Origin of the sequence: Parasphingomonas frigoris, assembly GCF_036663815.1 — a bacterium.
GTDB lineage: Bacteria > Pseudomonadota > Alphaproteobacteria > Sphingomonadales > Sphingomonadaceae > Sphingomonas.
Genome location: NZ_JAXOJQ010000007.1, coordinates 56,212 through 151,800 on the forward strand (window position 1 = coordinate 56,212; position 95,589 = coordinate 151,800).

The following is a 95,589-nucleotide window of genomic DNA, read 5'->3' on the forward strand; positions in this document are numbered from 1 at the left end:
GGTTCCGGGGACCGATCTGCCCCGGCGTCTCTACGCAACCGACGCAATGCTGGCCGACTGCCAGCCGCGCACTGCTGACGAATTGATCTGCCTGCGGGAGACATCACTGCGGCCACGGCATCTCGTCGAACTGAACGTAGCGCATGCGGGTTTGCGTGAAATCCTCGATCCAAACCCGGAATTTGCGCGGCTCACTTTGGGCGCCGTCGAGCGCATCCATCTGACCAGTAGCCTCGGCATTCCCGCGTTCGCGAACATTGTGCTGCCGACCGAATATCAGCGTGGCCGCCGCTATCCGCTTGTCGTCGTCCAATATCAGTCGCGCGGGTTCTTGCGCGGCGGCACCGGCGACGAATTTCCGATCCAGCTCTTCGCCAATCATGGTTTTGCGGTGCTGAGCGTACAACGCCCGGCGCCTGCCGGAAGCATGGGGCCCGCGACCGACGCCATCGATCTCGATCGCCGCAATTTGATCGCGTTCTCCGACCGTCGCAACGTGCTCTCGGTGATTGAGCAGGGCGTGGATTCGTTGGTGGCACGCGGGATCGTCGATCCTCGCGCGGTCGGTATCACGGGTCTGAGCGACGGGTCTTCGACCGTCCAGTTTGCGGCGCTCAACAGCACCAGATTCGTGGCTGGGATCGCAAGCGGCTGCTGCTGGGAGCCGGAACAGGCCGCTTGGCTCGGACCGGCCTTCACCAAGCGTCTCATAGCAATCGGCTGGCCCGGCATCACCGCCGATGCGCCGTCCTTCTGGCAGCGGATGTCGCTGGTCCGAAATGCGCGCGACGTGCGATTCCCGTTGCTGTTCGAAGCTGCTGATGACGAGTTTCGCATAGCGGTGGAAAGCGCCACTGCGCTTCGCGAGGCCGGAAAGCCGGTGGACCTGTTCGTCTTCCCTGGTGAATATCACATCAAATGGCAGCCAGCGCACAAACTGGCGGCATATGAGCGCGGCCTCGACTGGTTCACGTTCTGGCTTCGTGGGCAATTGCCCGACGATCCGCGCCGTCGTTCCGAGGCGCAGCGTTGGGCAGCCATGCGGAAAGCGGGCCACTAGGCGTGCAGCATCGACAGCCAATGTTGTGCCCACGCCTCTGTGTCTAGCAGCTGAAGAAGGCGCGTGTAATCACGGCCTTGCAGCAAATTTTGCTCGTTCAGCGCCAGTTCGAGGGATTGGCGATCGATCACCCCCTCTCGGACCAGCCGACCGTCCAGTAAGATTTCGCGGATCGCGGGGAGCTGCGTTCGCAACAGTTTGAGAGCGAAGCCGTCAGGCCCGCCTTTCAGTCGGCGCTGAAGAATGGTGTCTGGCAGCCCGTCGGCGAAGGCCTGCCGCGCGCGGGCACGATCGACCCCGTTTTCACAGGCCGCCCAGCTCGGCGTGGCAAGCATGAGCTCGATGATCGGCTGCGACATCAGCGGGTGTACCGATGCGAAACCCCAGCGCCGATCGTGACATTCGAGATAGGCATGGGCACGCACAATCGTAGCGACGTGGGCGTTCTTGCCCGGCAAGCAATCATTGGGCGGACGTAGCCAGGGGTGATCGAGCGATCGATTGGCAAGGCTCTCCACGACAGTGGGATCCAGGAAGCGCTGATCGGTCGGCCACGCATATTTTGGGCCGGCCCGCCATGGTACCCGCATTGCCTCGCGGATCACCGCGATCGGATGGGCACCCGTAATGTCGCAGAGATCCCGGAGTGTCCGCAGTGCGCCAAATGTCGGGCCCTCCCTCAAGAGACGATCGACCAGCGGTCGCGCCGATCGCGTGAGGTTGAAGACATTGTCACCGCCGACACCCGACATGAAGGTCGAGGCGCCGAGCGCCGCGACCGAGTCGATCACGACAGAATCGTACGCCTGTAGCTGGGCCATTCCGCCCGGCACTGGCCGATGGGCAAGCCCCGGCTGCCTAAGATCCACGGTCGCAGAAGCATAATGGCCAGAGAAGAGCAGTATATCGAGCGCTTCGCACAGCAAGCTCGCGTATGACGCTTCGTCGCCCAATGCATCCCTGGTGGAGATGGTAAGACCGTTGACCTCGCCTCTCCGATCAAGACTGCAAGCGATGATCGACGAATCCAGTCCACCGGATACGCCGACGACGACCGAGCCATAGCGTGCCTGCCACGCTCGAATGCAGTGAAGCGTCGTCGCTCGCAAAGCCGATGCGCCTGGATCGGTACCGCCGACATGCTGCCATGGCGACCAGAGCAAGCGGCTGCATGTGGCGCGAGGTTTGAGCGTCAGCACCGCGCCGGGAACGATCTGCTCAAGGCTCGCCAGAGCAGTCCGCTCGCTGGGGAGCCCGTTGGTGTAATAGAACCACGCGACCTCCTGCCACGCGATCACCGGTGCGTAGAGACCAGCTTCGACGAGCAGCGGTGCGTCGGAGGCAACATACCAACCATCGTCGCGCGCAAGATGATAGGCAGGCAACGCGCCCGAAGGATCCCGGAACACCGCAAATTCGCGCCGGCCGTCGCGCAGCGCGACGTACCCGCCCCAGTAGTTTTGCAGGATGCCGTCGAGGTCGCTCGCGTGCTCTGCGCGCCGCCCATCAAACGTCGCCTCCATCTCGCCCCTGCGATCGAAAAGATCTCCAACCACGACGCCGCGGCCATCGGCAAACCGCGCCCAGCGATCGGGCACGGTAAGATACAACCGGTAGCCGAGGTCATCGTTGACGGCGTGAAGGCCGAGCCTTGCGAGAACGGCATCCAGCTCGGCCGGAAGGGGCCGCCCGTCTCGGGCGACAGCGATAAGGTAGCGCAGACCTACCACAGGATGTGAATCGGCGTGAACAGCCGAACACGCTCGATGCTGTCATTGTCGACCCGCGACCCTGATTGCACCCAGCAATGCGCCGCAAAAGGGTCGATCTTCACGCCGAAAACCATTGCGGGGCGATAGCCGTGACGAAGAGCGAGCCGTCGAAACGCAAGCGATCGAGGAAAGCATGCATCTGCCTCCCCGAGCAGCGACGCGATCCGGTCGAAATCGCCCCGCAGGCGGCCGAGATCCCAGTTCGCTGCTGATCGGTTGCTGGCGCGACGGCCTGCCTCTGTCTCCAGAAGCTTGCGCAAGGGCACGTGGCGCACACGATAGGCCGATACAGTCTGTGCAATGCCTGCGGTGATCGGCCAGGTCTGTCCACGCGTTGCCGCCAGTTCGTGAGTCGGTGCGGGTAGAAGCTCGATTGCGGCGGGTGTCGGCACACCTTTCTTGATAACCCCAAGCGCTTGCAGGCGTTCGATCGCGCTCACCGCGATCTCGTCTTCGCCCGACAGGAGAGCGCTGAAGGGCCCGCACAGAGCCTCCGGCAATGTCGAATAGCGTCCGCTATCGACATCGAGGAAGATCGGGCGCCCCTCACATAGGCAGTAAGAGAGTCCTGGGCGGATGCGATAGGGCATCGTGGTTCGACGATGGCGCGCACGGGCAGAGCCGCGCGCGCCGGCTCCGTCAGTCGTCGGTCATGCCGAACGGCTGCTGCAGCGAGGTGGCGCTGTCGAGCACGATACCCGCTGGACCCTTGGTCTCGACAGCGACGGCGCCGAGATCGATGAGTTCTTCGCTTTGTTCGTTGAACTGTGTCATGATGATCGTCTCCACTTTTAAACGCGACTCCAATAGTCGCGTCGAAAATGTACGACGCTCAGATCACTGCATCTATTTTATAATCCGATTATAATCGGACCAGCACTTTCAAAGATCTTTAAATTATATTTGGAAAGAGTGACCGGGCGCTGGGAAACGCGCGCGCGGAGCGCGCACTGACGCCTTTAGCTAAAGCCTGGACATATGCGTCAGAGGCCCGGTCACACGCTGCCGTTGCAGGCAGCGATCACGATCATATTGTTGTATTATATTAGGATAACAAGGGAATGGCGGCGACGCATCAATGCAGATCGTCGGCGTCAATTTGTAGAAAGCGGACGCCGTCGGGCGAAGGCTCGGTCGCTTGCCATGAACCGCTCGACCATCGGTGGTATCAGTCGTTCGACCGGCAGTGGGTGTTCGATCCCGGTCTCGCGGCAATGCGCTTCGGCATATCGCGCAAGATCGCGGTGTACCGCGCCCGACAACTCGATCGTCAGCTTGACCGGCTTCTCATCTTCGATCCGGCCCAGTCGCAGTTTTGTCATGGCGTGGCACTTTGCAATTCGAGGATCAGATCGCGTGTTACGATCACGCACAGCGGAAAGCCGGGGCGTATGGTCAATGTCGGCGGCACATTCATCTCGCGCTGCACCAACTGCCGGCCCGTTTGATTGATCGTGTCCTGGGTTCCATAGCGCAGCGCCCGTGTGAGCGCGTCATCGCTGTCGCTAGCAAGCTCGGACCCGACGCCGAGCAGCGTCGAAACCAAAGCGGCCTTCAACATATTGCCCCAGTGGTAGTTGGTCCGATCCTGCAACCCCGCCATGCCAGCAGCATCCGCGCCAGGCTGGCGGTCGAGCAGGATCGAGCGTCCGCCAGTCAGGATGAGGCGATCCCACGCGAGCAGCACGCGGTTCTGCCCGGCCGCGATCTCGCTGCTGTACGTGCCGGTCAGCCGCGCGCCCTGTGGGATGAGCAGGATCCTGCCGGTCGGACTGTCGTAGACATTCTGCGTCACCTGCGCCGTGATCTGTCCGGGAAGGTCGGAGCGGATGCCGGTGATGAGCGCTGCCGGAATGATGCTGCCCGCCTGGAGCACATAGGGCGATGTCGAACTCGTCGCGCGTTCGATGCTTCCCGTCATCCTGTTTGCGCCGACTTGAAGGAAGGCGAGGTTCGACGCTTGGCCCGTCGCGGGCGGTGCGACTGATGGCGTAACTGCAGCGCCAGCATCGGTCGTCGGCGACGCGCTGGGAATGGGCGCTGCAGACGTGCCGCCGCCTGGTATGCTGGCACTGGCGCCTGCGAGGAATAGGCTGCTGGTGCGGGCGGTGTCGCGCTCCTGGGCTGCTCGCTGGCGCGCCTGTTCCGCGCGTGCGCGCTGCGGGTCGGGCGGGGGTGCTGCGGACGCTTCCATCGGTGGGGCAGGGACGATCTGGCCGTTTGCCTGCGCGGTGAGGATCGGCCGTCCGAGGTCCCCGGGTAGCGGTGGCCCCAATTTGGGTACTTTCGAATAGTCGGCAGGGGCCGCCGTCACGGCATTGGCCTTGGGGGCTCGATCCGCGCTGTAGAGATTCGTCGGCGGTGCCACAGGTCCATGCGGCTGCAGGGCATAGATCAGCGATCCGCCGATCCCCACGCCTGCGGCAACGCCGAGCACCGCAAGGGCCTTGCGCGATAGACGGGTCACGCGTGGCGGCACGCCTCGCAAGCGGAACGCGTCGCTGGTGTCGGCAGGGGCCGGATCTTCCCGCGCCGGTTGCTCGGGAGACGCTGCCTCGGCTGGATCGGTCATGGCCGCCCCCGACGCCGCAGCTCGTCGCGGACGATCCGGATCGTCTGCGCGCGCTTCCTACCCCCGAGCCGGAGTTCGGCAGCCGTGAACAGCCGGTCAACCACCATGTAGCGGCCCTGCACACGGTAGTTCACCAGCTCAGCATTGCCGTCCGCACCGAGCACGAAGATCGGCGGCATATCCGAGGTCGCGATCCCGTCCGGGAACTCGACATAGGCTTGGCGACCATCGTCAAAAGCGCGCACCGGACGCCATACGGCTTTGTCACCCTCGATCTGGTAACGGAAATTGAGCTGTGCCGGGTCGATGCCCGCGGCGACTGGCGCGACGCGTTCGGCCTCGGCCTTGCTCGCTTTCAGCGCGATCAGCATGTCCTGCGGATAGCTCCACGAGATCGCGGCCATATAGGTCGCCGGCGTTGCCCTCAGCTCGAGATGATAGGTACGCCGGTCGGTGTTGATGACGAGGTTAGTCATGAGATCAGCGCGCGTCGGTTTTACGAGGATATGGACCTGCTTGTTTGCAGCCACACCGCTGGTGGTATCGCCGATGATCCAGCGGACGGTGTCGCCAGCCGCAACCGGTCCGCTGCCCACCAATTCCTCGCCGGTCTGCAGCGCGATGTCGGTGACGCGACCAGGCGCCGCATAGACCTGATACAGCGCGCCATCCGCATAGGGATATTGCTGGATCGCGTTCAGCCAGGACGCGCGATCGGGTTCGATCCTCGCGCTCGCGTTCGCCTTCCCGACGCGTACCTTCGCGCTCGGCGGTTTGGACGGCACCTCCGCCTCTTTCCGCACGATCAGTTTCGTGAAAGAGTCTGTCACAGCCGTAGTGTGCGCTTCGGTTGCGGAAGATGCCGCACGCGGGGAGGAGGGCGGGGTGGTCTGCGCTTCGCAGGCCGCGGCGGCACTCGACAGGATTGCGGCAATCAGGCTGCCAATCGCGGGCAGTGGCATCCCCGCATTTCTGAGGATTGTCATTGGCTGAGTTCCTTCGACCAATTGAGGGCATCGACAAAGACGCCCAAGGGGTTCTTGCGCAGGCCGTCGGGCGTGCGCGGCGTCTGGATTGCGATCGTTAGGATCGCCGACCAGCGCGCCGTGTCGGCAAGCGCGCCGTCCTGATAGCGGCGCTCGGTCCAGGCGACGCGGAAGCTGTTTGGAGACGCCCGGATCACGCTCGATACGTCGACCGCCACCTGAACCTTGCCGGCTTGGGCGAACGGGTCGTTGCCGCGCGCATAGTCGTTGAGGACGAGCGCACCCTTGTCGGTCGTGAAGTCGTACGCGCGCAACCAATCCTGCCGAAGCACGACCGGGTCCGCGGGGATGGTGCGCACATTTTCGATGAACCGCGCGAGGTGGAATGCGATCTGCGGGTCGCTTGGCTGATAGCCGGCTTGCGCCGGCGCGACTGCCTGCGCCTCGCCGAGCGTGTCGACTTGCACCACCCAGGGGACGATAATGCCGCGCGCCGACTGCCACACCAAGCCGCCGGCGAGGCCGCCGGACAAAGCCAGGCAGCCGAAGAAGGCCAGACGCCAGTTCTTGGCCTGGACGCGCGCCGATCCGATCCGATCGTCCCAGACCTGACTTGCCCGCTGGTAGGGAGTCACGGGTTCGGGCGTCTGTCCGTAGCGTGTGGAGGATCGTCGAAACATCGAGTCAGTCCTTTTGCGTAATGTCGGGGCCGGCTCCGCCGCCATGGCTATCACCGGATTTAAGCGTGTGGCTGAGCACGGTGGCGCCGTGTGTCGCCGTCTGCCGCCGCTTCATGGCTGCCGCCCATGCCGGTTGGCCGCCCGGGTTGGCCGATGCGGTCGGGCCGGCGGAGGTGCCGCGCCCTTCCACAAAGCTCTCCCGGATCGAGCTGGCAGCCTTTTTGAGGGGAGACATAGTGGCGGAGCCTGCGCTCCGCGCGGCATTGCCAAGCCCGCCTGCGACTGCCGCGCCGCCGCTTTTGCCGGCGCTGCCGGCCTGGTACGCAGCCGATGCGGCACCCGCCGCTCGCGCGCCGCCCGACGCCGCGGCACCGATGGCGCCGGCTGCAGCACCACCGGCGATGCCCGCTACCGCGGCCCCGCCCGCAATCGTCGCGCCGGCTGCGAGCGCGGTCCCGGTTGCGGCGCCCGCCCCGAGTTGCGGACCGCCGGTGACGATGCCGTTGGCGATGCCGGGGCCGAACACGCCGAGCCCGAGCAGGGTCAGCGCCGCCAGCGCAATGGCCATGGCCTGTTTCAGGTCAGGCTCGACCACCGTCGGCGCGTCTGTAAACTGCTTGAACAACGTCGTGCCGATGCCGGTGATCACCGCGAGCGTCATCAGCTTGATGCCCGACGAGATGATGTGTCCGAGCACGCGCTCGGCCATGAAGGCGGTTCGACCGAAGAACGCGAACGGCAGCAGGATGAAACCAGCGAGCGTCACCAGCTTGAACTCGATGATCGTGACGAACACCTGAATCGAGAGCACGAAGAAGGCGAGCACGACGATCACCCAAGCCAGCAGCAGGATCACGATCTCGGAGAAATTGGTGAACAACCCGACCGGGCCTAACAGACCCGCCGTCGCGTCGAGCAATGGCTTTGCTGCCTGGAGCCCGGTCGCCGCGACCGTGCCGGGTTTGAGGAATTCGCCAACCGCCATGCCGCTGCCCGACGCCTTCAGCCCGATCCCAGCGAAGCTTTGGAACAGGATATTGGCAAGGTTGGAGAAGTTGCCGATGATGTAGGCGAACACGCCGATGTAGAGCGTCTTCTTCACCAGCCGCTGGAGCACATCCTCATCGGTGCCCCAGGCCCAGAACAGAGCAGCGATCGTCACGTCGATCGCGATCAGCGTCGAGGACAGGAACCCGACCTCGCCACCGAGCAGGCCGAAGCCGCTCTCGATATAGCGGGTGAACACCGACAGAAAAGTGTCGATCACGCCGGTGTCGTTCATTGAACCGCCTCCTCACCAAAGAAGTGGCGCCGGCGGGCTTCCCAAGCGGACGCGCAATCGCTCTCCGATTGGGTGACCGTTCGGCAGCGCGGCGGCGTCGCATCAACCGACCCGGCGAGGCTCGGACGCGTCTCCGGCAGCGCAGCGGGCCGAGGCGGCGCGCGCATTGCCGAGGTGATCGCGACGGCGAGCATCAGCCCGCCTAGGCCCGCACCGACCGCGATCTTGCCGACCGGGCCCATCTCAATTGCCGCGAAACCGCGCGAAGCGCTCGCGCGCTTCGGCTTCGGTCGCCGCATTGCGGGCCGCCTCCAACGCCTGCGCCCGGCCTTGCGCGGCAACCGTCGCGGTCAGGTCCGCGAGCTGCTGAGCTTGCAGAGCAAGCAACTGATTGCCGGCCTGCGACGCCTGCAGCGCGCCGCTCGCCGACTGGCTTGCGGTCACCAGCGTGCTGATCGAATTGCGCGTACCATCGAGATTGCCGACGACACCCGCCTGGATCTTCAGAGCATCTTCGAGCGCGCCGACGCTATCTTGCCAGCGGTCGTTGGCGTTCGTCACCATTTGCGCTTGCGGCGCGGTCAGATTGGCGCCGTTGTAGCGCGTCGTGAAGGCCTGCTGGACGTCGGCCACGCTGTACGCGATGCGCTGTGCCTGGGCGAGAAGCTGCTGGGTACGTTGCACCTGTTGTTGCAGCGTGGAGAGCGTCGAGACCGGCAGGCTGGCGAGATTCTTCGCCTGATTGATCAGCGCAGTCGCCTGATTCTGGATCTGCTGGATCTGGTTGTTGATCTGCTGAAGGCTGCGTGCGGCGGTGAGCACGTTCTGCGCATAATTGCTCGGGTCGTAGACGATGCCGCCGAACTGGGCCTGCGCCGGAGAGCGGAGCGCCAGACCCGACACGGTCGCCAGAGCGAGCGCGGCGGCGGAAAGTTGGCGCCGAATGGGGAACATGCTCATGGAACAACCTCCTCTGGGGTGACGTCGTCGGGATCGCCGGGTGCCGGTGCCGGGGCGGGATCGGGAAGAAGCTGCGCTGCCCAGTCCAGGCCGCGGTGCCGTAGCCACGCACGTGCGAAGTCTTCGCTGCCGTGCTCCGCGAGCAACTCGGCGATGCGGCGCTGGTCGGTCTTCGACGACGCGGCCGCGAACGCCAGCGCCACATCGCCCAGACCCAAGTCGAACAGACGGTTTCCGCGCCGCGACTGGCAGTAATAATCGCGCTTCGGCGTCGCGCGCGCGAGAATGTCGATCTGCCGGGCGTTCAGTCCGAACCGCTCGTAGATGCGCGCGATCTGCGGCTCGGTAGCGCGCTCGTTAGGCAAAAAGATCCGCGTCGGGCAGCTTTCGATGATCGCCGGTGCGATCGCGCTTGTCTCGATATCGGCCAGACTCTGCGTCGCGAAGATCACGCTGGCGTTCTTCTTGCGCAGCGTCTTCAGCCATTCGCGCAGCTGGGCTGCAAACGCCGGACTGTCGAGCACTAGCCAGCCTTCGTCGATGATGATCATCGTCGGCCGCCCGTCGAGGCGACCTTCGATGCGGTGGAAGAGGTAGGATAGGACCGCCGCGGCGGAGGCGGCGCCCACCAGGCCCTCGGTCTCGAACGCCTGGACCGAGGCCTGCCCGAGAAACTCGGATTCCGCGTCCAGAAACCTTCCCCAGGGACCGCCCACGAGATACGGCGCCAGGGCCTGTTTGAGCTTCTGCGATTGCAGCAGAACCGCGAGGCCGGTGAGCGTGCGTTCTGCGACCGGAGCCGTCGCCAGCGAATTTAGCGCCGACCAGACGTGCTCCTTCACCTGCGGGTCGATACCCACGCCTTCACCGGCGAGGATCGCCGAAAGCCATTCCGCGGCCCAGGCGCATTCGCTGGCTTCATCGATACGCGCGAGCGGTTGCAGGGTGACGGCGGAGCCATGCTCGTCATCGTGCAATGCATGTCCGAGATCCTGCCAGTCCCCGCCCATTGCCAGAGTGGCGACACGAATGGACCCGCCGAAATCGAATGCGAAGATCTGGTTGTCCGGATAGCGCCGAAACTGCAACGCCATGACGCCGAGCAGTACCGACTTGCCCGCTCCCGTCGGCCCGACGATCAGGCTGTGCCCGACATCTCCGACATGAAGCGAAAGACGGAACGGGGTGGAGCCTTCGGTCCTTGCGTGCAGCAAGGGGGGGAGACCGAAATGCTCGTCCCGTTCCGCCCCCGCCCACACCGCAGATAGCGGCATCAGGTGGGCGAGATTGAGCGTGGAAATGGGGGGCTGGCGGACATTTGCATAGACTTGACCCGGAAGGCTGCCGAGCCATGCCTCGACCGCGTTCAGGCCTTCCACCATGCAGGTGAAGTCGCGGCCTTGGATGACCTTCTCGACCAACCGCAGTTTTTCGGACGCGGAGACCGGATCGCGGTCCCAGACCGTAACGGTCGCGGTCACATAGGCGATGCCCGCCTGGTTTGCGCCGAGCTCCTGCAGTGCCAGATCGGCATCGGTCGCCTTGTTCGCAGCATCGCTGTCGGTCAGCACCGACGCTTCGTTGGTCATCACCTCCTTGAGGATGGCGGCGACCGATTTGCGCTTGGCAAACCATTGCCGGCGAATCTTGCCGAGCACCTTGGTGGCATCGGTCTTGTCGAGCATGATCGCGCGCGTCGACCAGCGATAGGGAAAGGCCATGCGGTTGAGCTCGTCGAGTAACCCCGGGAACGTCTCGGTCGGAAAGCCCGTGATGGTCAGCGTGCGCAGATGCTGCGCACCAAGCTTTGGCTCGAGCCCCCCGGTCAGCGGTTCGTCGCTCAGCAGCGCATCGAGATAGACCGGCGTCTCGGGTACGCGGACGCGCTGCCGTTTCGTCGACACGGTGTTGTGCAGGAAGGTCAGCGTCTCGGCATCTTCGAGCCAGCCCACCTCGGGCATGAACCCCTCGACCAGATGCAGCACGCGATCTGCGCGGTCGATAAAACCGCTGAGCAGCGCCCTGGGATCGACGCCGCTTGAGGAGCGCCCCTCATATAGCCAACCTTCGGCGCGCGCGGCATCTTCAGGCGGCGGCATCCACAGCAGGGTCAGATAATAGCGGCTTTCGAAGTGCGCGCCTTCCTCGCGGAATTGCTCGCGGCGCTCGAGATCGACCAGTTCGGACGCCGCGTCAGGGAACGTTGATTGCGGATAGTCCAGCGTCGGCGAGCGCTGCGCGTCGACGAACACCGCCCAGCCGGTGCCGAGCCGCCGGAGCGCATTGTTGAGCCGGTGGGTCACGGCAACGAGCTCCGACGGCGTGGCGCTGTCGAGATCGGGCCCTCGAAAATGCGCTGTGCGCTGGAAGCTGCCGTCCTTGTTGAGCACCACGCCGGGTGCCGCCAGCGCGACCCAGGGCAGGAAGTCCGCGAGGCACGCCGCGTGCCCGCGATATTCGCGCAAGCTCATCATGGCCGCATCCACGTCGGGTAGCGCAAATGACGTCGGGCGACGTCGACAAACTGAGCGTCGCGGCGCGCCGCCCATACGCCGAGCGCATGGCCGATCGCCCAGATCGCCAGTCCTGCAAACCAGAGCCGCAGACCGAGCCCGACAGCCCCGGCGAGCGTCCCGTTGAGGATCGCCACCGAGCGGGGCGCGCCGCCAAGCAGGATCGGTTCGCTCAGCGCACGATGGACCGGTGCGTAAAAGCCCGGCACACTTTCGTCGTTGGTACGCATCAGATGAGCGCCCCGCCGCTGAACGAGAAGAACGATAGGAAGAATGAGCTGGCGGCAAAGGCGATCGACAGGCCGAACACGATCTGGATGAGCCGCCGAAATCCGCCCGAAGTTTCACCAAAGGCAAGGCTCAGCCCGGTCACGATGATGATGATCACCGCTACGATCTTGGCAACGGGCCCCTGGATCGATTCGAGGATCGAATTGAGCGGCGTCTCCCACGGCATGGAAGAGCCGGAGGCATATGCCGGGCCCGCCAGCAGCGGCAGGCTTGCCCACAGCCATAGGCCGGTATGACGCAGGCGCCGAAGAGGACGCTGGGGAACAGCGATCATTGCGAATCTCCATGGTTGGGGGATGGTAAAATGGTGAGGCGGTAGTCGCCGGTCGCGGGATCGAGACCATCGACGCGCGCGAGTTCGGACAGTCGTCGTCCCGCTCCATCGCGCGCGAGCACGGCAATCAGGTTTATGGTCTCACCGATGAGCGCTCGCGGAACCGTGACGACCGCTTCCTGAATGAGTTGCTCCATGCGCCGGAGCGCCCCGATCGCGCTGCCAGCGTGGATCGTGCCCACCCCGCCTGGATGACCAGTGCCCCACGCTTTGAGGAGATCGAGCGCTTCGCTGCCGCGCACTTCGCCGATGGGGATTCGATCCGGGCGCAGACGCAGGCTCGAGCGGACGAGATCGGAGAGCGTCGCAACGCCTTCCTTTGTGCGCATCGCGACCAGATTTGGGGACGCGCATTGCAGTTCGCGCGTGTCCTCGATCAGCACGATCCGGTCGGTGGTCTTCGCGATCTCTGCGAGTAAGGCGTTGGTCAGCGTCGTCTTGCCGGTGCCGGTGCCGCCGGCGACGAGGATGTTGGCGCGCGTCGCGACCCCGTTGCGCAGGACAGCTGCCTGCAGGCGCGACATGATCCCCGCCTGCGCATAGGCGTCCAGCGTGAAGATCGCGACGGCGGGTTTGCGGATCGCAAAGGCCGGCGCGGTGACCACCGGCGGTAGCAGACCTTCGAATCGTTCTCCGGTTTCGGGCAGTTCTGCAGATACCCGCGGCGACTGATCGTGGACCTCTGCGCCGACATGGTGCGCGACAAGACGGATGATGCGCTCGCCATCGGCTGGTGCCAGCCGCTCCCCGCTATTGGTGATCCCCTCGCCCAATCGATCGACCCAGAGCCAGCCGTCTGGGTTGAGCATCACCTCGATAACCGATGCGTCGGCCAGCCAAGTCGCGATCGAAGTGCCCATCGCGCTGCGAAGCATCCGGGCTCCCCGGATGATGGCCTCGGATCTGATCGGCTGCGCGCGCATCTACATTCCCAGATTGGCGCCGGTTTGAAGTAACCGACGCTTTCGGGGTAATTAAGAGACGCAGAAAAGGGTCAGATTCAACAAGGATTTGTCGTAGTAGTAGGCTGGCGAAGACATACAGGTGATGGCGTAAGCTGTTGTCGACGAGCCATCCGCCCTGGACGGCGGCTTCGGCCAGGAGCAGTCATCACGGATGATGCCATCGAAAGCCTGTGTATACGAACAATTTGGTGGAACGAGCCTGGGCAATTCTTTTCGGGAGCCGCATAGTCAAGGTCCGCCCTTCGCTGGTGTCACAACCGTTCGGTCTTCCCCCTCGGGGCGGTAGGTTAAATTCTAGCGGTAGGCGCTATTCGGCCAAATGTTGGATAATAGGGCAATCGGGGCGATTCTCACCGTGACAGGATCGAGCAAGTTCAGCGAGTGCTTGACGCATGGCTTCCAAGGCGCGGACCTTGCGGCCCATCTCGGCAGCGCGCGATTGCGCCAGGGCCTTTACATCGGCACTTGACCGCGCGCGATCTGACCAGAGTCCCAGCAAAGTGCGGATTTCCTCGATCGGGAACCCTAGATCGCGCGCGTTGGCGATAAAGCGCAGCCGATGAACGTCTGCGTCCGAATAGTCCCGGTAGCTCCCGCGCCGGGGCGGCGCTGGCACCAAACCGATTTTCTCATAATGGCGGATCATGCGTTGGGAGACGCTGCTGGCGTCGGACGCCGCGCCGATGTTCATAGCTTCACCGTGTTCAGCCGCAGCGCATTGAGGACCACGGTAACGGACGAAAGCGCCATCGCCGCGCCAGCCAGCATTGGCGACAGAAGAATGCCCGCCACGGGGTAGAGCAGCCCGGCCGCGACGGGCACGCCGATCCCATTGAACAGGAACGAGAAGAACAGGTTCTGACGTACATTCCGCATCGTCGCACGGGCAAGCTTGCGCGCACGCACGATGGCCGAAAGGTCGCCGCGCGTGAGAGTAATGCCGGCGCTTTCGATCGCCACGTCTGTTCCCGTGCCCATTGCAAGGCCCACGTCTGCAGCCGCCAGCGCTGGAGCATCATTGATGCCGTCGCCTGCCATCGCGACCTTGGCACCACTCGCCTTCAACTCGCCGATGATACGCTCCTTGTCTTCCGGTCGCAGACCCGCGCGGATGTCGTCGAGTCCGCCGACGGCGCGCGCGACCGCATCGGCGGTCGTTTGATTGTCACCAGTAAGCATGATGACGCGGAGCCCCTGTTGGCGAAGTGCGGCGATCGCCGCCCCGGCGTTTGCGCGCACCGGATCGGCGACCGCGAGCAGGCCGGCAAGAGCGCCGTCGATCGCCACCAGAATGACGCCTGCGCCGTCGCCGCGATGACGATTGGCGGCTTCAGCTAGTGGCTTGAGATCAACGCCGACCCGGCGCATTTGTGCGGCGTTCCCGATCACAACCGAGCGGCCGCCCACCGTGGCGCTGACTCCCAAACCGGTTTGCGACGCGAAATCGGCGACGGTCCCGAGCTGTAATTCTCGATCCTTGGCGGCGACGACGATCGCGTGTGCGAGCGGGTGTTCGGATTGCCCTTCGACGGCAGCGGCCAGCGCTAGCATATCGTTTTCTACTACCGCGCCAACCGTCTGGGCCGCGATGAGCTTCGGCTTGCCGGCCGTGAGGGTGCCCGTCTTGTCGATGACCAGTGTATCGACCTTCTCTAGCCCTTGTAGCGCTTCCGCGTTCTTCACCAGAACGCCAGCTGTCGCGCCACGTCCTGTGCTGACCATGATCGACATGGGCGTGGCGAGCCCGAGCGCGCAGGGGCAGGCAATGACCAGAACGGCAATGGCATTGAGCAGCGCATGGCCCATGCGCGGCTCTGGGCCGAACAGCGACCAAACCACGAATGTCGCGATCGAAATTAGCACGACCAGCGGCACGAACCAGCCCGACACCCGATCGGCGACCGCCTGGATTGGAGCCCGGCTGCGCTGCGCGTCCGCGACCATACGGACGATGCGCGCGAGCATCGTATTGGACCCGACCGCGCGCGCTTCCATGATAAGGCTTCCCGTGCCGTTGATCGTTCCCCCGGTGACGGCCGACTCAACCTCCTTGAGGACAGGCGCGGGCTCGCCGGTGAGCATGGATTCATCGACCGAGGAGTGTCCTTCGACGATCACGCCATCGACAGGGATCGCCTCGCCAGGGCGAACGCGCAGACGATCCCCGGTTGCCACGTCGGCAAGACTGACTTCCTCCTCCGAGCCGTCCGATCGCACCCGACGCGTTGTCTTGGGGGCAAGATCCATGAGGGCGCGGATAGCGCGTCCCGTCGCCGCTCTGGCGCGCAGTTCGAGAACCTGTCCGAGCAGCACTAAGGCCACCACGACACCGGCCGCCTCATAATAGACCGGGACCACGTCCCCGTGCATTCGGAAGGCCGAAGGGAAGATGCCGGGCGCGACCGTCGCGACAAGGCTATAAAGGAAGGCTGCACCGACCCCGATCGAGATCAGCGTGAACATATTGAGATGGCGCGTACGAAGCGAGGTCCATCCACGCTGGAAAAACGGCAAGCCCGCCCAAAGTACGATCGGCGCGGTGAGCGCGAGCTGTACCCAAGGCGATGCGGCAGGACTCACGACGTGGACGCCAAGCATTTCGGCCACCATCGAGATCGCCAGCAGCGGCACGGCTAGCACGCCCGCTACCCAAAGCCGGCGTGTAAAATCGACCAGTTCAGGGTTTGGTCCGTCGTCGAGCGATGGTTCTTCCGGTTCGAGCGCCATGCCGCAGATCGGGCACGTTCCCGGCCCTTCCTGACGGATTTGCGGGTGCATGGGGCATGTCCAGATCGCCCCCGGTGTCGCCATCGGCGAAGGCTTTCGCTTGTCGCCGAGATAGGTATCAGGGTTGCGAACGAACCTGGTCCGGCACTCGGCGCTGCAGAAATGATAAACGTGTCCCGCTTGCGTGGCACGGTGCCCCGTCATCGCCGGATCGACTGTCATCCCGCAAACCGGGTCCACGGCCGTTGCCGTGCCTTCGCCAACATTGCCGCCAGAGCAGCAGCCCCCAGACTTCGCGTTGTTCGGAGCTTGTTCGACGGTTGCAGGAGCCTCGCCGGCCGCTTTACCCGAGCAGCAGGTCGCATGCCTCAAGGCTGGCTCTACCGAGGCAGGCTCGGCTTCGCTCTTTCCGGAGCAGCCGCAGCGCTTGGATTGGGGGGTATGGGAACGAGAGGCGTTCATGGCGGGAGACTCCTTCGACCCGGGAGCATGTAGGATCTGACATCATGTCAGGGTCAAGACCCGATCGGTTAAAGGCGTCAATCATCGGAATCTACGCATCCTAGACGGGGCGCTCTCAAATCCCCGAGTTGGGGGGGGCGGGCGTGCCCAGCGAGACGACCAGCGCCAGAATGAACACGATGCGGGCAGTCTCCACTCGAAAACCTATTCGCAGTGCGCCAAGTGCGCCCGCATGATAGAAATCGGCAATCGAACGCTTAAATGCCAACGTGAGCCGAAAGCGGTTACGGTATCGGCAAGCATGGATGCAAATGATCGCCAGCGGCCCAGAGCCGACAGGCGATCAACCCGCCTAGCAATGGCAGGTCTTGGAAAAAGCGGCCGTTACCTCGTCAGCTTCGCAATAACTTGAGTTAGTCGAAAGCTGCCTGCCCCTCGTAAATGCCCAAATGGAAATCGTCTGGTTGTTCATCCAGAACCCTCCGGACTGTAATTGGTCAACTCTAACCAAATACGTCGCGTCGGCACGTAGGCGGCCGCAATTGGCGTTTCAGCTGATAAGTAACAGATGGCTGTCGGATCATCGGACTGATTCGCACAAAAAGGCCTTTCCAACGGGCTCGGAGACGGAAATCAGTCGGTCGAGGGAAGTAGCTTTCGGAGGTTCACAGCATCCGGGCGCATGCTGACAAAATGCTGACATGCAGATTGAGATTGGTGTTTGTCAGCGGTGCCCGAAGGCGAATAATCAATCTAGGCGTATGACTTGATCTAAAAAACTGGTCCCGCCGGTGAGGATTGAACTGAGGACCTTATATATCAGCCTTAGCAGGGACACGCCGCGGCTAAGACTGCTGGCGAAGCGACTCCAGGATATGCGCTTCCCATGCTTGTAGAGCCTCGCGCTTCTCGTCCTTCCAGTCATGTCGCTGATAAATTCCGGCGACTCCTGAGCGTGATGCACCGACATGGTTCAAAATTGCCTCTGTAACCTCGAATCGAACGCCGAGGCGTTGAAATCCAGTCGCCAGTGTTCGACGCAGGTCGTGAAGGCGCCAGTGGGGAACGGGATCGCCGCCATCTTTGGCGACCGCTCTGTCGAGTTGATCCTTGCCTTTGGAATGCGCGGTAAAGGTGTGTCCCGATGAAGTCGTGAACACGCGGCCTCGTGTTGGCCATTTCTCGCCTTTTGCAATCGCATCCAACTCTGCGACCGCGAGTCCATTCAGGGGTATGCGGTTGGGCTCCTTGTTCTTCGCGCGGTTTCCCGGAAGCGCCCACAAGCGCTCGCTCTGGCTGACTTCCTCCCACGAAAGACCCGTAACTTCCTCGCGTCGCTGGCCGGTGCAGATCAACAGCCGCACGATCGGGCCGAAGCAGCGATGACATTGGACTGAGGCTTTCCACACCCGCTGCAACTCCGAATCGCTGAGCCATCTGTCGCGCGCCCTGACTGCGGGCGGAGTTTCCATTCCCTCCATCGGACTACGATCGATGTCACCGCGGCTGACAGCCCATCGGAAGAGACGCCGGAGAACGGCAAAAACGTTGCGACGGTTTGCGGTCTGTTCGTCCGGCATGCGGTCGAAAACCGCGACCACGTCGATTCTAGTAATCGCAGGTAGTGCCTTGTTGGAGATGACTGGCTGCACATGGATGCGCAGGCATCGTTCGACGAGAGCTTTCCAGCCCTTGCCGCTGCAGGCTTTGGTGAAGCGATCCGCATAGGCGCCGAACGCGAGGTCCACGGCCTCGCGACGACGCTGTTTGTCGGCTTCGACCGGGTCGATCCCTTGCGCGACGAGGACTAGAAGCCGCTCAGCCTCTGCCCGCGCAGAGGCCGGGGTCCAAGGCGAACCGTGACCACCAATCGTGTACCGGCGCGTTGGGGCTTCTCGTCCGCCCATCCGATATTGCACAACGTAGGAAGCCGCGCCGGAGGAGACGATCTTCACGCCAAAACCCTTGAGATCCTCGTCCCAGAGGAACCCCGCTACAGCATTCGCCTGGAGCGCATCCAGGGTGCGTTTGATGACCTTTCCGGTAGCCATTTCGCTACTTCAGCTACCACAAAAGTAATCACCGGGTAAGCACCGTTTTGGAAATCGCCGAATACGGTGGAGTGGCATGGCGTAGTTAAGTAATTGAAATACTGAATTTATAGCGATTCGGCAGACACCTCAAATCCGTAGGTATCTAAAGTACCAGACCTCGCGTCCCTGGCGGCGCGCCTTGCGTTCGTACCGCGTCTCGGGCCAGTCGTCCGGGCGCGTCAGAAAATCGGCGGCGGTCTGCGCGGTCCATTCGAAATCGCGGCGCTCGTTCATCACCATCATCGACCAGCGGCAATAGGTCGGGTCGTCGGTGCCGAGCCGGAATTCCATGCCGGGCGCGAGCTTGGCCGCGATCAGATCGAGCGGGCCGTGGTTCATCATCCGGCGCTTGGCGTGGCGCGCCTTACGCCATGGATCGGGGTGGAGCAGATAGACCCGCGACAGCGCGCCGTCGGGCAGGCGCTCGAGCACGTCGAGCGCATCGCCCATATGCAGCCGGACATTGTCGAGCGCCTCGTCGCGGACATGGGCCAGCGCGCCGACCACGCCGTTGAGGAACGGCTCGCAGCCGATGAAACCGGTCGTACGCCGCGCCATCGCCTGGCCGGCGAGATGCTCGCCCGCGCCGAAGCCGATCTCGAGCTCGAGCGGGCGATCGTCGCCAAACAGCGTCGCCGCGTCGAGCGGGCCGGTCTCGGGGACGCTGATCTCGGGCAGCAGGCGTTCGACGAGGTCGGCTTGGCCGAGACGCAGCTTGTGCCCCTGGCGACGGCCGTAGAGGCGGCGGGTGGTCATCGGATCGTTCATCCGCGCAGCCTCTAGCGGGCTCGGCGCGTGGAGCAAAGCGCTCTCGCGGTCGTTACAGGGGTTCAACAAGCAGGCGGGACGATGGCGGAAACCAAGGAACCGGGTACCGAGACCGGCGACGTCGAGGACCTCAAGGCCGCCAACGCGCGCGAACTGCATCGCGCGGTGCGCGAGGAGGGGCAGGAGGAGCTCGATCGCCCGGCGAGTGCGCTGTTCTGGTCGGGGCTCGCGGGTGGCCTCGCGATCACCGCCTCGTTGATCGCCGAAGCCGCCATCGCCGCCCATACCGCGCCCTCGGCGGCGCGGCCGCTGCTGATCGCGCTCGGCTATCCGATCGGCTTCCTGATGGTCATCCTCGGTCGGATGCAATTGTTCACCGAGAGCACGGTCACCGCGATGCTGCCGCTGGTGACCAGCCCGTCGTGGCATGCGGTGCGCTGCACGCTGCGGCTGTGGGGCGTGGTGCTCGGCGCCAACCTGATCGGCACTGCCATCGCCGCGCTGGCCTTCGCGACGCTCGACCTGGGCGACCCGGCGATGCGCGCGGCGATGATCGAGGTGTCGATGAAGATCACCGAACACGACGCGCTGGGCACCTTCGTCAACGCCGTTCCCGCCGGCTTCCTGATCGCGATCGTCGCCTGGACGCTGCCCAACGCGCGCGAGCAGGCGTTTCTGGTAGTGTTCGGGATCGTCTATATCGTCGCGATCGGGGGGTTCAGCCACTCGGTGGTCGGCTCGATCGAGACGTTCCTGTTGCTGTTCACCGGCAAGATCGGCGTGGCGCAGGGCACCGCCTTCCTCGTGCCGGCGGTGCTCGGCAATCTGTTCGGGGGCGCCGGCCTGTTCGCGGTACTGGCGCATGCGCAAGTCCGCGCTGACAATTAGGAGTTTCGACGATGAGCAAGCTCAAGACCGCCGCGCACAAGGCGGCGAAGGCGGACCGCGCGATCACCCACCGCGCCGCCGCGCATCGCGACGCGCCGGCGGTGAAGCTGGCGGGGGCCGCCAGCGAAGTCGCCGACCAGCCGCCGCTGCTGCTGCTCGGGGTCGGGACGATCGTCGTCGGTGCGGTGCTGCGCCGCCCGGCGATGCTGCGCGGCGGCGTGCGGATTCTGGCGAGCGAGCTGATCGCGACGGGGATCAAGGACGTGCTGAAGCGGTCGATCGACCGCACGCGGCCGACCAAGGCGATCGAGACCGGAAAGCATCGCTTTGCCGCGGGCAGGAGTGCGGCGCATGGCGACACCTCGTTCCCGTCGGGCCATTCCGCCGGCGCGGTCGCGGTGGCGGGCGCGATCGCGCACGACGTGCCCGCGGCGATCGTTCCGGTCTATGCCGCAGCCGCCGGAGTCGCGGCGGTGCAGCTGCCACGCGGCAAGCATTATATCCTCGACGCCGTTGCCGGTGCGGCGATCGGCTGGATCTCGCAGAAGGCGACCAGCATGGTCATCCGCGCCGCCGAACCGGCGGTTCGGCGCTTCTCCAAACGGGCGCGCTGAGCCTGTCGTCCCCGCGCGTCAGGCGCCCCGCTGCGCATGCTTAAGGCCATCTTCAGTAACGAATCTAAACAGCGGTAAAGACCGAAGATTTATCAGGGCGCTCCAATCGGCGACAAACGGGGGCGTTGTGACCAAGCTGACTTTATGGGCGAGCCTTGCGCTCACCGCCGGAATCCCGTCGATCGCGGCGGCGCAATACAGCGTGCAGTGGGCCGCGCCTGCACCGGCGACGGGCGTATCAGCCTACTTCCCGATGGGAATGCCGCTGCAACTGACGACGCGCACCGAACTCAATACCAAGCAAAGCAACCCCGGTGACCGCTTCTATCTCGAGGTGGCCGAACCGCTCGTCTATCGCGGCCAGGTGGTCGTGCCGGTCGGGTCGATCGCGGTGGGCGAAGTCATGCGGGCCGAGCGCAACGGGCATTTCGGCAAGCGCGGCCAGATCGAAGTCCGGCTCAATTACGTGCAGACGCCCGAGGGCCCGATACGGCTTTCGGGGCGCTCGTCGCGGCATGGGATGGATCAGGGCCTGCTGTCGATCGGCGGCGCGCTGCTGGTGTCATGGCCGATGGTCTTCATTCACGGCACCAGCGGGCGGCTGCCGGCGGACACCGCGATCACCGCCTATCTCGCCGACGATCTGCACTTCAGTGTCCGGGCGACCGCGCCGCAGGTGGCGCAGGCTGTCAACGCTGGCGCGCCGCGCGCGCCGCGCGCCTTGCCGGCGCGGTTCGATCCCTCGGTCTTCTCGGCCAACCGGCCGTAATAGGCGCGCCGGGCGCAGGATGATCCCGCGCCCGGCGTCCGATCAGGCGGCGACGGCGGTCTTGAGCGCGTCGACCAGGTCGGTCTTTTCCCAGGTGAAGCCGTCGGCATCGGGCTCGCGTCCGAAGTGGCCGTAGGCCGCAGTGCGCTTGTAGATCGGTGCGTTGAGCTTGAGATGCTCGCGAATGCCCTTCGGCGTCAGGCGAACGAGCTTGGGCAGCACTGCCTCGAGCGTGGCTTCCGAAACCGTGCCGGTGCCGTGCGTGTCGACATAGACCGAGAGCGGCTCGGCAATGCCGATCGCATAGCTGAGCTGGATCGTGCAGCGGCGAGCGAGGCCGGCGGCGACGACGTTCTTCGCCAGATAGCGCGCGACATAAGCGGCCGAGCGATCGACCTTCGTCGGATCCTTGCCCGAGAAGGCGCCGCCGCCGTGCGGGGCCGCGCCGCCGTAGGTGTCGACGATGATCTTGCGCCCGGTGACACCGGCGTCGCCGTCAGGCCCGCCGATTTCGAACGCGCCCGTCGGGTTGATGTAGATCGCAGTCTTGTCGCTGATGAAGCCATCGGGAAGGACGTCGTGCATCACGCCGCTGACATAGGCGCGCAGCTCTTCGTACAGCGCCGGATTGGCGTTGTCGCCCTGCAGGCAATAGCCCGCCTTGTGCTGTGTCGAGACGACGAGCGCAGTCGCGCGGACCGGCACTTCGTTCTCATATTCGAGCGTGACCTGGCTCTTGGCATCGGGCTCGAGGAACGGCGCGGCGCCCGAGTGGCGATCGGCGGCGAGGCGCTCGAGGATCTTGTGGCTGTAATAGAGTGTCGCGGGCATCAGGCCCGGGGTCTCGTCGGTGGCGTAACCGAACATGATGCCCTGGTCGCCGGCGCCTTCGTCCTTGTTGGCGCCCTCGTCGACGCCCATCGCGATCTCCGCCGACTGGCCGTGGAGATTGTTGTGGAACGCGAAGGTCTCCCAGTGGAAGCCCGACTGTTCGTAGCCGATTTCCTTGACGGTGTTGCGGACGGCGTCTTCGATCTCGGCGAGCGCGCCATCGGCCCACTTGTTGTTCTCGTAAACGCCCTTGCAGCGGATTTCACCGGCGAGGACGACGAGGTTGGTCGTCGTCAGCGTCTCGCAGGCGATGCGCGCATAGGGATCCTTGCTCAAAAACAGATCGACGACGGTGTCGCTGATCTGATCGGCGACCTTGTCGGGATGACCTTCCGAGACCGACTCGGAGGTGAAGAGAAAATTGGAACGCATGTGTAAGATCCTCATGTTGAGGAGAGCTTCGGCCGTTGCCATGCCTGATATAAAGCTTTCCTTATATGACGCCCTATCGTGCTCGACGGCGCAATGCAAATGCCGAAAGGGCGAGCAAGATCCCGATCAACAAGGCCATCGCATTGCCCGCACGCGCGAACAGCGTCGGGGCCGTGGCGGGGGGAATGGGGAGTTCGATTGCGCCTGCGGTCTCCGCCGGGATCGAGGCGAGCACGCGACCGTGCGCGTCGATGATCGCCGAAATGCCGGTCGGCGTGGCGCGGATCACGGGGAGGCCCTCCTCGATCGCGCGCATCCGGGCCTGGGCGAGGTGCTCGGTCTGGCCCCAAGTGCCGTACCAGCTGTCGTTCGATGGCTGGAAGAGGAAGGCGGGGCGGTGGCCGGGTTGTACCACTTCGCCCGAGAAGATGATTTCGTAGCACAATTGGAACCCGACGCGGCCGAAGGGGGGCAGATCGAGCCCGTCGGCGCCGTGGCCGGGGGCGAAATCGAAATCACCGGGGACGAGGCGCGACAGGCCGATCGCCGAGAGCAGCGGGCGCGCGGGGAGATATTCGCCGAACGGAACGAGGTGCGCCTTGTCGTAGCGGCCAAGGATGCGCGCGCTCGCGTCGATCGCGAAGATCGAGTTGGTTGCGCTGACGACGCGGTCCGCGGCGTCGAAGTTGAGCGCGTTGCCGCCGGTCAGCACGACGTCGCGCGGGCCGAGCAGCGCGGCGATCCGCCTACGGACGGTCCCGGGGGTTTCGGCATAATATTGGAAGGGGTAGCCGCTCTCGGGGAGATAGCGCAGCGCGCCCTCGGGCCAGACGATCAGCCGTGGGGCGGGGCCTGGCGTGCCGCTGAGTTTGGCGAGCGCCTGGAGATTGGTCTCGGCATAATCGTCGCGCGGGCGCTGTTCGTCGGCGGCATTGGGCTGGACGACGCGGATGCGCGGCGCAGTGGCGGCGCTGGGTGCCGCGGTCGGGGCGGAAAATGACAAAATGGTGAGTACCGCGCTGAACATTACCAGCGCAACGCCGGTCCATCCAAACTTGGCAGTCCTCCAGCGCGAGATCAAAATTAGGAGCGCACCTGCGTAGAGCACTGCGAGGCCACTCATGGCATATGTGCCAACCCAAGATAGAAGGCTGCTAACATGCCTGAGCGGCAGCCAGATCTCGGACAGCGGGTTCCAGGGATAGCCCGTCAGCAGCGTCCCGCGCAGATATTCAGTCGCGATCCAGGCGGTGGCGAAGATCAGGACATAGCTCGCGTCGATCACCGGGCGGCGCAGCTTCCACGCGACGGTCGCCGCCGCCATCGGGAAGATCGCGAGATAGAGCGACAGCAATGCGGGTGCGACGAGCCCGAGCGCGTGCGGCATCGCATCCTGGAAGGTGAACGCCTTGGCAATCCAGTTATTGCCGATCGCGAAATGCCCGAAGCCGAACAGCCAGCCGCGCCACAGCGCCGCCTTGCGAGTCGGGGACTGGTGGACGAGCCACATCCATGCGGCGAGGCAGCCGAGCGTGACGGGCCAAAGCTCGAGCGGCGCGAAGCCGACCGCGGCGATTCCGCCGAGCAGGAACGAGAAGAGCGCGGGGCGTTGGGTCATCGCGTGCGGCTATCGCGGGATCGGGCGGGCAACGCAACGCCGGCCTTCATTCCTCCCTCGCGCAGCGGGGGAGGGGGACCGCCAGCCTTCTTCAGGCTGGTGGTGGAGGAGGCCGCCGCAAGCGATACGCGTGGTGTTCGCCCCCTCCCCCTGCGGCGGAGGATTTGGTAGGGCTTGCCTATGACCCGTCCTTTCCACCTCGCTTTCCCCGTCCACGACCTCGCCGCGGCGCGCGCCTTTTACGGGGAAACGCTCGGCTGCACCGAGGGGCGAAGCTCCGACTCCTGGATCGATTTCGATCTCTATGGCCACCAGATCGTCGCGCATCTCGACCCGGGCGCGAAGGCCGTCGCCGTTTCCAACCCGGTCGACGGCCACGACGTGCCGGTGCCGCATTTCGGCGTCGTGCTGACGATGCCCGACTGGCAGGCGCTCGCCGACCGGCTGACAGCGGCGGGGACGCGCTTCGGGATCGCGCCGCATCTGCGCTTCGTCGGGCAGCCCGGCGAGCAGGCGACGATGTTCTTTTATGACCCCTCGGGCAACGCGCTCGAGTTCAAGGCGTTTGCCGATGACGCGATGATTTTCGCGACATGAAGGATTTGTGATGAGCGACCCGATCACCCTCGAAATTCCGCACAAGCTCGGCCTGGCGGGCGCTCGTGCGCGCGTCGAGGGCGGGGTCGGCAAGATCGTCGAGATGGTGCCCGGCGCGACGTCGGTTGATCATCGCTGGGAGGGCGACACGATGCACTTCACCGTCGCTGCGCTCGGGCAGCGGGTGGCGAGCCGGCTGACGGTGGGGGATGCGAAGGTGCGCGCCGAGATCGACTTGCCGATCTTTCTGCGGCTGTTCGCCGACAAGATTAAGGCGAAGCTGGCGAAGGAAGCGCCGAAGATGCTGGAATAGGGATTTTCCTCCTCCTATCTCTCCCGCGAGCGGGAGAGGCTACGGAGACTTGGGTCGCGCTTCTTCAGCGCGGGCCTAGTCGCAGTCGGTGAGGGCCTTCTGCTTTTCGTGCGGGGTCGGCAGAAGAAGGCCCTCACCCAACCCTCTCCCGCGGAGAGCGGGAGAGGGCTAAAAGCGGAAATGCCTATTTCGCGGTCACGCGCCAGATCGTGTTGCCGACATCGTCCGCCACCAGCAGCGCGCCGGCCTGATCGGTGATCACCCCGACCGGCCGTCCCTGCGCGTCGCCCTTGGCGTTGAGGAAGCCCGTCAGCACGTCGACCGGCTTGCTCCCCTTGACCGGGAAGCCGTTGGCACCGAACGGCACGAACGCGACCTTGTAGCCCGACACCGGCACGCGGTTCCACGAGCCGTGTTCGCCGACGAACGCGCCGTTGGCGAACTGGCCGCCGAGCTTGGCGTCGGCCGCGAAGGTCAGGCCGAGTGCTGCGACGTGCGGGCCCATCGCATAATCGGGTCGCTTCGAATATTCCTGCAGCGCCGGGTTTTCAGGCTTCACGCGGGCGTCGGGATAACCGCCCCAATAATACCAGGGCCAGCCGAAATTGTCGCCGAGCCCGACGCGCGTGATGTAGTCGGGGACGATATCCGAGCCGAGCATGTCACGCTCGTTGACCGCGACCCACAAAGCGCCCGATTTGGGCTCGAACGCCATGCCCTGGGGATTGCGGAGCCCCGCGCCGAACACGCGGAAGGTCTTCGCCTTGGGATCGACCTGGAGGATGTTGGCGCGGAATTTCTCGGCGTCGAGGCCGTTGTCGGCGATGTTGCTCGACGATCCGACGCCGACATAGAGCAGCCCGTCGGGCCCGGCGAGCAAGGTGCGCGCCCAGTGATTGCCGCCGCCATTGAGCGGGATGACCTTTTCGGGCTTGGCGGTGATCTTGGTCTGGCCGGGCGTGAAGGGCACGCGGACCAGCGCATCGGTATCGGCGATGTAGAGCTGGCCGTCGAGCAGTGCCATGCCGGTCGGCGAATTGAGCCCCGAAATCAGCACGGTGCGCATTTCGGCCACGCCGTCGCCATTGGTGTCGCGGAGCAGCGTGATGCGGTTGGGCGAGGGGACCGCGGCGCCGCCCTTCTTGAGCAGGAAGCCCATCACGACGTCGGCAATGCCCTTGGTCGCGCGCGGCGGCGAGTTGGTCTCGGCGACGAGCACGTCGCCATTGGGCAGGCGGTAGAGCCAGCGCGGATGATCGAGCCCGGTGGCGAAGACGGCGACCTTGAGGCCCGGCGCGGCGACCGGCATTGCGCCGTTCTGCCAGCCGACGCGGTCGGCGACCTTGACGGTCGGGATGGTCTGCTCGCGCGGGGCGGAGATGGTTGGGCGGTCGCCCTCGACCGCGCTCGCCGGAAGCTGCGCGGGTTCGGGCTGGAGCACCCACCAGAGGACGCCGCCGGCAACGACGACGACGATCGCGAGGATGATGAGGATGTGTTTGCGCATGGATGCGAAATAGGGGGCGAAGCCGGGCAGGGGAAGCGCGTTCTCGCGGGGCGCTGTGACAAAGAAAGCCCCTCCCCTTCAGGGGAGGGGCTAAGTGTGTGCCGTCAGGCGACGGCCGGCTCGCCGCGGACATGGCCCGAGGCCAGGTCGAAGCGGTCGGCGTTCATCACCTTGACCCACGCCTTGACGAAGTCCTTAACGAATTTGTCGCCGGCGTCGCCCGAGGCATAGACCTCGGCCAGCGCGCGGAGCTGCGAGTTGGCGCCGAACACCAGGTCGGTGCGCGAGGCGGTCCACTTTTCCTCGCCGGTCTCGCGCAGCGTGCCGAGATATTCCTCGTCGCTGTCGTCGCTGATCTGCTTCCACGCCGTCTGCATGTCGAGCAGATGCACGAAGAAGTCGTTGGTCAGCTGGCCCTTGCGGTCGGTGAAGACGCCGTGCTTCTCGGCCTTGGGGTGGTTGGCGCCGATGACGCGCAGGCCACCGACGAGCACCGCCATCTCAGGCGAGCTGAGACCCAGCAACTGCGCGCGGTCGACCAGCAATTCCTCGGTCGGAACGCTGAACTTGACCGAGAGATAGTTGCGGAAGCCGTCGGCCTTGGGCTCAAGCACGTCGAAGCTCTCGGCGTCGGTCTGCTCGGCCGAAGCGTCGGTACGACCCGGCGCGAAGGGCACTTCGATCGCATGGCCCGCCGCCTTGGCAGCCGCTTCCACGCCGACCGAGCCACCGAGCACGATCAGATCGGCGATCGACACCTTCTTCGCACCCTTGCCGTCAAAGTCGGCCTTGATGCCTTCATAAACACCCAGCACCTTTGCGAGCTGCTCGGGCTGGTTGACCTCCCAGTCCTTCTGCGGGGCCAGGCGGATGCGCGCACCGTTGGCGCCGCCGCGATGGTCCGAATGGCGATAGGTCGAGGCCGAGGCCCAGGCCGTCGTCACCAGCTCGGCAACCGAAAGCCCGGAATTGGCGATCGCCTGCTTGAGGCCGGGGACGTCGCTCGCGTCGATCTGCGCATAATCGGCCGCAGGGATCGGGTCCTGCCAGATCAGGTCTTCGCCGGGAACGTCGGGCCCGAGATAGCGGACCTTGGGCCCCATGTCGCGATGGGTCAGCTTGAACCAGGCGCGGGCGAAGGCATCGGCGAACGCCGCCGGGTCCTTCTGGAAGCGCTTGCTGATCTCGAGATAGGCCGGGTCCTTCTTGAGCGCCATGTCGGCGGTCGTCATCATCGTCGGGACCTTGACGCCAGGCGTGTGCGCCTTGGGGGCAAGCGTTTCCTCGGGGTTGCCGACCGGCTGCCACTGGTGCGCGCCCGCCGGGCTCTTCACCAGCTCATATTCGTGGTCGAGCAGCATGTCCCAATAGGTCTGGTCCCAGGTGATCGGCGTCGGCGTCCAGGCGCCTTCTATCCCCGAGGTGATTGTGTCGTCGCCCATGCCAGTGCCGTGCGTCGACACCCAGCCCATGCCCTGCGTCGCAATGTCGGCGCCTTCCGGCTCGACGCCGACGAGCGAGGCATCACCTGCGCCGTGTGCCTTGCCGAAGGTGTGGCCGCCGGCCGTCAGCGCGACGGTTTCCTCGTCGTTCATCCCCATCCGCGCGAAGGTCTCGCGCATGTCGCGCGCCGAGCCCATCGGGTTGGGGCAGCCGCCCGGACCTTCCGGGTTGACGTAGATGAGGCCCATCTGGATCGCGGCGAGCGGATTCTCGAGCGCACGGCCAGATTCTTCCTCGATGCGCGTGGTGCCGAGCCACTCTTCCTCGGTGCCCCAGTAAATGTCCTTGAGCGGCTCGAACACGTCCTCGCGTCCGCCACCGAAGCCGAACACCGGGCCGCCCATCGATTCGATCCCGACGTTGCCGGCCATGATGAACAGATCGGCCCAGCTCAGCTGCTTGCCGTACTTCGCCTTGATCGGCCACAGCAGGCGGCGCGCCTTGTCGAGGTTGCCGTTGTCCGGCCAGCTGTTGAGCGGCGCAAAGCGCTGCGAGCCCGACGACGAGCCACCGCGACCGTCCCCGGTGCGATAGGTGCCGGCGCTGTGCCACGCCATGCGGATGAAGAACGGGCCGTAATGCCCGTAATCGGCCGGCCACCACGGCTGGCTGTCGGTCATCAGCGCGGTCAGGTCGCGCTTCACCGCGGCGTAATCGAGCGTGTTGAAGGCTTCGGCATAGTCGAAGTCGTCGCCCATCGGGTTGCCCGACAGGCCGTTCTGCTGAAGGATTTCGAGGCTGAGCTGGTTGGGCCACCAATCGCGATTGGTGCGGCCGAGCAGCGAGCGGAGCGCGGCGGGCTCCTTGCTCGGGTCGCTCAGCGGGCTGCCTGATGTAATGGCGTCCATGTCTCTCTCCATGTGTCGAGGCTTATGATCTCGAAGGGAGGATGCCATGAACGCCGTGATCGAGGAAATGTATTAAACCGCAGAGAGTGATCGACCGGGTGATTTTCGCGGTGGCCCGCTAGAAGCGGATCGGGATGCCAAGCATCAGCTGGCTAGTCTGGTTGTCGACGTGCTTGAAGTCGATCCGCACCGCCGCGCGGCGGCTCACGCGATATTCCGCGCCGCCCCCGACGATGAAGCTGCTGCCCCACTCGTCGACGCCTGCAATGCCGGGATTATAGTCGAAGCGGTAGCGATTGCCCCCATATCCGCCGGTTGCGTAGAGCAGCAGGCGCGGCGTCGCGAGATAGCCGGCACGCACGCTCAGGCGATAGCCATAGCGCGGATGTTGCTCGAAGAAGCGCGTGCCGTCGGGCAAGCGCGCGACCTGCCGCCCGCCGCCGATATTCAGGCCGACTTCGCCGCCGAGACGGAGCTTTTCGGCTACCGCGACATCGTATCCGGCGAAAACCCCGCCGCTCGGACCGACCGCGCGATAGTAGCGGCTGATCGTTTGACCCAGCGTGTAGTTGGTCACGTCGAAGAAGATATGATCTTCGCGCGCGCCCGACTCGATGCCGGCAAACGGCCCGGTGAAGGGCCGGTCCTCGGCATGAGCGGCGGTGGCGGACAGAATGGCAGCGGCGCCGATCATCGCTAACGAGACGAGTTTGCAGGTCATGACAGTTCCCCTTTGCTACGATAGCGAAACGAGATTTGCCTTTATTGCCTGAATGTTACCTTATCCCGATGGTTTGCTGCGGTTAATCTTGCTCGCGTTCGGGCTTCGGGGGATGGAGCCGCAGGCCGAGCACGCGGCGCGTGTCGGCGGCGACGACTTCGAGCGTCCAGCCGCTGTCATGAACGATGCATTCGCCGACCTGCGGAACATGCCCGGCGAGCACCGCGGCAAGACCGCCGATCGTGTCGATATCGCCATCGACCTCGGCGAGCCGCGGGTCGATCGTCTCGCCGACGTCTTCCAACTCGGCGCGAGCATCGGCTTCCCAGGCGCCGCCGTCGAGCGGCACGAGCAACGCCTCGGGGGCGTCGTCATGCTCGTCCTCGATATCGCCGACGATTTCCTCGATCAGATCCTCGATCGTGACGAGGCCTTCGGTGCCGAAATATTCGTCGAGCACGATCGCGAGATGCACGCGCTTCTGGCGCATGTCGGCGAGCAGATCGAGCGCGCCGCGCGACATCGGGACGTAAAGTGGCTCGCGGATCAGCTCGGCGATGCTCGGCGGGTGGGGGGCTCCGGTCGCGAGGATCGCGAACACGTCCTTGATATGGACCATGCCGATGATCGTATCGAGCTTCTCGCGGTAAACCGGCAGGCGGCTGTGGCCGGCCTCGGCGAACAGCGCGACGAGGTTGGCGAAGCTGGTGCGCTCCTCGACCGCGACGATATCGGCGCGCGGCACGCCGACGTCGCCGGCATCGCGCTCGCCGAAATGGAGCAGGTTGCGCACCATCGTGCGTTCGAGCGGGGAGAGGTCGCCCTTGGCGTCGGGCGCGGGATCATCCTCATGCGCGTCGATCGCTTCTTCGAGCGTCGCGCGGAGCGATTCGTCACCGGTGTGACCCGAGATCCAGCTGCGGAAGCTCCGCCAAATGCTGGTTTCCGCGTGCTGGGCACCGCCTAAATGGCTGGCCCCAGTCTGATTGAGGGGGCCGGTCGTACTTTGGCCGTCGGGCATGGCGGTCAGTTAGTCCTCTTCGATCAAATAGGGGTCGGCAAGCCCGAGGCTCTTGAGCGCGTCGATCTCGATCGCCTCCATCGCCTCGGCCTCCATGCCGACCATGTGATCATAGCCTAGCAAATGCAGCGTGCCATGCACGATTAAATGCGTTGCGTGCTCTTCGAGGCTGACGCCTTTTTCCATCGCCTCGCGCGCGCAGGTTTCGTGCGCGAGGACGATGTCGCCGAGCAGGACCTCGCCGTCGTCGCTATTCTGCCCGATCGTTTCTAGCAGGTCGGCCTGGACCATCGGGAAGGAGAGCACGTTGGTCGGCTTGTCCTTCTGGCGATATTGGGCGTTGAGGACTTGTACCTCGGCGTCGGTGGCGAGGCGGATCGAGATCTCGACCGTGGCAGCGCCGGTCGCGAGTTCGCCATAGGGCGTGCGCGAGATTGCGGCGGTCGCGGCGCGGGTGGCGAGCGCTTGCCAGTCGTGCTCGGGCCAGACGTCTTCGTGGGAGAGGGCGATTTCAAGCATCAGGCAAGGTCCGTATGGAGGAAGTCGTTGCCCTTGTAGAGCAGGCTGGCGTCGTTGGTCTTGGCGCAGGCGTACGCGAAGCAATCGCCCATGTTGAGTTTGGCGGGGTGGCCGCTGTTACGGCCATACGTCTGGTAAGCGTCAAGTGCAGCGATCAGTTCCGTCGATCCGACATCGACCAAACGCAAGGCCAGCAACTCGGCCGACTCCTCCACCAACGCGCGGGCTTCGGTCACGGACAAAGTGCCGCGCTTGCGTACCGCGCTTACGGTTTCCCAGCACGACATCGCAGACCATAGCGAATCGGCTTCCGCGAGCACGGTTTGACGGAAGCGGTCGCGCTCCGGTTCGTTGGTGATCATGGCGACCAGCGCGGAGGCATCGACGAAGATGGTCAATCCGGGTCCTCGCCCCACATCTCGTCGAAAAACGCTTTGTCGGCATCTGCGCTGGTCGTTGGCGAAAAGGTGTGGGTTGCCCATAACGCATCCAATTTCTCTCGCGCCGAAAGTTGCGGCTCGGCGCGGTCGAGTTCGGCCTCGCGCGCGGCGGCGAGTTCGCGGACGAGCGCCGTCTTGGTGAGGCCCGACCGCTCGGCGACGCGAGTCACCAGGGCAGCGGTTTCTTCATCCTTGATGTAGAGCGATGCCATCTTCCGTCTCCGGGGATATCCGTTCCTTATAGGTCAGGATATCCCGCGCTTCAATCAACTCACGCCTTCATAGGCCTCGACGATACGCCCGACGATCGGATGCCGCACGACGTCGCCCGACCCGAAGCGGCAGATCGACAGGCCTTCGACACCTTCGAGCCGCCCGACCGCGTCGTTCAACCCGGAAGCATTCATCCCGCCGGGAAGATCGGTCTGCTTGGGATCGCCGCACACCACCATCCGGCTGTTCTCGCCGAAGCGGGTGAGGAACATCTTCATCTGGGCGGGCGTGGTGTTCTGCGCCTCGTCAAGGATGATGAAGGCATCCGCGAGCGTACGCCCGCGCATGAAGGCGATCGGTGCGATCTCGATCTCGCCGCTCGCGATGCGGCGCTCGACCTGCTCGGCGGGGAGGCAGTCGTTGAGCGCGTCGTAGAGCGGACGGAGATACGGATCGACCTTCTCCTTCATGTCGCCGGGGAGGAAGCCGAGCTTCTCGCCCGCCTCCACCGCGGGGCGCGACAGGATGAGGCGCTGGATGCTGCCGGTGATGAGCTGCGCGACGGCTTGCGCGACCGCGATATAGGTCTTGCCGGTGCCCGCTGGCCCGAGCGCGAAGATGATGTCGTTGTTGAGCAGTTGCCGCATGTAATGCGCTTGGGCGATGGTGCGCGGGACGATCGTCTTCTTGCGCGTGCGGATCATGATCTGCGGGACGGCACCGCCGCCGGCATCGGCCTGGATGATCCCGGCGAGCGTCGGCTCGCTCGACATCGCGATCACCGCGTCGATCAGCCCGGTATCGACGACTTCGCCGCGCACGATCCGGTTGTAGAGCCCGTGCAGCACGTCACGCGCTTGAGCCACCGCCTCGGCGCTGCCCTCGAGCCCGACCTTGTTGCCGCGCGCGGTGATGTAGACGCCAAGCTTGTTCTCGAGCGCGAGCAGGTTCTGGTCGAATTCGCCGAACAGCTGCGCCATCAATTGGGGACGATCGAACACGAGTTCGGTGCGGCTACGATCACCGGATTGCGCGGGGACGGGCTTGCGGCTCATGCGGTTCCTTAACGTCGGAGGGTGAGCAAAAGGTAGGGCGCGCGGCGCGGATAGATAGGTGGCGATCGGAATATTCCGACGCGGCGCGGGGGCGGCGCGCGAGGATCAGCGGCGCAGGCCGATCCGTTCGAGCACGATGCGACCGCCCGACAGCAGGATCATGCCGACGCCTGCCGCGATATAGACCCACAAAGCCGCCGGATTGCGCTTCCACTGCGGCGGCACGAGCTCGGTCGGGGCGGGTTTCGGCATGCGCTGGGTTTTGCGCTTTTTGGGCGCGCGTGTCGAGAGGCGCTTCTTTTCTAAGCCCTCCCGCGAAGGCGGGAGAGGGCTTTAGGAAGAAGAAGAGGGGAGGAGGCCGAGCATCGAGTTCGCGCCCGCTTCGGCGAGCGTCACTTCGACGAGGTCGCCGATCGCCGCATCGCTCACCAGATGGACCGATTGCAACCACGGGCTCTTGCCGATCAGCTGGCCGGCCAACTTGCCGGTGCGCTCCATCAAAACCTGGCAGGTCTGTCCGACGGTCGCCGCGTTGAACGCCGCCTGGTCGCGGTTGAGCGCGGCCTGGAGGCGCTGGAGGCGGTCATCCATCACGTCTTCGGGGACTTGATCGCCCATCGTCGCGGCGGGGGTGCCGGGGCGCGGGCTGTATTTGAAGCTGTACGCCTGCGCATAGCCGACCGCATCGACCAGGCTCAGCGTCTCGAGGAAATCGGCCTCGGTCTCGCCGGGGAAGCCGACGATGAAATCGCCCGACAGCGCGATGTCGGGTCGTGCGGCGCGGACACGGTCGAGGATGCGCAGGTATGAGTCGCGGCTGTGGCTGCGGTTCATCGCCTTGAGGATGCGGTCGCTGCCCGCCTGCACCGGCAGATGCAGGAACGGCATCAACTTCTCGACGCTCGCATGCGCGTCGATCAGCCCCTGCGTCATGTCGTTGGGGTGGCTCGTCGTATAGCGGATCCGCGCGAGGCCGGGGATCGCATCGAGCGCGGCGATCAGGTCGTGCAGCCCGCGCGCGCCATCGCTCCAGGCGTTGACGTTCTGCCCGAGCAGCGTGAGCTCGCGCGCGCCCGCGTCGACCAGTGCCTTGGCCTCTTCGACGATCTGGCCCCAGCGCCGCGAAACTTCGCCGCCACGCGTATAAGGCACGACGCAATAGGTGCAGAATTTATCGCAGCCTTCCTGCACCGTCAGGAACGCGCTCGGCGGCACGCGACGGCGCGCGGGGAGGTGGCCGAACTTGAGATCGACCGGCATGTCGGTATCGAGCGCCGCCTCGCCGCGCGCGGCTTTTGCCACGAGGTCGGGCAGGTTGTGATAGGCTTGCGGGCCGACGACGACGTCGACCTTGGCGCGGCGCACGATCTCGGCGCCCTCGGCTTGCGCGACGCAGCCGGCGACCGCGATCATCGGGGTGCGGCCCTGCTTGCCGGCATCCTTGCGCAGCCGGCCGATGTCCGAATAGACCTTCTCGGTCGCGCGCTCGCGGATGTGGCACGTGTTGAGCACCACCAGATCGGCGTCCTTGGGATCGACTTGCGTCAGACCCTGCGCGGCCATCAGCTCGCCCATGCGGTCGCCGTCATAGACGTTCATCTGGCAGCCGAACGATTTTACGGCGTACGTCTTGGGGGCGGCCTTGGGGGCGGTGGTGGCGTCTGACATGATCGGCGGCGCTATAGGCGCAAAAGCCGCGGGGCAGAACCCCTGCTAGGCGTCCGGCGCGGGTCGGTCGATTCCGGCGGCGATCGCGGTTGGAAGCGTGGCGCCTTTGCCCGCCCAGGCGTCATGCCCGACGAACGGCGGGACCGGCCCGCACATCACCACCGACAGCGCCGCTTCGATCCGGCGCTTGCTCTCGGCCGCGATCAGCTTGCGGCCTGGAAAATCGCGCGGGTAGAAGGGCTCGAGAAAGTGCACCGCGACGCGAAACCGGTCCTTGCGCGCCAGCAGCCGCATCGCATTGGCCTTGCCGGTCTCGTCGCCGATCCACGCGATGTCGGCGCCGACCGGGCCGTAATCGAGCAGCACGGGCTGCACCATCACGCCCGGCGGCGGCGGCTCGAGCACCTTGAGCATCGGCGTCTTGAACGGCAGCAGCGAGCGGCCGTCGGTGGTCGTGCCTTCGGGAAACACCGTGACCGACCAATTCTCGGCAAGCGTCTCGCGCAGCGCGTTGATCTGCTCGGCCACCCCAAGGCGATCCTCGCGTGCGACGAACACGGTGCGGTTGAGCGTCGACAGCCAGCCGACGACGGGCGCCTCGCGGATCTCGGCCTTGGCGACGAAGGCTGTTCCGCTCGCGCCGGCGATCGCGAGGATGTCGATCCAACTGACGTGGTTGGCAATGTAGAAGACGTCGCGCTTGAGCGGCACGCCGACGACGCGCACGCGTGCACCGCAGATCCGCGCCGCCGTGCCGAGAAACAGCCGCGGCCACGGCGAGGAGAGCCGCACCGTCCGCCACAGATAATGTAACGGGATGGCGAGCAGCAAGGTCAGCCCGAGCAAACCCACGCGTGTCCACAGCCGGATCCAGCCGAGCCAGCCGATCGGGGGCGGGCGACCGGCGGCCGCATCGGCCCGCGCGGAGGCGCGAGCCGCAGCCGCTTCAGCTCTTGCGGTCAAGGACGACGCCGTACAATTCCATGCGGTGATCGACCAGCCGGAAGCCGAGCCGCTCGGCGATCGCCTTCTGCAATTGCTCGAGCTCGGGGTCGACGAATTCGATGACCTTGCCGGTCTCGACGTCGATCAGATGGTCGTGATGCGCCTCGGGCGCGGGCTCGTAGCGCGAACGGCCGTCGCCGAAATCGTGACGGTCCAGGATGCCGGCTTCCTCGAACAGGCGGACCGTACGATACACCGTCGCGATCGAAATGCCCGGATCGATCGCCGAGGCGCGCTCATAGACCTTCTCGACATCGGGATGGTCTTCGGCATCCGACAGCACGCGGGCGATCACGCGACGCTGGTCGGTGATGCGCAGGCCCTTTTCGGCGCAGAGGGCTTCGAGATCAATGTGACGCGGCATGCCGTCGATGTAGGCGCTTCGCGCTTGTTGCGAAAGAGGATAGTGAGTCGCAACAAGCCGGCGCGGCCGGGGTCCGCTCCTCCCGGCACGGGAGGGGCGGACCGTCAGTTCAGCGTGCGGTCTTGCGGCGCGTGGTGCCCAGGCCAATCTTCTTGGCGAGGGTGCGGCGCTGCTCCGCGTAATTCGGCGCGACCATCGGATAATCGGCAGGAAGATTCCACTTCGTGCGATATTGTTCGGGGGTCATTTGATAATGCGTCATCAGATGACGCTTGAGCATCTTCAGCTTCTTGCCGTCTTCGAGGCAGATGATGAAGTCGGGCTTGATCGACGAACGGACCGAAACGGCCGGCTCCTGCTTGATCGTTTCGACCGGCGCCGGGCCACCAAGGCCCGAAAGCGCGCCATGAACGTTGGCGATCAGCACCGGCAGATCCGAAACTGCGACGCTATTGTTGCTGACGTGGGCTGCGACAATGTCGGCAGTGAGCGTGATCAGGGTTTCCTGAAGCTCGTTCAATACGTCCATACTAATCCTTTCGGTCCAAATTGGACGGCGATTACATACCGTCCGAGGGCGGGCCTATCGTCGCTCCGTTGACGCAGTGCAAGCAGTATTCGTTGTATGACAAGAACGTTAGGATAGATCGCGGCGATAGGTCAGCGCATCGAAAGTCTGTCCGGCAGGCCCATGATAGTAATCACGCCGGTGTCCAACCTTGATGAAGCCCTCGGATTGATACAATTTAATTGCTTCATTTCCTTGGCGAACCTCAAGATGCAGCGACTTGGCCGACTGCGTTACGGCATCGGCGATGACCGCGCGCAATAACGCCGCCGCGACGCCACGACGCCGAAAGGACGGGGCGGTCGCAAGCAATAATAGCTCAGCTTCGTCGAGCACGCAGCGCGACAAGGCGAACCCGGCACACTCTCCGCCGAGCGCGGCGATCGTCAGCCACACGCCGGGCATCGCCATCAGGCCGAGCACCTGGTTGTGCGTCCACGCCTCGCCAAAACGGGTATCGAAGGCTGCCTGCATCACGCGATCGACCAACGGCAGGTCGGCAACCGCGCCGCTGCGCAGGTCGATTCCCATTACCGTGCTCATGCCGGTACAGCCTGCGGGATCGCATCGGGGGCGCGACCGTAGATCGGTTTCGGCGCGAGTGCCCGCAGCGCGGGCGGCAGCAGCGCGGCATCGACCGCGGCGGGCAAGCGCTCGTCGACGCGCAGATCGGACGCAAGCGCCGTGAGAAAGCGCACGCCGTTGCCGACCGCCAGCCGTCCGGCCAACGCCGCGAGCGCCGCCTCGGGGCGCAGCGCCTGGAAGGGACCGGTGTCGCGCAATGGGGTGGTATATCCTTGCATGAAGACTTCGCCATGCCCCCCTTCGAGGACGATCGCAAGCGGATCGGCAGAGCCCTGCGCGAACGCCGCGGCGGCCAGTGCGGCGAGCGACGAATAGCCTGACAGCGCGGCGCCCCAGCCCAGCGCGAGCCCGCGCGCAGCGGCGATCCCGACGCGGATGCCGGTGAAGCTGCCGGGGCCGCAATCGACCAAGATCTGCTCGGCGCGGCCGCCACCCGGCAAGGCGGCGATCATCGGGATCAGCCGCTCGGCATGGCCACGCCCCACGATGTCATGCGCATGCGCGACGACCGCGTCACCGTCGAGCAAGGCGACCGAGCAGGCGGCGGTCGCGGTTTCGATGACGAGCGTGCGCAAGCCGGGCGTCAGGCGAGCGCGTTGAACTTTTCGAACGCCGGGCGGGGCAGGCGTCCGAACACCGTCGCAGGGTCGCCATGACCGAGCGTCGAGATGAAGTTGGTCGTCACCGCCGGCGTGTCGGCGAAGAAGGCGGCATTGACCGCTTTGGCGTCGAAGCCCGACATCGGCCCGGTATCGAAGCCGAGCGCACGCGCCGCGATGATGAAATAGGCGCCCTGCAGCGTCGAGTTGCGGAACGCCGACTCTGCGCGCGCAGTGTCGTTGGCGAACCACGGCCGCGCATCGACGTGCGGGAACAGTTCGGGGAGATGGTCATGGAAGTTGCCGTCCATGCCGATGATCACGGTGACCGGCGCGTTCAGCACCTTCGGCGCGTTCTGCGCCGAGCAGGCGGCAGCAAGCTTGGCCTTGGCCGCTTCGCTGGTCACCCAGACCATCCGCGCGGGCAACTGGTTGGCCGACGTCGGCCCCCACTTCATCAGGTCCCAGATCGCGTGGAGATCGCTCTCGCTGACCGGTGCATCGGTATAGCCGTTGAAGCTGCGCGCGGTGCGGAAGATCTGGTCGAGGGCTTGGTCGGGGATCGCGGTCATTTATACGGCTCGCACTTCGGTGACTTCGGGGACGTAATATTTGAGCAACTGCTCGATCCCGTTCTTGAGCGTCGCGCTCGACGACGGGCAGCCGGCGCACGCGCCCTGCATCGCGAGGAACACCTTGCCCTTGTCGAAGCCGCGATAGACGATGTCGCCACCGTCGTTCGCCACCGCCGGGCGGATGCGCGTCTCGATCAGATCCTTGATCTGCGCGACGATGTCGGCGTCGGCCGGATCGTCGTTGAACGAATCCTCGGCGGGCACCGCGATCGCGCCGGCATTGCCGGGCTTGAACAAAGGCATGCCGGCGCTGAAATGATCGACCAGCAGGCCGAGCACGTCGGGCTTGAGGCTCGCCCATTCGCTTCCCGGCGCCGCGGTGACCGAGACGAAGTCGCGCCCGAAGAACACGCCGGTCACGTCGCCGAGCCCGAACAGCGCCTCGGCGAGCGGCGAGGCCTCGGCCTCTTCCGGCGTGACGAAGTCGCGCGTCCCCGCCTCCATCACGGTGCGATTGGGCAGGAATTTGAGCGTCGCCGGGTTGGGCGTTGTTTCGGTCTCGATCAGCATGGCTGGCATGTGGCGCCGTGGAGGGGTGAGCGCAAGGTGCGAAGTGCGTCGCTCTGGTGGAACCGCCGCGCGTCGGCGGCGGGCGGGGCGCGGCGCGAACGCTGGCGGAGCGGGGATTCGCCCGCTATCTAGGGGCGATGATCGCCCCATCGCGTATGACGCGCTTCGCCTTTGCTTCCCTTCTGGTGCTTGCCACCGTGCCGCAGGTGCTGGCGCAGACCGCACCCGCCGCACCTGCTGCTGCCGCGGCTCCTGCCGCACCCGCCGCCGATAGCGCGATCGCCAGCCGCGCGCCGTGGCTCTACAAGGGCAGCGACATCACGCCCGATCCCGCGTGGCATTTCGGCACGCTCAAGAACGGCCTGCGCTATGCCGTGCGCAAGAATGGCGTGCCGCCCGGGCAGATCTCGATGCGCGTGCGGATCGACGCGGGCTCGCTCTATGAGGATGACAGCGAGCGCGGCTTCGCACATCTGATCGAGCATCTCTCGTTCCGCGGCTCGGAATATGTCCCCGACGGCGAGGCCAAGCGGATCTGGCAGCGGATGGGCACGACCTTCGGCTCGGACACCAACGCGCAGACGACGACGACGCAGACCGTCTACAAGCTGGATTTGCCGAGCGCGACCGCCGCCGGGATCGACGAGAGCCTCAAGATTTTGTCGGGCATGGTCTCCAAGCCCAACATCACCGCCGCCGCGCTCAATGCCGAACGCCCCGCGGTGCTGGCCGAACAGCGCGAGCAGCCCGGGCCGCAGGTGCGCGTGATCGATGCGCTCAACGCGACTTTCTTCGCCGGGCAGCCGCTCGCCGACCGCTCGCCGATTGGCCACGTCAAGGAACTCGAGGCGGCCACCGCCGCCTCGGTCAAGGCGTTCCACGACCGCTGGTATCGCCCCGAGCGCGCGCTGGTGGTGATCGCCGGCGATTTCGATCCCGACCAATTGGAAGCGATGGTCGCCAAGAATTTCGGCGGGTGGAAGGGCGTCGGCCCCAATCCCGCCGACCCCGATTTCGGCCAGCCCGACCCCAAGCAGACCACCACCAAGGCGGTGGTCGAGCCCGGCATCCCGACGCGGATCGAGATGGCGATCGTGCGGCCGTGGCACTTCAATGACGATACGATCGTCTTCAACCAGAAGCGGCTCGCCGATTTCATCGCGCTGGCGGTGATCAACCGGCGGCTCGAGACGCGCGCGCGCTCGGGCGGCAGCTATATCGCCGCGGCGGTGCGGCTCGACGATCCGTCGCGCTCGGCCAATGGGACGTTCGTGACGATCCTGCCGGTCGGCTCGGCGTGGGACCCCGCGCTGAAGGACGTGCGTGCGGTGATCGCCGACGCGCAGGCCTCGGCGCCGACCAAGGCCGAGATCGAGCGCGAGCTCGCCGAGCAGCGCGTGTCGTTCAAGACCCAGGTCGACACTTACCGCGCCGAAGCCGGCAGCAAGGAAGCCGACGACATGGTCCAGGCGCTCGACATTCGCGAGACGACGACCTCGCCAGCGGTGATCCAGAAGGTGTTCGAGGATGCCGAGAAGAAGGGCTTCTTCACCCCCGACAAGATCCTCGCTTCGACCAAGCGGCTGTTCCAGGGCACCGCGACGCGCGCGCTGATCTCGACCCCGACCGCCGAGCCCGGCATCGAGGGTGCGCTCGCCAACGCGCTGAAGGTCGACGTGAAGGGTCTCGCCGGCAAGCGCACGCGGCAGGCAAACGTCAGCTTCGCCAACCTTCCCAAATTGGGGCCGCCGGCAACGATCGTCTCGAACACGCCGATCAAAGAATTCGAGATGCAGGAATATAATCTGTCGAACGGCGTGCGCGTGCTCGTCTATCCGACCACGTCGGAGGACAGCCGCGTCTATGTCCGCGTGCGCTTCGGGGCCGGCTACAACGCCTTGCCCGCGACCAAGGAGACGCCGGCATGGGCCGCCGATCTGGCGCTGACCGCGGGCGGGATCGGCAAGCTCAACCAGGGCGATCTCGACGCGCTGACCTCGGGGCGGCGGATCGGGCTCGATTTCGGGATCGACGAGGATGCCTTCACCTTCAACGCGCTGACGTCGCCGGCCGATCTCGGCGACCAGCTGCAGCTGATCGCCTCGGCGCTGACCGCGCCGGGCTGGGACCCGGCGCCGGTGCTGCGCGCGCGCAGCGTCGCGGTGTCGGCTTATGCCGGGTATAACAGCTCGGCGACGGGCGTGCTGTCGCGCGATCTCGACCGGCTGCTGCGCGATGGCGATCCGCGCTGGGGCACGCCGAGCCTCGCCGCGATCCAGGCGACGACGCCCGAGGCGTTCCGCGGCCTGTGGGAGCCGTTGCTCAAGACCGGCCCGATCGAGGTGATGGTGTTCGGCGACATCAAGGCCGATGCCGCGATCGCCGCGGTGCAGAAGACGATCGGCGCGCTGCCGCCGCGCACCACCGCGCCCGTCGTCTCGCCGCCGCCGCATTTCCCCGCGCACAACCAGACGCCGGTGACGCGCACGCATGACGGCCCGCCCAACCAGGCGGCGGCGGTGATCGCCTGGCCGACCGGCGGCGGCGTCGCCGGCCTGAGCGAGGCGCGGCGGCTCGAGGTGCTCGCGGCGATCTTCAGCGACCGGCTGTTCGACCGGCTGCGCTCGCGCGACGGCGCCAGCTACAGCCCGAACGTGTCGAGCGACTGGCCGACGGGTTTTCCGAGCGGCGGCAAGATGGTCGCGATCGGCCAGGTGACGCCCGAGAACATCCCGCTCTTCTTCAAGCTCTCGCGCGAGATCGCCGCCGAACTGGTGGCCAAGCCGGTCGATGCGGACGAACTGAAGCGCACGATCGGGCCGATGCAGCAATCGATCCAGCGGCAGTCGACGGGCAATCAGTTCTGGATGAACCAGCTCGACGGCGCGACTCGCGAGCCGGCGCGGATCACCGCGCTGATGCATCTCTATTCGGACATCACCAACATGACCGCGGCGGAGCTGCAGGAGACCGCGGCCAAGTATCTGCGGCCCGACAAGGACTGGACGTTGCAGGTGGTGCCGGCGAGCGAAGCCAAGAAATAGCGAAGCTATTTCGCGGCCGCGCCAGCGGCGAGCCCGGCCGGCGGCGCTACAGCGCCGACCGACGGCGCGGCTTTGCCGCGACGCGACGTGCTCGACGCGCTCGACAGGTCGACACCGCCGCCCGAACGAACCCGCGCGTTCGTTTCCGTTTGCCCAGGAATACCCGTGCGACGCCGACGATGTCCAAAGAGCGCGCTAGGCGCATCACGCGCCCGACGATGTCGGACAGCGCACTCTCGCGCGTCGGTCGTCCGTCGGCACCGGAGCCTTGCCCGCAGGCCGCCAAAGGTCCAGCATTCCCCGATGACCGAAGCGCATGACCTTCAACCGGCAGCGACCGGCCGGACGCCAGGAGCCGAAGTCTCGATCAGGATCGGGACGCGGGCGAGCCTCGATGCCAAGATCAGCAGCGCGGGGCTGCTTTCGGGCATCGTGCTGTCGGTATCGGTCATCACCCCCGCCGCCGTGCAGGATTGCCGAGGTCGGCAGTCATGGGAACTGTGGACAGTTTTTCCGGCCGTCCAAAGTAATAGCCTTGCAACTGGCTGCACCCCATCAACGTCATTGCCGTCGCCTGGCTTGCGGTTTCCACGCCTTCAGCGGTGGTCTCCACTCCTAGGCTCTCGGCCAGCGTCAAGATGGCGCGAACGATCGCTTTGCTCTCGCGCTCGCCGCTGGCGGCCGCGCGCACGAAACTCTGGTCGATCTTGATCTTAGCAAACTGCGTCCGGCTGAGATAGCCGAACGAGGAATAACCCCTGCCGAAATCATCAAGCACCAGCCGCACACCTAAGGCGCGCAAATTGCTCAGCAATTCTAACGTCGTCGAATTCTCCCCGATGAAGATCCTCTCAGTGACCTCCAACTCCAGTCGACCCGGCTCGAGCCCGCTTGTTGCCAGGGCCGAGATGACGCTGTTGGCGAGGGTCGATCCGGTCAACTGGGCGACCGACACATTGACGGCGACGCGGATGTTGGACGGCCAGATCGCAGCGTCGGCGCAGGCCTGCCGAATCACCCAATTGCCGATCTGCCCGATCAGGCCCAAATCCTCGACAATTGGAATGAAACGGTCGGGCGGAACCGATCCGCGTTCGGGATGATCCCAGCGCAGCAGCGCCTCCCGCCCGACAAGCTGTCCCGAAGCCGATTCAATTATCGGCTGATACACAAGCGACAGTTGTCCGTCTGCCAGCGCCGACCGAACATCGGCCTCAAACAGCCGGTCGGCCTGTGCCGCCTCGAGCATCTGCGGCTGATAGAAGGAGTAGGTTCCGCGGCCCGCGTCCTTGGCGCTGTATAGCGACAGGTCGGCGCTCCGCAGGAGGGTCAGATCGTCGTCCCCGTCGTCGGGACCTCGAGCGATACCGATCGACGCGCCAATCTGCAGTCGCGCCTCGCCTATCTGGTAAGGCGCCGAAAGCGCCGCAATGATCGTGCTGGCGAGATTGCCGACGTCACGGTTATCCCGTCCAGCGCTGATGACGATCGCGAATTCGTCGCCGCCGAGTCGCCCTACCTGGCCCCAGTCGTGGGCCGCCTGCTCCAGCCGTCGCGCGACGAGCACGAGCAATTGGTCTCCGATCGCATGGCCTAGCGAGTCGTTGACATGCTTGAAACGGTCGAGATCGACCAGAAGTAGGATCGCTTCGGCCGTCGTCTTACCGTGGGCCTGAGACGCGTGACGCAACAACGCTTCTTCGATAATCTCCCGGATCAACAGCCGATTGGCAAGGCCGGTCAGGGGATCGCGGCGAGCCGAACCGACTGAGTCATTGCCGGTCAAACGGGTCTCGGTAATGTCCGATCCTACGCCGCGCCACCCCCTCAGTTGGCCCTGCTCGCCAACCAACGGGATAGCCGACAGCGACCACCAGCGAGTGCCTCCGAACACCGGGATAGCCAAATCGCGAAACGCGATGCCCGCGCGTACGTGCTCCAGTAGCGTCCGCATGCCCGACGATCGCAATGCTGCCTGCCCAAATGGGTCCAGGACGTCGCTCGCGAGCTTGCCGACCGGGCTGCCATGCTTTGACCCGATTGCCGCGACCATCGCATCCGACATTGCGACGATGCGTTGATCCGCGTCCATCTCCCACAGCCAATCGCTTCCGCTCGCACCGAGCTCGCGCAGTAATTCGATTATCCGACTTTTTTCTCGGGATTGGGATACTGCGTAGAAGTGGTCGTTGAACCTTCGCCATGCGGCTAGAGAAGCTGCGCTGATCGTCAACGTGACCGATAGGGATAAGGCCGCCAAGGCGGGTTGCCCCATGATACCGTAGATCGCGGTCGTTCCGAGCGCGATAGTCCACACAAAGGTCATGGCCGCCGTTGGAACACTCGCCAACGTCATGCTCCCGCCGCATATCAAGCCGGTTAACATCAAGCAGAATGTCAGGCGGACATGCGCGTCGCCGTGTATCGACCAGATCAAGCCGGGCACGAGATAGATCAACGCGCCGATCAATGAACCAAGCGCAAGTCGCCAAGGCTGATTTGCCAATATCGTTAAGCGACACTGCTTGGCTAAAAACCATTTCGCGCGCAAGTAGCGGAACGCTGCGTAGCCCGTCATCAGACCCAGCCAAGGCACCAGATTAGCTAAGCTGATGCTGGAGGCCAGCGACCACGCCGTTAGGATCGCGCACAGCAATGATGAAGCAGCACTGATCGGCAAGAGGCGAACCAGCTCGATGATTTGCGAGCGAGCAAGCTCTTCATTGTAGCCACTTCCTTGCGAAGCGGCATAGAATAGACGCCCAATCCCAACAATCTCATCGTCATTTTCGAAACTGATGATATCACGCGACAAAGATTTGAGTTTCTCCTGATCGGGCATTAGATCATTGTAGGCCACCTGCGCTGAAAAGTGCTAAAGCCAAGGAGATTTGTTTCGGGCCATTGCACGTGCGGGCGGCGTCACGTCTTTCGCCGTTGGGGTGCCGTCCTTGGTCGGCTAGGGAAGCGGCCCAAAAGGAGTAAGCACTAGCAGATTGTGGTACCCGCACGTTCGTTGCCAATTGCCGGTTTCGATGATGCCCGCCTGAAAGCGGTCTGTCGCCTTCCCACCAGTTCAAGACATTTGCCAAATCGCGCCGCCCCGCTCACGCCTTGTACAACCCCTCCAGCCGCGCGCCGTAGACGTTCTTCAGCACATGTCGCCGGATCTTCAGCGACGGCGTGAGCTGCTCATTCTCGATCGCGAACGGCTCGTCGGCGAGGACGAAGCGGCGGACGCGCTCGGTCACCGACAGATCCTTGTTCACCCGCTCGACCGCTTGCCCGAGCGCGGTGCGATATTCGCTATTCTCGGCGAGGAGGGCGAAGTTGCAGGCATTGCCCTCGCGCGCGCACCATTGCTGGGTCCATTCGGGATCGGGCACGATCACCGCGACCATGTACGGGCGACGGTCGCCGAACAGCATCGCCTGCGCGATCTCGGGCTGGAGCGTGAGCATCCCCTCGACCTTTTGCGGCGCGACATTCTCGCCCTTGTCGTTGACGAGGATGTCCTTCTTGCGATCGGTGATCTGGATCCGCCCCTTGGGGTCGATCAGCCCGATGTCGCCAGTGTGGAGCCAGCCATCCTTGAGCACGCGCGCCGTCTCGGCCGGGTTGCGCCAATAGCCGTGCATCACGAGCTCGCCGCGCACCAGGATCTCGCCATCCTCTGCGATGCGGACTTCGGTGTTGGGCATCGGCGGGCCGACGGTGTCCATCTTGAGCCCGGACTTGGGGCGGTTGCACGAGGTGACGGGGGCCGATTCGGTCTGGCCATAGCCTTGCAGGACGGTGACGCCGATCGCCTCGAAGAAGGTGCCGACCTCGGGCGTCAGCGGCGCGCCGCCCGAGACGAGTGCCTTGATCCGTCCGCCGAAGCGCTGCTGGATCTTGGGGCGCAGCGTTGCGCCGAGCAGCAGGTCCATCGGCTTGTCGAACAGGCTGCCCTTGCCCGCGGCCTTCTTGGCGCCGAGCGCCTGTGCGCGACCGAGCAGATAGGTCGACAGCTTGCCCTGCTTCTCGACCGCTTTCGAAATGCGCGTGCGCAGCAGCTCGAACAGCCGCGGCACGACGATCATCATCGTCGGTCGGACCTCCTCGATATTGGCGGCGAGCTTGTCGAGGCCTTCGCTGTAATAGATTTGCGCGCCCAGGCCGATCGGGAAATATTGCCCGCCGGTATGTTCGTAGGCGTGGCTGAGCGGCAGGAACGACAGGAAGATCTCGTCCTCCCAGCCGAAATCCTCCGAGATGATCGTGCAGCAGCCGCCGACATTGTGGAGGATCGCGCCGTGATGCTGCATCACGCCGCGTGGGCTACCGCCGGTGCCGCTGGTGTAGATCAGGCAGGCGGTGTCGTCGCGCGTCGCGGTGGCGCGCAGGGTCGACGGGTCGGCCGCATGTTCGGCGAGCAGCGTGTTCCATTGGTGGAATTCGAGCGCGCCGGATTGCGTGCTGCGCAGATCCTCGATCCCGATCACGATCTGCGCGGTGTTGGCGCGGATCGCGGCGGGGAGCAGCGTCTTGGCGAGCTTGACGGTCGACACGATCACCGCGCGTGCGCCCGAATTCTCGAGGATGTGGATGTGGTCGCGTTCGGTGTTGGTGGTGTAGGTCGGCACCGTGATGCAGCCCGCCGCCATGATCGCGAGATCGGCGATGCACCATTCGGGGCGGTTTTCGGACACGAGCATCACGCGGTCGCCGGGCTCGAGCCCGATCGCCTTCAGGCCTGCCGTCAGGCTGGCGACCTGCTGCGCTGTCTCGCGCCAGCTGCGCGACACCCACTGGCCGCCCGCCTTGTGCCACAGGAACGGCGCGTCGCCCTTCTCGGCGGCGCGCGCGAGGAACATCGCGACGAGGTTGGGGAAATGTTCGAGGTAGCGGACGTCTGCCATGGATGCTCTCCCGGGGAGGGCCGCGCCGTCTTCGGCTGCGGTTGGACTGGAATGTTTCGGCGAGGCTTATTCGGCGGGCCGGGGGATCGCGCCGGCGCGGACGATCCGCGTGGTCTGCCCGTCCTCGCGGACCGCGACGCCCTCGCTGCGCGGATCGGCGGCGCCGACCCACTGCCCGTCGACTCGTTCGATCGCATTGGCTTTTAGCCCCAATGGCGCGACCTGGATATGCTCGCCGAGTGCCTGGAGCGCGGGGACCATCGCCTCGAGCTGGGTGCCCTTTTCGGCGACGGCGTTGAGCTTGGGCGCATAGAGCAAGCCGAGCGCGATCGCGTCCTGCGCGGGCAACTTCCAGTCGAGCACCGCGACCAGGGCTTTCGCCACCTGCGCGATGATCGTAGACCCACCCGCCGCGCCGAGCGCGATGCGGACCGTGCCGTCGGGGCCGTAGACGATCGTCGGCGCCATCGAGCTGCGCGGGCGCTTGCCGCCCTCGACGCGGTTGGCGACGAGATAGCCGTCCTTGGCGGGGACGAAATCGAAATCGGTGAGCTCGTTGTTGAGCATCACGCCGCCGACCGACAGGCCCGACCCGAAATAGCTCTCGATCGTCGTCGTCACCTCGGCGACGTTGCCGCGCCGGTCGACTGCGACGAGATCGCTCGTGCCGGGCACGTCGGCATTGGGGGCGAGCGTGCGCGGCGGGGCGCCGGGCGGGGTGCCCGCCGTGATGTTGGTCATGCTGCGATCGGGCGAGATCAGCGCCGAGCGCGAGGCGAGATAGGCCGGGTCGAGCAGGCCCTTGGTCGGCACCGTCACATGGTCGGGATCGCCGAGATACAGGTCGCGATCGGCATAAGCGAGCCGTTCGGATTCGGCGAACAGATGCCAGGCGACCGGGCTGTCCTTGCCGAGCGCGGGCATGTCGAAGCGTTCGAGCTGCTTGAGGATCATCAGCACGGCGACCCCGCCCGAGGAGGGCGGGCCCATCCCGCAGACCTTGTAGACACGGTACATCGTGCACAGCGGCGCGCGTTCCTTCGCGCGGTAACCGGCGAGATCGGCGAGCGTCATCTTCGACGGGTTCTGCGCCGCGCCATTGACCGTGCTGACGATCTGCTGCGCGACTGCGCCGGTATAGAAGGCATCGGGGCCGTTGCGCGCGATCGCGCCGAACAGGGCCGCTTGCTCGGGGCTCTTGAGGATCGTGCCGACCGCGAGCGGTTGCCCGGCGGCGTCGAGGAAATGGCCGCGCGCCCACGGGTCGATATGGCGCCCGAAATTGACCAGGCCGTTGTGCAGCCGCGGGGTGATCGCAAAGCCGTCCTGCGCCAGCTTGATCGCGGGGGCGAACAGGCTCGCCCAGGGCAGCTTGCCGTAGCGCTGATGCGCCAGCGCCATCATCCGCAGATTGCCCGGCACGCCGACGCTGCGTCCGCCCGGCACCGCGGCGGTGAAGGGCAGGGGCTTGCCGTCGGGGCCGTAGAACCATTTCGGGTCGGCCGCGGCGGGGGCCGCCTCGCGGCCGTCGAAGCCGGTGATCGCATTGGTCGCGGCGTCGTGATGGAGCATGAAGCTGCCGCCGCCGATGCCGCTATTCTGCGGCTCGACGACGTTGAGTGCGAGCATCGTCGCGATCGCGGCATCGGTCGCGCTGCCGCCCTTGCGCAGGATCTCCGCGCCTGCCGCCGCGGCGCGCGGGTCGGCGGCGCTGACCATGCCGAGCGCGGTGGCGTGCGCCTTCGCCGGAGCGGGGGCGGCGCGTTTCGCCTCGGCCGGCGTCGGCGCAACGAACAACAAGGCAGCGGCGGTAAGCGTTCTGTACATCGCCCGAACGGTAACGGGCGAGGGCGCTACGTCAACCGGTGCCGACCGCCTCGGCGATGCTGGCAAAGCCGTCGCGCGCCAGGTTGGCGGCGAGCCCGCGGACGATGCGGCGGGCGAGGCCCGGCCCCTGGAAGACCAGCGCCGTATAGAGCTGGACGAGGCTCGCCCCCGCGCGGATGCGGGCATAGGCCTCGTCGGCGCTGTCTATCCCGCCGACCGAGACGAGCGGCAGCGTACCGCCGGTCGCCTGGCGGAAGTCGGCGAGCCGCTGGCGCGCGAGGCTGGCGAGCGGTGCGCCCGACAGGCCGCCGCTCTCGCCGGCGTGGCGCGAGGCGAGCGGTGGGCGCGAGATCGTCGTGTTGCTGACGATCAGCGCGTCGATCTGATGCGCGGCGGCGGCGCGCGCGATGAAGTCGATCGCCGACGGGTCGAGATCGGGTGCGACCTTGAGGAACAAGGGCGGCCGCTTGATCGGCGCGCGGCGCGCCTCGTCGGCGGCGGCGAGCAGGTCGAGCAGTTCGTTGCCATGCTGCAGATCGCGCAGGCCCGGCGTGTTGGGCGAGCTGATGTTGATCGTGATATAATCGGCGACCTGCGCGGCGGCGGCGACGCCGTGCGCATAATCGGCGACGCGGTCGGGCGCGTCCTTGTTCGCGCCGACGTTGATGCCGAGCAGCCCGGCGCGCTTCGCCGCGACCGCGCGGGGAAGCGCGGCGGCGATCCCGCCATTGTTGAAGCCCATGCGGTTGATCACCGCCTGGTCCTCGACCAGCCTGAACAGCCGTGGCTGCGGGTTGCCGGGTTGCGGCAGCGGGGTGAGCGTGCCGATCTCGACGCTGCCGAAGCCGAGCGCGAAGAAGCCGTCGATCGCGCGGCCATTCTTGTCGACCCCGGCGGCGAGCCCGACCGGATTGGGGAAGGCGAGACCGGCGACGGTGCTGCGCAGGCTGGCGGGCGGCGTCCCCAAGCGCAGCGGCGCGCGGCTGGCGGTCGCGAGCAAAGTGAGCGTCAGATCATGCGCGTGCTCGGCATCGAGCGCGAACAAGGCGGGGCGGAGCAAGGGGAACAGCATCGTCGCGCCTGATGGCAGCGTGCCGCCGCGCCGTCAAAGCCTGCGCGGATCGGGAAGGACGAAACGGCAAATCGTTACGCACGTCGACTTCATCCAATACAATAACGAATCGCGCTGGCAGAAAACACCCGCGACCCAAGAGGTTCCCCCGGCGGGGCCTCTCTCCTTGGTCCGGATGGCTTTCCATCCGGACCACTTTTCTTTGGCTGACATACCAGTTACGCATGCGTTCCAAGTTATAAGGGGCGCAGACGTGGACGGACTTCGGCTGGACTATGCGGTGCCCGCTCCGGATTTGTCTGACTACATCACCCTATTCTATGATTTCTCCGCAGAAATATCGACGTTCGAGGATGTCGAGCGTGCTGACAATGCGCAGTTGCGCTTTCGCCTGTCGGGGGGGCGCGCGACCTATCAGTTTCCCGACGGAACCGTGCAGGACGCGCCCGACATCCACGTGATCGGGCCGACCAGCGGCGCAATGCACGTCCGCGCCGAAGGGCCTGTCGCCGTGTTCGGGATGGGACTGAGCGCAGCGGGCTGGGCGGCCACGATCGGCACCGACGCCTCGACGATGCTCAACCGCGTGGTTGCGGCGGTCGACCTGTTCGGCGCCGGGCGGTTGCAGCTGGCCGATGCCGCATTGCGCAAGGCGCAGGGCATTGCCGCGCGCACGATCGTCGGCGAGGGGCTGGTGCGCGACCTCGTGCGCGGGTGCGACAGCCACGGTTCGCCCGGCGCGCGGGATTTCGTGCGGCAGGTGGATGCCTGGCTGGTCGCGCACCCGTCGCCCGCGATGGCCGATCTGATCGCGCGGACCGGCCTGTCGCGGCGGCAGATCGAGCGCAAGTGCAATGCGCTCTACGGCGCACCGCCCAAGTTGCTCGCGCGCAAATATCGCGCGCTGCGCGCCGCAGTGGCGATGGTCGCGAACGAGCAGACGATCGGCGAAGCGGTCGATCGCGGATTTTACGACCAATCGCACATGATCCGCGAGATCAAACAGTTCACCGGGCTGACCCCGGGGCAGATCCGTGCCGACCCCGGCTTGCTGTCGCAACTGACGATCGCGCAGCGCAGCGCGCTCGGCGGGTCGGTGAGCCCGCTGATCAGCGAAACGTGACCGCGCACCTTCGCGCGAGGGGTTGACCCGACTCGCCTGCGCGCCCATTTGCAATCGGAGCAATTCGCTCTGATTGGAACCCATGCGTCTTTCCAGCCTTGCCGACTATGCCGTCGTGATGATGTCCGCCGCCGCGCGGCATTGCGGCAGTGTGGGCCGGCTCAACGCGACGATGCTCGCCGAGGAGACGGGCCTGCCGCTGCCGACGGTGCAGAAGCTCGTCAGCCGGCTGTCGGCGGGCGGATTGATCGAGAGCACGCGCGGCACCGGCGGCGGTTTCCGTTTGTCGCGCCCAGCGGCGGCGATCAGCCTGGCCGATATCATCGAGGCGATCGAGGGTCCGATCGCGCTGACCACCTGCGTCGACGAGGCGCGGCACGACTGCGCGCTCGAGGGCGATTGCCGGGTCAAGCCGCATTGGAACGTGGTCAACGGCGCGGTGCGCGGTGCGCTCGACGGCGTTTCGCTGGCGAGCCTGTCGAGGATCCCGGCATGAGGGTCCAGCCGCGCGCAGCGCAACCCAATCTGCTTCTTCCTCTTAGTGTCTTTGTGTCTTCGTGTGAGGCAATTTTTCTCACACAAAGACACGAAGCCACGAAAAGGAAGAAGAGCCGCTCTGCGGTAGAGATTTTTGAGAGCCGCTTCGCGGTAGGGACAGTCTAATGGCAACAAAGAACGCCGAAGCCTATGAAGCCGTCAGCAAGTCGTACGAATGGGGTTTCCATTCGGACATCGAGCAGGACTTCGCGCCCAAGGGGCTGAGCGAGGACACCGTCCGCTTCATCTCCGCCAAGAAGGGCGAGCCCGAGTGGATGCTCGACTGGCGGCTCAAGGCGTTTCGCCTGTGGCTGACGATGGAGGCGCCCGACTGGGCGAAGCTCCAGATGGACCCGATCGACTATCAGGACGCCTATTATTACGCCGAGCCCAAGGTGAAGCCCAAGCTCGGCTCGCTCGACGAGGTCGATCCCGAGATCCTGCGCGTCTATGAGAAGCTCGGCATCCCGATCGAGGAGCAGAAGATGCTCGCCGGCGTCGAGGAGCTCGATGCGGAGGGCAACCCCAAGCGCCGTGTCGCGGTCGATGCGGTGTTCGACAGCGTCTCGGTCGCGACCACCTTCCGCAAGGAGCTGGAGGCCGCGGGCGTGATCTTCCGGTCGATCTCCGAGGCGATCAAGGAATATCCCGATCTCGTCCGCAAATGGCTCGGTAAGGTCGTGCCGCAGCACGACAATTATTTCGCGACGCTCAACTGCGCGGTCTTCAGCGACGGGACCTTCGTCTACATCCCCGAGGGCGTGCGCTGCCCGATGGAGCTGTCGACCTATTTCCGGATCAACGCCGAGAATACCGGCCAGTTCGAGCGCACGCTGATCGTCGCCGACAAGGGATCGTACGTCTCCTATCTCGAGGGCTGCACCGCGCCGATGCGCGACGAGAACCAGCTGCATGCGGCGGTGGTCGAGCTCGTTGCGCTCGACGATGCCGAGATCAAATATTCGACCGTGCAGAACTGGTATCCGGGCGACGAGAACGGCAAGGGCGGGATCTACAATTTCGTCACCAAGCGTGCGCTGTGCCAGGGCAAGAATTCGAAGGTGTCGTGGACGCAGGTCGAGACCGGCAGCGCGATCACCTGGAAGTACCCGTCGTGCGTGCTGGCTGGCGAGAACAGCGTCGGCGAATTCTATTCGGTCGCGGTGACCAACAATCGCCAGCAGGCCGATACGGGCACCAAGATGATCCATCTCGGCAAGGGCTCGCGCTCGACGATCGTGTCGAAGGGCATTTCGGCGGGGCGGTCGGACAATACCTATCGCGGACTTGTGCGCGTGGCGCCGACCGCGGAGGGCGTGCGCAACTTCACCCAGTGCGACTCGCTGCTGCTCGGCGACCAGTGCGGCGCGCATACCGTGCCCTATATCGAAGTGCGCAACCCGTCGGCGCAGATCGAGCATGAGGCGACCACCTCGAAGATCTCCGACGACCAGATGTTCTACGCGATGCAGCGCGGGCTCGACCAGGAGGCGGCGGTGGCTTTGATCGTCAACGGGTTTGCCAAGGAAGTGCTGCAGCAGCTGCCGATGGAATTTGCGGTCGAGGCACAGAAGTTGCTGGGGATCAGCCTCGAGGGGTCGGTGGGGTGATGGATGCCGCTCGCCTCAAACGCGCGCGGTGGCGGGTTCGTGCCTACTTTATCGGGAGCGGCATTATTATGGCGTTCCTTTTTCTGCTGCTCGCCGAGGGCGTGATCCGGTTCTTTGGGGTCGAAGCCACGGGCTATCTGTCGACACTAGTTTTTGCCGCAATGGTAATGGCCGGCGGTGTTTATGCGATCATCTACTTTAGTGCTGTTGTCGTTCACGTCGCCCGACGTCGGCTCAACAAGCAGCCCATTATGGAAATTGAAGACTAACGATGCTCAAAATCACTGACCTCCACGCCGAAATCGACGGCAAGGAAATCCTCAAGGGCCTCTCGCTCAGCGTGAACGCGGGCGAGGTCCATGCGATCATGGGGCCGAACGGCGCGGGCAAGTCGACGCTCGGTTATGTGCTCGGTGGGCGGCCCGGTTATGAGGTCACCGCGGGCTCGGTCGAGTTCGACGGGAAGGACCTGCTGGCGATGGCGCCGCACGAGCGCGCCGCCGCCGGCCTGTTCCTCGGCTTCCAGTATCCGGTCGAGATCCCGGGCGTGTCGAACGTGCAGTTCCTGCGCGAGGCGCTCAACGCGCAGCGCCGCGGGCGCGACGAGAAGCCGCTGTCGGGCGCCGAGTTCCTCAAGCTCGCGCGCGAGCAGGCCGCCGCTTTGTCGATGGATGCCGAGATGCTCAAGCGTCCGGTCAATGTCGGCTTTTCGGGTGGCGAGAAGAAGCGCAACGAGATGGTGCAGATGGGCATCGTCAACCCCAAGCTCGCGATCCTCGACGAGACCGATAGCGGGCTCGACATCGACGCGCTGCGGATCGTCGGCGACGGCATCAACCGCATCATGCGCGCGCCCGACAAGGCGGTGATTCTGATCACGCATTACGAGCGCCTGCTCGGCTATGTCGCGCCCGATTTCGTGCATGTGCTGTCGGCCGGGCGGATCATTCGCTCGGGCGGGCCGGAACTGGCGGCCGAGCTCGAGCGCGAAGGCTATGCGGGGGTGACGGCGTGATCGCCTTTGCTCTCGGGCTCGCGGTGCAGGGCGTCGCCCCGCCCGCCGCGGAGCCCGACATCGTCGTGATCGGGCGGCGGCTCGCCGCGCTGTCGGTGACGGTCGGGCACGATCCGCGCGGGCGCTTCACCTGCGGGCTCAGCGCCTCGAGCGGCAACGCCCGGCTCGACGAGCAAGTGTGCCGGACCGCCGCCAATTGCGTGAAGAGCGGCGCGAACGATCAGGGCGCCGTGTCGGCGTGGATCGACGGCCGCAAGCCGGCGTTGCTCGAAGACGTGCGGCGCACGCTGGCGCGCGGAGCCAAATCATGAGCCTCGCCCTGCCGACCCGCCGCGATGAAGCGTGGCGCTATTCGGACCTTGAGGCCGTCGCCTCGGTCTGGCCGATCCCCGCCGCCGAAGTGATTGACGTTCCAGCCGGCACCCACGTGTCGCGCGTCATCGTGCAGGACGTCGCGACCGATGCGGTCGCGATCCGCGACTATCGCGTTATCCTGCGCGCCGGTGCGACCGCGACCTTCCACGTGCTTAACGTGGGCGGGCAACTCGGCCGCGTGACGATCGACGTGACGTGCCACGAGGGTACGCATTTCGAACTCGGCGGCGCGATGCTTGGCGGCGGCGACCAGACGCTCGAGATCGTCACCGTGCTCAACCATATTGAGCCCAACGCCACATCGAACCAGGTGGTGCGCTCGGTGCTCGGCGGCCGCGCGACGGGGTCGTATCTCGGCAAGGTCGCGGTCGCGCGGCATGCGCAGAAGACCGATGCGTCGCAGTCGGTGAAGGCGATGCTTTTGAGCCGCACTGCGACCGCCAACGCCAAGCCCGAGCTCGAGATCTTCGCCGACGACGTGAAGTGCGCGCATGGCGCGACGGTCGGCGAGCTGGACGCGAATGCGCTCTTCTACCTGGCGTCGCGCGGGATCGCGCCGGCGCAGGCTAAGGCGATACTGCTGCGCGCGTTCATCGGATCGGTGTTCGAGGGGATCGAAGACGTGGGCGAGCGCGAGCGCGTCGAGGCCGCCGCGCAGTCGGCTTTGGAGCGGATGCTGTGAGCAACGCGCGCAACGTGCTCCCCTCCCTGGAAGGGAGGGGTAGGGGGTGGGTCGGCCCGTTGGTCGGGCGTAGCCATCCCTTCAGAGCAACCCACCCCCAGCCCCTCCCTTCCAGGGAGGGGAGGCAATGAGCGTGTTGACCCAGACCCGCCCCCTCGACCATGTCGCGGACTTCCCTGCCATACCCGACGGCTGGGCGTATCTCGACACCGCCGCTACCGCGCAGAAGCCGCAGGAGGTGATCGACGCGATCATCCGCGCTTATGACACCAGCTATGCCACGGTGCACCGCGGCGTGTACCAGCGCTCGGCCGACATGACGCTCGCCTATGAAGCCGCGCGCCGCAAGGTGGCGAAGTTCCTCAACGCCGGATCGGAAAACGAGATCGTCTTCGTCCGCGGTGCGACCGAGGGGATAAACCTCGTGGCGCAATGCTGGGCGGGAACGCAGCTCAAGGCCGGCGACCGCATCCTGCTTTCGACGCTCGAGCATCACAGCAACATCGTGCCGTGGCAGATGGTCGCCGAGCGGATCGGCGCGCAGATCGATGTGATTCCGTTGACCGAAGATCATCGCATCGATCTCGACGCGATGGCCGCGATGATCACGCCGCAGCACAAGCTCGTCGCATTGGGGCATGTCTCGAACGTGCTCGGCTCGGTGCTCGACGGGCGCCGGGCGGCGGACATCGCGCATGCCGTCGGGGCGAAGATCCTGCTCGATGGGTGCCAGTCGGTCCCGCGCATGACCGTCGACGTGGCCGCGCTCGATTGCGATTTCTACGTCTTCTCGGGCCACAAGCTTTACGGCCCGACCGGGATCGGCGTGCTGTGGGCGCGGCCTGAATTGCTCGAGGCGATGCCGCCGTATCAGGGCGGCGGGTCGATGATCGACAAGGTCAGCTTCGCCAAGACCACCTATGCTCCGCCGCCGGGCCGGTTCGAGGCGGGGACGCCGCATATCGTCGGCGTGCTCGGGCTTGCCGCGGGGATCGACTATGTCGAGCGGATCGGGCTCGATCGCATCCATGCGCACGAGACCGCGTTGGTCAAACTGACGCGCGACGCGCTGTCGCAATTCAACTCGCTCACGCTGTTCGGGCCCGAGGATTCCGCCGGAATCGTCAGCTTCAGCATCGCGGGGGTGCATCCGCACGATATCGGCACCATCTTGGACGAAGCCAAGGTCGCGGTGCGCGCCGGGCATCACTGCGCGCAGCCGCTGATGGAGGCATTGGGCGTCGATGCGACCGCACGCGCGAGCTTCGGGGTGTATAACAGTGCGGCCGACGTGGAAGCGCTGGTGCGCGGCATTGAAAGAGTAACGAGGATTTTCGGATGAGCGACCGCATCGAAATTCAAGAAGTCGGCGCCGTCGAGCAGCCGCCGCGCGCGCGCGTCGAGGACGTCGCGGTCGAGGGTGGCGAGCGCAAGCGCGACTATCTCGAGGGTTTTCTTTCGCAGAAGCCCGTCGGCGAGGTGGCCGGCGAACCGGGCGGGGCGCTGTACGAAGGCGTCGTCTCGGCGCTCAAGGAGATTTACGACCCGGAGATTCCGGTCAATATCTATGATCTCGGGTTGATCTATGGCGTCGAGGTAACCGAGGCCGGCCATGCCGTCGTGACGATGACGCTGACCACGCCGAACTGCCCAGTCGCCGAATCGATGCCGATGGAAGTCGAACTGCGTGTCGGCGCGGTGCCGGGGGTCGGTTCGGCCGAGGTCAATCTGGTGTGGGACCCGGCATGGGATCCGGCCAAGATGTCCGACGATGCCAAGCTCGAACTGGGCATGCTGTAACGCATTCCCCTCCCGCTTGCGGGAGGGGCTAGGGGAGGGCCTGTCCACCGGCGCGCCGTCCAAGAACCGACAGTCCCTCCCCCAACCCCTCCCGCAAGCGGGAGGGGAGAAGAAGGAAAGACACCAATGACCACTGCAACCCGCGTTCGCCCTGCTGCGCTGATCCTCACGCCGACGGCCGAGGCGCGCATCGCCGCGCTGATGGCCAAGGCGCCCGCCGATGCGATCGGCGTCAAGCTGTCGACCCCGCGGCGCGGCTGTTCGGGGCTCGCTTACTCGGTCGATTACGTCACCGAGGCCAAGCCGTTCGACGAACGCATCGACACCCCCGGCGGCACCTTGTTCGTCGATGGCGGGTCGATCCTGTATCTGATCGGTTCGACGATGAACTGGGTCGAGGACGATTTCGCGGCGGGCTTCGTGTTCGAGAATCCTAACGCCAAGGGCGCGTGCGGGTGCGGGGAAAGCTTTACCGTTTGAGCACCGCACTGGCCTGATCGGGCATTTGCGTCCACAGGCGCCGCATGACGAACCCTATCTACGACACGATCATCCTCGGCGCCGGCGCCGCCGGGCTGATGTGCGCCTTCGTCGCCGGCCAGCGCGGCCGGCGCGTGCTATTGCTCGATCATGCCGAGGCGATCGGCAAGAAGATCCTGATCTCGGGCGGCGGGCGGTGCAATTTCACCAATCTGCACACCGCCGCGGATCGCTACATCTCGGCCAACCCGCATTTCGCCAAGTCGGCGCTGGGGCGCTACACCGCGCAGGATTTCCTGGCGCTGGTCGAGGCGCACGGGATCGCCTGGCATGAGAAGACGCTCGGGCAGTTGTTCTGCGACGGCTCGGCCAAGCAGATCGTCGCGCTGTTGCAGGACGAGTGCGACAAGGGTGGGGTGGAGATCGCGCTCGGCGCGGCGATCCGCGATATCGACCATGCCGACGGCCAGTATCGTGTCACCTTCGGCGATCGTACCGCGAGCGCGCCCTCGCTCGTCATCGCCACCGGTGGACCCTCGATCCCGCAAATGGGCGCGACCGGTTTCGCTTATGATCTCGCGCGGCGGTTCGGCCTCAAGGTGGTCGAGCCGCGCCCGGCGCTCGTGCCGCTGACGCTCGGCGGGGACGAAACGCTGTTCCGCTCGCTGTCGGGCGTCGCGGCGGAGGTGGTCGCCAAGGCCGGCAAGACCAAGTTCCGCGAGGCGGCGCTGTTCACGCACAAGGGGCTGAGCGGGCCGGCGATCCTGCAGGTGTCGTCCTATTGGCGCCATAGCGAGCCGGTCGGGATCGACTTCCTGCCCGATCTCAAGCCCGGCTGGCTGGTCGGCGTGAAGCACGCTCGGCCGCGCGTGTCGTTGGCGTCGGTGCTGTCGAACCATCTGCCCGGGCGGCTGGCGGAGACGCTGGCCGATCGGCTCGGCATCGAGGGCGAACTCGGCGCGGCGACCGACAAGGTGGTCGATGCGGCGGCGCGGCAGCTGGCCGACTGGCGCTTCAGCCCCAACGGCACCGAAGGCTTCGCCAAGGCCGAGGTGACCGCGGGCGGCATCTCGACGGCCGAACTGTCGTCGCAGACCATGGAAGCGCGGAAGGTGCCGGGGTTGTATGCGATCGGCGAGGCGGTCGATGTGACGGGGTGGCTCGGCGGCTACAATTTCCAATGGGCCTGGGCGAGCGGCTGGGCGGCGGGGCAGGTGCTTTAGCGCTATCCGTGACCTCCTTCCTCCCCTCCCTGGAAGGGAGGGGTTGGGGGTGGGTTGCTCTCCGTATCGCGCGACGGCAAACTCTTGGAATGCCTCGAGTCTCGCCCGAGATGACGAAACGCGCCCGTGCGCTGCGGACCAATGCAACCGACGCTGAGCGGCGTATCTGGCTGCGGATACGCCAATATCGCCCGCGCTTCACCCGTCAGCTCGTCATCGGGAACTACATCATCGACCTAGCGTGCTGCGAAGCGACGCTTGCGATCGAGCTAGACGGCAGTCAGCACACCGACTCGCTTTACGACGAGGAGCGAACTGCATTCCTCGAAGGCCTCGGGTGGCGGGTGCTCCGCTTCTGGAATTCCGAGGTCATCACGAATCCCGACGGGGTCGCTGAAGCGATCCTGGCCGAGGTCGGCCGCCGCCTCGGGCCGACCCACCCCCAGCCCCTCCCTTCCAGGGAGGGGAGGAAGAAGGGAGGGTAAGCGGCGTTTAGCGCCGAAATCCACACCCCCCGTGCTTTTCCCGCACGCCCGTGCTAAGGGCCCTTTTTGGCGCGCGACCTCGCCGCCCCCATATTCGGAATACCATGCCCTTCACACACCTCCCCACGCTTCTCGCCGAAGCGCTTTCCGCCCGTGGCTATGAAGCCCCGACCCCCGTCCAGGCCGCCGTCATCCAGCCCGAGGCCGAAGGCCGCGACGTGATCGTCTCGGCGCAGACCGGGTCGGGCAAGACCGTCGCGTTCGGCCTCGCCATCGCGCCGCAGTTGCTGACCGAGGACGGCCTGCTCCCGCCGCCGCGCGCACCGCTCGCACTCGCGATCGCGCCGACGCGCGAGCTCGCGCTGCAGGTCAGCCGCGAGCTCGAATGGCTCTACGGCAAGGCCGGCGCGCGCATCTCGACCTGCGTCGGCGGCATGGACGCCAGCCGCGAGCGTCGCAGCCTGGCGCACGGCACGCATATCGTCGTCGGCACCCCGGGCCGTCTGCGCGACCATATCGAGCGCGGCGCGCTCGACCTGTCGAACCTCAAGGCGGTCATTCTCGATGAGGCCGACGAGATGCTCGACATGGGCTTCCGCGAGGATCTCGAACTGATCCTCGACGCGTCGCCGTCCGAGCGCCGCACGCTGCTTTTCTCGGCGACGATGCCCAAGTCGATCGTCGCGCTCGCCAAGCGCTACCAGAAGGATGCGCTGCGCATCTCAACCGTCGGCGAGGATCGCGGGCATGGCGACATCGAATATCAGGCGGTGACGGTTGCGCCCGCTGATATCGAGAATGCCGTCGTCAATCTGCTCCGCCTGCACGAGGCCGAGACCGCGATGCTGTTCTGCGCGACGCGCGACAATGTTCGCCATCTCCATGCCGGGTTGATCGAGCGCGGGTTCGCCGCGGTCGCCTTGTCGGGTGAGCATAGCCAGAACGAGCGCAACGCCGCGATGCAGGCGCTGCGCGACAAGCGCGCACGGGTTTGCGTCGCGACCGACGTCGCCGCACGCGGGATCGATCTGCCCTCGCTCAGCCTCGTGGTTCACGTCGAGCTGCCGCGCGATGCCGAGACGATGCAGCATCGCTCGGGCCGTACCGGTCGCGCGGGCAAGAAGGGCACCGCGATCCTGATCGTGCCGTATCAGCGCAAGCGCCGTGTCGAGATGATGCTGCGCGGCGCGCGCATCGCGGTCGAGTGGATGAACGCCCCCACCGTCGACGACATCCGCAAGGCCGACAAGTCGCGCCTTATGACGATGCTGATGGAAGACGTCGAAGTCGACGAGGACGATCGCGCATTGGCGGCACAGCTGCTTGAGAAGAAGACCCCCGAGGATATCGCGGCGGCGCTGGTGCGCAGCTATCGCGCGCGGATGCCCGCGCCCGAGGAAATGATCGAGGCGAGCGGTTCCGCGCCGCGCGAGGCGGGCAAGGAGCATCACCGCGAGGGCTTTGACGACATCGTCTGGTTCCGCATGGACATTGGCCGTCGCCAGAATGCCGATCCGCGCTGGATCCTGCCGCTGATCTGCCGTCGTGGGCATATCACCAAGAACGAGGTCGGTGCGATCCGCATCGCCGCCAACGAGACGATGTTCCAGGTGCCGAGCGGCATCGCGGGCAAGTTCATGGCGGCGGTGAAGCGCACAGCCGGCGAAGAAGCTGAAGGCGGCGTGCAGTTCGAGCAGGTCCAGGGCGGGCCGGTCGAGGCCGAGCGCAGCCCGCGGCGCGCCAATGGGCCGGCGCCGGTGCGGCATCAGCCGCGCCCGACGTTGCGTCCCGGTGGGCCGAACAAGCGCCCGCAGCGGTAATTCCTTAAATCCTCCCTCGCGAAGCGGGGGAGGGGGGCTGGAAGCAAGCGGTGCGCTCGTGGCGCCCCCCTCCACCCCTCGGCTGAAGAAGCCGAGCGGTCCCCCTCCCCCGCTGCGCGAGGGAGGATTTGAACAGGCGGGGATTCCCCGCTAACCCACGCGGCATGAACGCACCCCAACCCAAGCCATGGGTCATGGCCATCGCCCCCTACATTCCGGGTCGCTCGACCAGCGAGGGCGGGGCGCCCGTCATCAAGCTGTCGTCGAACGAGAATCCGCTCGGCACCAGCCCGCAAGCGGTCGACGCCTTCGCCAAGCATTCTGCCGATCTCGCACGCTATCCCGATGCCGGCGCGGCGCTGCTGCGCGAGGCGATCGCGGCGCATCACGATCTCGATCCCGCGCGTGTCATCTACGGCACCGGCTCGGATGAAGTGCTCCACCTGATCGCCGGCGCCTATGCCGGGCCGGGCGACGAGATCATCCAGGTGCGCTACGGCTTCGCGGTCTATGAGATCGCCACCCGCCGCGTCGGCGCGACGCTCGTCACCGCCGACGACCGCGATTATGCGACCGACGTCGACGCGATCCTCGCCGCAGTTACCGAGCGCACGCGCGTCGTGTTCGTGGCGAACCCGAACAATCCGACCGGCACCTTCACGCGCAAGGAAGAGATCGCTCGGCTCCACGCCGCGCTCCCCGCGCAGGTGATGCTCGTGCTCGACCAGGCCTATGCCGAATATCTCGCCCCCGAGGACAATGACGGCGGGCTCGACCTTGCACGCACCGCGGCCAACGTGATCGTCACCCGCACCTTCTCGAAGATCCACGGCCTCGCCGCCGAGCGGATCGGCTGGGGCTATGGGTCGGAGCAAGCGATCTCCGCGATGCACCGCATTCGCGCGCCGTTTTGCTGCACTACCGCCGGCCAGGAAGCCGCGATCGCGGCGCTCGGCGCGGCCGATTTCATCGCCGCCTCGCGCGAGCATAATCGCGTATGGCGGGCGTGGTTCGGCGATGAGATGGCCAAGCTCGGCAATGCCGGCCTGCGCGTGATCCCGAGCGAAGCGAACTTCCTGCTCGTGCTGTTCGAAGGCGCCGTCAGCGCCGAGACCGCGTATAAGGCGCTGCTCGAGCGTGGCTATATCGTGCGCTGGCTGCCGGGGCAGGGGCTCGCCAACGGGCTGCGCATGACGATCGGCACCGAGGCCGAGACGCGCGGCCTCGCCGAGGCATTGCGCGAGATCGTCGCGGGGTGATCAAGGCGCTCGCCTTCGACGTGTTCGGCACCGTCGTCGACTGGCGGAGCAGCATCGCGCGCGAGGCGGCGGCGGTTTTCGCCAAGATCGGTCGCGAGGATCTCGACCCTGCGCGCTTCGCCGATGCGTGGCGCGGGCTCTACCAGCCGGCGATGGAGGAATGCCGCTCGGGGCGCCGGCCCTATACGCGGCTCGATGTGCTCAACCGCGAGACGCTCGACAGTCTGGTCGAGCGACTTGGGATCGCGCTCGACGAGGCGACGTGCGCCGATCTCGCGCTGGCGTGGCGGCGGCTTGATCCGTGGCCCGATTCGGTCGCGGGGCTCATGCGGTTGAAAATGCGCTTCCCGATCGTCACGCTGTCGAACGGCAATGTCGCGCTGATGCTCGCGCTGGCGCGCTTCGGCGGGCTGCCATGGGACGCGATCCTCGGTGCCGAAGCGACCAAGGTCTACAAGCCGCTCCCGCAAGCCTATCTCGGCACCGCCGACATTCTGGGGATCGCGCCGCACGAGCTGTGCCTGGTGGCGGCGCACCACAGCGATCTCGCGGCGGCGCGGGGCTGTGGGCTCGCGACCGCTTACGTCGATCGGCCGATGGAATATGGCGGTGCGCCTGCGCCCGATCGCGGCGCGGCGCAGGATTGGGACTATGCGGCGGAGTCGCTGACGGCACTGGCCGACCTGCTCGACGGCTAGGCCTCACGCGGCGGCCAGCAACTCCTTGAGCGGCACGCTCGCGTCCGCCAGCCGCGCGGGATCGATCACCGCGCGCGCCACCACCAAGGCACGCCCCTGGACATAATCGCGCGTCGCATTGACGCAATCGAGCGCGATCACCGTGCCTGCCTTCAGATAGAGCACGGAAAAGCTGCGTGTCGCGGGATCGCCGCGCAGCACCGCCGCATCGAAGCCGATCGAAAGCCCGACCGTCTGGAGCTTCAGGTCATATTGGTTCGACCAGAACCACGGCACCGCGTCATACGGCTGGGCATCGCCGGTCAACAGCCGGGCGACGGTGGTCGCCTGGTCGTTGGCATTCTGCACCGATTCGAGCCGGATCGTCGCGCCGTCGGCATAGGGGTTGGGATGCGCGGCGCAGTCGCCGATCGCGAAGATGTCGGGCAGCGATGTCCGGCAGAACGCGTCGACCGTCACGCCATTGCCGCCCGTCGCGCCGGCGTCGAGCAGCGGGGCGACGGCCGGGATGATGCCGATGCCGACGACGATCATCGTGCCCGCCAGCACGCTGCCATCGGCGAGCCGGACGCCCGTTGCCGCGCCATCGGCCTCCTCGATGCACTCGACGGTGACCTCGGTGCGCAGATCCACGCCGTGCGCGTGATGCTCGGCCTCGTAGAAACGCGACAGCGGCTCGCCGGCGACACGCGCCAGGACACGCGGTGCCGCCTCGAGCACGGTGACATGCTTGCCGAGCTTGGTCAGCACAGCGGCCGCCTCGAGCCCGATATAGCCGCCGCCGATCACGATGACGCGCTCGACCGCGGGTAGTTCGGCGATCATCCGGTCGACATCGGCGCGCGTGCGCACGCCGTGGACCCCGCGCAGATCGTGCCCCGAACAGACCAGCCGCCGCGGCGGGCCGCCGGTCGCCCAGACGAGCGACCCGTAACCGATCGTCGCGCCGTCCTCGGTGGTCACGCTATGCGCCGCTGCGTCCACCGCGACGACGCGGCGGCCTGGCAACAGCGTGATCTCGCGTTCGCTCCAGAAACTCGCCGGGCGTATCAGGATGCGCTCGAACGGCTTCTCGCCGGCGAGATAGTCCTTCGACAAAGGCGGGCGTTCGTAGGGGAGTTCGGGCTCTGCGCCGAGCAGGCCGATCGTGCCGGTAAACTTGCGCTGCCGCAGCGCGATCGCGGCCTGCGCGCCGCCATGCCCGGCCCCCACGATCAGAACGTCGAAATGGGGATTGGAGTTAATCGCGCACCGCCTTGAAGAGTGGTGCACCCGACTGGATTCGAACCAGTGGCCTCTGCCTTCGGAGGGCAGCGCTCTATCCAGCTGAGCTACGGGTGCCTTAAGGCTCGACTAGCAAAGCCCGCGCGGTCGCGCCAGCCCTACTTGTGTGCCTTCCTGCTTGTAGCGAGCGTCACCGGCTGAAACTGGCCGAGCCCGCAGGTTGCGCCGCGCGATAGCGTGGGGCTGGCGTAGAGCACGGTGATCGTGTCGGTCGAGCAGAGCTGGCTGAGGCTGGTCGCGTAGCTGAAGCGCTCCTCGAAGCCGAGGCTCGGGCAGGCAAAAGGCAGCGTGTTGCGATAGACCGTCTTGCCGCCCAGCATGAAATCGATCGTGCGGTCGTCGCGGACATGTGTCTCGCGGATCTGCGTGAGCGGGATGCAGCTCTTCGGCGGTCCGACCGGGGTCGCCTCGGGAATGCGCATCGAATCGCGGGCGACACTAGGCGCGGCGAAAGCGGCGAGGGTGAGGGCGGCGAACAGCAGGCGCATGTCAGGCTTCCTTCGACGGCTTCGGCGGGGTTCGCGGGGCAGGGGTCTTGGCCTTGAACGCACAGAGATCGGCAACGATGCAGCGCCAGCATTCGGGCGTGCGTGCCTTGCAGACGTAGCGGCCGTGCAGGATCAGCCAGTGGTGCGCGTGCAGGCGGAAGGGCTGCGGCGTCGCCTTGTCGAGCTTGAGCTCGACCGCCAGCGGCGTCTTGCCGCGGGCGAGGCCGGTGCGATTGCCGACGCGGAAGATGTGCGTGTCGACCGCGAAGGTCTCGGCACCGAAGGCGACGTTCATCACGACGTTGGCGGTCTTGCGCCCGACGCCGGGCAACGTCTCGAGCGCGTTGCGATCGTTAGGCACTTCGCCGCCATAAACCTCGATCAGCCGCTGCGAGAGCGCGATGACGTTCTTGGCCTTGGTGTTGAACAGGCCGATCGTCTTGATGTGCTGCTTGAGCGCCTCCTCGCCGAGCGCGACCATCTGCTGCGGCATGGTCACTTCGGCAAAGAGGCGGCGCGTCGCCTTGTTGACGCCGATGTCGGTCGACTGCGCCGACAATGCGACCGCGACGACCAGCTGGAACGGATTGCCCGCCTCGAGCTCAGTCTCGGGGTGGGGATTGTCGGCGGCGAGGCGCGCGTAGAACTCGATGACGTCGGCGCGCTTCAAACCCCCAGCACCTCCTCCATGCCGTAGCGCCCGGCGGGCTTGCCGACGAGCCACAGCGCCGCGGTGATCGCCCCGCGCGCGAAGATTGCGCGGTTCTCGGCGCGGTGGCCGATCTCGATCCGCTCGCCTTCGCCCGCGAAGATCACCTGATGGTCGCCGGCGACCGATCCGCCGCGCAGCGAGGCAAAGCCGATCGTCCCTTCCGAACGTGCGCCGGTCAGCCCCGCGCGGTCCGACACGCGCGCCTCGGCGAGCGGAATGCCGCGTCCGGCAGCGGCCGCCTCGCCCAGCAGCAAGGCGGTACCCGACGGCGCATCGACCTTGTGGCGATGGTGCATCTCGGCGATCTCGATGTCCCATTCGGGCCCGAGCCGTGCTGCCGCCTCGCGCACCAGCTTGGCGAGCAGGGTGACGCCGAGCGAGACGTTGCCCGTTTGGAGCACGGCGATCTCGCCCGCGGCGGCGTCGATCAGCGCGTGGTGCGTCGTGGCGAGACCGGTGGTGCCGATCAGGATCGGCGTGCCGGTCTGCCGCGCGGCGGCGAGCGTGCGCTCGAGCGCCGAGGGCGACGAGAAATCGATCAGCACGTCGGCGTCGTGCGCCAGCGCGATCGGATCACCGCCCGCATCGATGCCCCCGGCCAGTGTGGCGCCCAGATCGGGCACCGCGGCGGCGAGCGCCTGGCCCATGCGTCCGGCGCTGCCGATAATGCCGATTGCGCTCATCGCGCTTCTCCCAATGTCGTTCGCGAGCGGCTTTACCCAAGCGGCGCGTGTGACGCCATGGGCTAAGCGCTGGGTTGCGCAAGATCGTGGCGCGGGGCTATCGCCAGGGCATGACGCCCCCTCGCAACATCGTCATCCTCACCGGCGCCGGCATCTCGGCGGAGAGCGGCGTCGCGACGTTTCGCGGCCCCGGCGGGCTGTGGGAAGGGCACCGCGTCGAGGACGTCTGCACCCCCGAAGCGCTCGCGCACGATCCGGTGCTGGTCCACCGCTTCTACGATGCGCGGCGTGCGGCGTTGGCGGGCGTCGCGCCCAATGCCGCGCACGACGCGCTCGCGCGGCTCGATGCCGCGTGGGGCGGGGAACTGCTGGTCGTGACGCAGAATGTCGACGATCTCCACGAGCGTGCCGGGAGCAAGCGGCTGCTGCACATGCATGGCGAACTGCAGTCGGCGCTGTGCGCCGCGTGCGGCGTGCGCAGGCCGTGGCACGCTGCGTTGCCGCCGGGGTCTGTCTGCCCGGCGTGCGGCGCGGCGGCGTTGCGCCCCGATATCGTCTTCTTCGGCGAGATGCCGTACGCGATGGAGGTGATCGAGCGTGCGCTCGGCGCGGCTGACCTGTTCGTGTCGATCGGGACGTCGGGCGCGGTCTATCCCGCCGCCGGTTTCGTCCAGGGCGCGCGCCATGTCGGTGCGCATACGCTGGAGCTCAATCTCGAGCGTTCGGCAGGCAGCCACCTGTTCGACGAGACGCGGCTCGGGCCGGCGGGGACGGTGGTGCCGGCCTGGGTCGACGCGCTGCTCGAGCACGGCTGAGGCCGATCGCGGCAGGCCCGTCGCGGCCATTTTGGAACGGGTTTGGGTTCCCCTCGTTCTCTCGCCAGCCCGCTGGGCTCTTGCTCTAGAAACTGATCGAGAGGGTATCATGAAAAAGCTTCTTGCCGCCATCCTCCTCACCGGGGTGGCGACCCTGGGAACTACCACGGTCGCCGAAGCGCGCGACGGCTGCGGCCGCGGCGCCTATCGCGGTCCGGCCGGCCATTGCCGCGTGATGCGCGGTGGCCCCGCTTTTGTCGGCGGACCAGCCTATCGCGGCGGTCCGCGCCTGATCGTCGGACGGCGGTACGACCGCGGCTATTGGGACGGTCGCCGGTACTGGCAGAACCGCTATCGCCACCATGGCGGCTGGCGCTACCGCTAAGCCTGCCTAGGCCTGCCCGAGGCCCCGTGTCGCACGCAGCGGCGCGGGGCCTTGTCGTATGCGGTCAATCGACCCAGTCGAGCCCCATGTCGCGATAGACGTCGCGCTCGTCGTCCCAGCCGGGACGCACCTTGACGTGCAGATAGAGATGCACCGGGCGGCCCATGATGCCGCTCAGCTCCGCGCGCGCGCGCGCGCCGATTTCCTTGATCCGCACGCCGCCCTTGCCGAGCACGATCGCGCGCTGCGTCGGGCGTTCGACGAGGATCTGCTGGTGGATCTCGACCGATCCGTCCTCGCGCTCGAGATATTGCTCGGTCTCGATCGTCGAGGCGTAGGGCAATTCGGCGTGGAGCTGCAGGTAGAGCTGCTCGCGCGTCACTTCGGAGGCGAGGCTGCGCTCGCTCGCATCGGACACCTGGTCCTCGGGGAAGTGCCATGGGCCCTCGGGCATCCGGTTCGCCAGATGCGCCTTCAGTTCGGGCAGGCCGTCGCCGGTCGACGCGCTGACGAAGAACACCTCGTCGAACTGGACCATCGCGGTCAGCTTCTCGGCGTGGAGCAAAAGCTTGCCCTTGTCGGCGAGATCGACCTTGTTGAGGATCAGATATTTGGGCTCGGGGCGGTGCGCGATCGCCTCGGCGATGGTGGTGACTTTCGACCCCAGCCCGCCCTTGGCATCGACCACCAAAGCGAGCACGTCGGCGCCATCGGCCCCGCCCCACGCGGCCTGGACCATCGCACGGTCGAGCCGGCGCTTGGGCTCGAAGATGCCGGGGGTGTCGACCAGCAGCAGCTGGGTATCGCCCTCGATCGCAACGCCCATCAGCCGGACCCGCGTGGTCTGCGCCTTGGGGCTGACGATCGCGACCTTCTGGCCGACGAGCGCGTTGACCAGCGTCGACTTGCCGGCGTTGGGCGCGCCGAGGATCGCGACGAGGCCGCATTTCTGGGTGGGGGGCGTTGAGCTGTCGAGGATCGGTGGGGTGTCAGTCATCGGGTAACGTACTTTCTTCCGTTCGCCCTGAGCTTGTCGAAGGGCTGTCTTTCTTCTTCGCCAGCGCGGAAATCATCGGCCAGTCGCCGCGGATCAGCGCCAGTTTCTTGGCCCGGCCCCATCCCTTGATCCTGCGCTCGGCCTCCAGCGCCTCGATGCGGGACGGAAAGTCCTGGCACCAGACCAGCGTCACAGGTGCGTAATCGCGGGTGAAACCGGGGATCGATCCAGACTGATGCTGGGCTATCCTCGCCTCGAGATTATCCGTGTGGCCGACGTAGAGCCTGCCTCCGTTGCAATGGAGCATGTAAGCCCAGAACGCCATATGCGTGGCTTAGAAGAAAGTGCAGTCCTTCGACAAGCTCAGGACGAACGGGGCGGGGGGCTACTTTCTGAGTTGGCTCAGCAACGCCGTCGCCGCCGCGGTTTCCGCCTCCTGCTTCGAACTCCCCTCGGCCTCGGCCTCGGCAAAACTCCCGATCACCGCCTTCACGCGGAAGCGCGGGGCGTGGTGCGGCCCTGAGCGTTCGACCACTTCATAGGCCGGCGCCTTGCGGTTGTGCGCTGCGGCCCATTCCTGCAGCGCCGACTTCGGGTGCTGCGGCACGGTCAGTTCGCGGCTTGCCCGGTCGGCCCAGGCGGTGCGGATCGCGCGGCGGGCGCCGTCGAGCCCGGCCTCGCGGTAGAGCGCACCGATCAGCGCTTCCATCACGTCGCCGAGCACATTGTCGCTGTCCGACGCGCCATCGTCGCGCGCTTGCTTGCCGAGCTTCAATTGCGCCGCGACGCCGAGGCCGCGCGCGACATCGGCGCACACCGCGCCGGTCACCAGCGCGTTGAAGCGCTTCGACAGCGCGCCTTCGGGTTCGTTCGGGAACAGCTCGAACAGCCATTCCGCCATCACCAGCCCGAGCACGCGGTCGCCGAGGAATTCGAGCCGCTCGTAATTCGCCTTGGCCTGGCTGCCATGCGTCAGCGCGCGCTCGAACGGCGCGATGTCGCGCGGGGTGTGGCCGAGGCTCGCGGCGATCCAGGCGCCCAGCTCCCCGTGACTCAGGTCAGCGTTCAAAAGCCTTCCCCGATCCGGCTCCAGCGCGCCGCCGAGACCCACGTCCACGGCAGGAACCAGTTGGCCGAGCCGTCGGTCGAGAAGAAGGAGAACACCGCCTTGCCTTCGATCCGCTCCATCGGGACCATCCCCATGCCCTCGGGCGGCGCGAAGCGGCTGTCGCCGCTGTCGTCGCGATTGTCGCCCATCACGAAGACATGGCCGGCGGGGACGTTGTAGACGCCGGTCTCATCGGCATTGATCTGCTCGCCGCGGTCGAGCACCGCATAGCTCTTGCCGTTCGGCAGTGTCTCGCGGAACTGCTGGTAGCGGCAGATCGGCTTGCCGGCCGCCATATCCTCGAACTCGGCGGGGCATTCGCTGCCGCCGGGATAATTGGGCGAGAGCGGGATCGTGAAATCGGCGATCTTCACCTTGGGAACGGCCTTGCCGTTGAGGATCACCTGGCCGTGGCGCATCTGGATGCTGTCGCCGGGCAAGCCGATCACGCGCTTGATCACGTCATGATCGTCGCCGGGAGGGCCGCGGAACACGACGACGTCGCCGCGCGATGGATCACGCCCGAGGACGCGCCCCGGGATCAGCGGCACGCCCCACGGCAGCGACCAGCGCGAATAGCCGTAATTCCATTTCGACACGAACAGATAGTCGCCGATATAGAGCCGCGGCAGCATCGACTGCGACGGGATGCTGAACGGCGCGAACACGAAGCTGCGGAACACGAACACGACGATCGCGAGCTTGAGGAAGAAGACGAGCGTCTCGCGCGTTTCGGATTTGCGCGGGGACACGTCGCGAAGCGGGGTTGGATCGGCCATAGCGCGCGGTTTGGTGCCGTGCGCGAACATCGTCAAGCTGGTGGTTGTAATGCCGCCCCGATAGGGCGATCTAGCGCGGGATTCGTTTCCCTCCCCACGACCGAAGAGGTGCCTGAATGTCTGCCGACTGGACCGCGATCGAGGCACTGCCCTCGCCCAAGCTCGAGACGTTGTTCGCGGAGGACGCCAATCGGCTCGAGACGTTCAGCACCGACGTCGCCGGGATTCACTTCGATTGGTCCAAGACGCATCTGACGACCGAGGCGGTCGCCGCGTTCGAGGCGCTCGCCAAGGCGCAGGATCTCCACGGCAAGCGCGAGGCGCTGTTTTCGGGCAAGGTCATCAACGTCACCGAGAACCGCTCGGTCACTCATGTCGCCGAGCGCGGCGAGGGGAGCGAGGAGGACAACGCCAAGGCCGCAGCACTCCATGCCCGGATGCGCGCGCTGATCGATGCGATCGCGGCGGGTGCGCTCGGCGATATCCGCCATGTGCTGCATGTCGGCATCGGTGGCTCGGCGCTCGGGCCCGATCTGCTGATCGATGCGCTCGGGCGCGAGGACAGCGCCTATGAGGTCGCGATCGTGTCGAACATCGACGGTGCCGCGCTCGAGGAAGTGTTCAAGAAGTTCGATCCGACCGCGACCTTGCTGGTGATCGCGTCGAAGACCTTCACCACCAAGGAAACGCTGACCAACGCCGATTCGGTGCTGCAGTGGATGGGCGAGGCGGGCGTCGAGGATGCCTATGGCCGCGTCATCGCGCTCACCGCCGATCCCGACAAGGCGGTCGAGTGGGGCGTCGACGAAACCCGCGTGCTGCCCTTCGCCGACTCGGTCGGCGGGCGCTATTCGCTCTGGTCGTCGATCGGTTTTCCCGCGGCGATCGCGCTCGGCTGGGACAATTTCCAGGAACTGCTTGAGGGCGCGGCCGAGATGGACCGCCACTTCCAGCACACAACGCTCAGCCAGAACGCGCCCGCGCTCGCGGCGTTCGCCGATCTCTATTACACGCAGGTCCGCCACGCCGAGACGCGTGCGACCTTCGCTTATGACGAGCGGCTGCGGTTGCTGCCGTCCTATCTCCAGCAGCTCGAGATGGAATCGAACGGCAAGGGCACGACGATCGACGGGCAGAAGCTCGATCGGCCGAGCGCGGCGATCACCTGGGGTGGGGTCGGCACCGATGCACAGCATGCGGTGTTCCAGCTGCTCCACCAGGGCACGCATCTCGTGCCGGTCGAATTCGTCGCGGTGATCGAGCCGGGCGATACGCTGTCCGAGGATCATCACCGCCAGCTGCTGCTCAACGCGTTCGCGCAAGGCGCGGCGCTGATGAAGGGGCGCGCCAATGACGATCTCGCGCGCAGCTATTCGGGCGACCGGCCGAGCACGACGATCCTGCTCGACGATCTCGATGCGCGCACATTGGGCGCGCTGATCGCCTTCTATGAACAGCGCGTGTTCGTCAGCGGCGTGCTGCTCGGGATCAATCCGTTCGACCAGTTCGGCGTAGAGCTCGGCAAGGAAATGGCCAAGGCCGCAGATGCTGGCGACCAGGAGTTCGACGTGTCGACCACCGACCTGATCAAGCGCGCGTTCGGGTGATGCTGCTCGCGGCGGCGATGGCGGTGGCTACGGTTGCCGAGATGCGGCACCAGCGCCGTGTGCTGATCGTCGCCGCGCCGAGCGAGACTGACGCGCGGCGGATCGCGCAGCGGGCCTCGCTCGACGCGATGCCGAAGGCGCTCGACGATCGTGACGTCACGGTCGTCGAGGTCACCGGCGATACCGTTCGCGGTGCGCCCGATAGTGCGGCGGCGTTGCGGACACGGTGGCGGCTCCCGCGCGCTGCGTTCGGCGTGGTGCTGATCGGCAAGGACGGCAACGCTGCGCTGCGCCGGTCCGAACCGATCGACCGCACCACATTGGTCGCGACGATCGATGCGATGCCGATGCGCCGGGCGGGGCAGCGCTAGCGCGCGCGACTATCCGCCCCCGTGGTGACGGAATGCAGATTTACAGGCCGCGCGGTAAGCGGCTGCAAGAGGACATGACATGGCTGAGTATGACTACGACCTTTTCGTCATCGGTGCGGGTTCTGGCGGCACGCGCGCGTCGCGCGTCGCGGCGGCACACGGCGCAAAGGTCGCGGTGGCCGAGGAATATCGCGTCGGCGGCACTTGCGTCATCCGCGGCTGCGTGCCCAAGAAGCTGCTCGTCTATGGCGCGCATTTCGCCGAGGATCTGAAGGACGCGCGCCGCTTCGGCTGGGACGTGCCCGAAAATCTCGGCTTCAACTGGGTGCGGCTGCGCGACAACGTGATGGAGGAGGTCGACCGGATCAACGGCGCCTATACCGACACGCTGACCAACAACGGCGTCGAGATCATCCTCGAGCGTGCGACGGTGACGGGGCCGCATTCGGTCAAGCTCGGCGACGGGCGCGAGGTCACCGCGGGCAAGATTCTGATCGCGGTCGGCGCGACGCCGATCGTGCCGGAATGCCCGGGGCACGAGCTTGGCATCACTTCGAACGAAGCCTTCCATCTCGACGCGGTGCCCAAGCGCATCCTGATCGCGGGCGCGGGCTATATCGCCAACGAGTTCGCTGGAATCTTCAACGAATTCGGCGCGAAGGTCACGCTGATCAACCGCACCGACGTGATCCTGCGCGGCTATGACGAATCGATCCGTGATCGCCTGCTGCAGATCTCGATGATGAAGGGGCTCGATTTCCGCTTCAACGCCGAGTTCCGCGGGATCGAGAAGCAGCCCGACGGCTGCCTGCGCGTCTCGATGACCGGGCACGAGCCGATCGACGTCGATTGCGTGATGTTCGCCACCGGGCGGGCGCCGAATACCGGTGACCTCGGGCTGGAAAGCGCGGGCGTCGAGCTCGACGACAAGGGCGCGATCGTGGTCGACGAGGACAACAAGTCGACCTGCGACAGCATCTATGCGGTCGGCGACGTTACCAATCGCGTTCAGCTGACCCCCGTCGCGATCCGCGAGGGGCAGGCGTTCGCCGACACGATGTTCGGCAACAAGCCGCACCGCGTCGATTACGAGAACATCCCGTCCGCCGTGTTCAGCCATCCGCCGATGGCGGGCGTCGGGCTGACCGAGGCGCAGGCCAAGAACAAGTTCGGCTCGGTGAAGGTCTACATGTCCGACTTCCGTCCGATGAAGAACGTGCTGGCCGGCCGCAACGAGCGCGCGCTGTACAAGATGGTGTGCAATGCCGAGACCGGGCAGGTGCTTGGGCTCCACATGATCGGGCCGGATTCACCCGAGATCCTGCAGGCGGCGGCGGTCGCGGTGAAGGCCGGGCTGACCAAGGACGATTTCGACCAGACCGTCGCGCTGCATCCGTCGATGGCGGAGGAGCTGGTGTTGCTGCGGTAAGGGCGGCGGATCGTTACAGCCGACCCCGCGTGCGCATCGCCCGATGCAGCACGCGGCGGACGGTCAAAACATCGCCGGTGCGATCATAGAAGATCCGATGGCTTCCGGCCGCGGCGGATCGAACCCGCGGTGTGATCTTGGGAACAAGCGCACCGGATTCGAAATATTTGCGCAAGCGCTGGTTCGTCTGTTCGAGCATATCGAGATACTGCGCGGCAGCCGCCTCGCCGAATGTCTCGATACTGAAACGCACGATGTCCTCAAGGTCGGCCTCAGCCGCGATCGCGAGATCAAGGATTCCCTGAAAAGTGCTTGGCTCTGATATCGGCGAAGATCTGGGTCGCGGGTCGGGGATCGACGCCCGAGGCAAAGCCCTTTTCGACCTCAGCCTGAAGCCAGGCGAGCTGGGCAGCATCATCGAGGTCGCGTTGCATCAAATCTCGCCGGTACGCGCTCGTGCTGGCAAAATCGCCATTGGCGACACGCTGATTCGCCCAATCCTTGAGCGAATCCGGCACGGAGATCACCATCTGGGCCATGGGCTGAACGTAGGACGTGCCCCCAAACTGTCCAGCCCATGGCCTGATGCTTACCAGATATGCACGCGGTCTGCCGGTGCCAGATACAGCTTGTCGCCCGGCTTGACGTTGAACGCGCTGTACCAGGCGTCGACGTTCCGCACGATCCCGTTGACGCGGTAGTAAGGCGGCGAATGCGGGTCGGTCAGCAGCCGTGCGCGCGCCGCACCTTCGCGCAGCTTGGCCTGCCAGGCCTGCGCATAGGACAGGAAGAAGCGCTGGTCGCCGGTCAGCCCGCCGATCACCGGCGCCTTGCCGTGCGTCGACTGATACTTCTGGTAGGCGGCATAGGCCGTCTCGACCCCGCCGAGATCGCCGATATTCTCGCCGAGCGTCAGCGCACCCTTCACATGCAGGCCGGGGATCGGCTCGTAGGCGTCATATTGCTGGCTCAGCGCACCGGTCCGCGCCTTGAAGGCGGTCTTGGCGGCAGGCGTCCACCAATTCTCGACCTTGCCGCTCGGCCCGAACAGGCTGCCCTGATCGTCGAAGCCATGCCCCATCTCGTGCCCGATGATCGCACCGATCGCGCCGTAATTGACCGCCGCGTCGGCCTTGGGGTCGAAATAGGGCGGCTGGAGGATCGCGGCGGGGAAGGTGATCTGGTTGGCGAGCGGATTGTAATAGGCGTTCACCGTCTGCGGGGTCATCTCCCAAAGCGTGCGGTCGACCGGCGCCTTGAGCCGCGACAGCTCGAGCTGATGGCCGAACTCCCCCGCGCGGATCGCATTGCCGAGCGGGTCGCCGCGGACGACCTGGAGCGAGGTATAGTCGATATATTTGACGGGATGCCCGACGCGCGGATCGAACGCTGCGAGCTTGGCGAGTGCCGCCGTCTTGGTCTTGTCGTCCATCCAGCTGTTGGCGCCGATGCGATCCTTATAGGCGGCGCGCAGGTTGGAGATGAGCTCGCCCATCTGCGCTTCGCTCTCGGGCGGGTAGTGGCGCTTGACGTAGATCTCGCCGATCGCCTCGCCCATCGTGCCGTTGACCAGTGCGATGCCGCGCTTCCAACGCGCGCGCTGCGACGGCTGGTCACTGAGCGTCTTGCCGTAGAAGGCGAAGGTCGTCTCGTCGAAGGTCTTGGGCAGGGTCGGCGCGGAGGCGGCGACGAAGCGGAACTTCATCCAGTCCTGCCAGGTCGACACCGGCGTCTCGGCGAAGATCTTGCCGAGGCCGGTGAGCGCGGTCGAATTGCCCATGATGACGACCGGGAAGTCGCCATAGCCGGCGGTCGTGAGCAGCAACGGCCAATCGAATTCGGGCGCCAGCGCGGTGCGCGCGGCGGCGTCCATCGGCCGGAGCATCGCCATCAGGTCGCGCGACTGGACCGGCGACCATTGCACCTTGGCCATCGCAGTCTCGAGCGCGATGATCCGGTCGGCGCGGGCGCTCGCATCGGGCAGGCCTGCCAGCGTCAGCATCTTCTCGACATAGCCGCGATAGGCGGTGCGGAAGGCGTCGTATTTGGGCCCTGCCTCGAGATAATAATCGCGCCCGCCCATGCCGAGCGACCCCTGCCCGGCGGCGACGGTGTAGTGCGTCGGGTCGGACGGGTTGGGGAGCTGGCCGAGCTCGACCGGGCTGGCATAGCCGGTCGTCGCGAACAGCGTCTGCAGCTTGGCGCGATCGGTCGCCGCGTCGATCTTGGCGAAATAGGGGGCGAGCGGGGCGGTGCCGGCCTTGTCGATCGCGGCTTCGTCCATGAAGCTGGCATAGAGATCGCCGAACTGCTTGGCGCCCGCGCCGACCGCGGCCGGATTGGCGGCGGCATCGTCGAGGATCTTGCGGACGTTGGCCTCGGCCTCGTCGGTCAGCACGACGCCGTAGCCGGCCGAGGTGCGATCGGGCGCGATCTGCGTGCGCTTGTCCCATCCGCCATTGGCGAAGGTCCAGAAATCGTCGCCCGGCTTCACCGTCTTCTCTTGGGTCGTCAGGTCGATCCCGAACGCGCCGTAGCGCGCGCCGGTCGCCGGCGTTGCGGTCTTGGCGATCCCGGCGCCGGCCAGCGCGACGAGGACGGCAGCTGTCGAAAGCTGTAAGAGTGATTTGCGGCGCATGGTAAAACTCCCCTGTGTTTTACCCGAGTATAGCGCCGACTTTTTAGGCTGCAATCCGCCTCATGCGACGCGGTTGGCGACGAGATCGTCGACAACCGCGGGGTCGGCGAGCGTGCTGGTGTCACCCAGGCTCGATACGTCGCCCTCGGCGATCTTGCGCAGGATGCGGCGCATGATCTTGCCCGAGCGGGTCTTGGGCAGGCCCGGTGCGAAATGCACCTTGTCGGGGGCTGCGATCGGGCCGATTTCCTTGCGCACCCAGCCGATCAGCTCGCGCCGCAACTCGTCCGACGCGGTCTGGTCGGCGTTGAGCGTGACATAGGCGTAGATGCCCTGGCCCTTGATCTCGTGCGGCATGCCGACGACCGCGGCCTCGGCGACGTGCGGGTGGAGGACGAGCGCGCTCTCGACCTCGGCGGTGCCCATGCGGTGGCCCGACACGTTGATCACGTCGTCGACGCGACCGGTGATCCAGTAATAGCCGTCTTCGTCGCGCCGCGCCCCGTCGCCAGTGGTGTATTTGCCGGGATAGGTGGTGAAATAGGTCTGGAAGAAGCGCTCGCGGTCGCCCCACACGCCGCGCATCTGACCGGGCCAGCTGCGCGCGATGACGAGGTTGCCTGCCGCCGCGCCGGTCAGCACGACACCTTCGGGATCGACCAGCTGCGGGTCGATGCCGGGCATCGGTGTGGTCGCCGAGCCGGGCTTCAGCGCGATCGCGCCGGGCAAGGGCGCAATCATCGCGCCGCCGGTCTCGGTCTGCCACCACGTGTCGATGATCGGGCAGCGCCCCTCGCCGACGATCTCGTGATACCAGCGCCACGCCTCGGGGTTGATCGGCTCGCCGACGGTGCCGAGCAGCTTCAAGGAGCTGCGGTCGGTTGCGGTGACGAACGAATCACCCTCCTTCATCAGCGCGCGCAGCGCGGTGGGGGCGGTGTAGAGGATGTTGACCTTGTGGCGGTCGACCACCTGCCAGATCCGGCTGGCGTCGGGCCAGGTCGGCAGCCCCTCGAACATCAGCGTCGTCGCGCCGTTGGCGAGCGGGCCGTAGAGGATGTAGGTGTGGCCGGTGACCCAGCCGATGTCGGCGGCGCACCACCACACGTCGCCGGGACGATAGTCGAAGGCGAGTTCGTGCGTCAGGCTCGCCCACAGCAGATAGCCGCCGCTGGTGTGGAGCACACCCTTGGGCTGGCCGGTGCTGCCCGAAGTGTAGAGGATGAAGAGCGGGTCCTCGGCGCCCATCTGTTCGGGCGCGCAGGTGGCGGACACGCCTTCGGCCGCCGCATGATACCAGATGTCGCGGCCATCGTGCATCGCCACGTCGCCGCCGGTCGCCTTGACGACGATGACCTTGGCGAGCCCCGGCGCGTGCGCGGCGGCGGCATCGACATTGGCTTTCAGCGGCACGCGCTTGCCACCGCGCCGGCCCTCGTCGGCGGTGATCACGATCGTCGACCCGCAATCCTCGATCCGCCCGGCGAGCGCCTCGGGCGAGAAACCGCCGAACACCACCGAATGGACCGCGCCGATCCGCGCGCAGGCGAGCACCGCGAACGCCGCCTCGGGGATCATCGGCATGTAGACCGTGACGCGGTCGCCCTTGGCGACGCCCTGCGCCTTCAGCACGTTGGCGAAGCGGCAGACCTCGGCGTGGAGTTCGGCGAAGGTGAAGCGTCGCGCGTCCTCGCTCGGCTCGTCGGGCTCCCAGATCAGAGCGACGTCGTCGCTGCGCTTTGCGAGGTGCCGGTCGAGGCAATTGGCCGACACGTTCAACTTGCCGTCGGCAAACCAGTTGATGTGGAAATCGGCTTTGTCGAACGACCAGTCGCCGGCGATTTCAGGGCGCTTGATCCAATCGAGCCGCTTCGCCTGCTCGAGCCAGAAACTGCCGGGGTCGGCGAGGCTGCGGCCATAGAGCTTGGCATAGCCGGCGGCATCGACGCGCGCCTGTGCGGCCCATTCGGGCGGGACGGGATAGAGGTCCTGATCGGCCATGTGCGCGCTCTCCTGCGGGGCTCCTGTGCGACGCAGGCTAGCGCTTGGCAAGATCAAGTCGCTTTGTTGTCAACGCGTTTCACTCTACAACCGATCGCGCGGGCAACGCGGCAACCGGGGGGAAGCACGATGACGAAGACGGTCCTGGTCACCGGGGGTAGCGGCTATATTGCCAGCTTCCTGATCCGTGCGCTCGTCGCGCGCGGCTGGCACGTCAACACGACGGTGCGATCGCTGACGCGCGAGGCCGAAGTGCGCGCGACGCTCGGAGTGGCCGACGAGGCGCTGACCTTCTTCGCGGCCGATCTGATGCACGACGCGGGCTGGGCCGAGGCGGTCGCGGGGTGCAGCCATGTCGCGCACGTCGCCTCGCCCTTTCCGGCGGCCGCGCCCAAAAGCGACGACGAACTGGTCGTGCCGGCGCGCGAGGGGGCGCTGCGCGCGCTGCGCTTCGCGCATGCCGCCGGGGTCGAGCGATTCGTGCTGACGTCGTCGGTCGCGGCGGTCGCGTACGGCCATGCGCGCGCGGATGGGCGCGCCTTCACCGAAGCGGACTGGACCGATCCGACCGCACCCGGCGTCGGCGCCTACATCAAGTCGAAGACGATCGCCGAGCGTGCCGCGCGCGACTGGATGGCGGCGCACGGGGCGGGGATGGAATTCTGTTCGGTCAATCCGTCGGCGGTGCTCGGGCCCTTGCTCAGCGACGATTTCTCGACCTCGATCCAGTTCGTCCAGCGGCTGCTCGACGGATCGATGCCGGGGACGCCGCGGCTCGGCTTCGCAGTGGTCGACGTGCGCGACCTGGCCGACCTCCACGTGCTGGCGCTCGAGACGCCGGGCCTCGACGGCGAGCGGTTCATCGGCGCGGGCGCGTTCCTCTGGATGAAGGAGGTCGCCGTGATGCTGCGCGACGGGCTCGGGCCGCAGGCGCGCAAGGTGCCGCGCCACGGCGTTCCCGACGTCGTCGTGCGGCTGCTCGCCATCTTTGACACGACGATCCGCCAGGTGACCGGCGAACTCGGCCGGGATCGCACCTGCGATGCGGGCCACGCCCTGGCGCGGCTCGGCTGGCAGACACGCGACGAACGCATGACAATCCTCGACACCGCGCGCAGCCTGATCGATCGCGGCGTCATCTCGGTCTGAGATTGCGTTTGGCGCGGAAAGTTGGAAAGGAGGGCGCACGTAAAGGAGCGCCCATGTCCTCGACCCTCGCCGAACTCGACCGAAAGCGCGACGCCGCGCGCATGGGGGGCGGCGAGAAGCGCATCGCCGCGCAGCACGCCAAGGGCAAGCTGACCGCGCGCGAACGCCTGACCGTGCTGCTCGACGAAAATTCGTTCGAGGAGCTCGACATGTATGTCGAGCATAATTGCGTCGACTTCGGGATGCAGGACCAGATCATCCCGGGCGACGGCGTCGTCACGGGATCGGGCACGATCAACGGCCGGCTCGTCTTCGTTTTCAGCCAGGACTTCACCGTGTTCGGCGGCTCGCTCAGCGAGCGCCACGCGCAGAAGATCTGCAAGATCATGGACATGGCGCTCAAGGTCGGCGCACCCGTGATCGGCATCAACGACAGCGGCGGCGCGCGCATCCAGGAGGGCGTCGCCTCGCTCGGCGGCTATGCCGAAGTGTTCCAACGTAACGTTCTGGCGAGCGGCGTCGTGCCGCAGATCTCGCTGATCATGGGTCCCTGCGCCGGCGGCGCGGTCTACTCTCCTGCAATGACCGACTTCATCTTCATGGTGAAGGATTCGTCATATATGTTCGTCACCGGCCCAGATGTAGTGAAGACCGTTACCAACGAGATCGTCACGCAGGAGGAACTGGGTGGAGCGGTGACGCATACCACGAAGTCGGGGGTCGCCGACGTGGCCTTCGAGAATGATATCGAGGCGCTGCTTGCGGCCCGCGACTTCGTGGACTTCCTTCCCGCCTCGAACCGCGAGGCGAGCCCGGAGCGGCCGTCGTCCGACCCGTGGGACCGGCTCGAGCACAGCCTCGACCAGCTCGTGCCGGCAAGCGCCAACCAGCCCTATGACATGCACGAGCTGATCCGGAAGACCGTCGACGAAGGCGATTTCTTCGAGGTGCAGCCGACGCATGCCGGCAACATCATCGTCGGCTTCGGGCGGATCGAGGGGCGCACCGTCGGCTTCGTCGCCAACCAGCCGATGGTGTTGGCGGGCTGCCTAGACATCAACAGCTCGAAGAAGGCGGCGCGGTTCGTGCGCTTCTGCGATGCGTTCGAGATTCCGATCGTCACCTTCGTCGACGTGCCGGGCTTCCTGCCGGGGACCGCGCAGGAACTGAACGGCATCATCAAGCATGGCGCCAAGCTGCTCTTCGCCTATGCCGAGGCGACCGTGCCGAAGATCACCGTGATCACGCGCAAGGCTTACGGCGGCGCGTACGACGTGATGGCCTCGAAGCATCTGCGCGGCGACCTCAATTACGCCTGGCCGACCGCCGAGATCGCGGTGATGGGCGCGAAGGGCGCGGTCGAGATCATTTTCCGCGGCCGCTCGCCCGAGGAAATCGCCGAGCAGACCGCGCAATATGAGGCACGCTTCGCCAACCCGTTCGTCGCGGCGAGCAAGGGCTTCATCGACGAGGTGATCCAGCCGCACTCGACGCGCCGCCGGATCGCGCTGGGCCTGCGCAAGCTGCGCGGCAAAGCGCTCGAGAATCCGTGGAAGAAGCACGACAACATTCCGCTGTGACGGCGATCCCCGCATTGCGCATTTAACGCCGTCATGGGTGTCGCCGTCCGCCGCGGGCTGCCCTATGACGGTGCGAGCGATGGTGCGACCCACCCGATCGAAACGGGACTCGCGCAGGAACCCATCGCGCTCCCGGAGTTGACTCGTGGCTACTGATACCCCCCTCGATCGTTTCAAGGCCGTGCTCGGCGGCGCCGCGCGCGCGGTTGCGCACGAGCCCGAGATCGAGCTCGCCTTCACCGCGGATTCGCCCGCGCAGTCGGGCAAGCACATCAAGGTGCCGATGCCTGCGCGCACGTTGCCCGCCGAGCAGGTGGCCGAGGCGCGCGGCTTTGCCGACGGCTTCGCGCTGCGGCTGCGGCATCACGACACCGCGCTCCACGCTCGCATCGCGCCGGCCGAGGCGGTTGCGCGCGCAGTGTTCGACGCGGTCGAGACGGCGCGGGTCGAGGCGCTGGGGTCGCGCGGTTATGCCGGGATCACCGCCAATCTCGACGTCGCGCTTGAGACGCGGCTGCGCGCCGACCCGATCACGCGCGCGCGGTCGCGCGACGAGGTGCCGCTGTCGACCGCGCTCGCCCTGCTGGTGCGCGAGCGGCTGACCGGCGCGCCGCCGCCGGCCGCCACCGAGCCCGGGCTCGAACTGGTCCGCGACTGGATCGAGGAGAAAGCCGGCGGCGATCTCGACGCGCTCGGCCTCGCGATCGACGACCAGCGCGCCTTTGCCAGCCTGGCGACCAAGCTGCTCGAGGATCTCGAGCTGATCGAAGGCGACATGATCCCCGACGAAGCCGACGAGGGCGGTTCGGACGAGGAAGGCAGCGAGGACAAGCAGGACGACGAGGGCGACGAAGGCGAGGACGAAGGCGAGCAGGGGCAGGGCGAGATCGAGGCGCGCGGTTCCGAGCGCGAGACCGACAGCGAGGAAGGCGAGGGCTCCGAGCAGAGCGATGATTCGTTCGACGACATGGACGGCGAACCCGGCGACGAGGGCGAGGAGGGGATGCTCCCCGTGCGCCCGAATCGTCCGCTCTCCGACCCTTCGGCGCAGTTCGATTACAAGGCGTGGACCACCAGCTATGACGAAGTGATCGCGGCGACCGACCTGTGCGACGCCGACGAGCTCCAGCGGCTGCGCTCCTATCTCGACCAGCAGCTCGTTCATCTGCAGGGCGCGGTGACCAAGCTCGCCAACCGGCTGCAACGCCGGCTGATGGCGCAGCAGAACCGCAGCTGGGACTTCGACCAGGAGGAGGGCATCCTCGACGCCGCGCGGCTGGCGCGGATCATCGTCAACCCGACGCTGTCGCTCAGCTACAAGATCGAGCGCGAGACCGATTTCCGCGACACCGTGGTGACGCTGCTGATCGACAATTCGGGCTCGATGCGCGGGCGGCCGATTTCGATCGCGGCGATCAGCGCCGACATCCTCGCGCGCACGCTCGAGCGCTGCGGCGTCAAGACCGAGATCCTCGGCTTCACCACGCGCGCCTGGAAGGGCGGGCAGAGCCGCGAGACGTGGCTCGCCGCGGGGCGTCCGCCGCAGCCGGGGCGGCTCAACGACGTGCGTCACATCGTCTACAAGAAGGCCGACGAACCGTGGCGCCGCGCGCGACCGTCGCTCGGGCTGATGATGCGCGAGGGGCTGCTCAAGGAGAATATCGACGGCGAGGCTTTGCTCTGCGCGCATTCGCGGCTGATCGCGCGGCCCGAAGAGCGCAAGATCCTGATGGTAATCTCGGACGGCGCGCCGGTCGATGATTCGACTCTGTCGGTCAATTCGGGGAGCTATCTCGAGCGCCATCTGCGCCAGGTGATCGGCTGGATCGAGGCGAAGTCGCCGGTCGAGCTGGCCGCGATCGGGATCGGGCACGATGTGACGCGCTATTATGCGCGCGCGGTGACGATCATGGATGCGGAGCAGTTGGGCGGGACGATCATCGAGCAGTTGGCGGCGCTGTTCGATACGCCGTGAGCCCTGGCCGTCGCGGGGCTGCCCTCCGCTCGTGATCGCCCGCGAGGGAGGCCGACGTTAGCGGCAGTCGCTGTCCGCCCTGAAATGTTCCAGGCGACGGCGAAGGTTCTCGCGATAGCGCTCGTTCGTTCCGGAATAGCCTTGGGGAATGTCGAGGCTGTCGATCGGGTAGCCGAGCCGCGCCAGCGTCAAGTGCCAAGTCGACCTGCGGTCGAAGCGCTGAGGTGGCAGGGCCTCGGCGTCGAGCGCAGCGATATCGGGCAGTGCGGCGGCGCCGTCGGGGCCAAGCCGGCACAGCGCGACCCGCACCGCTTCGATCGCCACGGAATCGTCGCTCGAGATCCGTCGCCGACGCTTGGGCATGGCGTTGGCGGCCCGCTCCGCCCGGACGTGATAGCCCAGCATCGCGACGAGGTCGGGAACGGCTGCCGCACCGCGGTCGGCCTGGCGCATGATCAACCCGCCCGCGCGCAGCCGCATCACGGGATCGGCGAGCAGCGCGCGCTCGGCAGCGCTCGGCGTCGCAAAGGTGCCTGGCGGCATCGCGTAGAGGATCGAACTCAGGACGCGGATCGGGTTTGCCTCGCGATCATCGTCGGTGACGGTGGTCAGCCGCTCGACGATCGCGGCGCGGAGGAATGCGCTGTCGTCGCGCAGCGCCTGCTTCGCGTCCCAGAAACCTTCGAAGCGCGTCATGCGATGGTCGCGGATGAGCGCGACGAGGAGCGCATGGTCCCCCGGTTCGATCGTCCGGCGCATCCCCGTGAAGAAAGCATCCGCGGCCGCCCATCCCGGGTCCTCCGCCGTAACGCGCGGATCGGCCAGCATGGCCTGCAGTCGCGTGCGGGCCAACCGCGCGGTCGCGGCAGGATCGGCGTGGACCGCAAGGTTGGTGTGCGCCGCGAGCAGGGCGCCGCCATCGACCGTTTCATACCTCGGGGCGTTGGACAAAGCGGTGCGCGCCCATCCGAAGCGGAATGTCGTGAACGACCCGCCGGCGTCGATCCACAACGGCCGACGCAGCGCCAGGGTGGTCGCGACGAGCTTGCGCAGCAGCACGCGTCCCCCGCGTGCGCGGAGCTCGAAGCGCGAAACCGCAACCCGCTTGGGATTGAACGACCAGTCGTAGGATGCGGAGCTCCCGCCGAACAGGTCGTATTGTCCTTGCGCGATGCTGATGTCGTGCTCGCTCCGCGTGGGGACCGCGATAATGCAATCGGTGGTCGAAAGCCGGAGGTTCCACTCGGCTTCCTTGCTGCGCCGCTCGGGATAGTCGAGGCCCAGCCCGTCGGCGCCGGTCGGCAGCAGGCTCACGGCGCAATCGGCGCGCGCGACCCTGCGGAAGGTGCGCGCATTCGGCTGAAGCGGCGTGGCGCCGATGACATCGGCCTCGGTCAGGTCTTTGCGACTGGGCACGTTCACGGTCACGCTCTCGACGCCCTCGGTAAACAGCGCGGCGGCGCAGAGCCCGATGCAGCGTAAGGGTCGCGCCGCGGTGGGACGGGTGGGGTCGAACTCCTCGGTCGGGGCCGACGAAACGTCGATTCGCAGATGGCCGGACAGGCGGATCGGCAGTGTCGGAACCACGTCGGGTCGGAGCGCCACCGCCAGCCGCGCCTTGCTCAGAGCGACGTTCGAGGCCGGCAGCACCCACAGCAATACGACCGTGGCGGGCGCGGCGAGCATCGCGGCGAGCAGATCGCCCAGCGGCAGCCGCAGCGGAAACCACAGCAGCGCAAAGCAGCTTCCCCACAGAAACGCCGTCGGCATGACGAAAAGGATCAGCCCCGGAAGAATCAGGAAGAAACCGACGACCACCAGCCCGGGCATTGTCAGGCATAGCGCCGTACCGATCCCGGTGATGATCAGGTACAGTTTGAGCGCATAGGTCATCGCGCACGACATCTATGCGGTACGCGTCAACAATCGGTATATGTCTTGGAAATTCTATGGAATTGTCTGTCTGCTTCGCGCTCTGCAGGATGCTGTGATATGCGCGGCGACATGATAACCCCACCCCCCGACGGCTTTATCGGCCCGGTCAAGCGATCGGTGACGATTGCCGGGCATCAGACATCGATCAGCCTCGAGCCGATTTTCTGGCGCGCGCTCGAGGCGGCGGCGGCACGGCGCGTGCTGCCGCTCAATGCGCTGATCGCGCAGATCGACGCATTGCGGATCGTCGTCGACGAGCCCCCGAATCTCGCGAGTGCGCTGCGCAGCTGGATCCTGAGCTGCGACAGAGGTGAGAATAACTCGCAATAGCGTTGACAATGAGAGTGACTCGCAATAGCCAATCCCCAACGAATAAGGGGAAACCAATTGTCTCGCTCCGCTGTCCGCAAGCCTGCCTATCTCGCCATGACCTGCGTCGGTGCCTTCGCCGCGCATCCGGCGTTCGCGAACGACGCCGCGCCTCCGCCACCCGCGGCGGACGCCGACCCCGACCAGAAGATCGACATCATCGTCAACGGCCACCGCGAAGAGCGTCCGCGCGACCCCAAGCTGGTGGCGCCGCTGGTCGACACGCCCAAGTCCATCCTGGTTCTCGATAAGTCGGTGATCGAGCAGACCGGCTCGACCACGCTCCAGGATGCGTTGCGCACTGTGCCGGGCATCACCTTCGGCGCGGCCGAGGGTGGCAATCCGATCGGCGACCGGCCCTTCATCCGCGGCTTCGACAGCCAGGGCTCGATCTATGTCGACGGCGTGCGCGACCTCGCGTCGCAGAGCCGCGAGATCTTCGCGATCGATTCGGTGCAGATCGTGCGCGGGTCGGATTCGACGCTCGGCGGGCGTGGCAGCGCGGGGGGCACGATCAACATCCTGAGCAAGCTGCCGCAGCTGCGCACCTTCGGTTCGGTCGCGGCGAGCTATGGCAATGGAGATTACAAGCGCGTCGTCGGTGACCTGAACGTCAAGCTGAGCGACACCGCGGCATTCCGGATCGAGGGCATGTGGCACGACCAGGACGTCGCCGGGCGCGACGCGATCTACCAGCGCCGCTGGGGCGTCGCGCCGAGCGTGACGATCGGGCTCGGCACCGACACGCGGCTGACCGCCAGCTATTATTACATGGAAAGCCACGAACTGCCCGACGCCGGCATTCCCTATCTCTACACGATCGGCAATGCGCCTGGGACGGGCGCGATCCGCACCGAACCCGCGCTCGGGCGCATCACCACCGCGACCGGCCAGACCGGCACCGTCGCGCGCTCGACCTTCTACGGCCTGACCGATCGCGATTTCCGCGACACGACGACCAACCAGGCGACGCTGCGGGTCGAGCATGATTTCGGCGGCATCACGCTTCGCAACACCGCGCGCTACAGCGCGTCCGACCAGGCCTACATCTTCACGCTGCCCGACGATTCGACCGGCAACATCTATGGCAGCGGGCAGGTGTGGCGCCGGTCGAACACGCGCTACAGCTATTCCAAGAGCATCGTCGACCAGCTCGACCTGTCTGGCAGCTTCACGACCGGCGCGATCAAGCATGATTTTGCGGTCGGCGCCGAAGTGTCGTGGGAGAAGGCGCGGCGCGGCACCTTCGTCACGCGGGGCTATCTCAACGCGAGCGGAACCGAGATCCTGTCGAACGGGTCGACCATCTCGCCGCGCTGCAACGCCGCGACGGTGTCGCGTTACTATTGCGCGAGCATCTTCACGCCCAACCCCAACGATCCGTGGGTCAATTACGCCAGCGACACGTCGACGACGCCCTCGGCGATTGTACGCTCGCTGCCGATCGAGGAGACGCAGAACGACGCCGAGACGCAGGCGCTCTACGGCTTCGACTCGATCACGCTGCTGCCGTCGCTGATCCTCAATGTCGGCGCGCGCTACGATCGCTTCACCTCGCGAGTCACGCCGGGGCAGGCCGCCAATGCGACGCGGGCATTCCAGTTCTCGCGCACCGACGAGCTGTTCAACTGGCAGGCTGGCCTGGTGTTCAAGCCGACCAAGGAAACCAGCCTCTACGCGAGCTACGCCACCGCCGCGACGCCGCCCAACAGCCTGTTGGGTGAGGGGCGCGAGGACAATGCGCTGCCGACCACCGTCGCGACCGCGAACGCGCTCGACGCGCTCAAGGTGCAGAAGACCAAGTCTTACGAGGTCGGCGCCAAGGCGAGCCTGTTCCACGAAAAGCTCGCGCTCGCGCTGGCGGTGTTTCAGACCGATATCGCCAATGCCCGAGTGACCGATGCCAACAACAACATCGCCTATCTCGGATCGACGCGCATCCGCGGGGTCGAGCTTACCGCGAGCGGCGCGATCCTGCCGGGCTGGACGGTGTTCGGCGGCTACACCTTCCTCGACGCCAAGATCGTCGACGGCGGGTTCACCGCGCTGACGGCGGCGGCGAACGGTGCGGCGGCGGCCAAGACGGTGCTGGTGCCCTCGGTCAACACCGGGAAGGCCGTGCCGCAGACCGCGCGCAACAGCTTCACGATGTCGACCAACCTCGAAGTGACCAAGCGCTTCTCGGTCGGCGGCGGCGCGTATTACATGGACAAGCAGAATGGCGGCTATGCCGACAATCGCACCGCGACGCAGACCAGCGCGGGCGTGGTCACCGTCAATCCCGCGACCAAGATCCTGACGCGCGGCATTCCGAGCTACTGGCGCTTCGATGCGCAGGCGCGCTTCAAGCTCAACGATCGGCTCCAGCTGTCGGTCAACGCGCAGAATTTGACCGACAAGGTCTATTACACGCAGACTTACACGAGCCATTATGCCTCGATCGCGGCGGGGCGCACGGTGTTCGGCACGGTGCAGGTCGCGTTTTGAGCGCGCTGTCCGCGGCCGAGATTGCCGCGCGGCTCGCCGGATCGGCGGAGGAGCGCGCTGCCTTCCTGCGCGATTGCGCCGATGACGGGGTGGCCGAGGCGCAGGCGCTGTACGGGCAGTTGCTGCTCGACGGCGCGGGCGTCGCGCGCGATCCCGCCGCGGCGCTCGGCTGGTTCGTGCGCGCGGCCGCGCAGCATCATCTGATGGCGATCAACATGGTCGGGCGCTGCTACGATCTCGGCTGGGGCACCGTGCCCGACAAGGCGCGCGCGGCGGATTGCTACCGAATCGCCGCCGAGCGTGGGCTCGACTGGGGCATGTACAATTACGCCACCTTGCTCGCGCTCGGCGACGGGGTGGCGGAGGACAAGCAAGCGGCGTTGGCGTGGTTCCGCAAGGCCGCGGCGCTCGGGAATGCCAAGGCGCTAAACTTCGTCGGCAGCTTCCACGAGGATGGCTGGGTGGTCGAACGCGACCTGGCGGCAGCGGCGCTCTGCTATGCACGCGCGGCGCAGGGCGGGGATTTTCGCGGGGCGTTCAACCATGCGCGGATGCTCGGCGCAGCGGGGCGGATCGAGGATGCGATCGGCTGGCTCAAGCGCGCGGGCGCCGGCGCGACGCCGGCCTTCGTCGAGAAAGCGGCGGCGTGGCTTGCCGCATCCGAGCTGCCGGCGTTTCGGGTGCGCGGGGTCCAGGCGATCCGGGCGGCGGCATGCTGACCGTCGTCCCCGACCTGCTCGATACGGCGCAGGTCGCTGCGCTCCGCGCAGTCATCGACGCCGCCGACTGGATCGACGGCAATGCCACGTCGGGCCATCAGTCCGCGCTCGCCAAGCACAACGCGCAATTGCCCGAGGAGTCGGAGGCTGCGCGGCGCGGCGGGGCGATCGTGCTCGATGCGCTCGCGGCCTCACCGTTGTTCGTCGCGGCGGCGTTGCCGCTGAAAGTGTTCCCGCCTTTGTTCAACCGCTATGCGCCAGGCGATGGCTTCGGCGCGCATGTCGACAGCGCGATCCGGATCCGCCGCGGCAGCGATTTTCGCATCCGCAGCGACCTGTCGGCGACGCTCTTCCTCGCCGATCCCGACAGCTATGACGGCGGCGAGCTCGTCGTGCAGACGCAGTTCGGCGAGCAGAGCGTCAAGCTGCCGGCGGGGCAGATGGTGCTTTATCCGGCGTCGAGCTTGCACCATGTCGCGCCGGTGACGCGTGGGGTGCGCGTCGCCTCGTTCTTCTGGATCCAGTCGATGGTGCGCGACACCGATTCGCGCGCGATGCTGTTCGAGCTCGACACCGCGATCCAGTCGGTCGCTGGTCGGCTGGGGCAGGGCGACGGCGAGATCGTCCGGCTCACCGGCGTCTACCACAATCTGTTGCGCCGCTGGGCGGAGGTTTGAGTGAGCAAGATCAAGATGCGCAATGCCTGGTTCCAGGTGCACAAATGGATCGGGCTGCTGCTGGCCGTGCTGATCATTCCGCTCTCGGTGACGGGGGCGGCGCTGGTGTGGGACGATGCGCTCGACCATGCGCTCAACCCGCAGCGCTATGCGACGAGCGGCGGCGCGAGCGTGGCGCCCGAGCGCTATGTCGCGGCGGTGCGCGCGGCGCTCGCGCCTGGGGAGCGGATCACGGCGCTGACCTTGCCCGATTCGCCGGTCGAACCGGTCGTCGTCACCGCGACCAGCGCGGCCAAGCCGAAGCGGACGCCGGGACCGCCGGCGCGCAAGACGGTGTGGCTCGATCCGGCTAGTGCGCGCGTGCTCGATACCGCCGGTAGCGGCGGCGGGCTGCTCCGCACCTTCCATATGATCCACGGATCGCTGCTGATTCCCGGCGTCGGGCGGCAGGTGGTCGGCTGGATCGGCGTGGCGATGCTGCTGTCGTGCGTGTCGGGGCTGTGGCTGTGGTGGCCGACGGTCGGGCGCTGGGTGCGCGGCCTGCGCTGGCGGCGGCATCGCAACACCGACACCAATCTGCATCATCTGTTCGGCTTCTGGATCGCGCTGCCACTGTTCGTGCTTTCGCTGACGGGGGCGTGGATCTCGTTTCCCAAGGTGTTCGGCGGCGGACCGCCGGGCGGACGCCCCGGCGGCGCGCGGCCGGTTCCGCTCGCGACGCCGCAGCTGCCGGTTGACGGCGTGATCGACCGTGCGGACGGGGTGCTTGCCGGTAGCGTCGCCAGGATCGAGTGGCCAACCGACCAGAAGCCGGCGTGGAGAGTCTCGTTCGTCGATGAGCCCCGCAGCGTTGTGATCGACGATGCCAGCGGCGTGGCCAAGGTCGTGCCGCCCGCGCCCGAATCGCTCGCGCGGACGATGCGGCGGATCCATGACGGCACGCAGATGGGGCTCGTCTGGCAGATCGTGATCTTCCTCGGCGGCTTGCTGCCGGCGATCCTCGCGGTGACCGGGATCATCATGTGGTGGCGCTCGCGCGGCTGGCGCGCGCAGGTGACGGCGCGGCAGCGGGAGCGGGAAACTGTCGGGGTGCGGTGACCTCGCCGACCTGATGCTAAAACGTCACCCCGGGCTCGTCCCGGGGTCCACCGGGCCTCGCGTCCTACCTTGGCAGATCGCGCGGCACGGTGGGCCCCGGAACTAGTCCGGGGTGACGGTTAGGTCTTCGCGTTACCGCCCCAGCACCACCCGCGCCTGGCCCGCAATCTGCGCCAGCATCGCCGCATTGGGCGCCGGCGCCAGCCGTGCGCGATCGACCACCGCCTTGAACTGCGCGACACGGCCGGCATTGTCCGTCAGCCAGCGCTCGACCAGCGCCTGCGGATCGTTCCCGACCCCCTTGGCACCGCGGCCGAGGAATTCGAGCCGCAACTGCTGGAAGTCGCGCGCGAGCCCGGCGATCAGCAGCCGCTCCCACGGGTCGCTCGACGCGATCCGCGCGGCATTGGCCTGCGCCCAGTCGAGCCCGAGCGCCTGGCCAAGCCGCGTGAAGGCGCGCGTGAGCACTGCTTCGTCGAGCTTGAGCCGCTCGCCGAGATCGGCCAGCCCGACCGCGCCGTCGAGCTCGAACAGCCGCACGACCTTCTGCACCAGCTTCTTGGGCGCCCCCGCCGTCTCGAGCGTCGCGGCGATGCGCGCGCTCTGCGCGCTCGCTTCCTCGAGCAGCAGCGCCTTGGTCTGCTTGTCGAGCGCGCGAATTCCCTTCGACAGCCGCGCGAGCACTTCGGCCGGCCCGGTACCGCTCTTGGTGACGCGCAGCAGATCGGCGATCTGCGACCGCGTCGCCACCGCGACCTCGTCGAACAGCGCGATCCGCGCCGCCTCGGGCATTTCGGCGGTCTCGATCTCGCGCCACAGCGCCGGCAGATCGAACAATCGCTCGGCGACCACGAAGTTCGCCGCGATGTCGCTCATCGCAGCGCCTTCTTCCTCGGCCAGCTCGAAGGGATAGAGCACGCCCATCCGGTTGACGATGCGGTTGGCGAGCTTGGTCGCGACGATCTCGCCGCGCAGCCGGTGCTGGTCGATCGCGGCGCCGAACTTCTTGCGCATCGCCGGCGGGAAGGCGGCGTGGAGATCGGGCGCGAGTTCGGGATCGAGCCCCAGTTCGGACTGCTCGATCGCCGCCTGTAGCGCGAGCTTGGCGGTCGCCAGCAGCACGGCAAGCTCGGGCCGCGTCAGCCCGCGGCCTTCGGCCGAACGCCGCAGCAGATCGTCATTGCCCGCCAAGCCTTCGACCACGCGGTCGAGCGAACCGCCTGCCTCGAAGATCTCGATCAGCCGGACATAGCTCGGTACGTCGCGCGCACCGTCGGCCTCGGCGATCGACAGTGCCAGCGTCTGCAGGCGATTGTCCTCGAGCACGATATGCGCGACGTCGTCGGTCATGCTGGCGAGGAAGGCGTTGCGCTTCTCATAGCCCAGGCGGCCTTCGATCATCTCGCGGTTGAGCGCGATCTTGATGTTGACCTCGTTATCCGAGCAATCGACGCCCGCCGAATTGTCGATGAAGTCGGTGTTGATCCGGCCGCCACGCGCGGAGAAGGCGATGCGCGCGGCCTGCGTGACACCCAGGTTGGCGCCTTCGCCGATCGCGGTGGCGCGCAGATCCTCGGCATCGACGCGCAGCCGATCGTTCGCGGGATCGCCAACCGCGATGTTATTCTCGGCTCTCGCCTTCACATAGGTGCCGATCCCGCCGAACCAGATCAGGTCGACCGGGGCCTTGAGGATCAGCGAGATCAAAGCGCCCGGCTCGATCTCGCTCGCCTCGATGCCGAGCGCGGCGCGGATCTGCTTGGAGAGCTTGATCACCTTGTCGGTGCGCGGGAAGACGCCGCCACCCTTCGAGATGAGCGAAGCGTCGTAATCCGCCCACGACGAACGGGGGAGGGCGAACATGCGCGACCGCTCGGCCCAGCTTGCGGCGGGGTCGGGGTCGGGATCGAGGAAGATGTGGCGATGATCGAACGCCGCGACGATCTTCAACGTCTGGCTGAGCAACATGCCGTTGCCGAACACGTCGCCCGACATGTCGCCGCAGCCGACGACGCGAATCGGTTGCGTCTGCACGTCGATCCCGCGCTCGGCGAAGTGGCGCTGGACGCTGACCCACGCGCCCTTGGCGGTGATTCCCATCGCCTTGTGATCGTAGCCGACCGAGCCGCCGCTGGCGAAGGCATCGCCGAGCCAGAAATTATGCTCGAGCGCGATCGCATTGGCGACGTCGGAGAAGGTCGCGGTGCCCTTGTCGGCGGCGACGACGAAATAGGGGTCCTCGCCGTCGTGGATCACGACGTCGGTCGGATGCACCACCGCGCCCTCGACGATATTGTCGGTGATCGACAGCAAGGTGCGGATGAACACGCGGTAGCTCTCGGTGCCCTCGGCGAGCCACGCATCGCGATTCGCCGCGGACGGGAGCTGCTTGGGATAGAAGCCACCCTTCGCGCCGGTCGGGACGATCACCGCATTCTTGACGCGCTGCGCTTTCATCAGCCCAAGAATTTCGGTGCGGAAGTCGTCGCGCCGGTCGGACCAGCGCAGGCCGCCGCGCGCGACCGGGCCGGCGCGCAGGTGGATGCCCTCGACCCGCGGCGAATAGACCCAGATCTCGCGCCACGGCACGGGGGCGGGCAGGCCGGGGATAAGGTGGCTGTCGAGCTTGAACGCGAGCGCGATCTGGCCGGCGGCGGCTAACGCATTGGTGCGCAACGTCGCCGTGATCACGCTGCGCAGCGAACGCAGGATGCGATCGTCGTCGATCGCCGAGACCGCATCGAGCCCGCTATCGATCGCCGCATCGGCAGCTTCGACACCGGCGCGCGCGCGTGCGGGATCATGCGCCGCGGCGAATCGCTCGATCAGCGCGGCAGCCACCTTCGGCGCGCGACGCAGCGCGTCGACCACGGTGACGAGGCCGTAGGTCAGCCCGGCCTGGCGCAGATAGCGGAACCAGGCGCGGAACAGCAGTACCGAGCTGGGCGCCATCCCGGCGTCGACGATCAGCCGATTGAACGCGTCATTCTCGGCCTTGCCCTCGAGCACCGCCTGGATCGCGTCCTCGAGCACGGTGGTGTCGGCCGAGAGCCGCACGCCCGCCGCCTCGACCAGGAATTCGTGGACGAAGCCCTGTTCGACATCGGCGAGCGCGGTCGGCAATTCCTCGATCACGCGGAAGCCGAAATTCTCGAGCACCGGCACCGCGTCGGACAGCGCCAGCGCACCGCCGAGGCGATAGATTTTGAGGCGCGCCGCGCCCTTGGCATCGCGGTACATCCGCACCGAACGCGCCTCGGGGGTTTCGAGCCGGGCGAGCCGGATGATGTCGTGCGCGGCTTCCTCCGCCGGATTGGCGGCGCGGTAGCCCGCCGGGAAGGTCGCCGCGTGTCGCAGCGCGAGCCGCGTCGCGCGCGCCGGCTCGACCAGCTCGGCGAGCGCCGCTTCGACCGCGGGCGCCCAGCCGCGCACCATCCGCGCGATCCGCGCGTCGAGCGGGCCGGTCTCGGGCATCACGCCCTCGCCACGCACGTCGATCGTGAAGCGGATCAGCGCGGTTACGTCGTCCATCGCGATCGCCCAGTTGAGCAGGCTGCCATTGGCCGCCTCGACCAGCATCTCGCCGATCGCGACGCGCCGCGCGGTGGTCAGATCGTCGCGCGGCAGCCAGACGAAGGCGAACAGGTGCCGCCCGAGCACGCTGCGCACGAGCACCAGCTTGGGCCGTGGGCGATCGGCGAGCGACATCGCGGTCAGCGCGACATTCTCGAGCGCCTCGGGGGTGAAGGCGGTGATCAGGTCGTGCGGCAGCGCGGCGAGCGCGTGCGTCAGCGCCTTGCCGGTATGCCCCTTGGGGTCGAAGCCGAACTTCTGCTCGAGCGCGGCGAGATGTGCGCGCAGCACCGGCACGTCTTGCGGCGCGGCGTTGAGCGCGCTGCTCGTCCACAGCCCGGCGTGGATTGACAGGCCGACGACCGTCTTGGCGTCGCGCACCGGCACGACCGCGAGATCGAGCGGGAGGTGGCGGTGGACGCTCGAGATGAGATTGGACTTGAGCAGCAGCGGCGCTTCGCCACCATCGCTGAACCATTGCATCGCCAGCGCGCGCGAGGCCGCGGCGAGCATCGGCACCGGCTGCGGGTTGCGCGCGAGGCCGAGCGTCGTCTCGGTCGCGCCGCGCCACGATTCATGGCCGAGCAGAGTGAAGTTGCGGTCGAGCAGCCACGCGAGCAACGCCGCGCCTTCGCCTGGCGGGAGGGTGGCGATGTCGGCCGCCATCGCGTCCTGCAGCGGCTGCCAGTCGTTCACCGCCGCGCGCACGTCGGCGAGATTGCGTTCGAGCGCGGTAACGAGCTCCCGCCGTTCGCGCGCATCGGCACGTTCGAGCTCGATATAGATCATCGATTCGGCAGGGCCGGTATCGTCGACGCTCAGCAGGGTACCGCGGGTATCGCGCGTGACGCCGAGCACGGGGTGAATGATTCGGTCGATCGAGATGTCGTGCGCGCCGATCGTCGCGGCGATCGAATCGACCAGGAAGGGCATGTCGTCATTGACGATCGCCAGCCGCATCCGCCGGCGCGGGTCGGTGCCGGGCAGCGGCTCGAGCGCGACGGTTGCGGTTCCGGGGGTCCGATGCTCGGCAGTGGCCGCGACGAATGCCGCGGCATCTGCCCGTTCGGCCTTGCCGAACCCCTGTATTTCGCCCGGAAGAGCACCCTTGGTCAGTCGGGCAGCAAGCGCGTCCGACAGCGATTTCAGCGTGGTTTTAGCCATCGCGACCCTATGCGCCGGTCGTTGGCCGACCTCAAGACTTGTGGCGCTGCACAATGATCGCGGGCGGGGGGCGCATATCTGACGGGCGGGGGTAGCGGGCGCCCACTGACCTGTCGCGGAACCGGTGACGGCGATGCTCGTTGGGGCGCGGACCGAACAAAATGCAAAATATGCGTTGACCGCCGCGATTCACCCCCCTAGAGGAGTTGAACCGCAGCGACGGACCACACGGTTCGCTTCTGCAGTCACCAAATTGTCGGCGCCGAGGGGCTCTTTGAAAGAAGGGCATTTCCTTAGCGTCGGTATTTTGCGCTCTTTGACATTGTC

Annotated in this window: 91 protein-coding genes and 1 tRNA gene (1 of these 92 only partly in view); 35 read left to right on the forward strand and 57 right to left on the reverse strand. The window is 66.3% G+C overall.

Annotated elements, in window-relative coordinates:
• A protein-coding gene (locus U1872_RS18635; protein ID WP_332794425.1) for an Atxe2 family lasso peptide isopeptidase crosses the window boundary here: on the forward strand, positions 1 to 1,060 show its 3' portion. 998 nt of this gene lie to the left of the window's left edge; 1,060 of the gene's 2,058 nt are visible here — the last part of the coding sequence; the start codon falls outside the window, past its left edge; it ends in the stop codon at positions 1,058 to 1,060.
• Here U1872_RS18635 and U1872_RS18640 read toward each other — a convergent pair.
• The 18 genes from U1872_RS18640 to trmB form a co-directional block, all read right to left on the reverse strand.
• Positions 1,057 to 2,790, reverse strand: a complete 1,734-nt coding sequence (locus U1872_RS18640; protein WP_332794426.1) for an asparagine synthase-related protein — start codon at positions 2,788 to 2,790, stop codon at positions 1,057 to 1,059. The genes U1872_RS18635 and U1872_RS18640 overlap by 4 nt on opposite strands.
• Positions 2,784 to 3,422, reverse strand: coding sequence for a lasso peptide biosynthesis B2 protein (locus U1872_RS18645; protein WP_332794427.1), 639 nt, complete (start codon positions 3,420 to 3,422; stop codon positions 2,784 to 2,786). The genes U1872_RS18640 and U1872_RS18645 overlap by 7 nt, the downstream gene beginning before the upstream one ends.
• A gap of 49 nt (positions 3,423 to 3,471) precedes the next feature.
• The gene (locus U1872_RS18650) at positions 3,472 to 3,621 is read right to left on the reverse strand and encodes a benenodin family lasso peptide (protein WP_332794428.1); all 150 of its coding nucleotides are present in this window, start codon (positions 3,619 to 3,621) and stop codon (positions 3,472 to 3,474) included.
• A 305-nt stretch (positions 3,622 to 3,926) separates the two neighbouring features.
• Complete coding sequence (locus U1872_RS18655; protein WP_332794429.1) at positions 3,927 to 4,154, reverse strand: DUF2274 domain-containing protein; 228 nt, start codon at positions 4,152 to 4,154, stop codon at positions 3,927 to 3,929.
• Complete coding sequence (locus tag U1872_RS18660) at positions 4,151 to 5,404, reverse strand: TraB/TrbI/VirB10 family type IV secretion system protein (protein WP_332794430.1); 1,254 nt, start codon at positions 5,402 to 5,404, stop codon at positions 4,151 to 4,153. The genes U1872_RS18655 and U1872_RS18660 overlap by 4 nt, the downstream gene beginning before the upstream one ends.
• Positions 5,401 to 6,390 carry a P-type conjugative transfer protein TrbG gene (gene trbG / locus U1872_RS18665; protein WP_332794431.1) on the reverse strand — a complete coding sequence of 330 codons (990 nt, stop codon included), beginning with the start codon at positions 6,388 to 6,390 and terminating at the stop codon, positions 5,401 to 5,403. Before trbG ends, U1872_RS18660 begins: the two co-directional genes overlap by 4 nt.
• On the reverse strand, positions 6,387 to 7,070 hold the full coding sequence (trbF, locus tag U1872_RS18670; RefSeq protein WP_332794432.1) for a conjugal transfer protein TrbF: 684 nt from the start codon (positions 7,068 to 7,070) through the stop codon (positions 6,387 to 6,389). The genes trbG and trbF overlap by 4 nt, the downstream gene beginning before the upstream one ends.
• Before the next feature lie 4 nt (positions 7,071 to 7,074).
• Positions 7,075 to 8,352 (reverse strand): P-type conjugative transfer protein TrbL, encoded by a 1,278-nt coding sequence (gene trbL / locus U1872_RS18675; protein ID WP_332794433.1) that lies wholly within the window; start codon positions 8,350 to 8,352, stop codon positions 7,075 to 7,077.
• The gene (gene trbK-alt / locus U1872_RS22900; protein ID WP_443025412.1) at positions 8,349 to 8,651 is read right to left on the reverse strand and encodes a putative entry exclusion protein TrbK-alt; all 303 of its coding nucleotides are present in this window, start codon (positions 8,649 to 8,651) and stop codon (positions 8,349 to 8,351) included. Before trbK-alt ends, trbL begins: the two co-directional genes overlap by 4 nt.
• On the reverse strand, positions 8,596 to 9,312 hold the full coding sequence (gene trbJ, locus U1872_RS18680) for a P-type conjugative transfer protein TrbJ (protein WP_332794434.1): 717 nt from the start codon (positions 9,310 to 9,312) through the stop codon (positions 8,596 to 8,598). The genes trbK-alt and trbJ overlap by 56 nt, the downstream gene beginning before the upstream one ends.
• The gene (gene trbE, locus U1872_RS18685; protein WP_332794507.1) at positions 9,309 to 11,786 is read right to left on the reverse strand and encodes a conjugal transfer protein TrbE; all 2,478 of its coding nucleotides are present in this window, start codon (positions 11,784 to 11,786) and stop codon (positions 9,309 to 9,311) included. Before trbE ends, trbJ begins: the two co-directional genes overlap by 4 nt.
• On the reverse strand, positions 11,783 to 12,055 hold the full coding sequence (locus tag U1872_RS18690) for a VirB3 family type IV secretion system protein (RefSeq protein ID WP_332794435.1): 273 nt from the start codon (positions 12,053 to 12,055) through the stop codon (positions 11,783 to 11,785). Before U1872_RS18690 ends, trbE begins: the two co-directional genes overlap by 4 nt.
• The gene (locus tag U1872_RS18695) at positions 12,055 to 12,390 is read right to left on the reverse strand and encodes a TrbC/VirB2 family type IV secretion system protein (protein ID WP_443025413.1); all 336 of its coding nucleotides are present in this window, start codon (positions 12,388 to 12,390) and stop codon (positions 12,055 to 12,057) included. The genes U1872_RS18690 and U1872_RS18695 overlap by 1 nt, the downstream gene beginning before the upstream one ends.
• Positions 12,387 to 13,373, reverse strand: a complete 987-nt coding sequence (trbB, locus tag U1872_RS18700) for a P-type conjugative transfer ATPase TrbB (protein WP_332794436.1) — start codon at positions 13,371 to 13,373, stop codon at positions 12,387 to 12,389. Before trbB ends, U1872_RS18695 begins: the two co-directional genes overlap by 4 nt.
• Before the next feature lie 349 nt (positions 13,374 to 13,722).
• Positions 13,723 to 14,106, reverse strand: coding sequence for a Cu(I)-responsive transcriptional regulator (cueR, locus tag U1872_RS18705; RefSeq protein WP_332794437.1), 384 nt, complete (start codon positions 14,104 to 14,106; stop codon positions 13,723 to 13,725).
• Positions 14,103 to 16,604 (reverse strand): heavy metal translocating P-type ATPase, encoded by a 2,502-nt coding sequence (locus U1872_RS18710; protein ID WP_332794438.1) that lies wholly within the window; start codon positions 16,602 to 16,604, stop codon positions 14,103 to 14,105. Before U1872_RS18710 ends, cueR begins: the two co-directional genes overlap by 4 nt.
• 845 nt (positions 16,605 to 17,449) lie before the next feature.
• Complete coding sequence (locus U1872_RS18715; RefSeq protein ID WP_332794439.1) at positions 17,450 to 18,655, reverse strand: tyrosine-type recombinase/integrase; 1,206 nt, start codon at positions 18,653 to 18,655, stop codon at positions 17,450 to 17,452.
• A 129-nt stretch (positions 18,656 to 18,784) separates the two neighbouring features.
• Positions 18,785 to 19,465: a tRNA (guanine(46)-N(7))-methyltransferase TrmB gene (trmB, locus tag U1872_RS18720; RefSeq protein ID WP_332794440.1), complete on the reverse strand. Its 681-nt coding sequence runs from the start codon at positions 19,463 to 19,465 to the stop codon at positions 18,785 to 18,787.
• Between the two features lie 81 nt (positions 19,466 to 19,546).
• Here trmB and U1872_RS18725 point away from each other — a divergent pair, with 81 nt between their 5' ends.
• From U1872_RS18725 to U1872_RS18735, 3 genes are all read left to right on the forward strand, one after another.
• Positions 19,547 to 20,353, forward strand: coding sequence for a formate/nitrite transporter family protein (locus U1872_RS18725; RefSeq protein WP_332794441.1), 807 nt, complete (start codon positions 19,547 to 19,549; stop codon positions 20,351 to 20,353).
• An 11-nt stretch (positions 20,354 to 20,364) separates the two neighbouring features.
• A complete protein-coding gene (locus U1872_RS18730; RefSeq protein ID WP_332794442.1) occupies positions 20,365 to 20,967 on the forward strand; it encodes a phosphatase PAP2 family protein in 603 nt (200 codons plus the stop codon).
• 127 nt (positions 20,968 to 21,094) lie between these two features.
• Positions 21,095 to 21,736: a hypothetical protein gene (locus U1872_RS18735; protein ID WP_332794443.1), complete on the forward strand. Its 642-nt coding sequence runs from the start codon at positions 21,095 to 21,097 to the stop codon at positions 21,734 to 21,736.
• Between the two features lie 42 nt (positions 21,737 to 21,778).
• Here U1872_RS18735 and metK read toward each other — a convergent pair whose 3' ends face one another.
• Positions 21,779 to 22,999, reverse strand: coding sequence for a methionine adenosyltransferase (gene metK, locus U1872_RS18740; RefSeq protein WP_332794444.1), 1,221 nt, complete (start codon positions 22,997 to 22,999; stop codon positions 21,779 to 21,781).
• A gap of 73 nt (positions 23,000 to 23,072) precedes the next feature.
• On the reverse strand, positions 23,073 to 24,617 hold the full coding sequence (gene lnt / locus U1872_RS18745) for an apolipoprotein N-acyltransferase (RefSeq protein ID WP_332794445.1): 1,545 nt from the start codon (positions 24,615 to 24,617) through the stop codon (positions 23,073 to 23,075).
• Positions 24,618 to 24,797: 180 nt separating this feature from the next.
• On the opposite strand from lnt, the gene U1872_RS18750 reads away from it, so the two are divergent.
• Positions 24,798 to 25,214 carry a VOC family protein gene (locus U1872_RS18750; RefSeq protein WP_332794446.1) on the forward strand — a complete coding sequence of 139 codons (417 nt, stop codon included), beginning with the start codon at positions 24,798 to 24,800 and terminating at the stop codon, positions 25,212 to 25,214.
• Positions 25,215 to 25,224: 10 nt separating this feature from the next.
• Entirely contained in the window at positions 25,225 to 25,527 is a 303-nt protein-coding gene (locus tag U1872_RS18755; RefSeq protein ID WP_189675722.1) for a polyhydroxyalkanoic acid system family protein, read from the forward strand.
• A gap of 184 nt (positions 25,528 to 25,711) precedes the next feature.
• Here the strand turns inward: U1872_RS18755 and U1872_RS18760 are convergent, their stop codons facing one another.
• From U1872_RS18760 to U1872_RS18840, 17 genes are all read right to left on the reverse strand, one after another.
• Positions 25,712 to 27,034, reverse strand: a complete 1,323-nt coding sequence (locus U1872_RS18760; protein WP_332794447.1) for a PQQ-dependent sugar dehydrogenase — start codon at positions 27,032 to 27,034, stop codon at positions 25,712 to 25,714.
• Positions 27,035 to 27,138: 104 nt separating this feature from the next.
• Positions 27,139 to 29,385, reverse strand: a complete 2,247-nt coding sequence (katG, locus tag U1872_RS18765; protein WP_332794448.1) for a catalase/peroxidase HPI — start codon at positions 29,383 to 29,385, stop codon at positions 27,139 to 27,141.
• Between the two features lie 118 nt (positions 29,386 to 29,503).
• Positions 29,504 to 30,106, reverse strand: coding sequence for an outer membrane protein (locus tag U1872_RS18770; RefSeq protein ID WP_332794449.1), 603 nt, complete (start codon positions 30,104 to 30,106; stop codon positions 29,504 to 29,506).
• A gap of 82 nt (positions 30,107 to 30,188) precedes the next feature.
• Positions 30,189 to 31,127, reverse strand: coding sequence for a hemolysin family protein (locus U1872_RS18775; RefSeq protein WP_332794450.1), 939 nt, complete (start codon positions 31,125 to 31,127; stop codon positions 30,189 to 30,191).
• A 9-nt stretch (positions 31,128 to 31,136) separates the two neighbouring features.
• Positions 31,137 to 31,646: an rRNA maturation RNase YbeY gene (gene ybeY, locus U1872_RS18780; RefSeq protein ID WP_332794451.1), complete on the reverse strand. Its 510-nt coding sequence runs from the start codon at positions 31,644 to 31,646 to the stop codon at positions 31,137 to 31,139.
• On the reverse strand, positions 31,646 to 32,044 hold the full coding sequence (locus tag U1872_RS18785; protein ID WP_332794452.1) for a type II toxin-antitoxin system VapC family toxin: 399 nt from the start codon (positions 32,042 to 32,044) through the stop codon (positions 31,646 to 31,648). Before U1872_RS18785 ends, ybeY begins: the two co-directional genes overlap by 1 nt.
• Positions 32,041 to 32,298 (reverse strand): type II toxin-antitoxin system VapB family antitoxin, encoded by a 258-nt coding sequence (locus U1872_RS18790; RefSeq protein WP_332794453.1) that lies wholly within the window; start codon positions 32,296 to 32,298, stop codon positions 32,041 to 32,043. The genes U1872_RS18785 and U1872_RS18790 overlap by 4 nt, the downstream gene beginning before the upstream one ends.
• A 54-nt stretch (positions 32,299 to 32,352) precedes the next feature.
• Entirely contained in the window at positions 32,353 to 33,354 is a 1,002-nt protein-coding gene (locus U1872_RS18795) for a PhoH family protein (protein ID WP_332794454.1), read from the reverse strand.
• A gap of 105 nt (positions 33,355 to 33,459) precedes the next feature.
• Complete coding sequence (locus tag U1872_RS18800; RefSeq protein WP_157134567.1) at positions 33,460 to 33,606, reverse strand: hypothetical protein; 147 nt, start codon at positions 33,604 to 33,606, stop codon at positions 33,460 to 33,462.
• Between the two features lie 81 nt (positions 33,607 to 33,687).
• A complete protein-coding gene (gene miaB, locus U1872_RS18805) occupies positions 33,688 to 35,022 on the reverse strand; it encodes a tRNA (N6-isopentenyl adenosine(37)-C2)-methylthiotransferase MiaB (RefSeq protein WP_332794455.1) in 1,335 nt (444 codons plus the stop codon).
• Positions 35,023 to 35,067: 45 nt separating this feature from the next.
• On the reverse strand, positions 35,068 to 35,985 hold the full coding sequence (locus tag U1872_RS18810) for a lysophospholipid acyltransferase family protein (protein ID WP_332794456.1): 918 nt from the start codon (positions 35,983 to 35,985) through the stop codon (positions 35,068 to 35,070).
• A complete protein-coding gene (locus U1872_RS18815) occupies positions 35,969 to 36,391 on the reverse strand; it encodes a Fur family transcriptional regulator (protein ID WP_133186729.1) in 423 nt (140 codons plus the stop codon). Before U1872_RS18815 ends, U1872_RS18810 begins: the two co-directional genes overlap by 17 nt.
• Positions 36,392 to 36,500: 109 nt before the next feature.
• Positions 36,501 to 36,920 (reverse strand): Ros/MucR family transcriptional regulator, encoded by a 420-nt coding sequence (locus tag U1872_RS18820; RefSeq protein WP_332794457.1) that lies wholly within the window; start codon positions 36,918 to 36,920, stop codon positions 36,501 to 36,503.
• Between the two features lie 108 nt (positions 36,921 to 37,028).
• Complete coding sequence (locus U1872_RS18825; RefSeq protein WP_332794458.1) at positions 37,029 to 37,502, reverse strand: GNAT family N-acetyltransferase; 474 nt, start codon at positions 37,500 to 37,502, stop codon at positions 37,029 to 37,031.
• Complete coding sequence (gene tsaB, locus U1872_RS18830; protein WP_332794459.1) at positions 37,499 to 38,119, reverse strand: tRNA (adenosine(37)-N6)-threonylcarbamoyltransferase complex dimerization subunit type 1 TsaB; 621 nt, start codon at positions 38,117 to 38,119, stop codon at positions 37,499 to 37,501. Before tsaB ends, U1872_RS18825 begins: the two co-directional genes overlap by 4 nt.
• An 8-nt stretch (positions 38,120 to 38,127) precedes the next feature.
• Positions 38,128 to 38,715, reverse strand: coding sequence for a malonic semialdehyde reductase (locus U1872_RS18835; RefSeq protein WP_332794460.1), 588 nt, complete (start codon positions 38,713 to 38,715; stop codon positions 38,128 to 38,130).
• Positions 38,716 to 39,288, reverse strand: a complete 573-nt coding sequence (locus U1872_RS18840; protein WP_332794508.1) for a NifU family protein — start codon at positions 39,286 to 39,288, stop codon at positions 38,716 to 38,718.
• Between the two features lie 137 nt (positions 39,289 to 39,425).
• On the opposite strand from U1872_RS18840, the gene U1872_RS18845 reads away from it, so the two are divergent.
• Entirely contained in the window at positions 39,426 to 42,332 is a 2,907-nt protein-coding gene (locus tag U1872_RS18845; RefSeq protein WP_332794461.1) for a M16 family metallopeptidase, read from the forward strand.
• Between the two features lie 323 nt (positions 42,333 to 42,655).
• Here U1872_RS18845 and U1872_RS18850 read toward each other — a convergent pair whose 3' ends face one another.
• The 5 genes from U1872_RS18850 to U1872_RS18870 all read right to left on the reverse strand — a co-directional run bounded on the left by U1872_RS18850 (position 42,656) and on the right by U1872_RS18870 (position 50,132).
• Positions 42,656 to 42,784, reverse strand: coding sequence for a hypothetical protein (locus U1872_RS18850; protein ID WP_332794462.1), 129 nt, complete (start codon positions 42,782 to 42,784; stop codon positions 42,656 to 42,658).
• Positions 42,784 to 45,174 (reverse strand): putative bifunctional diguanylate cyclase/phosphodiesterase, encoded by a 2,391-nt coding sequence (locus U1872_RS18855; RefSeq protein ID WP_332794463.1) that lies wholly within the window; start codon positions 45,172 to 45,174, stop codon positions 42,784 to 42,786. Before U1872_RS18855 ends, U1872_RS18850 begins: the two co-directional genes overlap by 1 nt.
• Before the next feature lie 265 nt (positions 45,175 to 45,439).
• Positions 45,440 to 47,233, reverse strand: coding sequence for an AMP-dependent synthetase/ligase (locus tag U1872_RS18860; protein ID WP_332794464.1), 1,794 nt, complete (start codon positions 47,231 to 47,233; stop codon positions 45,440 to 45,442).
• Between the two features lie 66 nt (positions 47,234 to 47,299).
• Positions 47,300 to 49,060, reverse strand: a complete 1,761-nt coding sequence (ggt, locus tag U1872_RS18865) for a gamma-glutamyltransferase (protein ID WP_332794465.1) — start codon at positions 49,058 to 49,060, stop codon at positions 47,300 to 47,302.
• Positions 49,061 to 49,091: 31 nt separating this feature from the next.
• Entirely contained in the window at positions 49,092 to 50,132 is a 1,041-nt protein-coding gene (locus U1872_RS18870; protein ID WP_332794466.1) for a quinone-dependent dihydroorotate dehydrogenase, read from the reverse strand.
• A gap of 253 nt (positions 50,133 to 50,385) precedes the next feature.
• On the opposite strand from U1872_RS18870, the gene U1872_RS18875 reads away from it, so the two are divergent.
• The 15 genes from U1872_RS18875 (at position 50,386) to U1872_RS18945 (ending at position 63,239) form a co-directional block, all read left to right on the forward strand.
• Positions 50,386 to 51,255 (forward strand): helix-turn-helix domain-containing protein, encoded by an 870-nt coding sequence (locus U1872_RS18875; protein ID WP_332794467.1) that lies wholly within the window; start codon positions 50,386 to 50,388, stop codon positions 51,253 to 51,255.
• An 82-nt stretch (positions 51,256 to 51,337) separates the two neighbouring features.
• Complete coding sequence (locus U1872_RS18880; protein ID WP_010187783.1) at positions 51,338 to 51,751, forward strand: SUF system Fe-S cluster assembly regulator; 414 nt, start codon at positions 51,338 to 51,340, stop codon at positions 51,749 to 51,751.
• A gap of 166 nt (positions 51,752 to 51,917) precedes the next feature.
• Entirely contained in the window at positions 51,918 to 53,402 is a 1,485-nt protein-coding gene (gene sufB / locus U1872_RS18885) for a Fe-S cluster assembly protein SufB (protein WP_332794468.1), read from the forward strand.
• Positions 53,402 to 53,671: a hypothetical protein gene (locus tag U1872_RS18890; RefSeq protein ID WP_332794469.1), complete on the forward strand. Its 270-nt coding sequence runs from the start codon at positions 53,402 to 53,404 to the stop codon at positions 53,669 to 53,671. Before sufB ends, U1872_RS18890 begins: the two co-directional genes overlap by 1 nt.
• Positions 53,672 to 53,673: 2 nt before the next feature.
• The gene (sufC, locus tag U1872_RS18895) at positions 53,674 to 54,417 is read left to right on the forward strand and encodes a Fe-S cluster assembly ATPase SufC (protein WP_332794470.1); all 744 of its coding nucleotides are present in this window, start codon (positions 53,674 to 53,676) and stop codon (positions 54,415 to 54,417) included.
• Positions 54,414 to 54,728, forward strand: coding sequence for a hypothetical protein (locus U1872_RS18900; RefSeq protein ID WP_332794471.1), 315 nt, complete (start codon positions 54,414 to 54,416; stop codon positions 54,726 to 54,728). Before sufC ends, U1872_RS18900 begins: the two co-directional genes overlap by 4 nt.
• Positions 54,725 to 55,474, forward strand: a complete 750-nt coding sequence (locus U1872_RS18905) for a SufD family Fe-S cluster assembly protein (RefSeq protein ID WP_332794472.1) — start codon at positions 54,725 to 54,727, stop codon at positions 55,472 to 55,474. Before U1872_RS18900 ends, U1872_RS18905 begins: the two co-directional genes overlap by 4 nt.
• A gap of 127 nt (positions 55,475 to 55,601) precedes the next feature.
• Positions 55,602 to 56,816, forward strand: coding sequence for an aminotransferase class V-fold PLP-dependent enzyme (locus U1872_RS18910; RefSeq protein WP_332794473.1), 1,215 nt, complete (start codon positions 55,602 to 55,604; stop codon positions 56,814 to 56,816).
• A complete protein-coding gene (locus U1872_RS18915; RefSeq protein ID WP_332794474.1) occupies positions 56,813 to 57,274 on the forward strand; it encodes an SUF system Fe-S cluster assembly protein in 462 nt (153 codons plus the stop codon). The genes U1872_RS18910 and U1872_RS18915 overlap by 4 nt, the downstream gene beginning before the upstream one ends.
• Before the next feature lie 126 nt (positions 57,275 to 57,400).
• Positions 57,401 to 57,754 carry a HesB/IscA family protein gene (locus tag U1872_RS18920; RefSeq protein ID WP_332794475.1) on the forward strand — a complete coding sequence of 118 codons (354 nt, stop codon included), beginning with the start codon at positions 57,401 to 57,403 and terminating at the stop codon, positions 57,752 to 57,754.
• 44 nt (positions 57,755 to 57,798) lie between these two features.
• On the forward strand, positions 57,799 to 58,977 hold the full coding sequence (locus U1872_RS18925) for a BaiN/RdsA family NAD(P)/FAD-dependent oxidoreductase (protein WP_332794476.1): 1,179 nt from the start codon (positions 57,799 to 57,801) through the stop codon (positions 58,975 to 58,977).
• A gap of 89 nt (positions 58,978 to 59,066) precedes the next feature.
• Positions 59,067 to 59,462, forward strand: coding sequence for an endonuclease domain-containing protein (locus U1872_RS18930; RefSeq protein ID WP_332794509.1), 396 nt, complete (start codon positions 59,067 to 59,069; stop codon positions 59,460 to 59,462).
• 104 nt (positions 59,463 to 59,566) lie between these two features.
• Entirely contained in the window at positions 59,567 to 61,282 is a 1,716-nt protein-coding gene (locus U1872_RS18935) for a DEAD/DEAH box helicase (RefSeq protein WP_332794477.1), read from the forward strand.
• 164 nt (positions 61,283 to 61,446) lie between these two features.
• Positions 61,447 to 62,541, forward strand: a complete 1,095-nt coding sequence (gene hisC, locus U1872_RS18940; RefSeq protein ID WP_332794478.1) for a histidinol-phosphate transaminase — start codon at positions 61,447 to 61,449, stop codon at positions 62,539 to 62,541.
• Positions 62,538 to 63,239 (forward strand): haloacid dehalogenase type II, encoded by a 702-nt coding sequence (locus U1872_RS18945; protein WP_332794479.1) that lies wholly within the window; start codon positions 62,538 to 62,540, stop codon positions 63,237 to 63,239. The genes hisC and U1872_RS18945 overlap by 4 nt, the downstream gene beginning before the upstream one ends.
• A 3-nt stretch (positions 63,240 to 63,242) precedes the next feature.
• Here U1872_RS18945 and U1872_RS18950 read toward each other — a convergent pair whose 3' ends face one another.
• The 5 genes from U1872_RS18950 to dapB form a co-directional block, all read right to left on the reverse strand.
• The gene (locus U1872_RS18950; protein ID WP_332794480.1) at positions 63,243 to 64,511 is read right to left on the reverse strand and encodes an NAD(P)/FAD-dependent oxidoreductase; all 1,269 of its coding nucleotides are present in this window, start codon (positions 64,509 to 64,511) and stop codon (positions 63,243 to 63,245) included.
• A tRNA-Arg gene (locus U1872_RS18955) sits at positions 64,504 to 64,580 on the reverse strand. The genes U1872_RS18950 and U1872_RS18955 overlap by 8 nt, the downstream gene beginning before the upstream one ends.
• 41 nt (positions 64,581 to 64,621) lie before the next feature.
• Entirely contained in the window at positions 64,622 to 65,011 is a 390-nt protein-coding gene (locus U1872_RS18960; protein WP_332794481.1) for a hypothetical protein, read from the reverse strand.
• A gap of 1 nt (position 65,012) precedes the next feature.
• Positions 65,013 to 65,681 (reverse strand): endonuclease III, encoded by a 669-nt coding sequence (nth, locus tag U1872_RS18965; RefSeq protein ID WP_332794482.1) that lies wholly within the window; start codon positions 65,679 to 65,681, stop codon positions 65,013 to 65,015.
• Complete coding sequence (gene dapB / locus U1872_RS18970) at positions 65,678 to 66,406, reverse strand: 4-hydroxy-tetrahydrodipicolinate reductase (RefSeq protein ID WP_332794483.1); 729 nt, start codon at positions 66,404 to 66,406, stop codon at positions 65,678 to 65,680. Before dapB ends, nth begins: the two co-directional genes overlap by 4 nt.
• 110 nt (positions 66,407 to 66,516) lie before the next feature.
• Here dapB and U1872_RS18975 point away from each other — a divergent pair, with 110 nt between their 5' ends.
• A complete protein-coding gene (locus U1872_RS18975; RefSeq protein WP_332794510.1) occupies positions 66,517 to 67,221 on the forward strand; it encodes an NAD-dependent deacylase in 705 nt (234 codons plus the stop codon).
• A 109-nt stretch (positions 67,222 to 67,330) separates the two neighbouring features.
• Positions 67,331 to 67,606 (forward strand): GCG_CRPN prefix-to-repeats domain-containing protein, encoded by a 276-nt coding sequence (locus tag U1872_RS18980; protein WP_332794484.1) that lies wholly within the window; start codon positions 67,331 to 67,333, stop codon positions 67,604 to 67,606.
• Positions 67,607 to 67,670: 64 nt separating this feature from the next.
• Here the strand turns inward: U1872_RS18980 and era are convergent, their stop codons facing one another.
• The 4 genes from era to lepB are packed head-to-tail and all read right to left on the reverse strand — an operon-like array spanning position 67,671 to position 70,490.
• Positions 67,671 to 68,603 (reverse strand): GTPase Era, encoded by a 933-nt coding sequence (gene era, locus U1872_RS18985; RefSeq protein ID WP_332794485.1) that lies wholly within the window; start codon positions 68,601 to 68,603, stop codon positions 67,671 to 67,673.
• Positions 68,596 to 68,928, reverse strand: coding sequence for a GIY-YIG nuclease family protein (locus U1872_RS18990; RefSeq protein ID WP_332794486.1), 333 nt, complete (start codon positions 68,926 to 68,928; stop codon positions 68,596 to 68,598). Before U1872_RS18990 ends, era begins: the two co-directional genes overlap by 8 nt.
• Positions 68,929 to 68,988: 60 nt before the next feature.
• Positions 68,989 to 69,672 (reverse strand): ribonuclease III, encoded by a 684-nt coding sequence (gene rnc / locus U1872_RS18995; protein ID WP_332794487.1) that lies wholly within the window; start codon positions 69,670 to 69,672, stop codon positions 68,989 to 68,991.
• The gene (gene lepB, locus U1872_RS19000) at positions 69,669 to 70,490 is read right to left on the reverse strand and encodes a signal peptidase I (protein WP_332794488.1); all 822 of its coding nucleotides are present in this window, start codon (positions 70,488 to 70,490) and stop codon (positions 69,669 to 69,671) included. Before lepB ends, rnc begins: the two co-directional genes overlap by 4 nt.
• Before the next feature lie 116 nt (positions 70,491 to 70,606).
• Between lepB and pgi the strand changes: the two genes are divergently transcribed.
• The 3 genes from pgi to gorA all read left to right on the forward strand — a co-directional run bounded on the left by pgi (position 70,607) and on the right by gorA (position 73,897).
• Positions 70,607 to 72,097 (forward strand): glucose-6-phosphate isomerase, encoded by a 1,491-nt coding sequence (gene pgi, locus U1872_RS19005; RefSeq protein WP_332794489.1) that lies wholly within the window; start codon positions 70,607 to 70,609, stop codon positions 72,095 to 72,097.
• Positions 72,097 to 72,468: a DUF4174 domain-containing protein gene (locus U1872_RS19010; protein WP_332794511.1), complete on the forward strand. Its 372-nt coding sequence runs from the start codon at positions 72,097 to 72,099 to the stop codon at positions 72,466 to 72,468. Before pgi ends, U1872_RS19010 begins: the two co-directional genes overlap by 1 nt.
• 79 nt (positions 72,469 to 72,547) lie before the next feature.
• The gene (gene gorA / locus U1872_RS19015) at positions 72,548 to 73,897 is read left to right on the forward strand and encodes a glutathione-disulfide reductase (protein WP_332794490.1); all 1,350 of its coding nucleotides are present in this window, start codon (positions 72,548 to 72,550) and stop codon (positions 73,895 to 73,897) included.
• Positions 73,898 to 73,910: 13 nt separating this feature from the next.
• Here the strand turns inward: gorA and U1872_RS22905 are convergent, their stop codons facing one another.
• From U1872_RS22905 to acs, 4 genes are read right to left on the reverse strand one after another with little or no spacing between them, the layout of a single operon-like run.
• Positions 73,911 to 74,150 carry a type II toxin-antitoxin system RelE/ParE family toxin gene (locus U1872_RS22905; RefSeq protein ID WP_443025414.1) on the reverse strand — a complete coding sequence of 80 codons (240 nt, stop codon included), beginning with the start codon at positions 74,148 to 74,150 and terminating at the stop codon, positions 73,911 to 73,913.
• A 37-nt stretch (positions 74,151 to 74,187) separates the two neighbouring features.
• Complete coding sequence (locus U1872_RS19025; protein ID WP_332794492.1) at positions 74,188 to 74,436, reverse strand: ribbon-helix-helix domain-containing protein; 249 nt, start codon at positions 74,434 to 74,436, stop codon at positions 74,188 to 74,190.
• Positions 74,437 to 74,486: 50 nt separating this feature from the next.
• A complete protein-coding gene (locus tag U1872_RS19030) occupies positions 74,487 to 76,535 on the reverse strand; it encodes a M13 family metallopeptidase (protein ID WP_332794493.1) in 2,049 nt (682 codons plus the stop codon).
• A 60-nt stretch (positions 76,536 to 76,595) separates the two neighbouring features.
• A complete protein-coding gene (gene acs, locus U1872_RS19035) occupies positions 76,596 to 78,536 on the reverse strand; it encodes an acetate--CoA ligase (RefSeq protein WP_332794494.1) in 1,941 nt (646 codons plus the stop codon).
• A gap of 129 nt (positions 78,537 to 78,665) precedes the next feature.
• On the opposite strand from acs, the gene U1872_RS19040 reads away from it, so the two are divergent.
• The 3 genes from U1872_RS19040 (at position 78,666) to cobT (ending at position 83,240) form a co-directional block, all read left to right on the forward strand.
• Positions 78,666 to 79,685: an SDR family oxidoreductase gene (locus U1872_RS19040; protein WP_332794495.1), complete on the forward strand. Its 1,020-nt coding sequence runs from the start codon at positions 78,666 to 78,668 to the stop codon at positions 79,683 to 79,685.
• Between the two features lie 53 nt (positions 79,686 to 79,738).
• Positions 79,739 to 81,265, forward strand: coding sequence for an acyl-CoA carboxylase subunit beta (locus U1872_RS19045; RefSeq protein ID WP_332794496.1), 1,527 nt, complete (start codon positions 79,739 to 79,741; stop codon positions 81,263 to 81,265).
• Positions 81,266 to 81,410: 145 nt separating this feature from the next.
• Positions 81,411 to 83,240 (forward strand): cobaltochelatase subunit CobT, encoded by a 1,830-nt coding sequence (gene cobT / locus U1872_RS19050; protein ID WP_332794497.1) that lies wholly within the window; start codon positions 81,411 to 81,413, stop codon positions 83,238 to 83,240.
• Between the two features lie 57 nt (positions 83,241 to 83,297).
• Here cobT and U1872_RS19055 read toward each other — a convergent pair whose 3' ends face one another.
• Positions 83,298 to 85,133, reverse strand: coding sequence for a hypothetical protein (locus U1872_RS19055; protein WP_332794498.1), 1,836 nt, complete (start codon positions 85,131 to 85,133; stop codon positions 83,298 to 83,300).
• Positions 85,134 to 85,244: 111 nt separating this feature from the next.
• On the opposite strand from U1872_RS19055, the gene U1872_RS19060 reads away from it, so the two are divergent.
• The 5 genes from U1872_RS19060 to U1872_RS19080 are packed head-to-tail and all read left to right on the forward strand — an operon-like array spanning position 85,245 to position 90,525.
• Positions 85,245 to 85,505, forward strand: coding sequence for a ribbon-helix-helix domain-containing protein (locus U1872_RS19060; RefSeq protein WP_332794499.1), 261 nt, complete (start codon positions 85,245 to 85,247; stop codon positions 85,503 to 85,505).
• Positions 85,506 to 85,562: 57 nt separating this feature from the next.
• Entirely contained in the window at positions 85,563 to 88,031 is a 2,469-nt protein-coding gene (locus U1872_RS19065; RefSeq protein ID WP_332794500.1) for a TonB-dependent receptor, read from the forward strand.
• A complete protein-coding gene (locus U1872_RS19070) occupies positions 88,028 to 88,750 on the forward strand; it encodes a tetratricopeptide repeat protein (RefSeq protein WP_332794501.1) in 723 nt (240 codons plus the stop codon). Before U1872_RS19065 ends, U1872_RS19070 begins: the two co-directional genes overlap by 4 nt.
• Entirely contained in the window at positions 88,744 to 89,427 is a 684-nt protein-coding gene (locus U1872_RS19075; protein ID WP_332794502.1) for a Fe2+-dependent dioxygenase, read from the forward strand. Before U1872_RS19070 ends, U1872_RS19075 begins: the two co-directional genes overlap by 7 nt.
• Positions 89,428 to 90,525 (forward strand): PepSY-associated TM helix domain-containing protein, encoded by a 1,098-nt coding sequence (locus tag U1872_RS19080; RefSeq protein ID WP_332794503.1) that lies wholly within the window; start codon positions 89,428 to 89,430, stop codon positions 90,523 to 90,525.
• Between the two features lie 132 nt (positions 90,526 to 90,657).
• On the opposite strand, the gene U1872_RS19085 is transcribed toward U1872_RS19080, so the two are convergent.
• The gene (locus U1872_RS19085) at positions 90,658 to 95,262 is read right to left on the reverse strand and encodes an NAD-glutamate dehydrogenase (protein WP_332794504.1); all 4,605 of its coding nucleotides are present in this window, start codon (positions 95,260 to 95,262) and stop codon (positions 90,658 to 90,660) included.
• Between the last annotated feature and the right edge of the window lie 327 nt (positions 95,263 to 95,589).

Excerpts from the sequence above, each read along its gene's own strand:
- U1872_RS19085 (WP_332794504.1), bottom strand. The coding sequence starts at position 95,262 with ATGGCTAAAACCACGCTGAAATCGCTGTCGGACGCGCTTGCTGCCCGA.
- U1872_RS19045 (WP_332794496.1), top strand. The coding sequence starts at position 79,739 with ATGTCCTCGACCCTCGCCGAACTCGACCGAAAGCGCGACGCCGCGCGC.
- trbJ (WP_332794434.1), bottom strand. The coding sequence starts at position 9,312 with ATGAGCATGTTCCCCATTCGGCGCCAACTTTCCGCCGCCGCGCTCGCT.
- U1872_RS18880 (WP_010187783.1), top strand. The coding sequence starts at position 51,338 with ATGCGTCTTTCCAGCCTTGCCGACTATGCCGTCGTGATGATGTCCGCC.
- U1872_RS18690 (WP_332794435.1), bottom strand. The coding sequence starts at position 12,055 with ATGCGTACCAACGACGAAAGTGTGCCGGGCTTTTACGCACCGGTCCAT.
- trbL (WP_332794433.1), bottom strand. The coding sequence starts at position 8,352 with ATGAACGACACCGGCGTGATCGACACTTTTCTGTCGGTGTTCACCCGC.
- sufB (WP_332794468.1), top strand. The coding sequence starts at position 51,918 with ATGGCAACAAAGAACGCCGAAGCCTATGAAGCCGTCAGCAAGTCGTAC.
- U1872_RS18935 (WP_332794477.1), top strand. The coding sequence starts at position 59,567 with ATGCCCTTCACACACCTCCCCACGCTTCTCGCCGAAGCGCTTTCCGCC.
- U1872_RS18990 (WP_332794486.1), bottom strand. The coding sequence starts at position 68,928 with ATGGCGTTCTGGGCTTACATGCTCCATTGCAACGGAGGCAGGCTCTAC.
- U1872_RS18960 (WP_332794481.1), bottom strand. The coding sequence starts at position 65,011 with ATGCGCCTGCTGTTCGCCGCCCTCACCCTCGCCGCTTTCGCCGCGCCT.
- U1872_RS18905 (WP_332794472.1), top strand. The coding sequence starts at position 54,725 with ATGAGCCTCGCCCTGCCGACCCGCCGCGATGAAGCGTGGCGCTATTCG.
- U1872_RS18750 (WP_332794446.1), top strand. The coding sequence starts at position 24,798 with ATGACCCGTCCTTTCCACCTCGCTTTCCCCGTCCACGACCTCGCCGCG.
- U1872_RS19060 (WP_332794499.1), top strand. The coding sequence starts at position 85,245 with ATGATAACCCCACCCCCCGACGGCTTTATCGGCCCGGTCAAGCGATCG.
- sufC (WP_332794470.1), top strand. The coding sequence starts at position 53,674 with ATGCTCAAAATCACTGACCTCCACGCCGAAATCGACGGCAAGGAAATC.
- U1872_RS18860 (WP_332794464.1), bottom strand. The coding sequence starts at position 47,233 with ATGGCAGACGTCCGCTACCTCGAACATTTCCCCAACCTCGTCGCGATG.
- U1872_RS18725 (WP_332794441.1), top strand. The coding sequence starts at position 19,547 with ATGGCGGAAACCAAGGAACCGGGTACCGAGACCGGCGACGTCGAGGAC.
- pgi (WP_332794489.1), top strand. The coding sequence starts at position 70,607 with ATGTCTGCCGACTGGACCGCGATCGAGGCACTGCCCTCGCCCAAGCTC.
- hisC (WP_332794478.1), top strand. The coding sequence starts at position 61,447 with ATGAACGCACCCCAACCCAAGCCATGGGTCATGGCCATCGCCCCCTAC.
- trmB (WP_332794440.1), bottom strand. The coding sequence starts at position 19,465 with ATGAACGATCCGATGACCACCCGCCGCCTCTACGGCCGTCGCCAGGGG.
- U1872_RS18655 (WP_332794429.1), bottom strand. The coding sequence starts at position 4,154 with ATGACAAAACTGCGACTGGGCCGGATCGAAGATGAGAAGCCGGTCAAG.
- U1872_RS18825 (WP_332794458.1), bottom strand. The coding sequence starts at position 37,502 with ATGAGCACGGTAATGGGAATCGACCTGCGCAGCGGCGCGGTTGCCGAC.
- trbE (WP_332794507.1), bottom strand. The coding sequence starts at position 11,786 with ATGATGAGCTTGCGCGAATATCGCGGGCACGCGGCGTGCCTCGCGGAC.
- U1872_RS18910 (WP_332794473.1), top strand. The coding sequence starts at position 55,602 with ATGAGCGTGTTGACCCAGACCCGCCCCCTCGACCATGTCGCGGACTTC.
- metK (WP_332794444.1), bottom strand. The coding sequence starts at position 22,999 with ATGCGTTCCAATTTTCTCTTCACCTCCGAGTCGGTCTCGGAAGGTCAT.
- U1872_RS18770 (WP_332794449.1), bottom strand. The coding sequence starts at position 30,106 with ATGACCTGCAAACTCGTCTCGTTAGCGATGATCGGCGCCGCTGCCATT.
- U1872_RS18845 (WP_332794461.1), top strand. The coding sequence starts at position 39,426 with ATGATCGCCCCATCGCGTATGACGCGCTTCGCCTTTGCTTCCCTTCTG.
- U1872_RS18850 (WP_332794462.1), bottom strand. The coding sequence starts at position 42,784 with ATGACCGATACCGACAGCACGATGCCCGAAAGCAGCCCCGCGCTGCTG.
- acs (WP_332794494.1), bottom strand. The coding sequence starts at position 78,536 with ATGGCCGATCAGGACCTCTATCCCGTCCCGCCCGAATGGGCCGCACAG.
- U1872_RS19025 (WP_332794492.1), bottom strand. The coding sequence starts at position 74,436 with ATGGCCCAGATGGTGATCTCCGTGCCGGATTCGCTCAAGGATTGGGCG.
- U1872_RS18870 (WP_332794466.1), bottom strand. The coding sequence starts at position 50,132 with ATGCTGTTCCCCTTGCTCCGCCCCGCCTTGTTCGCGCTCGATGCCGAG.
- U1872_RS18775 (WP_332794450.1), bottom strand. The coding sequence starts at position 31,127 with ATGCCCGACGGCCAAAGTACGACCGGCCCCCTCAATCAGACTGGGGCC.
- U1872_RS18715 (WP_332794439.1), bottom strand. The coding sequence starts at position 18,655 with ATGGCTACCGGAAAGGTCATCAAACGCACCCTGGATGCGCTCCAGGCG.
- U1872_RS18815 (WP_133186729.1), bottom strand. The coding sequence starts at position 36,391 with ATGCCGCGTCACATTGATCTCGAAGCCCTCTGCGCCGAAAAGGGCCTG.
- U1872_RS18710 (WP_332794438.1), bottom strand. The coding sequence starts at position 16,604 with ATGAACGCCTCTCGTTCCCATACCCCCCAATCCAAGCGCTGCGGCTGC.
- U1872_RS18695 (WP_443025413.1), bottom strand. The coding sequence starts at position 12,390 with ATGATCGCTGTTCCCCAGCGTCCTCTTCGGCGCCTGCGTCATACCGGC.
- lnt (WP_332794445.1), bottom strand. The coding sequence starts at position 24,617 with ATGACCCAACGCCCCGCGCTCTTCTCGTTCCTGCTCGGCGGAATCGCC.
- U1872_RS18920 (WP_332794475.1), top strand. The coding sequence starts at position 57,401 with ATGACCACTGCAACCCGCGTTCGCCCTGCTGCGCTGATCCTCACGCCG.
- trbG (WP_332794431.1), bottom strand. The coding sequence starts at position 6,390 with ATGACAATCCTCAGAAATGCGGGGATGCCACTGCCCGCGATTGGCAGC.
- U1872_RS19030 (WP_332794493.1), bottom strand. The coding sequence starts at position 76,535 with ATGCGCCGCAAATCACTCTTACAGCTTTCGACAGCTGCCGTCCTCGTC.
- dapB (WP_332794483.1), bottom strand. The coding sequence starts at position 66,406 with ATGAGCGCAATCGGCATTATCGGCAGCGCCGGACGCATGGGCCAGGCG.
- trbB (WP_332794436.1), bottom strand. The coding sequence starts at position 13,373 with ATGCGCGCGCAGCCGATCAGATCCGAGGCCATCATCCGGGGAGCCCGG.
- U1872_RS18840 (WP_332794508.1), bottom strand. The coding sequence starts at position 39,288 with ATGCTGATCGAGACCGAAACAACGCCCAACCCGGCGACGCTCAAATTC.
- gorA (WP_332794490.1), top strand. The coding sequence starts at position 72,548 with ATGGCTGAGTATGACTACGACCTTTTCGTCATCGGTGCGGGTTCTGGC.
- trbF (WP_332794432.1), bottom strand. The coding sequence starts at position 7,070 with ATGTTTCGACGATCCTCCACACGCTACGGACAGACGCCCGAACCCGTG.
- U1872_RS19075 (WP_332794502.1), top strand. The coding sequence starts at position 88,744 with ATGCTGACCGTCGTCCCCGACCTGCTCGATACGGCGCAGGTCGCTGCG.
- U1872_RS18800 (WP_157134567.1), bottom strand. The coding sequence starts at position 33,606 with ATGCCGAAACCCGCCCCGACCGAGCTCGTGCCGCCGCAGTGGAAGCGC.
- U1872_RS18730 (WP_332794442.1), top strand. The coding sequence starts at position 20,365 with ATGAGCAAGCTCAAGACCGCCGCGCACAAGGCGGCGAAGGCGGACCGC.
- U1872_RS18645 (WP_332794427.1), bottom strand. The coding sequence starts at position 3,422 with ATGCCCTATCGCATCCGCCCAGGACTCTCTTACTGCCTATGTGAGGGG.
- U1872_RS18980 (WP_332794484.1), top strand. The coding sequence starts at position 67,331 with ATGAAAAAGCTTCTTGCCGCCATCCTCCTCACCGGGGTGGCGACCCTG.
- ggt (WP_332794465.1), bottom strand. The coding sequence starts at position 49,060 with ATGTACAGAACGCTTACCGCCGCTGCCTTGTTGTTCGTTGCGCCGACG.
- katG (WP_332794448.1), bottom strand. The coding sequence starts at position 29,385 with ATGGACGCCATTACATCAGGCAGCCCGCTGAGCGACCCGAGCAAGGAG.
- U1872_RS18795 (WP_332794454.1), bottom strand. The coding sequence starts at position 33,354 with ATGAGCCGCAAGCCCGTCCCCGCGCAATCCGGTGATCGTAGCCGCACC.
- U1872_RS18930 (WP_332794509.1), top strand. The coding sequence starts at position 59,067 with ATGCCTCGAGTCTCGCCCGAGATGACGAAACGCGCCCGTGCGCTGCGG.
- U1872_RS18790 (WP_332794453.1), bottom strand. The coding sequence starts at position 32,298 with ATGGCATCGCTCTACATCAAGGATGAAGAAACCGCTGCCCTGGTGACT.
- U1872_RS18760 (WP_332794447.1), bottom strand. The coding sequence starts at position 27,034 with ATGCGCAAACACATCCTCATCATCCTCGCGATCGTCGTCGTCGTTGCC.
- U1872_RS18915 (WP_332794474.1), top strand. The coding sequence starts at position 56,813 with ATGAGCGACCGCATCGAAATTCAAGAAGTCGGCGCCGTCGAGCAGCCG.
- U1872_RS19040 (WP_332794495.1), top strand. The coding sequence starts at position 78,666 with ATGACGAAGACGGTCCTGGTCACCGGGGGTAGCGGCTATATTGCCAGC.
- U1872_RS18975 (WP_332794510.1), top strand. The coding sequence starts at position 66,517 with ATGACGCCCCCTCGCAACATCGTCATCCTCACCGGCGCCGGCATCTCG.
- U1872_RS18925 (WP_332794476.1), top strand. The coding sequence starts at position 57,799 with ATGACGAACCCTATCTACGACACGATCATCCTCGGCGCCGGCGCCGCC.
- lepB (WP_332794488.1), bottom strand. The coding sequence starts at position 70,490 with ATGGCCGATCCAACCCCGCTTCGCGACGTGTCCCCGCGCAAATCCGAA.
- cueR (WP_332794437.1), bottom strand. The coding sequence starts at position 14,106 with ATGAACATCGGCGCGGCGTCCGACGCCAGCAGCGTCTCCCAACGCATG.
- U1872_RS19055 (WP_332794498.1), bottom strand. The coding sequence starts at position 85,133 with ATGACCTATGCGCTCAAACTGTACCTGATCATCACCGGGATCGGTACG.
- U1872_RS18890 (WP_332794469.1), top strand. The coding sequence starts at position 53,402 with ATGGATGCCGCTCGCCTCAAACGCGCGCGGTGGCGGGTTCGTGCCTAC.
- U1872_RS18835 (WP_332794460.1), bottom strand. The coding sequence starts at position 38,715 with ATGACCGCGATCCCCGACCAAGCCCTCGACCAGATCTTCCGCACCGCG.
- U1872_RS19010 (WP_332794511.1), top strand. The coding sequence starts at position 72,097 with ATGCTGCTCGCGGCGGCGATGGCGGTGGCTACGGTTGCCGAGATGCGG.
- U1872_RS18855 (WP_332794463.1), bottom strand. The coding sequence starts at position 45,174 with ATGCCCGATCAGGAGAAACTCAAATCTTTGTCGCGTGATATCATCAGT.
- U1872_RS18755 (WP_189675722.1), top strand. The coding sequence starts at position 25,225 with ATGAGCGACCCGATCACCCTCGAAATTCCGCACAAGCTCGGCCTGGCG.
- era (WP_332794485.1), bottom strand. The coding sequence starts at position 68,603 with ATGACTGACACCCCACCGATCCTCGACAGCTCAACGCCCCCCACCCAG.
- trbK-alt (WP_443025412.1), bottom strand. The coding sequence starts at position 8,651 with ATGCGGCGACCGAAGCCGAAGCGCGCGAGCGCTTCGCGCGGTTTCGCG.
- U1872_RS18820 (WP_332794457.1), bottom strand. The coding sequence starts at position 36,920 with ATGGACGTATTGAACGAGCTTCAGGAAACCCTGATCACGCTCACTGCC.
- U1872_RS18660 (WP_332794430.1), bottom strand. The coding sequence starts at position 5,404 with ATGACCGATCCAGCCGAGGCAGCGTCTCCCGAGCAACCGGCGCGGGAA.
- miaB (WP_332794455.1), bottom strand. The coding sequence starts at position 35,022 with ATGTCAGACGCCACCACCGCCCCCAAGGCCGCCCCCAAGACGTACGCC.
- ybeY (WP_332794451.1), bottom strand. The coding sequence starts at position 31,646 with ATGCTTGAAATCGCCCTCTCCCACGAAGACGTCTGGCCCGAGCACGAC.